Origin of the sequence: Pseudomonas sp. B21-012, assembly GCF_024749305.1 — a bacterium.
Classification (GTDB): Bacteria; Pseudomonadota; Gammaproteobacteria; order Pseudomonadales; family Pseudomonadaceae; genus Aquipseudomonas.
In genome coordinates this window covers 3,440,141-3,552,334 of the sequence record NZ_CP087197.1, presented here as the reverse complement: position 1 = coordinate 3,552,334, position 112,194 = coordinate 3,440,141, and the positions used below count along the sequence as shown (strand labels likewise).

Genomic DNA, 112,194 nt, shown 5'->3' with positions numbered 1-112,194 from the left:
ACGCCAGCCTTACCCGCGGGTATTGCCCAACGCATTGCTGGTGCATGAATCGGTTGATGCACGAATCAAGGCAGGCGGTTATGCGTCGGCAAGCATCGTCAATGGTGTGACGCAAGTGACCTATGTCGCCGATCTGCCTTGAGTGAGTCGGCGGTTCATAGCAGATTACCGGCGTTGCACTCCTGCAGCACCTCCAGCAGCGCCTGCGCCGCTGCCGAAAGCTTGTGGTCGGCCAGCAGGGTCACGCCAATACGCCGTTCTATACTCGGTTCTACCAGCGGCACGCAACGCGCGCCCAGCTCCTGCATCTGGCCGATGCACAGCGCCGGCACGGCACTGACGCCCAGGCCGTTGGCAACCATGCGGCCGATGGTCGACAGCTGATGGCTTTCAAAGGCTACCGCCAGCTTGCCGTGTTCGGCGGCCAGGTGTTGCTCCAGCAGCAGGCGCACCGCCGAAGGGCGTTGCAGGGCAATGAAGTCTTCGCCCAGCAGTTCACGCCAGCTCACCTTTGGCTGTTGCGCCAGCGGCGAGTCGGCCGGCACCACGGCGACGAAGCGGTCCAGGTACAGCGGCGTGAAGCGCAGCGGCTCGCTGGCTTCGGGTTCGAAGCCGATGCCCAGTTCGACGCGGCGGTGGCGCACGAGTTCCAGCACTTGTTCGTTGATGACGTCGTGCACCGTGACGTTGACCCTCGGGTAGCGCTGGCGGAACACCTTCAGCGCCGCCGGCAGCAGGTTGCCGGCAAAGGCCGGCATGGCGGCGATCGACACCCGCCCAAGCTGCAGGGTAAAGCGCTGGCGCAGCAATTCTTCAGTGTTGTCCCAGTCGGCCAGCAGTTGCCGGGCCAGCGGCAGCAGCACTTCGCCCTCCGGCGTCAGGCTGACGCTGCGGGTGGTGCGGCTGAGCAGGGCGCCGCCGAGGTTGTCCTCCAGGGCCTTGATGGTCAGGCTCAGGGCAGGCTGCGACAGGTGCAGGTGTTCGCCAGCCTGGGCAAAGCTCTGGTATTTGGCGACGGTGACGAAGGCGCGCAGCTGTTTGACGTTCATCGGGCTAGGCTATTCTTTTGAAAAGTTAATCAATCGATCATAAAAACAAAATTAACAAATAAGTGCTCAGGGGTGAAGATGGTTCAAACGCTCGCCGACACCCCTGTCGGATCAACAACTACAAAAGGCGGATCAGCATGGCCGGACTGGACAAGCGCGTAGCAACCTATGAACAGGCCCTTGAAGGCCTGACCGACAACATGACGGTACTGGCCGGTGGTTTCGGCCTGTGCGGCATCCCGGAAAACCTCATTGCCGAAATCAAGCGCCGTGGCGTCAAGGGCCTGACCGTGGTTTCCAACAACTGCGGCGTCGACGGCTTTGGCCTGGGCGTGCTGCTTGAAGAGCACCAGATCCGCAAGATGGTTGCCTCCTACGTGGGCGAAAACGCCGAGTTCGAGCGCCAGCTGCTCAGCGGCGAACTTGAAGTGGAACTCACCCCGCAAGGCACCCTGGCCGAGAAGATGCGCGCTGGCGGCGCCGGCATCCCGGCCTTCTTCACCGCCACCGGCTACGGCACCCCGGTCGCCGAAGGCAAAGAGGTGCGCGAATTCAACGGCCGCAAGTACATCCTTGAAGAGTCCATCACCGGCGACTTCGCCATCGTCAAGGGCTGGAAGGCCGACCACTACGGCAACGTTGTGTACCGCAACACCGCGCAGAACTTCAACCCGCTGGCCGCCACCGCCGGCAAGATCACCGTGGTCGAGGTCGAAGAGATCGTCGAGCCGGGCGTGCTGCTGCCGAGCGAAATCCATACCCCGGGCATCTATGTCGACCGGGTCATCGTCGGCACCTTCGAGAAGCGTATCGAAAAACGCACCGTCAAAGCCTGACCCGACCCCAGAACAATAAAGAGATCCTGACCATGGCACTTACCCGCGAACAAATGGCCCAACGTGTAGCCCGTGAACTCAAGGATGGCTACTACGTCAACCTCGGCATTGGCATCCCGACCCTGGTGGCCAACTACGTCCCGGCCGATATGGACGTAATGCTGCAATCGGAAAACGGCCTGCTGGGCATGGGTGAATTCCCCACCGAAGCGCAGCTGGACGCCGACATGATCAACGCCGGCAAGCAGACCGTCACCGCCCGCACCGGCGCCTCGATCTTCAACTCGGCCGAATCCTTCGCCATGATCCGCGGCGGTCACGTCGACCTCACCGTGCTCGGCGCCTTTGAAGTGGACGTGCAAGGCAACATCGCCTCGTGGATGATCCCCGGCAAGCTGGTCAAGGGCATGGGCGGGGCGATGGACCTGGTGGCCGGTGCCGACAACATCATCGTCACCATGACCCACGCCTCGAAGGACGGCGAGTCCAAGCTGCTGCCGCGTTGCAGCCTGCCGCTGACCGGCGCCGGCTGCATCCGCAAGGTGCTCACCGACCTGGCTTACCTTGAGATTGAAAACGGCGCCTTCATCCTGCGCGAGACTGCGCCGGGGGTGACGGTTGAAGAGATCATCGAGAAGACCGCGGGCAAGCTGATCGTGGCGGATGATGTTAAAGAAATGACCTTCTGATCTGAGTTTTTCGTAGTTCTTGCTGGCCTCATCGCTGGTCAAGCCAGCTCCCACAGAGTGGACCTTGTGGGAGCGGGCTTGACCCGCGATGGGGCCTTGTGCCGTTCCAATAAAACCAATAAAAGGAAAATCCCGTGGCCGCTGATATCCAAGACAGCCGCTCCGCCCGTTTTGCCCTGCGTTGCTCGAACTGGGCCGAACGCTGGTTCCCCGACTCCTGGGTGTTCGCCGCCCTGGCCGTGGTGCTGGTGTCGGTCGCTGCCCTCGCCATGGGCGGCAAGCCCACCGATACCGCCAAGGCCTTCGGTGACGGCTTCTGGAGCCTGATCCCGTTCACCATGCAGATGGCTTTCGTGGTCATCGGCGGTTACGTGGTGGCCAGCTCGCCACCTGCGGTCAAGCTGATCGACCGCCTGGCGCGCCTCCCCAACAACGGTCGTTCGGCGGTGTGCTGGGTGGCGTTGATCTCGATGGTCGCCTCGTTGCTCAACTGGGGCCTGTCGCTGGTGTTCGGCGGTTTGCTGGTGCGCGCCCTGGCCCGGCGCAGCGACCTTAAAATGGACTACCGCGCCGCCGGTGCCGCCGCCTACCTGGGCCTGGGTGCGGTGTGGGCCCTGGGCCTGTCGTCTTCGGCCGCGCAACTGCAGGCCAACCCGGCCAGCCTGCCGCCGTCGATCCTGGCGATCACCGGGGTGATCCCGTTCACCGAGACCATCTTCCTCTGGCAGTCGGGGGTGATGCTCGCCGCGCTGGTGGTGGTTTCGCTGGTCGTGGCCTATGCCACTGCGCCGGGCCCCAACAGCGCCCGCAGCGCCGAAGCCTGCGGCGTCGACCCAAGCTTCTCGGCACCGCCAACACCGCAGCGCACCCGCCCGGGCGAGTGGCTGGAGTACAGCCCGATCCTGATCCTGCTGCTGGTGGCGCTGGCCGCTGGCTGGCTGTACAACGAGTTTTCGACCAAGCCTGCGATCACCGCGATTTCCGGGCTGAACACTTACAACCTGCTGTTCATCATGGCCGGTGCCTTGCTGCACTGGCGCCCGCGCAGCTTCCTTGATGCCGTGGCCCGTGCGGTGCCGACCACCACCGGAGTGCTGATCCAGTTCCCGCTGTACGGCTCGATCGCAGCGATTTTGACCCAGGTCCAGGGCGCCGATGCGCAAAGCCTGGCGCACCACATCTCGACCTTCTTCGTACAGATCGCCACCCACGACACCTATGCCTTGCTGATGGGCGTGTACTCGGCGGTGCTGGGCTTCTTCATCCCTTCGGGCGGCGGCAAGTGGATCATCGAAGCGCCGTACGTGATGCTGGTGGCCAACGACCTGCAGTACCACCTGGGCTGGGCGGTGCAGATCTACAACGCCGCCGAGGCGCTGCCGAACCTGATCAACCCGTTCTACATGCTGCCGCTGCTGGGCGTGCTGGGCCTGAAGGCGCGCGACCTGATCGGCTTCTCGTTCGTGCAGTTGCTGGTGCACGTGCCGCTGGTGCTGTTCCTGCTGTGGATCCTCGGCACCACCTTGCAGTACACGCCGCCGGTGATGCCGACCCCGGCGGGTTGATCAGCCAGGAATCATCGCAAAGCCGACGCCGAAGCGGTTCCAGGCGTTGATGGTGGCGATGGCCAGGGTCAGGTTGACCACTTCGGCTTCGCTGAAGTGCTCGAGCAGCGCGCGGTACTGGTGCTCCGGGGCGCGCTGGTCGGGCAGGCGGGTCAGGCTTTCGACCCAGGCCAGCGCCGCCCGCTCGCGCGGGCTGAAGAATTCGGTTTCGTCCCAGACGCTCAGGGTCTGCAGGCGCGCTTCGCTTTCGCCGCTTTTGCGTGCATCGTTGGCGTGCAGGTTGACGCAGTAGGCGCAGCCATTGATTTGCGAAGCACGCAGGCGCACCAGCTCCAGCAGCGAATTCTCAAGCCCCGATTTACCCAGGGCCATTTCCAGGCCGACCATGGCTTTGTAGGCTTCAGGCGAGTGTTTGGCCCATTCGATACGATTGCTCATTGCTGCTCTCCGCTAAGGTCCGCCACAGGCGGCGATGGCGCTACCTTAGCGCCAGGTACGGCGTACTCGAATAGCCAATTTTGCCCTTTGTCAGGAGGCCAATCAGTCAAGGGCCTGGAGCACGTCGCGCAGGCGGTCCAGGGCCGGGTCGATGTCCAGCCGTTCGATGGCGCCAAAGCCCAGCAGCAGGCCCTGGCGCACCGGCACGCGGGCATGGAAGGGCGCCAGTGAATACAGGCCGACCTCGACCTTGCGCGCCATGCTGATCAGAAATTCCACGTCCAGATCGCTCCGGGCCAGGGCGCTCAGGTGATAACCGGCAGTGGCCGGCACCGCTTCGAACCAGGGCGCAAGATCACCCTGCAGGCGGGCCAGGATGCATTCGCGGCGCGCGGCATAGACCTCGTGCACGCGGCGAATGTGTTTTTGCAGCGAGCCTTCGCTGATGAACTGCGCCAGCGCCCACTGGTTGAGGGTCGGGGTGTGCCAGTCGGTCAGTTGCTTGGCGATGCAGATCGCCTCGCGCAGCGCTTCGGGGACGATGCAGTAACCCAGGCGCAGCTCCGGCAACAGTGTTTTGGAGAAGGTCCCGACATAGGCCACCAGGCCGTGGCGGTCGAGGCTTTGCAACGAGTCGGTGGGCCGCCCTTCATAGCGAAACTCGCTGTCGTAGTCGTCCTCGATGATGATCGCGCCCAGCGCTGCGGCGCGTTCGAGCAAGGCCTGGCGGCGCGCCGGGCTCATCGGCATGCCCAGCGGGAACTGGTGCGACGGGGTGACGTAGATCAGCCGTGTACCCTCGGCGATCTGCTCGACGCACATGCCCTCGGCGTCGACCGGCACGCATTGCAGCTCGGCGCCCTGGGCCAGGAACAACTGGCGCGCCGGGGTGTAGCCGGGGTCTTCCATGGCCACCTGGCAACCGGGTTCGACCAGCACCCGGGTGATCAGGTCGAGGGCTTGCTGGGCGCCGTTGCAGACCACCACGTCCTGGCTGCTGCAACGCACGCCGCGGGCGAAGGCGATATGCCGGGCGATCGCCTCGCGCAACTCCGGCAGGCCCTGGTGGGCGCTGTAGCGGGCGCTGCTGTGGCGGATCTGGCGCAGGGCGTATTGGCTGCAGCGGCGCCAGTCATCGAAGGGGAATTGCACCTTGCTCGAGGCGCCGCCGATAAAGTCGTAGCGCAACATCGGCAGTTTGAGGTCAGCCAGCGGGTTGGCCCGGGCCTGCCATTTGGCCAGGGTGGCGGCGCTGGCCAGGGGGATGCTGGTACTGGGTGGTGGGTTGCGGGTGGCGGCAGGGGTGATAAAGCTGCCTTTGCCGACCTGGCCGCTGAGCAGGTTGTCGTAGGTCAGGCGCGAATAGGCTTCGGCCACGGTCTTGCGCGACACCCCCAGTTGCTCGGCCAGCAGGCGGCTGGGGGGCAGTTGCGTGCCGGCCGCCAGGCGGCCGCTGTCAATGCCGTCGCGCAACTGCTGGTAAAGCTGCTCGGCCAGGCCCTTGCGGCCCTGCAGGCTGATGTGGAGTTCCATGGTGAGGGGCGTATCCGCAGGCGTTTGTCTGGCGTTCAGGTTACCTGATTCGCTGCCGTTGATCCCCTGGTGCAACGCCTATGCCCACAGCGCGCCACACTCAACGGGTCGAGGTTCGCCGGCACTGCGGCGAACCGCTTGCGTGCACAGGAGAATCACCATGAGCCTGCGTTATCTGCCGGGTTTGAGCCTGTTGCTGGCGGCGACGGCCCAGGCCGCCACACCGGTGCCGGTCTATCACTATGGCATGCCCGTGGATGTCGCCCGGGTGCTGCAGCTGAGCGAACCGGCCAGCGACACCTGCGAGGTGGTGCTGGCCAGCATGGTCTATGTCGACTCCGCGGGCCGGCAACACAGCCTGCAGTACCTGAAACTGGCCCGGGTCTGCACCGACCGCGGTTAGTCCCAGGCTGGCGCCAGGCTCTCGGGGCTGGTCAGGCGCAGGCCGCTGTCGAGGGCGGCGATCCTGCCCATGTCGTCAGCGCTGAGCTTGAGTTCGCGGGCCTTGAGGTTGCCGGCCAGGTTCTCGCGCCGGGTCGAGGACGGGATCACCGCATAACCCAGCTGCAGGGCCCAGGCCAGGGTCACCTGCGCCGGGGTGGCGCCGTGCTGCGCGGCGATCTGCTCGATCACCGGGTCGTGCAGGACCTTGCCGTAGCCCAGGGTCATGTACGAGGTCACGGCAATCCCCTGGCGGTGCATGAAGTCCACCAGCGTGCGGTTCTGCAGGTACGGGTGCAGCTCGATCTGGTTGGTGGCGATGGCGTCCTTGCCGACCACCTCGATGGCTTGGCGCAGCAGGTCGATGGTGAAGTTGGATACGCCGATCTGGCGGGTCAGGCCCTGCTTTTGCGCTTCGGCCAGGGCGCCCATGAACTCGCTGACCGGCACTGCGCCCTGGGGCGATGGCCAGTGGATCAGGGTCAGGTCGAGGTAGTCGCTGCGCAGCTTGTGCAGGCTGTCCTTGAGGCTGGGGATCAGCTTGTCGGCGGCCAGGTTCTCGGTCCAGATCTTGCTGGTGATGAACAGCTCGTCACGGTCGATGCCGCTGGCGGCCACGGCCTGGCCGACCTCGGCTTCGTTGCCGTAGATCTGCGCGGTGTCGATGGCGCGGTAACCGAGTTCGAGGGCGGTGGCCACCGAATCGATCACTACCTGGTCCTTGAGGCGGAAGGTGCCAAGGCCAAGGGCGGGAATAGTCATGAGCGGGTTCCTCCGGTGCGAGCGTTGATAAACAAGACGTGCAGTATTGCGACTGTGCCCGCGCAGAAAAATGCCCGTTGCCGCACAAGCTTTTTGCTTGCAGCGCACGAATGCTCCGGCAATGGTAGCCTTGCAGGGTCAGTCGCAACGGATTCGGCCATGGCCCAGCACAAGCTCAGCATTCGTCAACGCAACGTTGACAACATCCTTCTGGCAGCGGAAAAGGTCTTTGCCGAAAAAGGCTTCGCCGGCACCGCCATGGCCGACATCGCCGAGGCCGCGCAGCTTCCACGCAGCAACGTGCACTATTACTTCAGCACCAAGGTCGAGCTGTACCAGGCGGTGCTGTTCGGCCTGCTCGATGTGTGGAAGCAGGATGCCCTGTGTTTTGAACTGTATGACGATCCGCGCATCGTGCTGAGCAGCTACATCCGCGCCAAGATGAACCATTCGCGCACCCGGCCCCATGGCTCCAAAGTCTGGGCCAACGAGATCATCCATGGTGCGCCGAACCTCGGCGCGGCGCTGGACGACCCGCTGTACGACTGGGCGAAAATGAAAGAAGCGAAGATCCGCCAGTGGATCGAAGACGGGCGGATCCTGGCGGTGGAGCCCTCGGGCCTGCTGTACATGATCTGGGCCTCGACCCAGCACTACGCCGACTTCAGCCACCAGGTCGGGCTGCTCAACGATCACCAACCGCTGTCGGAGCTGCAGTTCGAACGGGCGGTACAGACGGTGACCAGTGTGATCCTCAGGGGGATCGGGCTTGAGCCCTGATCAAAAGCATCGCTGGCAAGCCAGCGATAGGGCCCTGATCGTCAAAAGCTGAACTCGATCTCCTCGTACAAGCTTCCCGGCTCCAAGCCATCGGTGCTGTGCAACTCGCTCTCCTTGCCCAGCGCCTCCAGCAACGGCCGCCTTGGCACTTCGGTACCGGCCTCGGGGTTGCCGTGCTTGCCGGGCATGGTCGACAGTACGCTGGTCAAGCGTTGTGGCGTGCCGGCCTTGCCGCGCTTGTTGAAGCCGCCCCAGAGGCTTTTTGGCGTGGCATTGAGGCTGCCGTGGTGGCCGACCTTGTACAGGTCGACGTCTGCCAGCAACGCGCGAATGTCCGGCTGGCTCAGTGCGTAACTCCAGTTCTCGATCTGCGCATCGCCCGGGAACAGCAGCTTCTTGCCCGCCACCTCGAACAGCAGGATCAGGCTGGTGTTGTTCATTTGCTTGTCCAGCGCAGTGACGATCTGCAGCAACTGCTCGCCACGGGCTTCGCGCACCCGCCGGGCGATCCAGCGGGTGCTCATCGGCAGCTTGCTGCCACGGGTCGCCGGGTAGTCGGCAAAGGGCCCGGGGTCGTCGTCCGGCGCAGTGACCTGGGCATCGACCAGTTGCCGGTGCAGGTGCCAGAACTCGGCCGGGTCACGGCTGCGCTGCTTGCGGATCGAGGTGCTCTGCTCGACTGTGGGCGGGCCGAGGATATGGGTGCGGACACCGGGCAACAGTTCGGCCAGGGCATCTTCGCTGCCAAAAAAGGCATAGGCGTTGCGCTTGCCCATGCTCGCCAGGTTGTTCACCGCGCTGGCGTTGGAGATGTTGTCTTCGCCGATAAACCCCAGGCGCCTGGCCAGCTCTGCGGACAACCCATGCTTGCCCTGGTCGAGCAGCTTGACCACGGCGCTGGCCAGGGCATTCATGCTCTTGAGGGTTTGGGCCATGCTGCGCGCGCCGCGCAGGCCCGGTTGCTCGGGGGCAATGGCGTCTTCGGCCAGCTCCAGCTGTTCGGTCCAGGGTTGCAGCACCAGCTCCGGCGCCAGGCTGCGAATCACATCGCCACTGGCGGTGCCGGCGCGATTGCTGGCAAAGCCGCTGATATGGTCGGCGTGCCGGTGGGTGGCGACCACCGCATCGAGCTTGCCCGCGCACTTGGCCTTGATGTCTTCGGCGATTGCCAGCAGGCGCTGGCCCTGGGCAACGCCCTTGGGCATGCCCATGGAGCCGAAGTCGATCAGCACATGGCGGCGTACGTCACCGGGGTAGTTGAAACGCAGCAAAAAGCAGTCGCCAAAACCGACCTGGTAGGCATAGAGGGTCAGGCTGGTCGGTTTCATGCTTGCTCCTCGCGCAATGGGCCGACCTGCCAGGCGCGCTGGCGGTGCAGTTGCGCCAACGGGTTGCGCAGGTCCAGCTCGCTGGTATCGAGACCTGCCAGGTAGCTCAAGCGCCGCAATTGCCACTGGCCGTCGTTGAGCGGGCGCTGGACGTGATACTTGATGCGCCCGTACTGGTCGAAAATCAGCGTGCCGGCGCCGTAGACGGTGAGCGCGTCGGTGGTCTTGATCCAGGCCGGGCGCGGGCTGATGTTGCACACGCTCTTGAGCTCGGCGCCAAAGATGTTGGCCTTCATGATGTATTCGCACACGCTCTCGCGCAGCAGCAGGCCGTCGGTGCCCAGGCGGATGCTCGGGCGCACCGACACCACCTCGGTGTAGGCGCGCTCGTCGATGCCCAGCACCGCACGGTTCTCCCAGAGAAAACGGAACACCTCTTCGTCGTCGCGCAGCATCGAGTCGAAGTGGCTGTTGCGGTATTGCACCTGGCCGTTGTCGGCAAAGCCGTGCCAGCAGCCGTCGCTGTCGGTGCGCGCTGGCGGCGGATTGATGCCGAAGGCTTCGAAGGTGGTGCGGATGATCAACCGGTAGTCGTAGCGCGAATCGTCCGGGGTCACCTGGGCATCGACGGTGAGCAGGGCGGCCAGGTAGTCGCCGAACTCCAGGTCCAGCGGCGGGCAGTAGTCCAGGGCGCGGATGGCGATGGTCAGCAACTGGTCGGCGGCCTTGGCGCCTTCTTCAACCACTTCGCGCAGGTTGTACAGGTTGTCGCCAAAATTGCCCAGCTCGCCCAGGCGCGCCACCCACAGCGCGAGCATGCTGCGCAGCATGGCGGCGGCGAAAACTTCGCCACGGTTGTGGGCTTCGGCGAACTGCTCGTCGCTCAGGTAGTCCGCCGACGGCGGCAGCATCACCGAGCGGCGCAGGGCATTGGCGCGCAGGCCTTCGAGTTGCTGGCCGAACTCTTCGCCGATACCGAACAGCAGCGACTCGGCAAGGTTTTGCGGGCTCAGCTGGTCGCCGTTGAGCAGCCGGCGATCGCCCTGTACGGTGAGCTCGATACGCCCGCCATTGGTCAGGGCGTACTCGATGATTTCGCGCAGGGAAAACACCGACAGCAGCGCCACCACGTCGGCAAAGCCTTCGTGGAAGGCTGCCTGATCGGGCCCCGAGGCATTCATGAAGCCGCCGCGCAGGCCGTCGAGAATCGCGTGGGTGGCCTCGTGGGCGACGATGTCGTGAGACAGGCAGGTGAACACGTGCTGGCCGTCGAGGCCCTTGAAATAACCGAACATCAAGGCGCGGTCGGCCCGCGAGTAAAAGGCATTGGCCTCGACGAAAGCATGCGGCACCACATGCAACTGGTGGCCCTCGAAGCCCCAGCCGACCCGGCGCCCCAGGGCCATCTCGAAGCGCGCCAGGGTGCGCATGACCACCGCGTAGACGTGCTGGCAGTGGAACGCCGGATTGCCCAGCAGCGCCTCGCCGGGCTGATCGAAGGGGTCGATCATCGCGCCGCTGGTGGCGTCCTGCTGGTAGGAGTGGGCGTGGTACAGCTGGTTGCGCGAGGCGTCGAAGTCGACCACCTTCAGGCGGTAGCCGGTGGGGCCCAGGCCGAGGGTTTCCAGCGGTACGCTGACCCGGGCGAACAGCAATTGGCCGCGGGCATCACGCACCGCCGGGTCCTGGGCGAGGATGGTGAAGGTCTGGCTATTGGCTTTGACGACCATGGGCAGCACTCCTGTGCACCAGGCTTACATCATTGGAAATACTCTCAGGGTAGCTTCAATGGCTCGTATTCCAAGGGCGTTTCGTTGCCCTTGCGGTCGATCCGGTAGTGCTTGCCGTCGCGTTGTACGATGGCCTGGCCGTCGCGAAAAAAACCGGGTCTGTCATAGATATAGGGCAGGACCACCTTGCCCTTAAGGTCGATAAAGCCCCATTTACCTTCTTTTGCCGCGCTCAGCAGATTGTCGTTGATCAGCCGTCCGCCCCAGGTATTGTAGGCGAAGCCGTCGTATTCGAAAGGCAGCACCACTTTGCCGGATGTGTTCATCAGGCCGCTTTTTTTGCTGGCGCTGTCGTTCAGCAGCACATAGCCCTTCTCGGTAATGGGCCGCGAGCTGAAGCGCAGGGGGATCACCTGCTCGCCCTTGCGGTTGATCATGCCGAACAGGTTGCCTTTGGCGACTACCGCCAGGCCGTCCTTGGCGTCGTCGAAACCCTCTACCCAGTCATACTCGAACGGCACCACGGTGCGGCCCCGGGTATCGATGTAGCCACACTCGGAATACGTCAGGCAGACGCCTGCCAGGCCATCGCTGAACGGCCCGGGGCGCGTGTAGAGGGTCGGGATGAGCAACTGCCCCTTGCGGTCCATGTAGCCCCATTTGTTGTTGATGCGAACGGCTGCCATGCCTTCGTGGTAAACCGGTTGCAGCTCGATGGACGGCGCAACGATGACCTTGCCGCTGGGGTCTTTAAGGCCATACAGGTCATTTTCCTTGAAACTGACCGGGTCGGCGGGGGTGGCGCTGCAGGCCGCCAGGGCAGCGCCCAGGCACAGTAACGGGAGGGAGCGAAAGAGGGCCTTCAATTCAGTGCATTCCTTGGCAAGGCGAGGTAAGGGCAAGGCGCGCACCTTAGCCGATCGCGCCGCACTTGCCCAGCCATTCAACCGCGGGCGAACGCCTCAAGGCCGGCGCCTTCGAGGCGGTAGCGCACCCATTCATCCTGGGGCAGGGCGCCCAGGGATTTATAGAATTGGATGGCCGGCTCGTTCCAGTCGAGCACGCTCCACTCCAGGCGCCCGCAGCCGTTGGCCAGGGCTTCGACGGCGATATGACGCAGCAACTGCTTGCCGGCACCGCCACCGCGTTGCTCGGGGGTGATGTACAGGTCTTCGAGGTAAATGCCGTTGCGCCCCAGCCAGGTCGAGTAGCTGTAGAAGTACACCGCATAGCCAATGGCCTGGCCGTCGCGCTCGCAAATCAGGCTCAGGGCCTTGGCGCCGTCGTCGAACAAAGTGCGTTCGATGTCGGCCCGGGAGGCGATTACTTCGTGGACGGCGCGCTCGTAGTCGGCAAGCTCGGTGATGAAGGCGAGGATCTGGGCGGCGTCTTCGCGCCGCGCGGGGCGGATGGTCAGGCTCATGGCAGGCTTCCGGCGGGTGAGGTAATCGCCCATGTTAGCCGGAACCGGCCTTGAGCGTCATCGCTTCGCTGCGCAGCCATTTGAGCACCAGGGCAAAGGCCAGGCTGGCCAGCGCAGTCATGCCGGCCAGGGGCCCGGCGCTGCCATCGGAGAGCTGGCCGATGACCAGGCTGCAGAGCGCAGTGAAGGCCATCTGGATGAAAAAGAAAAACCCCGAGGCGCTGCCGGCGATGGCCGCATAAGGCTGCAGCACCGCCCACTGGCAGGCCGGAATGGCCAGGCCCACCGAGAGCATGATCAGCAGCATCGGCAGGACGATCGCCAGCAGCGCGTCGGGCCACAGCCGGGTGGCGAGCATCAGCAGCAGCGCGCCAGCCAGGTTGAGCACCAGGGCCTGGCCGAGCAAGGCATCGGCACTGTAGCGGCCACTGCGCCGGCGAAACAGCTGCGAGCCTACCAGGTAGCCGCCGACGGTGACGGCGAACACCGCGGCGTACTGCGCCGAACTCAGGCCCAGGCGACGTTGCAGCAGGGGCGAGGACTCGGCGATGAACGGGAAGTAGGTGCAGTAAACGCAGGCAATCGCCAGTGAATAGCGCATGAAGTAGCCGTCACCGAGCAGGCGCAGGTAGACCTTCAGCACCGGTTGCTGACGCAGCCCGTCCACTTGCGGCGGGCGGGTTTCCGGCAGGCGCAGGGCGATCAGCAGCAGGCTCAGGGCAGCGCTCAAGGTCAGCAGCAGGAAGATCCAGCGCCAGCCCAGGCCGGTTTCGATCAGGCTGCCCAGCACGGGCGCGATCATCGGCGACAGCGCCATGCCCATCGACAGGTAGCCGAGCAACTGGCCCTGTTGCTGGCGGTCGAAGTGATCGCGCACCATCACCCGGCCAATCACCGCCCCGCAGCAACCGCCCAGGGCCTGGAACAGGCGCGCGGCAATCAGCACCTCGACACTGCTGGCCAGGCTGCAGGCCAGGCTTGCCAGCAGGTAAATCGTGCCGCCGAGCAGCAACAGCGGGCGGCGGCCAAAACGGTCGCACAGCGGGCCGCTGATCAGCATGCTCAGGGCGTAGCCGAGCATGTACAGGGTCAGGGTCAGGTGCAACTGAGCGTCGCTGGCGTGCAGGGCGATGGCGATGTCGGGCAGGGCGGGCAGGTAGATGTCCAGGGCCACCCGCGGCAGGCAGACAATCATCAGCAGCAATAGAAGCCAGGTTCGCGGGCCGGGCGAGGAGGGGGTGGGCATTGAACGGTTCCTTGTGATCGATGCGCAGACCTTAGCGGCCAATGTGGTTTAATCGGCAGCGCCATTAAGAACAAACCTGATTGGACCACTATGCGCACAGGCAAAGCCGCCATCGCCCTCGATCTCCCGCTGCCCACGGCATTGGCCCAGGGCAAGCAGCAAGGCGCCTATGCCGCCCTGCGCGATGCGATCCTCGACAAGCGCCTGGCGGCCGGCAGCCGCTTGCCCTCGACGCGCACCCTGGCCGAGCGTTGGCAGCTGTCGCGGGGCACCCTGGAGCTGGTGTTCGAGCGTCTGCGCGATGAGGGCTATGTCAACCGGGTGGCCGGCTCCGGTACCCGGGTGTGTGCAGTGGTGCCTGACGCCTTTATCGCTGCTGGCAGTGAGCCGGCAGCGGCGCCGGCGTGCCAGCCGCTCAGCGCACCGAGCACGGCCAGCGGCACCGGTGTGCAGGTGGGTGTGCCGTTTGTCGCGCGCCTGGCCGACCCGGCGCTGTTCCCGCTCAAGGCCTGGTCCCAGGCGCTGGCCAAGGCCCTGGCGACAGCGCCGGCAGCCTTGCTCAGCTCGCCGGATGCGGCCGGGCTGCCGGCCCTGCGCGAGCAGATCGCCGACTACCTGCGCCGCTATCGCGGCATCCGCTGCACTGCCCAGGACCTGATCGTCACCAGCGGCATCCGCCAGTGCATCGACCTGTTGGCGCGCAGTGTGATCCGCCCGGGCGACAAGGCCTGCGTCGAAGACCCCGGCTACCGCACCGCCAGGTCGCTGTTTGCGCGGGCCGGGGCGCAGGTGGTGGCAGTGCCGGTAACCGCCGAGGGCATCGACGCGCAAGCGCTTGAGCATCACCTGGATGCCCGCCTGGCCTGCGTGACCCCGGCGCACCAGTCGCCGCTGGGCGTGACCCTGTCGGTGTCGCGGCGGCTGATGTTGCTGGACTGGGCCACGCGTGCCGAGGCGTGGATCGTCGAAGACGACTACGACAGCGAATTCAACTACAACAACGCACCGCTGCCGGCGCTCAAGGCGCTGGATCACGGCGACCGGGTGATCTACTGCGGCAGTTTCAACAAGACCCTGTTCGCCGGCCTGCGCGTGGGTTTCATGCTGGTGCCGGCGAGCCTGCGCGCGCCGTTGCTGGCGACCCTGCAGGGCACCGGCGGTGCGGTCGGGGTTACCGAGCAACTGGGCCTGGCCGAGTACCTGGCCAATGGCAGCTTCGTACGCTACCTGAGGCAGGCGCGCCAGGCCTATCAGCAGCGCCGCGACCTGCTGCTCGCCTGCCTGGCCGAGCATGCGCCGGGCTGTTACGAGGTCAGCGGCCAGCAAGCCGGTTTGCACTTTGTCCTGTGGTTGCCGGCAGGGGCGGATGAGCAGGATTTTTGCCAGCGCGCCGCCGACCAGGGCCTGCAACTGCAACCGATCGGCAGCTTCTGCCAGCAGGTGCAACTGCGGCCTGCGGTGATGATCGGCTTCACCGCCCTGAGCGATGCGCAGCTGCGTTTTGCCGGGCGCAAACTGGCGGCATTGCTGTACGAGGTTTCTTAATCGGCGGGTAACCGGCATGCTAGGCTTTGTACGAAAAGTGCCTGCGCGACGATCATGCTGCGTTGAAAACAGGCTCGGAATGCTCATTTACAACTCGTAAACTCCGCTTCCTCGCCTGTTTTCGCCTTGCCTGATCGCCGCTCGGCGACTTTTCGTACAAACCCTAGGGCCACGCTATTCCCAAGGCCACTAAAGGAACCTGCGATGACCTGGTCAGCTGCGCAATACAGCACCTTCGAGAACGAACGCACGCGCCCGGTGCGCGACCTGGTGGCGGCGCTGCCCAACCACACCGTCGCCAGCGCGGTCGACCTTGGCTGCGGCCCGGGCAACTCCACGCAAGTGCTCGCCAGCCGCTATCCCGAGGCGCAGGTGACCGGCCTGGACAGCAGCGAAGACATGATCGCCGCCGCCCGCCAGCGTTTGCCGCAGCTGGCCTTCGAAGTGGCTGATATCGCTAGCTGGAGCGCCGCACAGGGTGTCGATGTGATCCTCGCCAACGCCTCGCTGCAATGGCTGCCCGACCACGCGCTGCTGTACCCGCAGCTGGTACGTCAACTGACGGCCGGTGGTAGCCTGGCGATCCAGACCCCGGACAACCTCGACGAACCGGCCCACCGGCAGCTTCGCGAGATCGCCAAACTGGGTAGCTGGGCCGGCAAGGTCGGTGATCTGCAGTTGCCGCCACGGCACACCGCTGCCTATTACTACGATGTGCTCAGCCCCCATTGCCGGCGCGTGGACGTCTGGCGCACCACTTATTACCACCCGCTGGCAGGCGGCGCGCCGGCGGTAGTGGAGTGGTTCAAGGGCTCGGCATTGCGGCCGTATCTGGCGGCGCTGGATGCCCAGGAGCAGGCAGATTTTCTGCAGTACTACCTGCAGGCGATGGAGCAGGCGTATCCGCCTGCCGCCGATGGCACGGTGCTGTTGCCGTTTCCGCGCCTGTTTATCGTTGCTACACGCTAGGCAATGCGCTGCTGACGCCGCGCCTGCCACTGGCGCATTACGCGCAGGTAGACCAGGCCGTTGACCAGCACCACCACCGAGCCGAGCACCAGCTGGATGCCAGGCGTCAGCCCCGCCGGGTAGATGATCGGCCAAATGTAGTGCTCGATGAAGCCGCCTTCATAACCGGCCAGGCCCGAGGCCTGGCGCAGGCGGTTTTCCCACTCGGTGAGCGGGCAGGTGAGGTGAAAGAACTCCACGGCCATGCCCCAGCTCATCGCCGGCAGATGCCACCACATCGCACCGCGCCATTTGAGCACCAGCAAACCGCCAAACAGCACGAAGACAATGAACAACAAGTGAAACAGCACCAGACCATCGGCGCCCAGGCGGTAAAGCATGACGATTCCTTCCTCGCGGGGATATTCCTGTAACCGTCATGATATAGGCATTCGCGGGATGGCACGATTGCCATGATCAGTCTGGCCGAGGCATGCTTGAGCCTTTCTGCCCGCGGAGCCCGCCATGGAAGCCTCGACCCTGCTGCTCTACGTTATCGCCGCCAGCGCGGTGATGATCACCCCCGGCCCGGCGATGCTCCTGGCCCTGAACAATGGCGCTTCCCACGGCATGCGCGTGGCCGGTTTCGGCATGGCCGGGGCGATGCTCTCCGACCTGGTGTTGATTGCGGCGGTGGGCTGTGGCCTGGGGGCGTTGCTGCAGGCTTCGGAGCAGCTGTTCAGCGTGGTCAAGTGGGTGGGCGCGGTGTACCTGCTGTACCTGGCCTGGGTGCTCTGGCGGGCGCCGAGCGGGGCCTTGCAACGTAGTACGGTGAGCGCTGGCGCCACGGGGCGTTCGGCCTTCTTGCGGGCCTTGTTCGTCGGCTTGTCCAACCCCAAGGGCTTGCTGTTCTTCTCGGCGTTCCTGCCGCAGTTCATTCGCCCCGAGCAACCGGTGGCCGAGCAGTACCTGGTGCTGGCGATCACCAGCGCGGCGATCGACGGGCTGATGATGGCCGTCTACGCCTATGGCGGGCGGCACGCCATGCGGCGCTTTTCGGCGCGCACCATGCAGTGGATCAACCGCAGTTGCGCCGGCATGCTGGCGGCGCTGGCAGTGGGCTTGAGCCTGTACCGGCGCAGTGATCTACGCTGAAACCGCGGTACCCCACTTGAACCGAATCTACAGGAACCACCATGAATGGACTCACGGTAGTGAGCGCTCAGGCGTTGTGGCGCGAGCTGCTCAGTGGCGCAGGTATTGAACTGAAGCTGAAGCGGCGTCCGGGGCGTGATGTACAGTTTGACCATCAGGTACAGCAGGCGCTGCTGGCGTCGGTACCTTCACTGGTTGCTCACCCATCGGTGGAGGCCCTGTTGAAGGCAGATGCGCGCAGTGGTTTGGCTCAGGTCAGCGTCGAGACCTTGCTGGTGGCCGTACTGACCTCCCAGCGCGATTTCGGTGTGATGATGAAGGATATCCTGCAGACCTTGGCCCTGGCTGAGGCGCAGGGGCAGCAGCCGCTGAGCGTGTCTTTTCGCTTCAAGAATGTGAGCAATCCTATCAAGTCGACGCTGGAGGCATTTCGTCAGAGTGTTGAGCGGCTGGAAAGGGTATTGGTTTCGCGGTATGAGTTAGCTTCGGCCGTTCAGCTCTGGGAATTAAGGAATAGCTTGAAATCGTTTGTGCCGGGAGTCGGCAGCACGAAATGCGAGGGGTTTCCCCAGGTGCTGCCTATGCCGGCTACTCAGCATGCCGAATTTGATCATGTAGTGCTGCGTCTTGCGCAATTGCTGAATGATCTTAGAAGCTGGTGTGGGAGCATGGCTTCAAGCAGGGATGGTCTAATGGCCTCTCGGTTGCCCAGCTTGTCAGAAGTGGATCGTGCACGGATCTCGGCAACCCACGATCAGGTAGATGCCGGAATCGAGTTCTACCTCAGGTCGATTGTCGAGGGAGTCCGCCAGGGCAGGCTCGCCCCCCAGGATATTGTGGCGAGCGTCACACCAACACTCGACGCACTGACAACACGCGAGCAATGGGTCGATCGCACCCGCAAGGAGTTGCTTGACCTGCTCAACCTGCCGTTATGGCGCAAGCGCCACGAGCTCTATTCCGTATGGGTTGGCAGCGTTCTGCTGCAAACTGCAGCGCGGCGTACCGAAAGCCTGCAATTCCATCCCGATGCAAATGGGGTCTTGTCTTTCGCGTTTGGGGGTAGCCGGCTGGCGTCTTACCAGTGGCAGGGTGAGCAGTATGATGTCTGGGCAGAGTTGCGCTCCGACCTGGTAGGGACCAGTAAAAAACGCAAAGTCGGTATTCAACCGGACTTTCGCATCCTGCGCGTCGATTCTGCCGGCGACCGTAACAGCAACACCCGTTTTGTCCTTGAGTGCAAACATTACCTGAACGCCAGCCGCGGCAACTTTACCGTTGCCGCCGATGACTATGCGCGCAGTTGTCCGCAGGCGGATGTGTTCGTGGTCAATCACGGTCCGGCAGATCACGCCGCTCTTGTGGCGGCCAATGAAGTCCTGGCAGTCAGCCGCATTCGTTACATCGGCGAAGCGACTGCAGAAATGGAGCGTCTACAGCCGAAGCTGGCCACCCAGATCGAAAACGCACTATTCGTTGAAACGCTTGACGTTGCTGCACCAACACTAACAAAAGACACTGGCCCTGAACTTACAAACGGCCGGGCAGGAAAAGTATGCCTGAGCTGGAGCGCCGCACTCGGAGATCTGGATGTCGCCCTGAACATGCCGCAGGCGTCGCTCAATGAACAGCCAAGCGTGAGTTACGCAAACAGGGGCGATCTGGAAAGGTCGCCTTACGCCCGTCTTGTCCAGGATGTAATGACGGGCCCGGGAATGGAGGTCATCGATATCTCTTTTTGGTACTACAGGCGCTACGATATCGTGGTAACCAACTATTCCAAGGTTGGCGAGCTCACCGCCGAACATGTCTGCTGCACAGTCACACTGGGCACGAATGTACACACGTTTTATCCCAAGCCTGTTCAGCTCGAAGCCAACCGGTGGCAGGTTGGCCGAATTGAGCTGATCAACGGCAAACCTACGCTGTTTGAGTTCGAGCCCGAGTAGCCTTGTGAGCAAGGCGACCTTGGCGCTTTGCAACGCCAAGGTCGTAACCTTATGCCTCAGGACGCTTCGCGATAGGGGTTGCGCGGGTCATGCAGCCAGTCGAGGAACGGCTTGCCAGTGTCCTGCGGGACCATCTCGATGCAGTCCTGCACCGGGCAGGTGATCTGGCACAGGTTGCAGCCCACGCATTCGGCGTCGATCACCTCGTAGCGGTGGCTGCCGTCGGTCTGCTTGAGGTTGGCGATGGCCTGGTGCGAGGTGTCTTCGCAGGCGATGTGGCAGCGCCCGCAACCGATGCACGCCGCCTGGTCGATCCTGGCCACCACCTGGTAGTTGATGTCCAGGTACTTCCAGTCGGTGGTGTGGCCCACGGCGCGGCCCTGGAACTCCTTGAGGCTACGGTAGCCCTGGCTGTCCATCCAGCGCGAGAGGCCGTCCTTCATCTCGTCGACGATGCGAAAGCCATGCAGCATCGCCGCCGTGCACACCTGCACCGCGCCGCAGCCGAGGGCGACGAACTCGGCGGCGTCACGCCAGCTGCCGATGCCGCCAATACCGCAGATCGGCAGGCCGTGGGTGGCCGGGTCGCGGGCGATTTCGGCAACCATGTTCAGGGCGATCGGCTTGACCGCCGAGCCGCAATAGCCGCCATGGGTGCTCATGTCGCCGACAATGGGGTGGGCAACCATGCGTTCGAGGTCGACGCTGGTGATCGAGTTGATGGTGTTGATCAGCGACACCGCGTCGGCGCCACCACGATGGGCGGCGCGGGCCGACTGGCGGATGTCGGTGATGTTCGGTGTCAGCTTGACGATCACCGGCAGCGAGCAGTACGTCTTGCACCAGCGCGTGACCTGTTCGACGTACTCCGGCACCTGGCCGACCGCCGCGCCCATGCCGCGTTCGGGCATGCCGTGGGGGCAGCCGAAGTTGAGCTCGATGCCGTCGGCGCCAGTGGCTTCGACCAGCGGCAAAATGGCTTTCCAGGATTCTTCGACGCAGGGCACCATCAGCGAGACGATCAGTGCGCGGTCTGGCCAGTCCTTTTTCACCTGGGTGATTTCGCGCAGGTTGATTTCCAGCGAACGGTCGGTGATCAGCTCGATGTTGTTGATGCCCATGACCTCGCGGTTGGCCCCGTAATGCGCCGAGTAACGCGACGAGACGTTGACTGCGGCGGGGTCTTCGCCCAGGGTTTTCCAGACCACGCCACCCCAGCCGGCCTGGTAGGCACGGACCACGTTGTAAGCCTTGTCGGTGGGCGGTGCGGAGGCCAGCCAGAACGGGTTGGGCGCCTTGATGCCAGCGAATTCGATCGACAGGTCAGCCATTATGCAGCCTCCACATTGAGCATCAGGTGCGCATGCATGGCCTCGGCGGCCAGCTTGCCGTGCTGCACGGCCTGGACGGTAAGGTCCTGGCCGAGCTGGGTGCAGTCGCCGCCGGCGTATACGCCGGGCAGGCTGGTACGCAGCTGCTCGTCGACGCGAATGCGCTCGCCCTCGCGGGCCAGCTGCTGGCCGCTGCTGTCGCTCAGGGCACCACCATCGAAGGCTTGGCCGATGGCTTTGAAGATCGCGTCGGCAGCCAGTTCGAAGGTCTCGCCGGTTGGCTGCAGGCGGCCATCGCTCAAGTGCGTGCGGGCAAAGCGCATGCCGCGCACCCGGCCCTGATCGTCGAGCAGCACTTGTTCGGGCTGGGCCCAGGTCAGCAGGCGTACCTGGTTGTCCTTGGCGATGTGTTGCTCGTGCGCGGTGGCGCCCATGTCCTCGACGCCACGGCGGTACACCAGGTTGACGTCGCGGGCACCGAGGCGGGCCATTTGCACGGCCATGTCGATGGCGGTATTGCCGGCGCCGAGGACGATGCAACGGTCGGCCACCGGCAAGGCGGTAAGGTCATCGGCCTGGCGCAGTTCGCGGATGAACTCGGTGGCGGCGAGCATGCCCGGCGCTGTCTCGTTGGCCAGGCCTAGCTGGCGCACGGCATTCAGGCCCAGGCCGAGGAACACCGCGTCGAACTGCTGTTGCAGCTCGGCCAGGCTGAGGTTGTCGCCCAGCACCTGGCCGTGACGAATCTCGATGCCGCCGATCTGCAGGACAAAGTCCAGCTCGCGCTGGGCGAAATCGTCGACCAGCTTGTACTTGGCGATCCCGTATTCATTGAGGCCGCCGGCTTTGTCCCGGGCTTCGAAGATCACCACGTCATGGCCGTGCCAGGCCAGGCGGTGGGCGCACGACAGCCCCGCCGGGCCGGCGCCGACCACGGCAATGCGTTTGCCGGTGCTGGCGGCGCGCTGGAACGGGTGTTGGGCAAATTCGGCATGGTCCACGGCATAGCGCTGCAACAGGCCGATCAGCACCGGCGCGCACTCTTGGTGGTTGTTGCGCACGCAGGCCTGCTGGCAGAGGATCTCGGTGGGGCACACCCGCGCGCAACTGCCGCCGAGGATGTTGGCCGAGAGAATCTTCTGCGCCGCGCCCTGGACGTTCTCCTGGTGGATGTTGCGGATGAACGAAGGGATGTCGATCTCGCTGGGGCAGGCGTTGACGCAAGGCGCGTCGTAGCAATACAGGCAGCGTGAGGCTTCCAGCGCGGCCTGGCGGGCGTTCAACGCTGGCGCCAGGTCGCTGAAGTGTTCGGCGAGGGTGGCGTTGCTTTCGGAAGGTCGGGGGAGGTGGTTGAGGGAATCGATCACGGTGGGTTCCTCATTTTTTTATTTTTTTTGGGGAAGGCTTTGCCTTCCATCGCGGGTCAAGTCGAGGCGTCGCACCGCCGCTCCCACATGTGGGAGCGGGCTTGACCCGCGATGCTCTTCAGCGCTTAACGGCGACCGGCCGGGAATGCTCGGCCCGCTTGCTGAGCAGGTCGAACACCGCCGGGTACGCCGGCCGTTCGATGTAGCGCCCGGCGCCGCGCTCGGCGCGCAGGTCGCCGTTGGCCCAGACCAGCTTGCCCTGGCTGAGGGTGTGGCTGGGGATGCCGCGCACGGTCTTGCCTTCGAAGATGTTGAAGTCCACCTGCTGATGGTGCGTGGCCGCCGAGATGGTCCGTGTGCCTTGCGGGTCCCAGAGCACCAGGTCGGCGTCGGCACCGACGCGCAGGGCGCCCTTGCGCGGGAACAGGTTGAAGATCTTCGCGGTGTTGGTCGAAGTCAGGGCGACAAAGTCCTGCATCGACAACTTGCCGCTGTTGACCCCTTCGTCCCACAGCACTGCCATGCGGTCCTCAATGCCGGCAGTACCGTTGGGGATGCGGCTGAAGTCGTCGCGCCCGGCGGCTTTCTGTTCGGCGCAGAAGCAGCAATGGTCGGTGGCGGTGGTGTGCAGGTTGCCCGATTGCAGGCCGTGCCACAGCGCCTCCTGGTGGCCGTCCTGGCGCGGGCGGAACGGCGGGCTCATGACGTAACCGGCGGCGGTTTGCCAGTCGGGGTGGCGGTAGACGCTGTCATCCAGCAGCAGGTGCCCGGCCAGCACTTCGCCGTAGACCTGCAGACCCTTGTTGCGCGCGTAGGTGATTTCATCCAGGGCTTCGCGGGTCGAAACATGCACCAGGTACAGCGGCGTGCCGAGGGTTTCAGCGATGCGAATGGCGCGGCTGGCGGCTTCGCCTTCAACCTGCGAGGGCCTTGATAGCGGGTGCGCTTCCGGCCCGGTAATGCCCTGGGCCATCAGTTTGCGCTGCAGGTGATAGACCAGCTCGCCGTTCTCGGCATGCACGGTCGGCACCGCGCCGAGCTCCAGGCAGCGCTCGAAGCTGGCGACCAGGGTGTCGTCGGCGGCCATGATCGCGTTCTTGTAGGCCATGAAGTGCTTGAAGCTGTTGACCCCGTGCAGGCGCACCAGCTCGCCCATCTCCTCGCGCACCTGCTCGCTCCACCAGGTCACGGCGACGTGAAAGCCGTAGTCGCTGGCCGACTTCTCGGCCCAGCCACGCCACTGGTGGAAGGCTTCGAGCAAGGACTGCTGCGGGTTGGGAATCACGAAGTCGATGATCGAGGTGGTACCGCCGGCCAGGCCCGCGGCAGTGCCGCTGTAGAAGTCTTCGCTGGCCACGGTGCCCATGAAGGGCAGTTGCATGTGGGTGTGCGGGTCGATGCCGCCGGGCATCAGGTACTGGCCGCTGCCGTCGAGCACTTCACAGCCGGCTGGCACCTCAAGGTCAGGGCCGATGGCCTTGATCACGCCGTCGGCACACAAGACATCGGCGCGGTAGCTTTCTTCATGGGTAATCAGGGTGGCGCCACGAATCATAAGCGTCATCAGATGCTCCTCGCAGGCTTGACCGGTTGTTACCGGTTCTAGGTTTTGTACTTTTTTCAGCGTAGGCGAAAACCTGTCATCGCTGTCAGGAAATGAATCTAGTCGGCGATTTCGGATAGGGCAAATATTTATTTTATATGCATATAACAAGGTTAACTTACTGATTTATAAGAGTTATATGATTTGAGTGGTGCTGAGGGAAAACGACCAGTGGTCCTGTCGTTCTTGACAGGTTGTAGAAATGGTCAAGATTTCTCATGGGCAACCGTGATTGCCCACATGCCCGTGCAATGCAACCAACTCCCAAAAACACAACAACAGTGGAGCGGCCATGCAGCAGACCAGATCGCAGGTGAGCGAACGCGACGGCTTGTTCGAACTCGACGCCGGCAGCGACGTCCTCGACAGCCCCAGGTATAACCACGACATCGCCCCGACCAAGGTGCACGAGCGCACCTGGAACAAATGGCACATCACCGCGCTGTGGGTCGGCATGTCGATCTGCGTGCCGACCTATACCCTGGGCGGCGTGCTCACCGCCTATTTTGGCCTGACCGTGGGCGAGGCGCTGCTGGCGATTTTGCTGGCCAACACCGTGGTATTGATCCCGCTGACCTTGAACGCTTTTCCCGGTACCAAGTACGGCATTCCCTTTCCGGTGCTGCTGCGTTCGTCCTTCGGCATCATCGGCTCCAACGTACCGTGCCTGATCCGCGCCCTGGTGGCTTGCGGCTGGTTCGGCATCCAGACGATGTTCGGCGGCCTGGCCATTCACCTGTTTCTCGGCTCGCTGTCGGCGGACTGGAAAGCCCTCGGCGGCACCGGCGAGGTGATCGGCTTCATGCTGTTCTGGTGCCTGAACCTGTGGGTGGTGCTGCGCGGCGCCGAGTCGATCAAATGGCTGGAAACCCTGTCGGCGCCGCTGCTGGTGCTGGTGGGAGCGGGGCTGCTGGTGTGGGCCTTGCCCAACGTCTCGATCAGCGAGTTGATGGCCCAGCCGCCCAAGCGCCCCGAGGGTGTCAGCGTCTATGGCTACTTCTTTGCCGGGCTCACTGCGATGGTCGGTTTCTGGGCCACCCTGTCGCTGAACATCCCCGATTTCAGCCGTTACGCCAAAAGCCAGAAGGACCAGATCCTCGGGCAGATCTTCGGCCTGCCACTGACCATGTTCCTGTTCGCCGCCCTCGGCGTGGTGCTGACCGCAGCCTCTGCCTCGCTGGTGGGCGAAACCGTGTCCGACCCGGTCAGCCTCATTGGCCATATCCAGAGCCCGATGTGGGTGGCGCTGGCCATGGCCCTGATCATCATCGCCACGCTGTCGACCAACACCGCAGCCAATATCGTCTCGCCGACCAATGACTTCCAGAACCTGGCGCCCAAATGGATCGGCCGCACCACGGCGGTGCTGCTCACCGGCCTGGTGGGCTTGCTGCTGATGGGCCATGAGCTGCTGAAAAAGCTCGGCTGGATCGTCAGCGACGTCAGCCTGGAGAGCGTCTATTCCAATTGGCTGCTGGGCTATTCGAGCCTGCTCGGGCCGATAGCCGGGATTATGGTGGTCGACTACTTCATCACCCGCAAACAGACCCTGGACCTCGCCGGCCTGTACCGCGACGACGTCTACCCGGCCTGGAACGCCGCTGGCTTCATTGCCTTCGGCGTGCCGGTGGCGCTGACCCTGCTGTCGCTGCACAGCAGCGCCTTCAGCTGGTTCTACGACTTTGGCTGGTTCACCGGCTCTGCCCTGGGCGGGCTGATCTACTACGCCCTCGGTAGCTTCAGGGCCGCCCGCACGGCCAACCTCAAACCCACCGTGTAAGCCCATGGCCCGCAGAGGCCAGGCACGTGATGCAGGAGACGCACATGCAAACCGCTCAGGATGTTCTGCAATCGACCCAACGGCATATCAACGGCGAACGCCTGTGGCAGTCGCTGATGGAGCTGGCCCGGCTTGGTGCCACGGTCAAGGGTGGCGTTTGCCGGCTGGCTTTGACCGACCTCGATCGCCAGGCCCGCGACCTGTTCGTCAAATGGAGCGAAGAGGCCGGCTGCACCGTCAGCATTGATGGCGTCGGCAACATCTTCGCCCGCCGCCCGGGGCGCAACCCGCAATTGCCGCCGGTGATGACCGGCAGCCATATCGATACCCAGCCCACCGGTGGCAAGTTCGATGGCTGCTTTGGCGTGCTGGCCGGGCTGGAAGTGCTGCGCACCCTCAACGACCTCAAGGTCGAAACCGAAGCGCCGCTGGAAGTGGTGGTGTGGACCAACGAAGAGGGCTCGCGCTTTGCCCCGTGCATGATGGGCTCGGGGGTGTTTGCCGAAAAATTCACCCTGGCCCAGACCCTGGCCAAGACCGACGCCGACGGCATCAGCGTCGGTGAGGCGCTTAACGCCATTGGTTATGCCGGGCCGCGGGCGGTCAGTGGTCATCCGGTGGGCGCCTATTTCGAAGCGCATATCGAGCAGGGGCCGATTCTTGAAGACCAGCACAAGACCATCGGCGTGGTGCTTGGCGCGCTCGGGCAGAAGTGGTTCGACCTGACCCTGCGCGGCGTCGAGGCCCACGCCGGGCCAACGCCGATGCACCTGCGCAAGGACGCCCTGGTCGGCGCCAGCGCGGTGGTGGCGGCGGTCAACCGCGTGGCTCTGGAGCACCAGCCCCATGCCTGCGGCACGGTCGGTTGCCTGCAGGCTTATCCCGGCTCGCGCAACGTCATTCCTGGCGAGGTGCGCATGACCCTGGATTTCCGGCATCTGGAGCCGGCGCGGCTCGACTCGATGATCGCCCAGGTCAAGGATGTGATCAGCAGCACCTGCCAGCAGCATGGGCTGACCTACAGCCTGACGCCGACCGCAGACTTTCCACCGCTGTACTTCGATGAGGGTTGCGTGCAGGCGGTGCGCAGCGCAGCCCAGGGCCTGGGGTTGTCGCACATGGATATCGTCAGTGGCGCCGGGCATGATGCGATCTTCGTCGCCGAACTGGGCCCGGCGGGGATGATCTTCGTCCCCTGCGAGGGCGGCATCAGCCACAACGAAATCGAGAATGCCGCGCCGCAAGACCTGGCCGATGGCTGCGCGGTGCTGTTGCGCTCGATGTTAGCGGCGGCCCAGGCGGTGGCGCAGGGCAGGGAGGCGGCTTAGGCCCTGATCGCGGGGCAAGCCCGCTCCTACTGTAGGAGCGGGCTTGCCCCGCGATGGGACTAAAGGCTGTCCTGTACCATCTGCAAAAACGTCGCCACCAGCCGCCGTGAGCTCTGCTCGCGCAAGCACACCAGGGTCTCGGTCAAACGCCGCTGGCAATCGACAATCGGCAACGCACACACCCGCGCATCGGCGCCGAACTCGGCGGCCGACACCACGCCCACGCCAATCCCCACCACCACCGCCTCGCGCGCAGCTTCGCGGCCTTCGACCTGGATCGCCGCGCGGATGCGCAGGCCGGCGCGGGCCATTTCTTCTTCCAGGGTCTGGCGGGTGACCGAACCCGGCTCGCGCAGCACGATCGGCGTGTCATCGAGGTCGGCCAGGCTGATCGAACCACGGCTGGCCCAGGGGTGGTTGTGCGAGACGAAGGCCACCATCGGGTCGCTGCGCAGCGGCACGCACAGCAGCCGGTCATCATCAACGTCGCGGCCGAGCAGGGCCAGGTCGGCCTGGTAGTTGAACAGCCGCAGCAGCGACTCGTCGGTATTGCCGGTCTCGACCTTGACGCTGATCCCCGGGTACTGCTGGCAGAAGCGCGCAATCTGCGGCAGCACGTGCACCGGCGCATCCACCGCCAGCACCAGGGTGCCGGTCTGCAAGGCGCGCGAGTCTTGCAGCAGCTCATGGGCTTCGGCCTCGCAGACGAACAGGCGCTGGGTGATCGCCAGTAAGCGCTCACCCAGGTCGGTCAGTTGCACCGAACGCTTGTTGCGGTGAAACAGCAAAACCCCGAAGCGTTCTTCGAGTTTACGCACCTGGTCGGAGATCGCCGGCTGGGTCAGGAACAACCGCTCGGCGGCGCGGGTGAAGCTGCCGTGCAGGGCAACTGCGTGAAAAGCCTTCAACTGAGCGTGGGACACCGACATCGCAGCACCTGTTACAAGCTGAGCTTATTTGTGAAATACGATAAATCGATTTTATTTATCAGTCAGTAATTGTTTCTATCTGAGCAGGTGACGGGTTCGACCGGCCGTCACGCAGTGCGCAACACAACAACAAGACAGGCGTTTTTTTCAAATTCTGCCGGCACACTCAGCTCTCGAGGTCAGATCCCACCATGAACAAACACGTTGCAGATATCAAACGTTGGCGCGTGCAGATTTTTGCCATCACCTGGCTGGCCTACGCCGCGTTCTACTTCACCCGCAAAGCCTTTTCGGTGGCCAAGCTCGGCATCGCCGAAGACCCAAGCTTTACCCTCGACAAGATGGCCATGGCCAACCTCGACGCCATCTACCTGACTGCCTACGCATTCGGGCAATTTACCTGGGGCATGCTCGCCGACCGCTTCGGCCCGCGGGTGGTGGTGCTCGGCGGCCTGGTGATTTCTGCCGCCGCTGCCGTGGTGATGGGCAGTTACGCGACCTTCCCGATCTTTGCTACCTGCATGCTGGTCCAGGGCCTGGCGCAATCGACCGGCTGGGCCGGGCTGTGCAAGAACATCGGCAGCTTCTTCCCCTCGTCCCAGCGCGGGCGGGTACTGGGGCTGTGGAGTTCATGCTATGCCTTTGGCGGCCTGGTGGCCTCGCCGTTTGCTGGCTGGTGGGCCTACACGCTGATCGGCAGCTGGCACGCGGCGTTCATCTCCAGCGCGGCGGTGGTGGCAGTGGTGGCGGTGCTGTTCTTCATCTTCCAGCGCAACAAGCCTGAAGACGTCGGTTTGCCGGCGGTGGAGCCCGAGCCTGAAAGCATGCTGCCGGGCTCGACGATCTGCAGCATCTGGGCGCCGTTGCGCGAGATCCTGCGCAACCGCACGGTGCTGACCCTGGGCCTGGCGTACTTTCTGTTAAAACCGGCGCGCTACGCGATTTTGCTCTGGGGGCCGGTGATTGTCTTCGAACAGATGCCCTCGGTGGGCAAGGTTGGCGCGGCGATCATCCCCACTGCCTTCGAGCTGGCCGGCCTGCTCGGCCCGATCATGATCGGCCTGGCTTCGGACAAACTCTTCGGCGCCCGGCGCATGCCGGCCTGCGTGATCAGCCTGGTGGTGCTGACCGTGGTGCTCGGGCTGTTCATGGCCGCCCTGCATACCGGCAGCGTATTGCTGGTGGTGGCCTTGCTGTTTGTCATGGGCCTGACCCTGTACGGGCCAGACTCGATGATCAGCGGCGCCGCGGCCATCGACTTCGGCACCGCCAAGGCCGGCGCCACTGCCGCAGGCTTCGTCAACGGCTGCGGTTCGGTCGGGGCGATTCTCGGCGGCCTGCTGCCGGGCTATTTCGACAGTGTCACGGTGTTCATTGTCTTTGCAGGCTGCGCGCTGTTCTCCGCCCTGGTGCTGCTGCCGCACTGGAACAGCCGCCCGGCCAGCCCCGAACACACCCCGGCCGTTGCCCCCAACACGGCCATGGCAATCAAACCGCTGCGTACTTGAACCCATAAGGAAACCGACATGAGACCGTTCTGGCTGCAACAGGCGCTGGACCAGGAAGTTGCACCCGCGTGCCCGCCGCTGGCGGCTGATACCGACTGCCAGGTGTGCATCGTCGGTGGCGGCTACACCGGCCTGTGGACGGCGCTCATGCTCAAGGAGCACAACCCGGCGCTGGATGTGGTGCTGATCGAGGCCGATATCTGCGGCGCCGGCGCCAGTGGGCGCAACGGCGGCTGTGCGCTGTCGTGGTCGGCCAAGTACTTCACCCTCGAACGGCTGTTCGGGGTGGAGGAGGCGGTACGCCTGGTCAAGGCTTCGGAGCAGAGCATCTACGCCATCGGCGAGTTCTGCCAGGCCCATGGCATCAACGCCGACTACCGCCTGGACGGCACCTTGTACACGGCCACCAATCGCGCCCAGGTCGGCGCCACCGATGGCGTGATTGCAGCGCTTGAGCGCCAGGGCATCAACTCGTTCCGGCGCCTGGCGGTTGCGCAGGTGCAGCGTCTGGCAGGCTCGACCAAGCACCTGGAGGGCTGGTTCTCGCCGGCCGCTGCCACGGTACAGCCGGGCAAGCTGGTGCGCGGGCTGCGCCGGATCGCTTTGCAAAAGGGCGTGCGCATCTATGAAGGCACGGCCATGAGCGGTTTGCAGCAAGGGCCGCAGGCGCTGGTCGAAACCGCCCGTGGCAACATCCGCGCCGGTCGCGTGGTGCTGGCCCTCAACGCCTGGATGGCGCGGGCCTTCCCGCAGTTCGAGCGCAGCGTGGCGATCGTCTCCAGCGACATGATCATCACCGAGCCGCAACCGCAGTTGCTCGAACAGATCGGCCTGACCAGCGGCATCAGCGTGCTCGATTCGCGGATCTTCGTGCATTACTACCACAACACCAGCGATGGCCGGCTGATGCTCGGCAAGGGCGGCAATACCTTCGCCTATGGCGGGCGGATGCTGCCGGTGTTCGACCAGCCTTCGCCCTATGAGCCGTTGCTGCGCCGCAGCCTTGGCGAGTTCTTCCCGGCCCTGGCCCAGGTGCCGGTTGCCGCGACCTGGAACGGGCCGTCGGATCGTTCGGTGACCGGCTTGCCGTTTTTTGGCCGGCTCAATGGCCAGGGCAATGTGTTTTACGGCTTTGGCTACTCGGGCAGCGGCGTCGGCCCCTGCCACATGGGCGGGCAGATCCTTTCGTCGCTGGCCCTGGGCCTGGACAACCCATGGACCCGCTCGCCGCTGGTCAACGGCCCGCTGGGCTACTTCCCGCCGGAGCCGATCCGCTACCTGGGCTCGCTGATGGTGCGCAATGCCATCCGTCGCAAGGAGCAGGCCGAAGACAACGGCCGCCGCCCGCGCCACCTTGACGTGCGCCTGGCGCGTTTTGCCGCTGCTGCGGGCAAGGCCGACAAGGGCTGAAGGGTTTTTTTGTCGATGGCCTGCGGAGCGTATAAACTGCTTGCCACTTTGGCCGGTCGCTACCTGAACCGGCACCTGAAACAAGAGAGTCGAGATGGGCGCACAGTGGAAAGCCAAGCATAGAGAAGTCGCAGCCAACGCCAAAGGCAAGATCATGGGCAAGCTGTCCAAAGAGATCCAGATCGCTGCCAAGTCCGGCGCCGACCCGGACATGAACCCGCGCCTGCGCCTGGCCATCGAGCAAGCCAAAAAGGCATCGATGACCCGCGAGACCCTTGAGCGTGCCATCCGCAAGGGTGCCGGCCTGGACGGCGATGCGGTGCAGTACACCGCCGTCACCTACGAAGGCTTTGCCCCGCACCAGGTGCCGCTGATCGTCGAGTGCCTGACCGACAACGTCAACCGCACCGTGGCGCAAATCCGCGTACTGTTCCGCAAGGGCCAGCTGGGCGCTTCCGGTTCGGTGGCCTGGGACTTCAACCACGTCGGCCTGATCGAAGCCACGCCGGCCAGCCCTGACGCTGACCCGGAAATGGCCGCCATCGAAGCCGGCGCCCAGGATTTTGCCGAAGGCGAAGAAGAGGGCGCGACCCTGTTCATCACCGACACCACCGACCTCGACGCCGTGCAGAAAGCCCTGCCGGGTCAAGGCTTCACCGTGGTCTCGGCAAAAATCGGCTACACCCCGAAAAACCCGGTCAGCACCCTGAGCGATGAGCAGATGGCAGAGGTTGAAGCCTTCCTGGAAGCCATCGACGATAACGATGACGTGCAGAACGTCTATGTAGGTCTGGCGGGTTGATGTAAACCTTCCGCTCCCACAGGTACATTGTGGGAGCGGCGGTGCGACGCCTCGACTTGACCCGCGATTCAGACACCGCGAAGCCGCTGACAAACCTCGGCAAACCCCGGACGCAGCATCACCTCATCCCGTACACACTCGCGCTGCACCCCCCGCAACACCTCGCAATCGCCCTCGCAACACGCCAGCAACTCCCCCAGCAACACCCCGAACGCCAGCACCTCGATCCGCTGTAGCGCTTCAGTCGCCACGCTGCCATCCAGCGGATGGAACGACGCCGCGCCAAAATCCCCCAGCAAGCAGTCGCCATGCTCGCCACACAGCACGTTGTGCGCATACAGGTCGCCATGGGTGATGCCGTGCCCGTGCAAATGCGCGCCTACCGCTGCAATGGCAGCGGCCAGGCGCCGCACGCTGGCAAGGCGCAAACGCCGCTCGGGCGGATAGCAGTCGCGGGTGCATGAATCCAGGCTCGGCGGCCCGGCGAGGTTGAACCAGCTCGGCTCGATCAACTGCATCACCAGCGCCGGCAGTTGCTGCGGGTGGTTGTCGATGCGCCCGGCCAGGCGCACCAGTTGCGGGTGATCGCCGGCGGCAATGCAGGCACTCATTTCGTTGAGCGGCAAGCCGTCGCTGGTGATCTCGCCCTTGTACAGCTTGACCGCCACCGGTGCGCTCTGCTGCTGCCAGCGGGCCTGGTGAATGACCCCGGACGCGCCCTGGCCCAATACCTGTTCAAGGTCGATCTGCTGCCAGTCAATCACCTGGCAATGGCCAGGATCTTGCGGTGTGCAGTAGCCCGCCGTCATGGGGTTACCGGCGTAGGCCAGCCAGGCCAGGCGCGGCATCTGCAGCAACCAGTCGGGCAGGGCCGGCAGCCGGTTGGCCGACAGGCGCAGCAGTTCAAGCCTGGTGCAGCGCGCAAGGCTTGCCGGCAGTTCGCGCAGGCGGTTGCCGGCAAGCATCAGCTTTTGCAGGTGCGGGCAATCGCCCAGGGCTTCGGGCAGGGTTTCGATGCAGTTGTCGGTCAGCACCAGGGCCCGCAGCCGTGGTGGCAGCGCCGCGCCGCTGACCTGCTCGATCTGGTTGCTCTTGAAACCGACCATTTCCAGCATCGGGCACTGGCCGATGCCTTCGGGCAGGTGGCGAAAGCGGTTTTGCGAGCAGAACAGCACCTTGAGCTGGTGCAGCCGGCCCAGGTCCTCGGGCAGGTCGCTTAGGTTGTTACCGGTCAGGTTGAGTACCTGCAGGCTGTCGGCCAGGTCGAAAATTTCCCGGGGGAAGTGCTCCAGCCCGCAGGCCAGGTCGAGGCGGGTAATGCCCGCCAGACGGCCGGCTTTGAGGTCTTCAAGGGTATGCATGGGGTTGGCGGCAGGCTCGTAAATAAACGCCGGTCATCATACCGGCAAGATGCGACTTAAGTCCCATGGCAGACTGGCAACTGCGGTCCATACTCGAAGCTCGCCCTTTATTAATAACAACAAGTTCAGGGTTCTACATTCGATGACATACCAGCACAGCTACGCCCGCTCCATCGCCGATCCTGCCGAATTCTGGGCCGAACAGGCCGACCACCTGGCCTGGTACCGCAAGCCCCTGCAAACCCTTGTTGAAAATGCCGATGGCAGCCACCAGTGGTTCGCCGACGGCCGTCTCAACAGCTGTTACCTGGCCCTCGACCATCAGATCGAACAGGGCCGTGGCGAGCAGATCGCACTGATTTACGACTCGCCGGTAACCGGCAGCCAGCAGCAGTTCAGCTACAACCAGCTGCGCGATGAAGTGGCGCGCCTGGCCGGCTTGCTGCGCGAACTTGGGGTCAAGAAGGGCGACGGGGTGATCATCTACATGCCCATGGTGCCCCAAGCGGCCATGGCCATGCTCGCCTGTGCGCGCATCGGTGCGGTGCATTCGGTGGTGTTTGGTGGTTTTGCCGCCAACGAGCTGGCGCTGCGCATCGACGATGCCCGGCCCACCCTGCTGCTGACTGCTTCGTGCGGGCTGGAATTCGACCGGGTCATCGACTACAAGCCGCTGGTGGATCGCGCCTTGCAGATGGCCAAACACCAGCCGCGCCAGGTGCTGGTGCTGCAACGTCCGCAAGCCAGCGCAACCCTGGTCGAGGGCCGCGACCTCGACTGGCTCGAAGCGGTGGCCACGGCCAGAGCAGTGGCGCCGGTGGAACTGGCCGCCGCTGACCCGCTGTACATCATGTATACCTCGGGCACAACCGGCAAACCCAAGGGGATCGTGCGCGAAAACGGCGGCAACGCCGTGGCCCTGAGTTTTGCCATGCGCCACATCTATGGCATGCAGGCGGGCGACGTGTGGTGGGGGATTTCCGACGTTGGCTGGGTGGTTGGCCATTCGCTGATCGTCTACGGGCCGCTGATGAATGGCTGCACCACGGTGTTCTACGAAGGCAAGCCGATCCGCACCCCGGATGCCGGCGCCTACTGGCGGGTGGTCGAGCAGTACCGGGTCAACGGCCTGTTCTGCGCGCCCACCGCCATGCGCGCGATCCGCAAGGAAGACCCCGACGGCGAATTGCTGCGCCGCTATGACCTGAGCTCCCTGCGCCAGCTGTTTCTGGCCGGCGAGAAGCTTGATTCCAGCACCCATCAATGGCTGGAGGCGACCAGCGGCAAGACCGTCCACGACCACTGGTGGCAGACCGAAACCGGCTGGCCGGTGACCGCACCGTGCGTGGGTATGGAGGGCAGTGCAGCGCGGCCGGGCTCGAGCAACCGGGCGGTGCCGGGCTACAACGTACAGGTGCTGGATGATGACGGGCATCTGCTCGGCGCCAACCAGCAAGGCTCGATCGTCATTGCCTTGCCGCTGCCGCCTGGCTGCAGCCAGACCTTGTGGGGCGACCACCAGCGCTACCTGGATGCCTACCTGAAGACCTACCCCGGCTATTACCACACCGGCGACGGCGGCTATCTGGATGAAGACGGTTTCGTCTACATCATGGGCCGCACCGACGACGTCATCAACGTCTCCGGCCATCGCCTGTCTACCGGCGAGATGGAAGACCTGGTGGCCCGCCATCCGGCGGTGGCCGAATGCGCGGTGATCGGCGTGCACGACGAGATCAAGGGCCAGGTGCCGCTGGCGCTGGTGGTGCTCAAGGACGGCCAGGACATTGCCCAGGCGCAGTTGCAGAGCGAGCTGGTGGCCAGCGTGCGCGAGCAGATTGGTGCGCTGGCCTGTTTCAACCAGGTGCGGGTGGTCAAGCGCCTGCCCAAGACCCGCTCGGGCAAGATCCTGCGCGCAGTGCTGCGCAAGATTGCCGACCAGCAGCCGTATACACCGCCTTCGACCCTGGATGATCCGGCGGTGTTGGTGGAGATTGAAGCGGTGTTGGCGAGCCTGGCGCGGGTTGGGTAAGGCTTTCATCGCGGGTCAAGCCCGCTCCCACAGATCTCAGACGCCAGCCTGGCGCAACTGCCCCAACCGGCTACGGGTGCGGGCCAGGTCGCTGGCGCTGCCGCCCAGGCTTGCGGCCAGCGGCAGGCTGCCGATCAGCACCAGGTGCTTGTCCTGGTCGTAGAGCACGTCCACCAGGTTGACGAAGCGCTGCTGGGCGGCAATCGAGCAGTCTTCAAGGTTCGGCAGGCAGTCGATGATCCAGTGGTCAAAACGCCGCGCCAGCTCCAGGTAGTCGATCACCGCGGTGGGTTGCTCGCACAGCTCGACAAAATCAAACCCCACGGTGCGCTGCTCGCTCAGGCGGGCGCGCAGGGTGCGCTTGCCTACCTCCAGTAAAACCGGCGCGTCACCCGGCTCGGGCAACTGCAGGGCCTGGCGCTGTTCGCGGCTGCCCGGCCACAGGTAATGGCCCTGGGTAAAGCGCTGCTGGCCAGCCGCGCCGGGCAGGCTGCGAAAGTCTTGCTCGCCGCCGACTTCCAGCACTTGCATGCGGCTGTTGATCAGGCGGATCACCGGCTCGAAACGCTGGTGATACAGCGGGTTGGGCAGCAAGCCTTGCGGCGCGTAGTTGGAGGTTACCAGGAGAAAAATCCGCCGCTCGAACAAGGCCTGAAATAACCGGGTGATGAGCATGGCATCGCCGATGTCATGCACGTGGAACTCGTCGAAACACAGCACCTGGCAGTCGTCGAGCAACTCATCCAGGGTGCAGGCCAGGGCGTCGTCCTGCTGGCGATGATCAAACATGCCCTGGTGCAGGCGGGCGAAAAAGTCATGAAAGTGCAGGCGGCGCTTGCGCGCCTGGGGCAGGGCCTGGAAGAAACCGTCGAGCAGCCAGCTTTTGCCGCGCCCGACCGCGCCGTACAGGTACAGGCTGCGCGCCTGGCCGCTCTCAATTTGCGCTGCCTGGGCCGCCATATGTTCGATGACCCGCAGCTGGCCGGCGCTCAGGGTGTAGCCGCGGGCTTGGGCCTTGGCGGCAAAATGCTGACGAACGGTCGCCGCCACGCTGTTGTCTTCGGCCACCGGCGTGCGTAAGCGACGCCAGGCGCGCAACGGCGAACGTATCCAGGAAGGGGGCAGGGCAGGCAAACCGGGCTCCTCGGGGCAACGGCACTCAAGGGCCAGCTTGAGCGAGGGCGGCTAATTTAACCAATATGAATAAGGCCGGCCAGCGATCTCTGAACGGGATAAGTGATGGCTTCTATCGCGGGGCAAGCCCGATCCTACAGATAGATCTTGTACGGGGCTTATACATTTCCCTGCAAACTGGCAGGTTTTTCCTTCACTGCTACCCTCAAGGTCAGATCACTCCTGCGTTGAAGGATGACAAGGTGAAGGGACGCTCTTTGGCGACGCTGCTCGGGCTGAGCATGGCCAGCACGGCAGGCGCCGCCGATTTCATGGTTGAAGTCAAAGTGCAAGTGGAGCGCGGCTGCCTGCTCATCCACCAGCCCCGCGATGCCGGCGCCCAGGCCCTGGGCGTGCTTGACTTCGGCAGTACGGCGCGGCTGGACGACCCGGCCGGCCCGCTCAGCAGCCAGTTGCTCGCGCTACGCCCGCCACGCCTGGAATGCAACCCCGACACCGCTTACCAGGTGCAGGTCGATGGTGGCCAGCACGGCGGCATCGGCGAGGTGCGTTACCTGGCCAGCAACCAGCCTGCGGCGAAACCCATACCCTACCGATTGTACCAGGACCCGGCCTGGCGCCTGCCGCTGCCGGTCAATGTTGCCCAGCATGCGCGGGTGCCCGATTCGGGCTCGGTGGCGCTGCCGTTGTATGCGCGTATCGAGCGCCTGGCCGAAGTGCCGGCGGTGGGGCGTTATTCGGACCTGCTCAAAGTCACCGTCACCTGGTAACCGGGGCGGCGCCTGCTAAAGGAACTGGCAGTATGAAAGGGATAATGCTGTTGACGCTTGGCCCGCTGCTGTTGCTCAGCCCCGATGCTTTCGCGGCCATGAGCGGGCATATCCAGGCGCGCCTGGTGATCAGCAGCGCCTGCCAGATTAGCGGCGGGCCGGGCACCCTGGAAACCCCCGGCGGCGGTGTACTGGATTTTGGCAGCCAGGGCCCGAGCTGGACCAACCCGCTGCGTTCCGGCATCGAAGAGGCCACCGGTGACGGCAGCCTGCAGGTGCGCTGCAACCCGGCGGTGCGCGCCTTTACCGTGAGCATCAACGGCGGTGCCAACGGTGATGGCGCCACCCGGCGCCTAAGCAATGGCCGCGAGCTGATCCCCTATGAGCTGTCTGCCGACCCGTCGGGCCGGGCCCGTTACAACATCGGCCAGACCCGCAACTTTTCGGTCAGCAGCGCCGCGCAGATTCCGATTCCAATCTACGGTGCAGTAGTCGCCCATCCCAAGGCGCTACCGGCCGGCATTTACCGCGACACCCTGATGGTGACCCTGGACTGGTAATACGCAAGGAGTGACTCATGCACCCGAACCTCTCACGCTTGATTTTCGCAGGCCTAGGCCTGGCGCTCGCCACCCAGGCCCAGGCGGCCACGGTAACCGGCAACATCACCGCCACCCTGACGCTGATCGCCAGTTGCCAGGTCAACGGGGGCGGCGGTGCCAGCGGCCTGAACTTCGGTACGCTGAACTTCGGTACCCAGGAAGCGCTGTTCACCACTGCCGGCGGGCAGGTGCTGGGCGGCGGCGGTGGCGCCATGAGCATCCTCTGCTCGAGCGGCACGGTGCCGGTGATCAAGGTGCGTGCCGGCGCCCACGACAGCCAGTCGCCCGGCGGCAGCCGCGCGCTCTACGACGGCGTGGCCAACTACGTGCCGTATGACTTCTACACCGATTCAGGGCATACCCAACTGCTGGTCATCGACGGCACCATCACCTTGCCGACCAGTACCGGCGTGGCCCAGACGGTCAACCTGTATGGCCAGGCCAAGGGCAAGGCGGGCCTGCCAGCCGGGGTGTACACCGACACGGTGGCGGTCGAGCTGAGCTTCTGAACCGTGCCCCGCACCTGGTCCGGGCTGCTGGCCATGGTTGCCTGCTGCCTGCCGCTGCCGTTGGCGGCGGTCACCACCAGCACTTTCCAGGTCAGCGCCACGGTGGCGGCCGGCTGCCTGGTGGTGGGCGGCGTGAGCAACTACGGCAACCTCAATTTCGGCAGCTATTCGGCGCTGTCGACCAGCAGCGTCACCACCGCCCTGGGCGGCACCACGGTGACCCTGCAATGCACGCCGGGAGTGAGCTTGAGCATGAGCGTCGATGCCGGGCTGAACAGCGCCAGCGGCACGCGCAACCTCAAGCGCAGCAGCGGCACCTCGCTGGTGGCCTACCAATTGTTTCGCGACGCCGGCTTCAGCCAGAGCCTGGGCATCAACCAGAGCGTGGCGGTGAGCTACAGCGATCCGAGCACGATCAAGTTGCCGGTTTACGCCCGGGCTCAGTTGACCGGCAACCTGCCGGCCGGCAGTTACACCGATGTGGTGCAGGTGGTGCTGACCTTTTGAACGGCGCCGCCGGATGAATATGACAATAAGGAGAGTGTGCATGGAAGTAGGCGCCGGCAGTTCGCGCTTGAGCTACACCCTGTTGAGCTGTGCCCTGGCGCTGTTGTGCAGTGCGCCGTTGCAGGCCGCCACCTCGGTACTGATCTGGCCGATCGATCCGGTGCTGGAGGCCAATCAGAAAGCCGGCGCGCTGTGGCTGGAGAACCGTGGCGATGCGCCGGCCAACCTGCAGGTGCGGGTGTTCGCCTGGCGCCAGGGCGAGTTCGACGACCAGTACCAGGCCCAGCGCGAGATTATCGGCAGCCCGCCAGTGGCCAATATCGCCCCGGGGCAAAAGCAGCTGATTCGCCTGACCCGCACCGGCAGCTCGCCGGTGGGCCAGGAGCAGGCCTACCGGATCATCATCGATGAAATTCCCCCGGCCTTGCCGGCCGCGGCCAGCGCCGACAAGGCCCAGGCGGCGATCCGTTTCCAGATGCGTTATTCGGTGCCGCTGTTCGTCTATGGCGAAGGCTTGTGGGGCAAGCCTGACCCCAGTGGCCAGCGCGGTGACAGTGCGGTGGGCAAGCCGTTGCTGAGCTGGCGTCAGGTCTCTGTACAAGGCAAGCCCTATGTGGAAATCCGCAACAGCGGCCCGGTGCACGCGCGCCTGACTGACGTGGTGCTGCAGCAGGGCAGCCAGAGCCGGCCGCTGGTGGAGGGTTTGCTCGGCTATGTGCTGCCCGGCGCCAGCATGCGCTGGCCGGCGCCGCAGCCGCTGGGCGCCGCTTCAGTGCTCAAGGGCCGGGTCAATGGCCAGGAGCCTGCGCAAACCCTGAGCCAGGGGCAATGAACGACAGCTAGCAGCACTACAGGGGCCAGGGAGGACCCGGTAATGGTCGGATACTGTGTGTGAGCATCTCTTCGGCGCTGCGGGCCTGTGGCCTGACCGTGCTGGGCTGTGGATCGCTGCTGGCTGGCGAACTGCCGCCGCCCCCGGCCAGCCTCGAGGCGGTCGCCGATGCGCCGTTGTTCCTGGAACTGCTGGTCAACCAGATGAGCAGCCCTGAACTGGTGGCGGTGCAGCAGCGCGCCGGGCGCCTGTACATGGCCACCGCCGACCTGCAGGCGGCTGGCATCGAGCTGCCTGGCGAGTACGGCGACGAAGTGGCGCTGGACAGCATCCCCGGCCTGCACACCGACTACGACAGCCAGGGCCAGCGCCTGGTGCTGCAGGTGCCACCGGCCTGGTTGCCGACCCAGCGCATCGGCAGCCGCCAGTTGTACCCGGCCAGCGAAGCGCGCAGCAGCTTCGGCGCCTTGCTCAACTATGACCTGTATTTCAACGATACCGACGACGGTGGCCGCTACCTGGCGGCCTGGAACGAGCTGCGCCTGTTCGACAGCTGGGGCACGCTGTCGACCACCGGCCAGTGGCGTCAGTCCCTGGGCGGCAACGACTACGCCGACAGCCAGGAAGGCTTTCGCCGCTACGACACCACCTGGCGCTACACCGACGAAGCGCGCCTGCTGACCCTGGAAGTCGGCGACGTGCTCAGCGGCGCCTTGCCCTGGACCAGTTCGGTGCGCCTGGGCGGCCTGCAACTGTCGCGCGACTTTGCCGTGCGCCCGGACCTGGTCACCTACCCATTGCCGGCCTTCGCCGGGGAAGCGGCGGTGCCGTCCTCGGTGGATCTGTTCATCAACGGCTACAAAAGCTCCAGCGCCGATTTGCAGCCAGGCCCCTACACCCTGACCAACGTGCCGTTCATCAACGGCGCCGGCGAGGCGGTGGTGGTGACCACCGATGCCCTCGGCCGGCAGGTGTCGACCACCTTGCCGTTCTATGTCACCAGCAGCTTGTTGCAAAAAGGCCTGGCGGATTTCTCGCTGGCCGCCGGCAGCCTGCGCCGGGACTACGCGCTTCGCGACTTTGCCTATGGCCCGGGGGTGGCCGCCGCCAGTTTGCGCTACGGCCTGAGCGACAGCTTCACCCTCGAAAGCCACGCCGAGGCGGCCGAGTCCCTGGCCCTTGGCGGGCTGGGCGGCAACTGGCAGGTGGGCAACTGGGGCGTGGTCAATGCGGCGCTGAGCCAGAGCAGCTTCGACAGCCGCAGCGGCCAGCAACTGAGCGTCGGCTACCAGTACAACAGCCAGCGCCTGGGCTTCAATTACCAGCGCCTGCAACGGCGCGGCGACTATGCCGACCTGTCGCTGGTCGACAGCCCCTACACGCGCCTGAGCCAGCGCAGCGAACAGGTGACCATGAGCGTCAACCTCGAACGCTACGGCAGCCTCGGCGCTGGTTACTTCGATGTGCGCGCCGGTGACAACTCGCGCACCCGTTTGCTCAACCTCAGCTGGAGCAAGCCGTTGTGGCGCAACAGCAGCCTGTACCTGTCGGCCAACCGCGAAATCGGCGACAGCCAGTGGGCAGTGCAGGCGCAACTGGTGATTCCGTTCGACCTGCGCGGCACCCTGAGCTTTAGCGTTGAGCGCAACAAGGAGGGCCAGAACCAGCAACGGGTCAACTACAGCCGCGCGGTGCCCAGCGAAGGAGGCTTGGGCTTCAACCTCGGCTACGCCGATGGCGACCGTGAGGCTTACCGTCAGGCCGACGTCACCTGGCGCCTGCAGTCGGTGCAACTGCAGGCCGGTGCCTATGGCAGCAGCGACAGCATGACCCGCTGGGCCGATGCCAGCGGGTCGCTGGTGTGGATGGACGCCGGGCTGTTCGCCGCCAACCGCATCGACGATGCCTTCGTGGTGGTCAGCACCGAGGGTTTTGCCCAAGTGCCGGTACGCTACGAAAACCAGCTGGTCGGGCGCACCGACAAGAACGGCCACCTGCTGGTGCCCTGGAGTAGCGCCTACTACCGCGCCAAGTACGAGATCGACCCCATGGAACTGCCGGCCAACGTCCAGAGCCCGCAGGTCGAGCAGCGGGTGGCGGTGCGCCGGGGCAGCGGCTACCTGCTGGAATTCCCGCTGCAACGGGTGGTGGCAGCGAGTATCGTTCTGGTCGATGGCAACCATAAGGAACTGCCCCTGGGCAGCCAGGTGCGCCATGAGCAGAGCGGGGCGCTGGCGGTGGTCGGCTGGGACGGGCTGGTGTACCTGGAAGGGCTGGCTGCGGACAACAGCCTGCAGGTGCAGATCGCCAACGGCGGCAGTTGCCGGGTGCAGTTCAAGCTGGCGCCCGAGCAGGACCAGGTGCCGCTGATCGGCCCGCTGGTGTGCCAATGAAGCGCCTGCTGATGCTCCTGGCCGTGCTCGCCAGCCCCCAGGTGCACGCGTTGTGCTCGGTGATCGATACCGCGCCGGCAAGCTTTGGCAGTGTCAGCTCGACCCTGGTGCGCACCACCGTGCAGTCGGCCTCGACCCTCAATGGCGGGCTGCAATGCACCGGCTCGCTGGTCAGCCTGCTGGCCAGCGACGATCACTTCTACGCCACTTTCACCCCACCGGCCGGCAGTACCGGCCTGCTCGGCCCCACGGGCGATGTGATCGGCTACACCCTGTACGCCAACAACACCACCAACTACCCGATTGCCCGCAGCCTGCCTTACGACTTCGCCCGCAACGGCATCCTCGATGCCTTGGGCCTGCTCAACGGCACCACGCCCAAGTCGGTGCCGCTCTACCTCAAGAGCCTGAGCGGCAGCAACGTCGCCGCCGGCCTTTATCAGGAAGTCCTGACGGTGTACTGGAACATCAGCTACTGCTGGGGCATCGGCATCGGCAGCATCTGCCTGGGCCGGCAGAACCTCACCGGCACCACCAGCCTGACCGTGAGCCTGACAGTCACCAATGACTGCCAGATCACCAGCCCCAACATCAGCTTCGGTAGCGCGCCGGTGGTCGGCGGCTTCAGCACGGTCAACAGCAACGTCAATGTCTCCTGCACCAAGGGCAGTAACTACACCGTGGGCCTGGACGATGGCCAGAATGTCTCCGCCGGGCGCCGGCGGATGAAGTCGGCGGCCAACAACTATATGGCCTATGACATCTTCAAGAGCGCTGGCAGCGTGCGTTGGGGCAGCGTCACCACGGCCCGGCGGGCCAGCAGCGACGCCGATATCAACCCCGGTGTGGGCACCGGCACCGGCAGCCAGATCTTCAACTACAACGCCAAGGTCTACACCGACCAGGCCACACCGCCCGCCGGCACTTACCTGGACAACGTAATACTCGACGTGCAGTTCTGAGCCCGTGCGCCTTCGCTCAGCCACCAGTAACCCAGGGCCACGGCATTGAGCAGCGCGCCATAGGCACACACCAGCAGCCAGCCGCCCCAGGCATAGGCCAGGGTCGAGGTCAGCGCGCCGAAGGCACTGCCCACCGAGTAGAACAGCATGTAGGCGGCGGTGAGCCGGCTGTGGGTGGCTTCAGGCAGGCGGTAGATCAGGCTCTGGCTGGCGACGTGCACGGCCTGCAGGCCCAGGTCGAAGACCACCACGCCGAGCAGCAGCGCCCACAGCGAATATTCAGTCAGGGCGATGGCCGCCCAGGACGCCAGCATCAATAACAGCGAGCCGCCGCTGACCCACTGGCCCAGGCCGCGATCCACCAGCGCCCCGGCCCGCGCCGCCGCCAGTGCGCCCGCCGCGCCCGCCAGGCCGAACAGGCCCACTTCGCTGGTCGACAACGACAGCGGCGGGGCGCTCAGGGGCAACACCAGCGGCGTCCACAGCACCATCGCCGAGGCGAAGCTGAGCAGGGCCAGCACTGAGCGCCGGCGCAGCAGCGGTTCATCGCGCAGCAGCAACGCCAGTGAATGCAGCAGCTCGCGGTAACTGCCCGCCGCCTGCACCGGTTGTTGCCGAGGCAGCACGCGCCAGAGCAGAGCGGCAATCACCAGGGTCAAGGCCGCCGACAGCCAGTAGATCGAGCGCCAGCCGGCGAGGTCAGCCATGGCCCCGGACAAGGTACGCGCCAGCAAAATGCCGATGACGATGCCGCTGGTGATCACCCCCACGACATGACCGCGCTCGCTGGCCGCCGACAGCGTCGCGGCGTAGGCCACCAGCACCTGGGTGACTACCGCCAGCAAGCCGGTCAGGCCCATGCCCAGCAGCAGCCAGGGCGTGCTCGGCGCCCAGGCAATCAGCACCAGGGCCAGGGCCGAGAGCAGCGACTGGCAGACGATCAGCCGCCGGCGGTTGAGGCGATCGCCCAGCGGCACCAGCAACAACAGGCCCAGGCCATAGCCGACCTGGGTCAGGGTCACCACCAGGCCGACCAGGCCGGGGTCGATGGCAAATTCCCGGGCCATGGCTTCGAGCAAGGGTTGCGCGTAGTAGACATTGCCAACCGCCAGGGCGCAGGCCACGGAGAACAGCAAGATGACGGCGGATGACATTCGGTGTTGGGGCTGCATGGGGTCGATCCTTCTGGTTGCATAATGAAACCAGTTGTACGCTAGAGAAACTGGTTTTATATTGCAACCACTTTCACTGGCGAGATTTCCCATGGTCCAACGTACCCGCCTGCAAGACGCCGAATGCCCGGTGGCGCGTTCCCTCGATGCCATTGGTGACTGGTGGTCGCTGCTGATCGTGCGTGATGCCTTCGATGGCCTGAAGCGCTTCAGTGAGTTCCAGCGCAACCTGGGCATGGCCAAGAACATCCTCAGCACCCGCCTGCGGCAACTGGTCGAGCACCAGATCTTCGAGCTGGTGCCGGTGTCCGAGGGCAGCGCCTACCAGGAATACGTGCTCACCGAGAAAGGCCTGGGCCTGTTCCCGTTGATCGTCGGCTTGCGCCAATGGGGCGAGGCGTTCTACTTCGCCGAGGGCGAGGCCCATTCGCAACTGGTCGACCGCGAACACGGCAAACCGGTCAAGGCCCTGCAGCTGCGCGCCGCCGACGGCCGCCTGCTCGGCCCGCACGACTGCGTGCGCCTGCCGGCCCGGGGCTGAGCCTGGCAGCCAGCTACAACCTTCACGGCAGCCACGGGCAAGACGGCCATTGCCAGCGCGCGCAGAGTAGGACCACTGTCATCCTTCTGCTCGAGGTCTTTTGCCATGTCGCTCAACGACACGCTCAGTGCGCACCTGAATCGCGGCACGGTCGGCTTTCCCACCGCCCTTGCCAGTACCATCGGCCTGATCATGGCAAGCCCGGTGATCCTCACCGCGACCATGGGCTTCGGTATCGGCGGCAGTGCCTTCGCCGTGGCCATGCTGATCGCTGTGGTGATGATGCTGGCGCAGGCGACCACCTTTGCCGAGGCGGCGTCGATCCTGCCGACCACCGGCGCGGTGTACGACTACATCAACTGCGGCATGGGGCGCTTTTTCGCCATCACCGGCACGCTGTCGGCCTACCTGATCGTCCACGTCTTTGCCGGCACCGCCGAGACCATGCTGGCCGGGGTCATGGCTCTGGTGAACTTCGAGCACCTCAACACCCTGGCCGAATCGGCCGGTGGTTCGTGGCTGCTGGGTGTCGGCTTCGTGATCATCTTCGCCATCCTCAATGCCTTTGGCGTCAGCGCCTTCGGCAAGGCCGAGATCATCCTCACCTTCGGCATGTGGACGACGCTGATGGTCTTCGGCGTGCTCGGCCTGATGGCCGCACCGGCGGTGGAGCTGGAGGGCTGGTTCGGCGTGTCGCTGGTCGGCACGGACCTGGTGACCATCCTCTCGCTGGTGGGCATGGCCATGTTCATGTTCGTCGGCTGCGAGTTCGTTACGCCGCTGGCGCCGGATTTGCGCCAGTCGGCGAAAAGCATGCCGCGGGCCATGGCCCTGGGTCTGCTGGGGGTGGCGACGTGCATGTTCATCTATGGCGCGGCGATGAAGCGCCAGGTCGACAACGTGCTGCTCGATGCCGCCAGCGGCGTGCACTTGCTCGACACGCCCATGGCCATCCCGCGCTTTGCCGAACAGGTGATGGGCGATATCGGCCCGCTGTGGCTGGGCATCGGCTTTCTGTTCGCCGGTGCGGCGACCATCAACACGCTGATGGCCGGGGTGCCGCGAATCCTCTACGGCATGGCCGTGGACGGCGCCTTGCCCAAGGTCTTCACCTACCTGCACCCGCGCTTTAAAACGCCGCTGCTGTGCATCCTCGTTGCCGCCCTGATTCCGTGCCTGCATGCCCTGTGGCTGGGCGGCAACACCGACCGCATCATGCACCTGGTGCTGGCGGCGGTGTGCGCCTGGAGCACCGCGTACCTGCTGGTAACGCTGTCGGTGGTGATCCTGCGCATCCGTCGCCCGGACCTGCCACGGGCCTATCGCTCGCCGTGGTTCCCGCTGCCGCAAATCCTCTCGAGCGTCGGTATTGTCCTGGGCATGTGGTTCATCACCCCGCCGGGCATGGACCCGGCCGACATCTACGTGCCCTTTGGCCTGATGCTGGCCGGCACCGCGGTGTATGCGCTGTTCTGGACGCTACTGGTGCAGAAGGTCAACCCGTTCAAGCCGGCTTCGGTGGAAGAGGTGCTGGCGCGCGAATTCGCTCATCAACCGGGGACTGCACATGGCTATTGCCCTGCGCCAACTGTGGCAAAGGCTGTCTGATCGGGCGCCGGCCGGCTATCGGCCGGGGCTGACCCTTGAAAAGCTGCAACGCAACCTCGGTCTGGACAGCTTCGAGGTGCTCGGCCCGGGCTTTGGTCGCTTCAACTGGGCCGGGCAGGCGGTGCAGGTGCGCGAGCGCTGCGAAGCGCAGTTGCTCATGCACCTGGTGCTGAGCGAATTCAGCCTGAGCCTGCCTGCCACAGGGCAGGGCAGCGCCCACCTTGAACTGCACCACAGCGGGTCATTGCGCCGCAGCGGCCTGCGGGTTCAGCTGCGTCAGGGCGAGCCGGCGTTGCAGGCCGAACTGCAACGGCGCCTGCTGGCCGATAGCGCGTTGCTGCAGGCGCTGATGCCGCTGGACTTCAAGCGCCTGCGCCTGCACAGAAGCGACGGCCAATGGACCCTGACCCTCGAACACATCGGCGCCAGCGAGGTGGTCAACCGCCTGCCGGCCTTTCGTCGCTACATTCGCCTGAGCCCCGAACAACGCCAGCACCTGCTGGCCGCGCTGCAAGGCGTGCCGGGGCTGTTGGCCGGGCTCTGAGCCGGCCATCTGGCATCAAACCTGCTTCCACTCTGGCTGCTTCACGCAAGTTGCGCGCACATAGATAACATGTTAACTATTGCCCAACAAAAACAAGATGCCATTGTGGAGGTACCCATGAGTATCCATCACGCCAGCAGCCCTGCGCTGGAACGCTGGAACGCAACGATGCAGAACATCTGCGGGGTGTACGAGACGGAACTGGCGTTCAACCCCTCGCTGTTCATCGGCGAGATTTCCACCTGGTCGCGCGGCGGCCTGGCCCTGGCCAACCTGCGTACCAACGCCGGGCTGATCCGCCGCAAGGGCCTGAACAGCGACCGCGACAACGACCAGCATTGCTTTCTGGTCAGCCAGCGCACCGGCTTCTCGCAGATCACCCAGAACGGCGTCAGCATCCAGCTGGCGCCCGGCGAAATGCTCCTGATGGACGCCGCCGGTGCCTGCGAAATCATGCCCTTCGGCCTGATCGAGCACGCTTCGCTGTCGTTGTCGCGGGCCGAGGTGTGCAAGCAACTGGGCAGCGACAGCCGCACCTTCGGCAAGATCTCCCAGACCCGCGCCTGCGGGCGCATGCTGCACCTGCTGATGGACCAGCTGTGCAAAGAGCAAAGCGCCGGCGAAGACGAGCAGGGCGAAGGTCAGGCGCTGCACAGCGCCTTCCTGTCGCTGCTCGGTTCGGCCCTTGAAGGCAGCGACGACCTCTGCGCGTTGCCGGCCTCAATACAGGGCGCCAACCTGCGCAGTTATGTGCAAAAAGTCATCGATGACTCCCTCGGCCAGGCCAACCTGACCCCGGTCAACCTCGCCAACCGCCTGAACATTTCCGTGCGCCACCTCTACCGCCTGTTCGAAGAGCAGGGCGACAGCGTCTGCCGCTACATCCAGCGCGCGCGCCTCAAACGCAGCGCCGCCGACCTCGCCAACCCGGTGCTCAAGCGCGAGTCGATCACCACCATTGCCTACAAATGGGGCTTCACCGACTCGGCGCACTTCAGCCGCTCGTTCAAGAAGCAGTTCGAGCAGTCGCCCAAGGACTACCGCGCCAGCAGCCTGGCCTGATCAGCGTTTGATCGTTGCTGGCTTGACCGCAGGATGCGGTCTGTATAGGCTCGTCCGACCTGGCTACCTACCGATAGGTAGGTAGAGCGCCAAGCGCCAGCCAGGTCCCGTTTTTATCTGGAATCAAGCCTATGCACAGTGCAGCCTCCACGCCGACCGCCCGGGTCGGCTTCGCCATTTCCCTGGCCCTGATCGGCGCCCTCGGGCCCTCGGCGGTCGACATGTACCTGGCCAGCATGCCAAGCATCGCCAGCGAGTTCGCCACCTCTTATGCCGGGGTGCAACTGACCCTGACCGTGTTCCTCCTGGCCATGGGCGCCGGGCAGTTGTTGTTCGGACCGTTGGTCGACACCCTCGGTCGGCGCCGGCCGTTGCTTGCCGGTTTGCTGGTATTCGTCTTGAGCTCGCTGGCCGCCGCTGCCGCGCCCGACCTCAACAGCCTGCTGCTGGCGCGTTTCATCCAGGGCCTGGGTAGCGCCCTGACCCTGGTGGTGATCATGAGCATGGTCCGTGACGTTGCCGAAGGCGCGCGGGCGGCGCAGATCTTCGCCTTGCTGATGACCATCGAAGGCCTGGCGCCAGTGATTGCCCCGGCATTGGGCGGCTTTGTCGGTGCGCACTTTGGCTGGCGGGCGATCATGCTGGTGCTGGCGGCATTGGGCGTGCTGGTGCTGATCAACTCGGCGCTGATGCTCAAGGAAACCTTGCCCGAGGACAAGCGCATGGCCTGGCAGCCTCGGGAGTTCTTGCGCACCTACGTACGGATCGCCCGCGACCGCCAGTTCCTGCGCCCGGCCCTGGCCTTGTCGGCGGTGTTCTTCTTTCTGTTTGCCTACATCGGCGGGGCCGCTTTCGTTTACCAGCATCACTTCGGGCTGTCGGTCGAGGCGTTCGGCACCCTGTTCGGCGCCACCGGCGTGGCCATTCTGCTCGGCGCCATCACCGCGGGCCGCCTGGTGGCGCGCAAGGGCCTGGTGCGCCTGGCCCGCTGGGGCGCGGCGTGCATGCTGGTCGGCGCCGTGCTGGTGCTGGTCGGGGCGCTGAGTGCGGCGGGGCTGGTGGGTATCGTTGCCGGCATGGCGGTTGCCATGTTCGGCCTGGGCATTGCCGAGGCCACGCTGATGTCGCTGGTGATGTCTTCGCAGAGCACCGCGCTGGGCTCGACTGCTGCGTTGCTCGGTGCCTTCCAGTTGATCATTTCGTCGTTCGCCACGCCATTGTCGGGCATCATGGCGCCTTTGGGCGCGGCGCACTGGGCGTTGTTGCTCGGCCTTTCGGCGCTGTGCGTGGCGCTGCTGGTGCACATCAGCACCCGCCATGCCGAGCCGCAGGTGCACAGCCTGGCTGGGCATTGATCCGTATTTGTTGGGGGAGACACCGCTATGAGAAGCCTGACGCCGTCGGCGGAAAAGATCTGCGCGATTGCCGTCGAGCAGTTTGCCGAACTGGGTTATGACGCCTCGTCGCTCAACGATATCGCCGCCGCGGCGGGCATGCGCAAGCCGTCGTTGTATGCGCATTTTGCCGGCAAGGACGACCTGTTCCAGGTGGTCTATGCCCGGGCCCTGCACGCCGAGCACGAGTACCTGGAGGCGTGCTTTGCCGAGCAGGTGCCGACCGGCGAGCTGCCGGGGCAACGTTTTGCCGAGCGCTTGAACGCGCGCTACCAGGCCTCGGCGCATTTGCGCTTCATGCTGCGCACGGCGTTCTTCCCGCCCAGTGAACTGCGGCCGGTGATCTGTGCCGGCTTCGAGGCCTACCTGGCGAGGCTGGGCGAGTTGTTTGCCCAGGCGTTGCGCACGTTCGCGCCGGGGCTGGAGGAGGGGCAGCAGCGCTTGTATGGCGATGCCTACCTGGGGATCGTCGACAGTTTGAATGTCGAGTTGATCTATGCGGGGGCGGAGGCGTTTGAGCGGCGGTTGGCGGCGCTTTGGTGGATGTTCGGGATGTCGTTGGCAAAGCTTTAGGGCCTCATCGCGGGTCAAGTCGGGTCGCCGCACCGCCGCTCCTACAGAGTGGCTCTGTGGGAGCGGCGGTGCGGCGACCCGACTTGACCCGCGATGCTTTCAGTCAGACCACCGCAAAATAATGCTTCACAAAGCTCTCGCTGAGAATCTCCCAGAGCACCGGCGTGCCCTTGGTCACGAACCAGCTGTCACCCACGTTGTAGGTGCGGCTCACACCCGTGGCTTCGTCGGTCAAGCGCACCTGACCGGTGACTACCACGGCCTGTTCGTTGAACGGGTAGACCATGCGGAACTTGCCGGTGGTGGTGCCAAAGTAGGCGCTGCTGACCGGGTCGGTCGGTGCGCCGAAGGTCATTTTGCCGAAGGCGCGTACTTCGCCTTCGAGTATCTGCGAGCCCAGGTCGGCAACGGTGCCCCAGGCGTCGAGTTGGCTGAGCTGGAGGTTCGGGGTGACGGCAGTCAGGGTCATGTCAGTGTTCCTTGAGGGTTGAAAGAGTTGGGGCTTAGCGCCGGCCATTCCAGTAGCCGGACAGCTGGTGCCAGGATTTGCCGGCGGTCAGCAGCACCGAGCGCAGTTGATCCTTGGCCGGGATGGTCGGGCGTGGCACCGAGCTGATCAGGTCATAGCGCGCCGAGCCTTCGCTCATGCCTTCGGCCAGGACCTTGCAGATGATGTGGCTGGGGGTGACGCCAAAACCGGAATAACCTTGCACGTAGAAAGCGTTGCGCCGACCGGGCAGGGTGCCGATCTGCGGGAACAGGTTGGGGCTGCAGGCCATCGGCCCGCCCCAGGCCAGGTCGATTTTCACGTCCTTGAGGTAGGGGAAAATCTTCAGCATCAGGTTACGGTTCCAGGCCTTGAGATCGCCCGGGATGTGTTCGACCAGCGGCGTGGCGGCACCAAACAGCAGGCGGTTCTCGTTGGTCACCCGGTAGTAGTCGATGACCGGGCGGATGTCACTGTAGGCCCCGCGAATCGGGCTGATGCGCTGGATCAGTTCGTCCGGCAATGGCTCGGTCATCATCTGGAAGGCGTAGGTGTTGATGGTCGAGCGGTGCAGCTCCGGCTCCAGCTTGTTGAGGAAACTGTCGCAAGCCCACAGCAGCTTGCTGGCGGTCACCGAACCGCGCCCGGTGCGCACGCGGATGCGCTCGCCGTACTGCACCTGCAGCGCCGGGCTGTTCTCGAAGATGCGCACGCCGTGTTCGCTGAGCGCCTTGGCTTCACCGAGCAACAGGTTCAGCGAGTGCACATGGCCACCGCCCATGTGCAGCAAGGCGCTGCTGTAGGCGTCGGAGCCGATGATCTGCTTGACCTCGCTGCCACCGAGAAATCGGATCTCATGCTGGGTGTTGACCGACTTGAAGTCCTTTTCCCAGGCGCGCAGGGTTTTTTCCTGGCGGGCGTTGAAGCCCATGTAGCCATAGCCGTGGCAGAAGTCGGCGTCGATGGCGTACTTGGCGATGCGGTTCTTGATGATGTCGGCGCCCAGGTCGCTGATCTCGAAGATCTGCCGCAGGCCATCGTCGCCGACGTGCTGCTTGATCTTCTCCAGATCATGGCCGATGCCGGCCATGATCTGCCCGCCATTGCGCCCGGTGCCGCCAAAGCCCAGGTAGCGAGCTTCGAGCACGACGATGTTGGTGATGCCTTTTTCCGCCAGCTCCAGGGCCGTGTTGATCCCGGAAAAGCCGCCGCCGATGATGACCACGTCGGCGTCCACGTCCTGTTCCAGGGTCGGGAAGCTCAGGTTGTATTTTTTGGTGGCGGTGTAGTAGGTCGGCGTTTCGATGTTGATCATGGCGCAGCCTGAAAAGTGAAGTACTGATGGGCTCTATTAAGGCCTTGCCCGGCGCCTGCGTCTTGACCCTGCGTGCCGCCGGCCTTGACTGCCGGTGCCAGGGCTGTGGCAAGGCGTTGATTTTGTTAAAGTGTTAACAAAGTAGCCTGATGATTAGCCTTCCCATGCCCCAGCCGCGCCCGTCGTTGACCCTGACCTTGTTGCAAGCCCGCGAAGCGGCCATGCGTTTTTTCCGCCCCTCGCTCAACCAGCACGGGCTCACCGAGCAGCAGTGGCGGGTGATCCGTATCCTGCGCCAACAGGGCGAAATGGAGATCTACCGCCTGGCGGAACTGGCCTGCATCCTCAAGCCGAGCATGACCGGCGTGCTGGTGCGCATGGAGGCGGCCGGCCTGGTCAGCCGGCGCAAGGCCGAACAGGACCAGCGCCGGGTGCTGGTCAACCTGGCGCAAAAGGGCGAGGAGATTTTTGCCTCGATGAGCCAGTGCATGGAGAGCAATTACCGGCGCATTCAGGAGCAGTTCGGCGAGCAGAAGCTGCAGGCGTTGCTGGGCTTGCTGGAGGAGTTGAAGCAGGTGGGGCGGTGACCGCATCGCGGGTCAAGCCCGCTCCTACGGGATGTGTAGGAGCGGGCTTGACCCGCGATGAGGCCAGTACAGTCAATACACAGAAGGCCCAGACGAGCCCACTACCACATCCCCCTTGAACTTACCCGCCAACCCCTGCAAGCCCTTCATCAACACCGTGGTATCGACCCCCACCGCGACGAAGCCTGCGCCCAGCTCCAGGTAGCGCCGTGCCAAGGCTTCATCGGCACTGAGAATCCCCGCCGCCTTGCCGGCCTTCTGAATCTGCACGATCGCCTGTTCAATCGCCGCTTGCACCTCGGGGTGCCCGGGGTTGCCGCGATAGCCCATGGAGGCACTCAAATCCGCCGGGCCGATGAACACCCCGTCAACGCCCTCGATCGCTGCAATCGCCTCAAGGTTGCGCAGCCCTTCAAGGCTTTCGATCTGCACCAGCAGGCACATCTGCTCATCGGCCTGGTCGAGGTAGCCGGGGATGCTGTTCCAGCGCGAGGCCCGCGCCAGGGCGCTGCCGACACCGCGCATGCCCTTGGGCGGGTAGTGCATGGCGCGCACCAGTTCGCGGGCCTGCCCGGCGCTTTCGACCATCGGCACCAGCAGGGTTTGTGCGCCGATATCCAGCACCTGCTTGATCAGCGCGGTGTCGCCGATCACCGGGCGGATGATCGCCTGGGCCGGGTAGGGGGCGATGGCCTGCAACTGGCCGAGCATGCCGCGCAGGTCGTTGGGCGCGTGTTCGCCGTCGATCAGCAGCCAGTCGAAACCGGCGTTGGCGGCAAGCTCGGCACAGTACGGCTCGGCCAGGCCAAGCCACAGGCCGATTTGCGCCTCGCCGCGTTGCAGGCGTTGTTTGAAGCGGTTGACGGGCATGTCCATGGGCAATTCCTCAAACGAAACGGCAGGCAATCGAACCGAGCATGTCGTAGTCGACATGGAAGGTATCGCCGGGGTTGGCCGCCACCGGGCGGGTGAAGGAGCCGCCGAGAATGATTTGCCCGGCTTCAAGGGTGACGTCGTACGGTGCCAGCTTGTTGGCCAGCCAGGCGACGCCCTTGGCCGGGTGGTTGAGCACCGCCGCCGAAACCCCGGACTCTTCGATCACGCCGTTGCGGTAGAGCACCGCCGGCACCTTGCGCAGGTCGATATCGCCCGGACGCACCGCGCGCCCGCCCATGACCACGCCGGCGTTGGCGGCGTTGTCGGAGATGGTGTCGAAGACCTTGCGGGTGGCCTGGGTCTGCGGGTCGATCTGCTGGATGCGCGCATCGATGATCTCCAGCGCCGGGATTACCCACTCGGTGGCGTCGAGTACGTCGAACAGGGTCACGTTCGGGCCCTTGAGCGGCTTGCCGAGGACGAACGCCAGCTCCACCTCGACCCGCGGCACGATAAAGCGCTCGAAGGGGATGTCGCTGCCTTCGTCGAAGAACATGTCATCGAGCAGCGCACCGTAGTCCGGTTCGGTGATGTTCGACGACACCTGCATGGCCCGCGAGGTCAGGCCGATCTTGTGGCCGACCAGCTTGCGCCCGCCCTCGATTTTTTGTGCGACCCAGGCGCGCTGGATGGCGTAGGCGTCCTCGATGCTGATGCCCGGGTGCTCCAGGGAGAACTGCCGCACCTGTTCGCGGCTGCGTTCGGCGCGCTCGAGCTGGGCGGCGGCTTGCAGGATCTGGCTGTGGTCAAGCATGGCGAAATCTCTTACTGAGGGTTGACGATGGCAGCCTTGGTGCGCAGCACCAGCAAGCCGCCGAGGGTGATGAACAGCGCCAGTACGTACAGGGCCAGGCTGGCGCTCTGGGTGGTGTCGCGCATCCAGCCGATCAGGTACGGGGCGAGGAACGAGGCGATGCTGCCGAACGAGCTGATCAGGGCGATACCGGCGGCCTGGGTGGTGTTCGAGAGGAATGCCGGCGGCAGTTGCCAGAACATCGGCAAGGCAGCGCTGGCGCCCATGCCGGCGATGATCAGGCCGCCCAGCACCATCACCGGGTTGCCGGGTGCCAGGCCGGCCACGGCGATACCGGTGGCCGACATCAGCAGCGGCACGCACAGGTGCCAGCGGCGTTCACGCTGACGGTCGGAGGAACGGCCACAGGCGATCATGAAGAAGCACCCGGCCAGGTACGGCACGGCGCTCAACAGCCCGACGCGGCCATCGCTGCCGATGCCGGCGCCGTGGATCAGGGTCGGCATCCAGAATGCCAGGGTGTTGACCGCCAACATCACCGCAAAGTACACCGCCACCAGCAGCCAGACCTGGCTGTCACGCAGGATGCCGGCAAACGAGGTGATGGATTTGCGCTGCTCTTCCTGGTTCAGTTGCTCGCGCAGTTGCTGCTTTTCAGTGCCGTTCAGCCAGCTGACACTCTCGAAGCTGTCGGGCAGGCACTTGAGCACTACCAGGCCGAGCAACACCACCGGCGCGCCTTCGATCAGGAACATCCACTGCCAGCCACGCAGGCCGGCGGCGTCGTGGAACAGCTCGAGGATGCCGCCCGACAGCGGCCCGCCGACCACCCCGGCCATGGGCACGGCGATGGCGAACAGCGCGGTGATCTGCCCACGACGGCGGGCCGGGTACCAGCGGTTGAGGTAAACCAGGATGCCGGGGAAGAAGCCGGCTTCAGCGACGCCGAGCAAAAAGCGCAGGACATAGAAGCCCGAGGCCGATTCGACCCAGAGCATGCTGGTCGACAGCGTACCCCAGACCACCATCAGGGTGGCGATCCAGCGCCGTGGGCCGACGCGGTCCAGGGCCATGTTGCTGGGTACGCCGAACAGCGCGTAGGCAATGAAGAACAGCCCGGCACCAAAGCCGTAGACCGTGTCGCTGAAGTGCAGGTCGCTGCTCATCTGCATCTTGGCAAAACCAATGTTGATGCGGTCCAGGTGAGCGAACAGGTAGCAAATCAGCAGCAGCGGCATCAGCCGCCAGGTGATCTTGCTGTGGGTCGAGTCATGTTGGGCAAGGGCAGCGTGTTGGGCAGTATTGGCTGTGCTCATGATCTTGTACTTTTTGTCAGAGGGCCGTTGGGGAGGGCGGGTGGCTGTGGTTCAGCCCGCCTGGTTTTGCAAAAAGGCGTGAACGTTGTTCTGTTTGAAATTCAGCTGCGGGTGCAGCTCGATCATCTCGAACGACAGCGCCAGCAGGCGTTGGCTTTGCAGCTCGGCAAAGTGCGCGGTGATCACCGCGAACAGCGCCTCGGCGACCTCGGTGCGGGTTTGCAGGTCGCGGCCGTGGCCGACCTTGAGGGTCATGTGGACGAAGGCGTAGTCGTGCTTGCCATCGGCCATGCGCCAGCTGTCCAGGCGCACGCCACGGCTGCGGATGCCGCCCAGGGGGAACACGCCGCTGGCGCCCAGGCTGGCGTGGACCTTGGCGAACAGGCCGGGCAGGTCGGCCTGTTGCTCGATGTTGTCGGTGTACTCGGCGATGAAGTGCGGCATGAAGATCTCCGTTTGAACGGCGGCAAGCGGCAAGCTACAAGCGGCAAGAGCGCGTGCTCTTCGCTTGCAGCTTGTGGCTTGAAGCTTGTGGCTGCTGCCTTCGCGCTACAGCGGGAAGATGGCGTTGATTTGCCCGGTGCCGGAGCTGCCGAACGGCTCGGTCAGGACCTCGACCGGCTTGTTGTAGTCGGCACCGCCAAGCAGGCCCAGGAGCATCGCCGTGTCGTGCATGCCGCCTTCGCCGTAGCAGTGGTTGGCGTAGTCCGGGAGCATCGCGCAGAACTCCTTGAAGCGGCCCTGCTTCCACAGCTCGACCACGCGCAGGTCCATCTGCTTGTCGAATTCGCGGGTCCAGTTGTGGATGTTGGCTTCGGCGTTGCGGTCATCGGAAAAACGGTGCGACAGCGAACCGGAGGCCAGCACCAGCACTTTGCGGTCGCTCTTTTCGATGGCCCGGCGCACCGCGGCGCCGAAGGCGAAGCTGTCTTCCAGGCGGTGCCAGGCGCACCAGGCGGCAATCGACACGACCTTGAGCTTGTGCTCGTCGGGCACGTCCATGTGCATGTAGCGCATCGGCACCAGGGTGCCGTATTCAAGCTCAAGGCTTGGGATGTTGTGGGCCAGGGTGCGCACGTCGGCGGCGTTGGCTTCAAGGCCGATCAGCTCGCCCAGTTGCGGGCAGCCGGGGTACTCGAAGTCCATGTTCTTGATGAAGTGCGGCAGCTCGTTGCTGGTGTAGGTGCCCTTGAAGTGTTCGCCACAGTTGATGTGGTAGCCGCTGTTGACCAGCCAGTGGACGTCGAACACCACGGCGGTGTCGGCGCCCAGTTCGCGGGCGCGGCGGCCGATTTCCTTGTGCCCGGCAATCGCCGCCTCGCGGCAGCCATGATGTTTGCCGGGCAGTTCGGACAGGTACATCGAGGGTACGTGGCAGACTTTGGCTGCCAGGACGACTTCGCCCATGATGGAACTCCTGGAAATTGTTGTTCTTGTGTGCGATCGGTTGCGCCTTCATCGCGGGTCAAGCCCGCTCCCACAAGGCAGCCTCAAAACCTGTGAGAGCGGGCTTGCCCCGCGATGCTGTCAGACGCCCCAGCGCGGAATATGGTGACTGCCCATCGAGATACACACGTTCTTGATCTCGGCAAACACCTCGAAGCTGTACTGCCCGCCCTCACGGCCGGTGCCTGAACCCTTGACCCCGCCGAACGGCTGGCGCAGGTCGCGCACGTTCTGGCTGTTGATGAACACCATGCCGGCCTCGATGCCGCGGGCCAGACGATGCGCCTTGCCGATGTCCTGCGTCCAGATGTACGAGGCCAGGCCATACTCGGTGTCGTTGGCCAGTCGCAGCGCCTCGGCTTCGTCCTTGAAGGGGATCAAACACACCACCGGGCCGAAGATTTCTTCCTGGGCGATGCGCATGTTGTTGTTCACGTCGGCAAACACCGTGGGCTGAATGAACTGCCCGCGGGCCAGGTGCGCCGGCAGGTTGGCCGGGCGCTCAAGGCCGCCAGCGAGCAGGGTCGCGCCTTCTTCGATGCCGATCTTGATGTAACCGGTGACTTTGTCATAGTGGGCCTGAGTGATCATCGAGCCTACCTGGGTTTGCGGGTCTTGCGGGTCGCCGACGATCAGGCGCTTGGCCCGCGCGGCAAACTCGGCGACGAACTGCGGGTAGACGCTCTGCTGGATGAAGATACGGCTGCCGGCGGTGCAGCGCTCGCCATTGAGCGAGAAGATGGTGAACAGCGCCGCATCCAGGGCGCGCTCAAGGTCGGCGTCTTCAAAAATCAGCACCGGCGACTTGCCGCCCAGCTCCATGGAGTACTTTTTCAGGCCCGCCGTCTGCATGATCTTCTTGCCGGTGGCGGTGCCGCCGGTGAAGGAAATGGCACGCACATCGGGGTGGCGCACCAGGGCGTCGCCAGCGGTGGCGCCGTAGCCCTGGATGACGTTGAGCACGCCGTTGGGGATGCCGGCTTCCACCGCCAGGCGCCCCAGTTCGTTGGCGGTCAGCGGCGACAGTTCGCTCATCTTCAGCACTGCGGTGTTGCCCAGGGCCAGGCACGGCGCGGTCTTCCAGGTGGCGGTCATGAATGGCACGTTCCACGGCGACACCAGCCCGCACACGCCCACCGGTTGGTACAGGGTGTAGTTGAGCATCTGGTCGTCGACCGGGTAGGTATGGCCGTCCATGCGTGTGCAGACTTCGGCGAAAAAGTCGAAGTTATGCGAGGCCCGCGGGATCAGCACGTTCTTGGTCTGGTGGATCGGCAAACCGGTGTCGAGGGTTTCAAGCTCAGCCAGGTGCGGCACGTTCTGCTCGATAAGCTCGCCGAGCTTGCGCATCAGCCGCGCGCGCTCCTTGGCCGGGGTGTTGGCCCATTTCGGGAACGCCTCTTTCGCTGCCGCTACCGCCTGGGCCACTTCTTCGGCACCGCCGCTGGCGACTTCGCCAATGGCCTCGCCGGTGGCCGGGTTGTAGTTGACGAACACGTCTTTGCTTTCGACCTCACGGCCGTTGATCCAGTGTTTGATCATGCTGCTCATGCCTCTTGGCGGTTGAGGGCGAAGAACTCGGCTTCGCTGACAATACGGTTGACCAGGCGCCCGACGCCTTCGACTTCGACCACCACTTCATCGCCCGGCACCACGTCGGCCAGGCCTTCGGGGGTGCCGGTGGCGATCATGTCGCCCGGCTGCAGGGTCATGAAGCTGGACAGGTATTCGATCAGGTAGGGGATGTCGAAAATCATGTCCTTGGTGCTGCCTTGCTGCTTGAGCTCACCGTTGATCCAGGTGCGCAAGGTCAGGTTGGAGGCATCCGGCACATCGGCGACATCGACGATCCACGGCCCGACCGGGGTGGTGGCGTCGCGGTTTTTCACCCGCAGGTTGGGCCGGTAGTAGTTCTCCAGGTAATCGCGAATCGCGTAGTCGTTGCACACCGTGTAGCCGGCCAGGTACTCCAGCGCATCCTCGCGCTTGACGTTGCGCGCAGGCTTGCCGATCACTGCCACCAGTTCGCACTCATAGTGCATGTAGGCGACGTTGTCCGGGCGCCAGCTGACCTGGTTGTGGCCGGTGTAGGTGCCCACCGACTTGACGAACGCCAGCGGTTCGGTGGGCGGTGTGAAGGCAAGCTCGGCGGCGTGGTCGGCGTAGTTCAGGCCCAGGGCGAACATATTGCCGGTGGCCGGTGGCAGCCACTCGACCTGCTGCTCGGCGAGCAAGCGGCCATCGGCCAGGCGCACGGCGTTGTCGGCCTCGACGGTGACGGCGTGGACTTCGCCCTGGTAACGGATACGTGCGTGTTTCATCAGCGCTTCTCCTGCGCGGCAACGATGCTGTTGGTCAGGCGTCCGAGGCCGCTGATCTCGACTTCAACCTGGTCCCCGGGCAGCACATCGACGCGGCCTTCGGAGGTGCCGGTAATCAGCACATCGCCTTCGTGCAGGGTCATGAATTCGCTGATCTCGGCGATCAGCTGGGCGACGCTGCGAACCATGTTGGCGGTGCTGTTGTGCTGGCGCAGGGCGCCGTTGACGAACAGCTTGATGCTCAGTTGCTGCGGGTCGGCGACCTGCGCGGCCGGCACCAGTTCAGGGCCCAGGGCGCAGAAACCGTCGCGGCACTTGGCCTTGACCGCCGGGCGGTAGTAGCTGTCTTCGGGCAGGCTGAATTCGTTGACGATGGTGTAGCCGGCGACATGGCTGAGGGCCTCGTCGACGCTGACCCGGGTGGCACGCTTGCCGATCACCACGCCCAGGGCCGGGCCCGGTTGCAGGTGCTCGATGCCTTGCGGGTAGACCACCGGCTGGCCATGGCCATTGCGGGTGTTGGGGGTCTTGATGAACAGCACCGGCTTGACCGGTGGCTTTTGATAGGGCGGCTGTTCGAATTCGGCGAGACGCTGGTCAAGCAGGCCCTGGTAGTTCAGCGCAACGCCGAACAAGGTACCGCTGGCAGCATCGTGCAAGGCACGGCTCATGGGGTTCTCCTGGCTGGGGCAGGGGCAGGGTCCCTGCTCGAATAATTGTTAATGTGTTAACGTTATAATTAAGATGTTAACGAAATGCAAGCGGCTTGCAGCAGGAGTAAGCTGGCCGCATAACAACAAGCGTGAGCAGGGCCATGCGCGAGCAACAACCAATCCCCAACATCAACATCGGCCAGGTCTACGATCAGCGCTACAGCGATGCCGAGGTGCATTACGACAAGCTCGGCAACCTCGCCGGGTTTTTCGGCCGCAATATGCCGGTGCACCGCCATGACCGGTTTTTCCAGGTGCATTACGTCAAAAGCGGCACGGTGCGGGTGTACCTGGACGATCAGCAGTACGTCGAATCGGGGCCGATGTTTTTCCTTACGCCACCGACCATCCCGCATTCCTTCGTAACCGAACCCGACGCCGACGGCCATGTGCTGACCGTGCGCCAGCAACTGGTCTGGCAGCTACTTGAAGCCGATCCCGGGTTGGCGCCGGGGCCGCAGGTGGCGCCGGCCTGTGTGGCCTTGAGCGGCCTGGAACCAAGCTACGCCGCCGAGGCGCGGCGCCTGGCGCTGCTGTTCGATGAGCTGCACAGTGAAATCAACGCCAGCGCCGCCGGGCGCGGGGCGGCGCTGGAAAGCCTGACGCGGCTGATCATGACCAGCCTGCTGCGCCTGTGCGCGCGCTCGCTGCCGGCGCGGCAAACCCGTCATGAAGACTTGCAGGTGTTTCATCGTTTCAATGAACTGATCGAGGCCCACTACCTTGAGCACTGGCCGCTGGCGCGCTATGCCCAGGGCATCGGCGTCACCGAAGCGCGGCTCAACGAAGTGTGCCGGCGCATCGCCGACCTGCCGTCCAAGCGCCTGATTCTCGAACGCCTGATGCAGGAAGCACGGCGTCTGCTGCTGTACACCGGCAGCTCGGCCAACGAGATCTGCTACCGCCTGGGCTTCAAGGACCCGGCGTACTTCAGCCGGTTCTTTTTGCGCTATGCGCAGCTGACGCCGGGGGAGTACCGTCAGCGTCAGGCTGGATTGCGCTAGGCCTGGCCGCGCAGCCAGAGGTTGTCGAAACGCCAGGTGCTGAACAGTGTCTGCTCGGCTGCGGCGCCGCCGACCTGGCGCGAAAACGCATCGAGCAGATTCACATAGCCCCAGATCAGCAAGCCGCCGCGCTCATACTGGATCTGCTGGGCCTGGTGCACCAGCGCGCTGCGCTTGGCCAGGTCCGGCTGGGCCATGGCCTGGAGGAACAGTTCGCTGAACTGCGGGTCGTTGAAGTGGGTCTTGTTGGCCACGGCGAAGGGCGCGTCGATGTGCATGGCGCTGGCCAGAAACGGTGCGCCGATGGTGCCGCCAGTGCTCAGTTGCCACTGGTCGTGCTGCGGGCCGTCGAAGGTGGCCTGGTCGACCTGGCGCACCTTGAGGTTCACACCGATGGCCTTGACCTGTTCGGCGAACACCAGCGCCGAGGCCAGGGCCGGGCCGCTGGTGGTCACCAGCTCGACTTGCAACTGCTCGTAGCCGGCTTCGCGCAGCAATTGCGCCGCCCGTTGCGGGTCATGGGGGCGCGGGCCGAGGCTGTGGTTGAAGGTCGGGTCATCAGGTGCGTACAGGTCGTTGGCCACCCGGCCCTGGCCGTTCAAGGCACGGCGCACCAGCTCCGGGCGGTCGGCGAGCAGGCGAAAGGCTTCGCGCACCTTGGGGTTGTCGAACGGCGGTTTGCTGGTGTTCATTTCGAACGAAAGCCAGTTGCCGCTGACCGAAGTCACCAGTTGCAGGCGCGGGTCGCGTTCGATGATCTGCAGCTGCTCGCTGGGCAGGCCGTTGGCCATGTCGATCTGCCCGGCGCGCAAGGCCGCCAGGCGCGAGACCTGGTCTTTGAAGTCGATGATCTCCAGTTCATCGGCGTAGGGTTTACCGTCCTTGTAGTAGTTCTCGAAGCGGCTGAACACCGAGCGCTGGCCGGGGCTGAAGCTTTTCAGCTTGTACGGCCCGGCACCCACCGGGTTGGTCACCGGGTGGTAATCGACCGGGACGATGCCGCCGAAGTTGACCCAGGTTTCGGCCAGCGGCAGGTAGCTGCGCCCGTCCTTGAAGCGGATGCGCACGGTGCGTGCGTCGAGTTTCTCCAGGTTGTCGCGATCGACCCAGTGCAGCAGCGCGGCGTAAGGCGACGCCAGTTGCGGGTCGGTCAGGCGGCGAATGGAAAAGATCAGGTCGTCGGCATCGATGCTCTTGCCGTTGTGAAACTCAAGGCCCTGGCGCAGGCGCACGGTCCAGCTGCTGGCGTCGGCGCTGGCTTCGGCTTCTTCAGCCAGGGCCAGGCGCGGCTGCATCTGCTCGTCCCATTCCCACAGCTTGCTGTACAGGGCAAAGCCGCGGACGATGCCGCTGCCGATCGGCTTGTGGGCATCGAGGTTGCCGACCTGGCCGCCGGCCAGCACGCCCAGGCGCAGGCGCCCGCCATGGCGCGGCGGGTCGCTGGCCGGGCTGCTGGCGGCCGGTGCGTCAGGGCCGCAGCCGCTGAGCAGCAGGCCGCTGCCCAGCGCCAGGCTATAGCCGAGAAAGCGTCGGCGCTGCTGATCGAAAAGGTCCATGGCCTCAGGCTCCTGCTGCACGCAGGGCGGGTGCCTGGGTGTCGATGCGCTTGAGCGGCGCCCGTTCGCCGCGAAAGTGCGGGAGGATGTGCTCGCCCAGGCGGTAGGCCTCTTCCAGGTGCGGGTAGCCGGCGAGGAAGAACAGGTCGATGCCCAGCGCGTTGTACTCGCGAATCCGCGCCACCACGTTGGCGTAGCTGCCGACCAGCGCCAGGCCCGGCGGAATGCCGATATAGCCGAAGCCGGCCCAGACGTTGGGGTAGATGAAAAAGTCGTCGAACGGCCGGGTTTCGTCCTTGGCCGCGTACTCGTTTTCGTAGCTGAGCTTGCGCGCGGTGCGCAGCCCGGCATGGGCGGCCACAGCCTTGACCGCACCTTTGGCCACGCCTTCGTCGAAGAAGCGCCTGGCCTCGGCCAGTGCCTGGGCTTCGGTCTCGCGGGTAATCACATCGATCGACAGGCCGAAGCGGATATTGCTGCGGCCATGCTTGAGCGCGCGCTCGCGAATGTCGGCTATCAGCGTGCGGATCTCGTCCGGGTGCTCGGCGCGCATCAGGTAGAAGTCGGCGTGGCGGGCGGCGAATTCCCGTGCTGCGATCGACGAGCCGGCGGTGCAGATCAGCGGCAACTCGGCCTTTTTCTGCGGGCCGCGCAGGCCGCCGCCTTCGGCCTTGTAGAAGCGCCCCTGGTAGTGGAAGTTCTCCGAGTGCCAGTAGCCCTTGACCACGTCCATGAACTCGGTGGCGCGCTCGTAACGTTCATCGTGGTCGCTGAAGTCGCCAACCTGGCGCTGCACGCTATCCGAGCCGCCATTGATGATGTTCCACACCAGGCGGTTGCCGCTGGCGCGCTGGTAGGTCGCCGCTTGCTGCACCGCGATCCAGGGCGTGTAGTGGTAGGGCTGGAAGGCGGTGACGTAGCTCAACGTGCGGGTTTCGCGGGCCAGCAGCGAGCACACCGTCCAGGGCTCTTCGCCGGACGGCGCGTTGACCATCAGCGCGCCACCGAAGCCGTTGATTTCGGCGGCGCGGGCGATCTGCCCGAGGTAGTCGATGTAGGTGAAGTGATCACCCACGGCAAAGTTCGATACGGCGCCGGTGCTGTCGCCGCCGGCATGCCAGTCGCCGCGGTTGCGCGGATCGCCAGGGAGGAACTGGGTTTCGCCGTGCAAGGGCAGGCGGGTGAAGAATTCAATGCTCACGGTCAGCGTCCTTATTGCACGGTGGGGTTGCAGAGGGGGGCGATGGGCTGGTCGTTGAACACCTTGCGGGCAAACGGCAGCGAGTCCTTGAGCGAGGCGTTGACCGTCTCGCTGTGGCCCAGACCCTTGTACAGGTGGCCTTCGACGATCGAGCCGGTCTTGCAGGCGTCCTGCATCAGCGCCACCTGGGTAGCGGCGGCCGGGGTCTTGTCTTCGGCGCCGGTGCCGATGAAGATCGGCTGGGCGAGTTTCAGGGTCGGGTAGGAGACCTGCGCCAGCCACGGCTTGAGCTGCTCGCCGTTGTTGGCCTTGCGGGTGTTGGCCGGGGTCAGGCCGGTGCCGAGCACATCGGCCACCAGCGACGACAGGCAAGTGCTGCGCGCTTGTTCGAACAGCGGCAGGGCCTTGTCGGTGTAGAAATCGCGTGGGTCGATGCTCGGGTCGTACTGCTGCGCCGCCAGCAGGGTGTAGAAACCGTAGGCCAGCGAGGCGTCGACCTTGTCCTGGTCCTGTTCGCCGACGTTCTTCGCGCCGACGGTGTAGATCACCCCGGTGCCGACGCTGCCCTTCAGGCCCAGGTCCGGGGCATAGGTGGGCGCATAGGCGGCCGAGGCGAAGGCGCCGGCGCCGCCCTGTGACTGGCCGACCACCAGCACCTTGTTGGCCAGCCCCGGCACCCCGGCGATCACCGCGCGGGCGGCATCGAGGATGCCGTAGGCGGCCATGCGGTTGTTCAGCAGCGGATGGCCGCCGGGCACGCCCAGGCCCTGGTAGTCGGTGGCGACGATGGCGTAGCCCTCGTTGAGCCAGCGCGCCAGGTACTGCACGTCGCGGTAAGAGCGCCCGGCCCAGGACGGCGCGCAGACATCCGCCACGCCCACCGTGCCATGGCCCCAGGTCACTACTGGCCAGCCGCCTGCCGGCGCCTGGCCTTTGGGGATGAACAGCGCGCCGGAGACCGCCACCGGGGTCTTGCCGTCGATGCCGTCGGTAGAGCTGTAGAGAATGCGCAGTTGCGAGGCGGCGCCGGGCAGGCTCAGGGTTTTTTCCAGCGGTTCGCTGCGCAGCAGTTTGCCCGGTTTGCCAGGGATCGCCTGGCTCCAGCTGTAGAACGCCGAGACCCGGCCGTCACCTTGCAGCGGGTCGGGCTTTGGCGCGAAGGTTTCTGCGGCCACGGCGCTGAGCGACAGGGCCAAAAGGCTCAGGCCAAAGGCGAAGGTTTTTTCCAGTTTCATCGAGAGGTCCTTGCACGGTGCGTTTGCCAGGCCTGAGCGAAATGCGTGCCAGGGCGCTGCAGGGCCCGGTTTTGCAGGGCCGAAATGCCTTCAAGGGCAATCCTGGCGGCGCGTCGATGCTGGCTGGCAGCCACGGATTGCTGGGCGACTGCTGCTGTGGCAGCAGCCTCAAGTGCATATCTCTAATTGGAATATATAAATGCTAATTAATAATTATTTGTTCTAATTTGTTTCGGGCACTATGGCCCTGCGCTTTCACTGCCAGGAATGCACCATGTCGCTGATAACCCATCCCCACGCCCGGGAACTGACCAAATCCGTACGCGCCACCGTTCTGGTGTTCAAGGACCCGCGCTCCCAGGAACTGCTCAGCCGCATCGAACGCCTGGCGCCGAGTGAAGCCAACACCCTGATCATCGGTGAGACCGGCACCGGCAAGGAGCTGGTCGCCCGCCATATCCATCAACTCAGCCGCCGCGGGCGCGAGCCGTTCGTGGCGGTCAACTGCGGCGCCTTCGCCGAAACCCTGGTCGAGAGCGAACTGTTCGGCCACGAGAAGGGCGCCTTTACCGGTGCCACCAACAGCAAGGCCGGTTGGTTCGAAGCGGCCAATGGCGGCACGCTGTTCCTCGATGAAATCGGCGACCTGCCGTTGAACATGCAGGTGAAATTACTGCGCGTGCTGCAGGAGCGCGAAGTGGTGCGCCTCGGTTCGCGCACACCGATCCCGATCAACGTGCGCCTGGTGGCGGCGACCAACGTCAACCTCGCCGATGCGGTGGTGGCCGGGCATTTCCGTGAAGACCTGTTCTACCGCCTGCACGTGGCAACCATCCGCCTGCCGCCGCTGCGCGAACGGCCTGGGGATATCCTGCCGCTGGCCGAGTTTTTCCTTGAAGAGCACTGCCAGCGCCTGGGTTACAGCCGCGCCAGCCTGAGCCTGGAAAGCGAACGCAAGCTGCTCTCGCACAGCTGGCCGGGCAATATCCGCGAGCTGGAAAACGCCATTCACCATGCGCTGCTGGTGTGCCGGCAACAAGTGGTGCAGCCGGCCGACCTGCACCTGGTGGACATGCGCTCGGTGGGCATCCGCCAGGAAGAACACAGCCAGCCGCTGCGCATCGCCAGCGAGCCGCCAAGCCTTGAAGCGGCGCTGACGGCGCTGTTCGAGCAGAACATCCCGGACTTGTACGAGCATATCGAGCAGACGGTGTTTCGCAGCGCGTACCGCTTCTGCCATGGCAACCAGTTGCAGACCGGGCGCTTGCTGAATATCAGCCGCAACATCGTGCGGGCGCGGCTGGAGAAAATTGGTGAGTTGAAGCGCACGGACGGTGTCGCCCTTTAGGGCCTCATCGCGGGGCAAGTCGGGTCGCCGCGATGCTTAAAGTCCATCTGATCCGTATAATTACCGCCAACCTGAATCTGTAACTCAGTACACCCAAAAGCCATAGTAACGGCCTCCCTGATGAGGTCCGAACCATGTATCAGTATGACGAGTATGACCGTGCGCTGGTGTTCGAGCGCGTGGCGCAATTTCGCGATCAGGTGCGCCGGTTCATCGCTGGCGAACTGAGTGAAGAAGAGTTCCTGCCCCTGCGCCTGCAAAACGGCCTGTACCTGCAAAAGCATGCCTACATGCTGCGCGTGGCCATTCCCTACGGCACCTTGGGTGCCCGGCAGTTGCGCACCCTGGCGCAGATCGCGCGCGAGTACGACCGTGGCTACGGCCACTTCACCACGCGCCAGAACATCCAGTTCAACTGGATCGAACTGGCCCAGGTGCCGGACATCCTCCAGCGCCTGGCCGAAGTCGAGATGCATGCGATCCAGACCTCCGGCAACTGCGTGCGCAACATCACCACCGAGGCCTTCGCCGGAGTGGCCGCCGACGAGTTGCTCGACCCGCGGCCGCTGGCCGAGATCCTGCGTCAGTGGTCGACCATCAACCCGGAATTCCTGTTCTTGCCGCGCAAGTTCAAGATCGCCATCTGCTCGGCCATCGAAGACCGCGCAGCGATCATGATGCATGACATCGGCCTTTATCTTTACCGCGACGGCCGCGGCCAGATGTGCCTGCGGGTGATGGTCGGCGGCGGCCTGGGGCGCACGCCGATCCTCGGTTTGCAGATTCGCGAAGGGCTGGCGTGGCAGCACCTGTTGTCCTACGTCGAAGCCATCTTGCGCGTGTACAACCGCCATGGCCGGCGCGACAACAAGTACAAGGCGCGGATCAAGATCCTGGTCAAGGCGCTGGGCATCGAGGCGTTCTCCCGCGAGGTGGAGGAGGAGTGGCAACACATCAAGGACGGTCCGGCGCAACTGACCGAGGACGAATTCCAGCGTGTCGCCGCCGCCTTCGAACCACCGGCCTACGACAGCGTCATCGATGATGAGCTGGCCTACGACACCCACCTGGCCCAGGATCACGCCTTCGCCCGCTGGGTGGCCTGCTGCGTCAAGGCGCACAAGGTCCCGGGTTATGCCAGCGTGGTGCTCTCGACCAAACCGGGCGATGCCTCGCCACCGGGCGACCTGACCGATGCGCAGATGGACGCGGTGGCCGACTGGTCGGAGCAGTTCGGTTTCGGCGAGATCCGTATTGCCCACGAGCAGAACCTGATCCTTCCCGACGTGCGCAAGCGCGACCTGCACGCGCTGTGGCGCCTGGCCTGCGAGCGCGGCCTGGGCACCGCCAACATTGGCCTGCTGACCGACATCATCGCCTGCCCGGGCGGCGACTTCTGCGCCCTGGCCAACGCCACCTCGATCCCGATTGCGCAGTCGATCCAGCGCCGCTTCGATGATCTTGACTACCTGCACGACCTGGGTGAGCTGAGCCTGAATATCTCCGGCTGCATCAACGCCTGCGGCCACCACCACATCGGTAACATCGGCATCCTCGGCGTCGATAAAAACGGCAGCGAGTGGTACCAGGTGACCCTCGGTGGCGCCCAGGGCAAGCACAGCACCCTGGGCAAGGTCATCGGCCCGTCGTTCAGTGCCGCCGAGATCCCCCAGGTGATCGAGCAGATCATCGCCACCTACTGCGCTTATCGCGAACTGGACGAACCCTTTGTCGACACCGTGCGCCGGGTCGGCCTGGAGCCTTTCAAGGAACGTGTCTATGCCAAGCGCCCGGAGGAGCTGATATGCGTAATGTGATTGGCCTGCGCAACGGTGAAGCGCAGTTGATCGAGGACGATCCCTGGCAGCTGTTGCGCGAACCCGGCGAGCTGCTGCCTGACGGCCTGGTGATCTTGCCCCTGGCCAGCTGGATTGCCCGCCGTACCCAGCGGCCCTTCGGCCGTGATGGCGTGTTGCTGGGCCCGGATGACGAGCTTGAGCCGCTGCGCCCGTGGCTGCCCCAGGTGCCACTGATTGCCGTGGATTTCCCGAGCTTTCGCGACGGTCGTGGCTACAGCCAGGCCTACCTGCTGCGCAGCCGCCTGGGCTGGCATGGCGAGCTGCGCGCGGTGGGCGACGTGCTGCGTGACCAGCTCAGCCATATGCGCCAGTGCGGTTTTGACAGCTATGCCGTGCGCCAAGACAAGTGTGCCGAGGATGCCCTCAAGGGCCTGGCCGGCATGAGCGTGCTGTACGGGCGTTCGGTGATCGAACCACGGCCGCTGTTTCGTCGACGCTGACGCCGTCGCCGGGTTCGGGCTACCATGCCGGATCGCCCGTTCGACAGGATGTTGCTGCATGCCATTCACTACCCGCGTTGCCCGGCCCAGTGATGCCGAGGCGCTGAGCATCATCGCTGGCCAGACCTTTGCCCTGGCCAGCCCGCCAGACGCTGCCGCCCCGGCATTGCAGGCGTACATCGACACGCAGTTGCAGCCCGAGCACTTTGTCTTGCACCTGCTCAATCGGCGCAAGCGCCTGCGCGTGCTCGAGCACCTGGGCACGGTGGTGGGCTACAGCCTGGTCGACAGCACACCCGAGGTATTGGGAATTGCTGAAGCGGACGGCTTGCCGGAACTCAGCCGCTGCTACGTGCTACCCGAGCACCACGGCCACGGCGGCGCCCAGCGGCTGCTCGACGACACCCTGGCGCAGGTGAGCGGCGCCATTCGCTTGACCGTCAACGAACAAAACGCCCGGGCGATCCGCTTCTACCAGCGCAATGGCTTTAACAAGGTCGGCGAGGCCGTGTTCGAATGCGGCCCGGAGCGCCATCGCGACTGGGTGATGGTCGCGCGGCGTTGATAAAACTGGTTAAAGTGTCGTTCACCTCTTATTGCTCAAGGTTGTGTTCATGACTGATCTCAGCGCATTCCCGATCACCCGCAAATGGCCGGCCAAACAGCCCGAGCTGCTGCAGCTGTATTCGCTGCCCACGCCCAACGGCGTCAAGGTGTCGATCATGCTCGAGGAGATCGGCCTGGCCTACGAGGTGCACAAGGTCAGCTTCGAGAGCAATGACCAGCTCACCCCCGAATTCATCTCCCTGAGCGCCAACAACAAGATCCCGGCGATCCTCGACCCCAACGGCCCTGGCGGCCAGCCGCTTGCGCTGTTCGAGTCCGGGGCGATCCTCATCTACCTGGCGGAAAAAACCGGCAAGCTGCTGCCGGCCGACCCGGCCAAGCGCTACCAGACCCTGCAGTGGCTGATGTTCCAGATGGGCGGCATCGGGCCGATGTTCGGCCAGCTAGGGTTCTTCAACAAGTTCGCCGGCAAGGACTATGAAGACAAGCGCCCGCGTGACCGCTACGTGGCCGAGTCGCGGCGTTTGCTCGGGGTGCTCGACAAGCGTCTTGAAGGGCGCGACTGGGTGATGGACGAGTACAGCATTGCCGACATCGCCATTGTGCCCTGGGTGCGCAACCTGATCGGATTTTATGAGGCGGGCGAGCTGGTCGGCTTTGACGACTTTGCCAACGTCAAGCGCGTGCTCGCGGCGTTTGTCGCGCGGCCGGCGGTGGAGCGGGGGCTGAAGATCCCTGCTTAGCGCCCAATCGCGGGGCAAGCCCGCTCGCACATACCTGTGGGAGCGAGCTTGCCCCACGATGACTAAAACACCTGCCGAAACACCCAGTACAACCCCCCGGCCAGCACAATCGCCGCCGGCAAGGTCAGCACCCAGGCCATCAGCAGGTTGAACAGGGTGCGCATCTGCAAGCCCGAGCCATTGGCAACCATGCTCCCGGCCACCCCGGACGACAGCACGTGGGTGGTCGACACCGGTAGCCCGTACATGTCCGCCGCGCCAATGGTGCACATCGCCACCAGCTCCGCCGAGGCGCCCTGGGCGTAGGTCAGGTGGGTCTTGCCGATCTTCTCGCCGACGGTCACCACGATGCGCCGCCAGCCAACCATGGTGCCCAGCCCCAGGGCGATGGCCACGGCGATCTTCACCCACAACGGAATGTAGCGGGTGGCGCTGTCGATCTGTTGCTTGAACAGCTGCACCTTGGCCCGGGTATCGGCATCGAACTGCGCCAGCTGGTGCTTGTCGATCAGGCGGATGGCCTCGGAGGTCAGGTACATGTCGTTGCGCACGTTGGCCATGGCCTCAGCGGGCACCCGGTTGAGCGAACCGTAGCCTTTGACTTCGCTGCCGATCATCCCGGCCAGCGCCGCCAGGGCCGGCAGCAGTTCGTCGCTGGCCTGTGGCTGGCGGATGAAGGCGCTGAGGGTCTGCCGTGGGTCCGCCGGCGCTGCTTGCGGGGCGCTGCGCTGCAAAGCCTGCTGGGTGACCTCGGCGACGGCGGCGAACTGCAGCGACTGGTCGGCCGGCATGGTCCGGTTCAGGGCGTAGGCCATGGGCAGGGTGCCGACCAGGATCAGCATGATCAGGCCCATGCCTTTTTGCCCGTCGTTGGAGCCATGGGCGAACGACACCCCGGTGCAGGTGAGGATCAACAGCCCGCGAATCCACCAGGGCGGCGGTGTGTTGCCGACCGGCGCCTGGTACAGCTCGCGGCGCTTGACCAGCATGCGCAGGGCCAGCAGCAATAGCGCCGCGCAGGTAAAGCCCACCAGCGGCGAGAGCAGCAGCGAATAGCCGACCTTGCTGGCCTGGGCCCAGTCCACGCCGCTGGTGCCGTCGCGCCCGTGCATCAGTGCGTTGGCGATACCGACGCCGATGATCGAGCCGATCAAGGTATGCGAGGACGAAGCCGGCAGGCCCAGCCACCAGGTGCCCAGGTTCCAGATGATCGCCGACAGCAGCAGGGCGAACACCATCGAGAAACCGGCCGAAGAGCCGACCTGCAGAATAAGCTCCACCGGCAGCAAGGCGATGATGCCGAAGGCCACCGCGCCGCTGGACAGCAGCACGCCAAGAAAGTTGAAACAGCCGGACCACACCACGGCCACCGACGGCGGCAACGAATGGGTGTAGATCACCGTGGCGACGGCGTTGGCGGTGTCGTGAAAACCGTTGACGAACTCGAAGCCCAGGGCAATCAGCAACGCCAGGCCGAGCAGCAGGAAGGGGGTCCAGGTGGTGACGACGGTGCCGGTGGCGTCGATGTCGCGCAACACGCTCCAGGCGGTATATACAAGGCCGGCCACCAGCAGGCCGAAGAACAGGGTCAGGGTGGTACGGCCGGGTTTGTGATCCAGACGTGGGCGTGGATCGTGGTTGGCCAGCGATGGGCTGCCAGCCAGGGTCGGGGTGGTCATGATGACGGGTCCGGGTTACCAGAAAGGGTCTAGCCTTGCCCGGCCATGATAAAAACAATCGGTGACAGCACCGTGACCTCGGTCAAGGAAAGTCCTAGGATTAAGGGACCTGCCGATGGAGGGTAACGATGATCCGCTGCAAACGCGTTTATGACCCGCAGGACGCTGCCGATGGCCAGCGGGTGCTGGTCGACCGCCTGTGGCCGCGCAACACGCGCAAGGACCAGCTGCAGGCCCTGTGGCTGCCGCAGGTGGCGCCGTCAACGGCGTTGCGCCAGGCGTTTCATCAGGGTGAAGTGGACTTTGCCGGCTTTGCCCAGCGTTATCGCCAGGAACTGGCGGCGCAGCCGGCGCACTGGTGGAAGCTGCTGGGCATGGCCGGGCAGGGCGACCTGACCTTGCTGTATGCCGGCAAGGACACCGGGCACAACAATGCCACGGTGCTGGCGCAATGGCTTGAGGATGAGCTGGAGCGCCAGGGGCCGGGAAGTTCGCCGGTGTGTTATGCCGATGAGTTCAAACCTTGAAAAGCATCGCGGGTCAAGTCGAGTCATCGCACCGCCGCTCCCACAGTGGCCAGGATCAATGCAATCCCTGTGGGAGCGGGCTTGACCCGCGAAGAGAACCACTATGACCTTGCAACTGACCCCCGCCACCGACCAGCACCGCTCCTTCGCCCGCGACCTCACCCGGCGGGCCATGCTGCCCTATTACCGCGAGTTCGACCTGCTCTGGCAGGAAGAAGCCTTCGACCAGGCCTGGGGGTGGCGCGAGCAATGGCTGATCAGCGACGCCGAACAGCCGCTGGGTTACTTCAGCCTCAGCCAGGACCGCCAGGCCCTGTTCATCCGTGAACTGCACCTGCTCGAAGGTTTTCGCGGCCGCGGCATCGGCAGTTGGGTATTAACGCAACTGGCCGACTGGACCGGCCAACGGCACTTGCCGCTGCTGCGCCTGATGGTGTTCAGGAGCAACCCGGCACGCTTGCTGTACCTGCGCGAGGGCTTTGTCTGCGTCGGCGAAGACGAGTGCTTTTTGCGCATGCAGCGGGCGATCACTTAGCTCGACCCGTACTACGCAGCCCTGGCGTTGGGTCGCCTCAAGCAGCAGGCTCTGCACCGGCAACAGGTCGCCAATCAGCAGGTTCTGCAAAATCGGCTTGCCCTCGAAGGTGTTCGGCCCCAGCACCACCTGCTGCACACCCTCGACCCGCACCACCGCCTTGCCGACCTTGCCCAGGGTGTTGCCGCTCAAGGTCAGGGGGCCGGCCAGCGGCGTGGCATTGCGCAGGCTGACGGCGTATTCCGGGCTGTTGCCGATGCGGTTGCCGATCAGGCTGACGGCACCGACCTCGCTGGCATCCACGGCGCTGCCCTGGCTGTTGCCGATCAGGTTGTCGCTGATCAGCAACGGTGCGGCTGCGCTCGGCGCCAGGTTGCGCAGCTGGATGCCGTTGCCCCGGCTATCGCCAATCAAGTTGCCGCTCAGCAGCACTGCACCTTGCTGCTCGCTGATCTCGATGGCTGCCTTGTGCGCGCCAAGGATCAGGTTGTGCTCGATACGTGCGCGGGTCTGGCCACGCAGGCGGATGCCGCTGTTGTTGTCGATGCCGCGTAGCTGGTTATTGCGGACCACGACCTGGCTGTCGCGCACGTCGATGGCGTACTGCTGGGACTGGCCGAACTGGCTGTTGTCGATCTGCGCCTGGCTGTGTTGCAGCTCTACGGCGCTTGACAGTTCATTGAACTGGCTGTCGCGGATGATCAGCGTGGCCGGGCGGGTAGAGGCTGCCTGCTGGCTGCTCAGGGCGGTGCTCAGGCCGCGCGAGAGGTTGGCGTTGTAGCCCAGGCGGTTGAGGGTCGAGCCGATCACCTGGGTGTGGCTACCGGCCCAGGCCACCACGAACGGCCGCCAGGCGCGCTCGGTGCTGCCGGGCTTGTCGCCGGCGACGCTCTCCAGGCGCGATTGGTTCAGGCCCAGCCAGCCCTGGTTGATCAGCGCCGTGCCGGAGTAGCTGTACAGGTACAGGCTGGTGCCTTCGAGCAACAGGCCGCCGTCGCTGGCGATCACCAGCGGGTAGCTGAGCAGGTAGCCGTCCTTGTAGCGTTTGATGATCTTCGGGTCGTTGAGGGCATCGTGCAGTTGCGCCAGGCTGATGCTGCCGCCGCGCACCATTACCGCTTGCGGGTGATGCGCCTGGTAGCCGGCGATGGCGCGGAACAGGCCGTTGTTGACGAACGGCTCGAACGGCCAGCTGCCGGCCTGGGAGGAGAACATCGGTTGCAGGCTGACACTGGCGCGGCCGGCCGGGCGCGGGCGTTCGCTGACCTGCAGTTGCACGGCCTGGCTGACCTGTTGCTGCAACTGCTGCAGGTCGCGCTGGTGTTCGGCGCTGTCTACCGCGCTCAGTGTTTGCTGCAGCGGCAAGCTCTGGCTGGCAGCCTGGGCCACGGCGCTGAACAGCAGCGCCAGGCAGGAAAGGGTAAGCGGGCGGGCAAGCATGGCCATGACGGTTCGTCCTTGGGTTACGGCAGTGTGGGATAGAACGGCTTGAGCGGGCCGCCGATCTGGCTGTAGTTGTCGACCTCGCCATCCTCGCTGTCATACAGCTGGCGGGCCAGGCGGTTACCCGGGGCGCGCTGCAGGAAGGGGATCAGCCAGGCCAGTTTGTACGGGGCGACGTCGCTCTGCGATTTGCCCTTGAGCTCGGGCAGGCCGTCGGGGTCGAGGATGCTGCGGGCGGCGAAGTTGGCCAGCAGCTCCAGGGTCTGCTGATCGTCGCTGCTCCACGGCAGGTCGTTGGCCCGCGCCGACTCGGCCAGCAACACCAGCGGCACCAGGGCGTACTGGCTGTAGGTGGCGGCCAGTTTGCTGCGCGCCACTTCCAGCGGCAGGTAGGCGTAGCTGCCGTCAGCGGACTTCACCGCCTGCTGCAGGCCGCGGCGCAGGTTGCCGTCGGCCCACTGGATGAAGTCGTCGCGCTGCACCAGCATGCCGGTCGCCGCCACCGCCCAGGCCGCCCAGTAGTCGTGGTTGTTGAACCAGGTAAAGCCCGGGGTACGGCGCGGCTGGTACTCGGCGATGATGCGCTCGCCCAACTGGTTGAACCAGGCTTTCTGCGCCGGCGACAGTTGCAGCTTGGCGTCGCTGGCGGCCTGGGTCATCAGCAGGGTCGAGGCCATGGCCGCCACCGCCCATTTGCGCGCTGCCATGCCGGTGCTGCTGGCGTCGGGGTTGAGCAGCGCACCGGCCTCGGCCCAGCGCTCCAGCCACTGGTCCTGGCAAGCCAGGGCCATGTTCGCCTCCTGCGGATTCTTCGCCCGCTGGAAGCGCTTGCTGGCGTAGATCAGGCCGCCGATGAACTGTTTGACCTGCTTGCCGATCTGTTCGCTGTTGGCGTCCGGGCTGCTGCGCAGGGTCGACTTGCTGGCGTCGCGCTGGTCGTACTTGCTTTGTAGCTGCAGGCTGCCGGTGTAGGGCGGCGGTGCTTGTTTGCTGCAGCTCAAGGTGCGGTAGTCGGCGATCATCGCCGACTGCGTGGTGGCCCGCGGCGGCCAGATCGAGCTGGCCGCCAGGCTGTCGGCCAACTGCAGGCTGGCGCACAGGCCCAGGCCCAGCGCGGTCCAGGTCTTTACAGGCATACGCGGGTTTCCACTTGGGTGGCGGCGGTGCCGGGCTTGGTCGGCTCCATGAACACCGACAGCAGGTTGGCCCCGGCAAATTCCTTGGCCCGGCTCAATTCAAGGTAGTACTGGCCGCCGCTAACCACCGCCTCGCGGCGAAACCAGACCTTGTCGCGGGCGCCGTTGTCGTAATAGACGATCACGTAGAAATCCTTGACGTTCTTGTCGCTGATGCGGATATCGAGAAAGCCCTGGCCGTTGCCGAGGTGCTTGCGGTTTTCGCCTGCGTTGCTGAGCAGTTCGATGCGCTCGTTGACCCGCAGCGGCGGGCGCTCTACCCGGTTGGCCAGGACTTCGGTCGACACCGGGCAACCGCCTTTGATCGCCGGGATCAGCTGGCGGTACATCTGCTCGGATTCCAGCTGGTAGTTGGCCGGCAGTTCCCAGATGATCAGCTTCGGCGGTGCCTTGGGCTTGTAGTTCTCTGACAGCAGGTATTCGAGCAGCGAGCCGTCCTGGCCGACGCCGGGCAGGGCGTAGTTGAGGATGTCGACCTCAAGGTACTGCTTGAGGTAGCCGTCGAAGTTGAACTGCTTGCTCTCGTCTTCACGGGCGGCGGCGTTACTGTCGCCAACCAGGATCACCTCTGGGTCCGGCGCGTCGTCGAACAGCGCATCGGCACCAGCGGCCTCGGGGATGGTCTGGTAGCCGCGCACGTACTGGAAACCATAGTTGTTGCCGCAGATATAGCTCAGCGCCAGGTTCAGGGTGCCGTCCTTGGGCACCATGACCCCGGGTTCGGTGCGGTAGCTTTTTTTGCTCAGGTCGGCGTAGAACGGCTGGCGACGGATTTCTTCGGCAACCAGCCGCGCCGTAGCTTGGGCACCGGCCGGGGTCCAGTGGTGGTCACGGCGAAAGAAGAACTCGCCCTTGGGCGGGGTGTGCACCAGTTGCATCAACGGCGGCACCACCGCGCCACCGGCGCGCAATTGCTGCAGGTAATTTTCCAGGTTGCCGCTGGCGCGGGCAAAGTCGAAGCCATGCAGCTTGTCGGCGTAAAGCTTGTCGCGGTGCATCAGGCCACGGGTCGGTTGAACCGCCATGGCCACATGGATGCCCTGTTGGCGAAAGGCGGCCATCAAGCGCGCAAACTCCGGGCGCATGGGCGCCGGGATGCCGAAGTCGTTGGTCAGGTCGACCGCCGAGCGGAACAGCCAGCGGTCCTTGGCCGGGACGATCTCGCGCATCAGCTTCATGCGCCCTTCGGCGTAATTCTGCGGGTTGCTCAGGCCCGGGCAGACCATGCACTCAAGGCTCGTGCAACTGGCCTTGGCGGGCTCTGCGGCCACGCTCGGCGCGCTCAGCAGAGGGCCCAGCAGCGCCGCCAGGCCAAGGGGAAGAATGCGCTTCATGATCACTCGCTCGGGTCGATGCTGTTGGCCAGGCTCATGCTCTGGTAGCCGGCGCCCTTGGGCAGCAGCACATAGCTGTAGGAGCGGCCCTTTTTCAGGAACAGTTCGTCGAACCGGGCAACGTTCTGCTCATCGACGTAGGCGGCAAAGCCGATCTTGATCTCGTTGACCATGCGGCTGCCGGTCTGGTCCTTGCCCAGCGGGTCGACGATCACGTGCTTGCCATCGACAGTTTTCAGCGCTGCCTGGGCCGGGGTCAGGTTGTAGAAGGCGACCTGGGCCTTCTTCGGCTCGTTGACGTACTTGTCGGCGATCAGGGTCAGCTTGCTGCCATCAAAGACTACAGTGCTGGCGGCGTTAGCCTTGAGCTGTGGCTCGATGGCGGTGCCGCCGACGGCGATCTTGTGCGCGCCGGCCGGGGTGAAGCGGTAGCCGCTGAGCTGCCCGGCGGCGACCCGTTGCGCGGTGATCTTGCCGCTCAGGGTCACATCGATGTTGCTGCCGGACAGGTTGAGCACGCGCACGAAGGCCGAGTCGGCCGGGGCTACGGCGTCATAGAGGTCGGCGTTGCCTTCGGCGGCATGAACGGCGGCGCTGCCCAGCAGCAGGGCGGAAGTGGCGAGCAGGCGTTGCAGTGCAGTGTTCATCAGTCTCTCCTTAGAAATGTTGGGTCTGGCCGGGGCGGCTCAGCGAGCCGAGGCGGTGGGCGAGCAGGGTGCGCAGGGGGAATTCCCAGACCACGGTGTCGATCTCGGGGTTGCTCAGCTGGTCGCTGGCAAGGAACTGGCTCATGGCCTCGAACGGCCCGCGGGCTTCCACCGACACGCTCAGCAGGTCGCGGTTGAGTGCCTCCTTGAGAAAGCCGACGAAGTTCCAGTCATCGATCTTGCTGTAGCTGGTACCCACCAGCATCAGGCTCTGGGTTTCACTGGCGAACAGGTCGCTGGCGCTTTGCTCGGCCTTGAGGGTTTCGTACAGGGCGATCTGGTTGGGGCCGAACTGCGGCGCCAGTTGCGCGTGGTTGAACTGGATGTAGTTCATCAGGTCGCCCTTGACCGTCTTGTCGGCGACTTTGTGCGACAGGTAACGCTGGTCACCGAGCAGTTCCGGGTGCTGGCGGGCCAGCTCGTAGGCACTCAGGCGCGCGCCTTGCGGGCTCCAGTGGGTGTCGGACTTGAGGAACAGCTCGGGGCCGGCAAGGTTGGCCAGAAATGCCGAGCGCAACGGCGTGACGGCAATCTCCTGCGCCTGCAGGCGCTCGACGAAACGGTCGTAGAGGCTGATCGCACGTGGGTCGACGGCGCGCTCGGTGTGCGCGGCATACACGTCGACTTTCATCGGCAGCGGCAGCACGATCAGGCGCTTGTTGTGGGCCTTGAGGCGTTGCTCGATCTCGGCGATCTGCCTGAGCTGGCCGTCGAGGTTGGCCTCAAGGTTGTTCGGCACGCGGTATTCCTGGTTGGTGTAGAGCCAGCCGTCCTTGCCCAGCACCACGCCCTTGGTGCCTTCGTCGAACAGCCGGTACTGGGCGTTGGCCCACAGCTCGACCGACGGCTCCCGCAGGAAGAAGCGCTTGTCGTAGACCTGCTCGAATTTGCGCAGCAGCTTGCCGTCGACGAACAGGTTCCAGGCGTCGGTCTGGTTGCGGGCAAAGCTCAACACCGGTGGCAGCGAGTAGACGAACATGCCCGCCAGCAGGACGCCGAAGGCAATGCCGTTGACCTTGCTGGCCGAATTCATGACCGGGTACATGGCGGTCTCCTAGAACTGAAAGTACAAAAAGGGCGAGAACGAATGCGCCGCCAGGCTGCTCAGCGCCAGGGCAAAGCCGGCCCACAGCAGCAGGGCCTTGAGGCCGCCGACATGGCGCATGAAGTACTGCTCCTTGTTGCCGGCGTAGAAGCGCACGTTGTTGCTGCCGGCCAGCACCAGCCAGCACAGGGCAATGGCGGCGAACGACATGGCCATCTTCGAGGCGCCAAGCACGTACAGGTCCAGCGAACCGAGGCCGTTGAGGCCGAACAGCGCCTGGTAGATGTCGATGCTGTGGCGCAGGTCGTTGGTGAAGAACAGCGGCATGCTCAGGATGATCAGCACGAAGGTGCGCAGGTTGCGGCCCAGGTGGTAGGGCGTGGTGATCTTGGTCGCCAGGTTGAATTTGCGCTCGATGACCATGCCGAAACCGAAGAACAGCCCCCAGCAGATAAAGGCGAAGCTGGCGCCGTGCCACAGCCCTGACAGCAGCATGGTGTAGACCAGCGCCGGCAGCGCCCCGGCGATGCGCTTGCGCACCAGCGGCATGTACACGTAGTCGCGCAGAAAGTGCGCCAGGGTCATGTGCCAGCGCGCCCAGAACTCGGTGATGCTCTGCGACACATACGGCTGGTTGAAGTTTTCCGGAAAACGGAAACCCATCATCAAGGCCAGGCCCAGGGCCATGTGGCTGTAGCCGGCGAAGTCGAAGTACAGCTGCAGGGTCGAGACCACCAGGCCGAACCAGGCATCGCTCAATTGCAGGGTGCCTTCGCTGATGAACAGCACGTTGATCGGCGCCAGCTGGTCGGCGATCAGCACCTTCATGATGAAGCCGAGCATGAACCGGCACACGCCCAGCGAGAACAGCTCCAGCGAATGGGTGCGCTGGCGCAGCTGCGGTGCCAGCTGGCTATAGCGCAGGATCGGGCCGGCCACCAGGTGCGGGAACAGCGCGACGAAGGCGGCGAAGTCGATGAAGTTGTTGGTCGGCGTGGCGTCCTTGCGGTAGATGTCGACGATGTAGCTCAGGGCATGGAACACATAGAAGGAGATACCCAGCGGCAGGAAGATCGTCTCCAGGGTGAAGGTGTTGATGCCCAGCGGCGCGAGCAGGGCGGCCAGCACCTCGGCGCCGAAGTTGGCGTACTTGAAGTAGCCCAGGGTCGACAGGTTGCCGATGATGCCGATCCATAGCAGGCGGAACGCCCAGCGCTTGTCGCCGGCATCCAGGCGCGCCTTGATGCGCAGGCCGAACCAGTAGTTCCAGTAGGTGATGGCGACGAACAGCAGCAAAAAGTCCGGCCGCCACCAGGCATAGAAGATGTAGCTGGCGGCGACGATCACCGTCGAGCGCCACGGCGCCCGGGCGAGGAAGTACACGGCCAGGAACAACGGCAGGTAGAGGAACAGGAAGACGTTGGAGGCGAAGATCATCTCGGGTTCCGTCCTTAGTAGCTGACCACGACGCCGAAGGTCAGCTGGTAGTCATCACCACTGTCCAGGGCGTTGCCGGCGTTGAGGTAGCTGGCGCTGACCAGGGCGTTGACGTCCAGGTGCTTGCCGTCGATGGCCACTGGAAACATCTTCCAGTAGTAGTTGAGGTCGAGCATCTGCCCGACGTCCTTGCCGCCGCCGTGGTTGCCCTGGGCAATGGCGCGGTTGCGCTCGCTGCGCTGGTCGCCTTCAAGGCGAATCGGCAGGGTGCCGTTGGCATCGCGCAGCTTCAGTTCGGTGAGGCGAAAATCCAGGGCGCTGCGCGGTGTCGGGTTGGTTTCCAGGGCGATGCCGTAGTAGCTCAGATTGCGCAGGTCGAGGCTGACGAAAGAGCTGGCCAGGCGCGTGCTGTAGCTGCCCTGGCGGGTGATGCGGTCGGACTGGATGGCATTCAGGCGAAAGCCGTCGTTGTCGTTGCTCGGTTTGTCGGTCAGGCCGCCGCGCAGGGCCACCCGTGGTGTCCACGGCAGGTCGTGAAAGCGCTTGCCGATTTCGCCCAGGGCCGCCCAGCCGCTGGCGTTGTGGCCGCTGCTGGTGAGGCCGTTGACATCGGTGTTGTCGACCTTGCCGTCCAGGCCCGCGAGTTCCAGGTGGTAGTCGCTGAACAGCGGCGTCAGGTCAAGATCGTCAGCCTTGAAGAACAGCCCGTAGCGCATGCCCTTGAAGTCGTAGCGGTCTTCGGCGTCGTGGCCGCTGTGGTCATTCTCGTGCATCAGGCGCACGCCGGCCCAGTTGTGCTCGCTCCAGCGGTAGGCGTACTCGCCCATCAGGTAGGTGGTGCGCTCCTCGCTGTCGGCCAGGCGATTGACGTCGCTGTTGTAGTTGTAGAACTTCTGCGCCACGGCGACAAAGCCACGGGAGAAGGTGTCGTTGTAGTTGAAACGCAGCGACTCGATGCTGTCGTCCCACCAGATGCCGTAATCGTCGAAATAGCGCTGGCGCCCGGCCGACAGCGAAAAACGCGGGTCGTCGCCGAGCAGGTTGCGTTTCACATACAGCTCGCGCAGTTCGGCGTACCAGCCTTCGGGCTGTTCGCGGTCGAGGTTGTTGGCGTTTTCGTTCTGCACGCTGGCCGACTCGCTGGAGTCGTAGTTAAGCCACAGGCGGCCGTAGACCATCCACTTGGCCCAGCGTTTTTCCGGCGAGTACCAGGCGAACGACGGCTCGTAGCGCAAGCTGTAGAACATCTCGCGGCTGCGGCCGACTTCGGAGTTTTCCGGGCCGTAGCCGGTTTGCACGGTGAGCTTGTTGAAAAACTCCGAGGTGATCACCGGCTCGCTGCCATCGGCGACCCGCACCGGCTCGCTGCTGTCGGCCTCGGGGCCGGTGACTTCTTCCAGGGCGTGCGCCGGGTACAGCGGTGCCAGGGCCAGCAGGGCGCCGAACAGGGTGTGGTGGGCTTTCACAGGGTTGCCTCCTTCAACAGATCGTTGCGTGCCGCCAGGGCGCGCGCGATGTCATCCTTTTTCAGGGTCTTTTCCAGGCGCGTGACCAGGCTGCGGGCACCGTTCTCGCCCAGCGCCACGGCCACCTGGGCATAGGTGTAGGCCTTGACCGGGTCATGGCAGATGGCACGGCCGTAAGCGTGCAGGGTGGCCATGCGGTACCAGGCGGCGGTGGAGCCGGCCCGGGCCTGGGCCTGGAAGATCTGCAGGGCCTTGTCCTGGTCGGGCTGGTCGGCCACGCCCTTGCTGTAGTACTCGGCCAGCAGCAGCTCGGCGTCGGGGTAGCGGCTGGCAACCAGCTCGTCGATCAGCGCGCGGGCCTTGTCCGGGTCCAGGGTCAGCCAGTTGTTGACCATGTAGAACGAGGCCTGCAGCGCCTTGGCCCGGGTCGCTTCGCGGGCCCGCACCTGGTCGATCAGCGCCTGGGTCTCTTCAGCGTTGTGCTCGGTGGGGTTGGAAATCATAAAGTTGGCCTTGGACACCATCGCCGGCACGAAGCCGCGCTCGACGGCGTTGTCACGCCAGCGATGGGCTTCGCCGCGGGCGAGGTCCAGGGCATCGCTGCGCTGTTTCTCCAGGGCCAGTTGCGCGGCGTCCGGCTGCACCCGCGCCGGGCCCATGGCACTGGCCTGGCGCTGGTAGCGGTCGGCTTCCTGCTCGGCGCGCTGCACGCTGTTGATGCTGTCGAGCAGCGAGCCGATGCGGTGTACGATTTCAACCGCCAGGGTCGGGCGCAGCGCTTCGAGGCTGCGGGCAAAGGCCGGGAAGGTGCGGTCCTGGTCGTCGCCGAGAAAACGGTAGTAGCGGTCGATCGCCCGCACATCGACGCGCACTGCCTGCTGGTACCAGCGCTCGGCGCCGGCGCGATCACCCAGGCGCTCGGCCAGCACCGCCTGGTACAGCTCGGGACGGCAGTTGAGCAGGCACGACTGTTGGTACAGCGCCAGCAACTGCGCCGCCTGTTCGCTGGAGACCAGCTGCGGGTACACCAGGAACACCTCCAGGGTGGTACTGGCATTGCGCGGGTCGAGGGTCGCCGGGTAACGCGTCAGGGCCTGGGCCATCCACTGCTGTTGGCCCTTTTGCAGGCTCGGGGTGCGATCCAGCAGGCGCGCCAGCGAGGCCAGCGCCGGCACCTGGCCGCGGCCGTCGGCAAACGCCTCCTGGTACAGGGCGATGACGTCTGCGCGGCTGGCGCCATCGCTGTTGGCCAGCACATCACCGAGCAACAGCTTGGACGCCAGGTCACCGCGCTCGGCCAGGATGCGCAGGTCGGCACTGACATTGGCGCTCGGGTCCTTGTACAGCGCGTAGCGGATCTGCTCCAGGCTTTGCCCGGCCAGGGCATTGCCGGCACAGGCCAGGCCAAAGCCTGCCAGCAGCAGGCGGGAGGGCGTCTTCGCATTCATTGCCTATTCCTTCCTTGGGGGTGCTTAGCGCGACGCCGTGAACGGCAGGCCCAGGTACAGGTCCACCGCCACCGGCTTCTGGTACGCGGCGCGCGGCAGCGGGCTGTCGGGGGCGATGGTCAGGGCCAGGTTCTTGTTGGCTTCGTCGACGCGAGAGTCGATGACCTTGCCGCTGAAGGTCTCATCCAGGCCGAACACCTTGAGGTCCACCGAGGTCACCCGGCCGATGTCGGCGAGCTTGTCGAACGGCACGTTGGCGGTGACGAACAGGCCTTCATCCCTGGGCAGCAGATGCACCAGTGGCGCCTGCTTGTAGCCAAAGCCGTCGAGGGGCTTGCTCGGGAAGTACAGCTCGCAGTCGCACGGGCTGTTGATCACGGTTTCGATGGTGGCGCGCCCGAGCAAGGTCTGCAGGTCGCCGGGCGAGAGGTCGGCTACCGCCTTCATGTCGGCCGGGCTGGTGAAGCTGGTGGCCAGCTGGGTGGAAATGCTCGCCACCGGCGCGCCGGCCTTGACCTCGGTCTGCCCCGGCGCCAGGAGGAACTTCACATAGCCGTTGTCGGGCATGCTGATGACCTGGGCATTGGCCGAGACCTGGGCCTGTACTGCCGGGATACGGAAGAACAGCAGGTAGCACTTGTAGGCGACAAAGCCCAGCGCGGCGAGGCCGGCGGCGGCATACAGCAGGGTGCCGAGGGTGGCCTTGAGGCGCTCGCTGGAGCTGCGCGCACTGGCGTACTTGTGCTTGCGTTCCTTGATGTAGTTTTCCCGCTGCATCACGTTGAACAGGCCATTGATGTCGGCGATTTCGCCCGACAGGTAGGCGCTGATGATGTAGCGCAGAATGTCGCGCTTTTGCGAATCGAGCTCGACGAACTGGGCGCCGACTTCCTGGCCGCGCTGGGAGACGATCTTGATCTGGCTGTCGATGTTCAGGTCGACCTGGTTCAGGCGCAGCTGGATCGAGGCGTGGTACAGGCTGCCGATCTTCAGCGGCTCGGGGTGGACCAGGCCGATGCCGCCCAGGGAGATGTCCTGCAGGGTGCTGTCGAACGGTGGCTGGCCGGCCGCGCTGAGCTTGACCCGGGCATTGAGTTTGGTGCGCACGTACTGGCGTTCGTCGATGGCTTCGTGGACTACGTTGGCCGGTACTGCGGGTGTGCTTGAGCTACTCATGGCAGGCGCCTTTCCTTAACGTTGCGTGAGTTCGAGAAGAACCGAGATGACCCCGAAGAAAATCGCGATGGATGAAAACAGCATCGCCTTCGAGGACCAGCGGTTCAGGGCGGCGTCGAAGTTGACGGCGCCGTTGCTTAATGTGGTTTTTTGCCGGGTCCAGCTCTGCTGGTCCATGTGGAACAGGGCGTAGACTTTCATCAGCGAGCCGATGATCTGGTTGTAATAAAGAACGAACGGGTACACCGGGCTGACCGGGTGGCCGGCGAACAGAAACAGCACGGTGACGATGCTGCGCGACAGCAGCACCCAGAACAGGTACACCAGCAGGTACTGGATGCCGAAGACGATGCCGGCGACCACCGAGGCGGTCAGGCCCATCAGGCAGGTCCACATCGACACCCGCTGATCGAGCAGCACATACAGGGTGAACAGGCCCAGGCGGGCGCGGCCGAGCAGGGCGGTGGCACGGAAGTTCTGGCGCAGCGAATTGCCGTACCAGCGGAACATCAACTGGCGGGTGGCGCGCCAGAAGCTGTTGTCTGGTGGATGCTCGACGGTCAGGGTGTTGCTGTCGGGCACGTAGAAAGTGTCCCAGCCGGCGCGCATCAGGCTCAGCCACGACGACTTGTCGTCCCCGGTCAAAAACTGAAAGCGCCCCAGGCGCCAGTGCTGGAGAAAATCCGCCTCGACGTCGCGGATGAAGTCCGGGTCGGTCATGACGCTGGCGCGAAAGAACGACAGCCGTCCGGTCAGGGTCAGCACCCGGTGCGACAAGGCCATCGAGCACATGTTGATGTGCCGCTGGACGAAGCGCATCGAGTGCCACTGGCGCATCAGGCTGCTGCCTTCGACTTCGCAGAACTCGTTGGTGGTCAGGCCGCCGACGTTGGGCAGGTAGGCAAACAGCTTGACTGCACGCTCGACGCAGCCGGGCAGCATCATGGTGTCGCCATCGACCACGCCGACCACCGAATCCTCCAGCGGCATCTGCCGTGACAGGGCGCGAAAGGCATGGGCCAGGCCGTCACGCTTGCCGGTGCCACGGGCGCGGACGATGACCAGCTTGATGTCATCGCGGTCCTTGACCTCGTTGCGCATGATCTCTTTGATGAACTGCTCGTCGCCCTTTTCGACGATCGAGGCAATCACCGTGCACGGTACCTTCAGCCGCTGCACCTCCTGGAACACCGACTGGTAAACCTTGAAGGTGGTGTGGGTGGGGATGCGAAAACTGGTCACTACCATGAACATGTGCGCCGGCAGCGCCGCATCGCCCATGCGTTCGACCGCCTTGCGCATGCGCGGGAACTTCCAGTGCAGAAAGTACATGCCGCGCAGGTAATGGACGATGGCGTTGCCATAGCGCCACATGCCCAGTGCACCGATGATGAAGATGAACTTATGGTGCGCAGGGTCGAGATACTGCGGCGCGACCATCTCCGACGCCAGCGCAATCAGGCCGAACAGGCAGGCCCAGGCGCAAAACCGCGCGCCTGCCTGCAGGTAGTCCGGCCGGCCCGAGGGCGGCTGTTGCTGTCGTTCCATGTAGTCGTTGCTCCTGTGTTCGGGCCGCACCCGGCTGAATGACATGCGCACTGTTCGCGCCTGGCCAGGACAAGGCCGGCCGGGCAGGAGGCAGGTGGGCAGTCAGTCAGGCGGGGCGCCTGGGTCAATCGCCGGGTACTCTCTGGATGGAGTACTTTCTGGCTGGAGTGCTCTCTGCTGGAGTACGGGCCTTACCAGCAGATACCTTCACGCCGGGCATCGCTGCCGTGGGCCATGAAGCCGACCAGGTCGATGATCTGCTTGCCGTCGCTGGCATCCAGGGCTTGCGCAAAACGGTCATCGTTGTTGCCCAGCACCACCACCTCGGCGTCGCGGATCACCTGCTGCAGGTCGTTGCACAGCAGCGACGAAACGTGGGGGATCTTCGACTCGATGTACTCGCGGTTGGCACCGAACACCCGCGCGTACTCGACGTTGGCGTCGTAGATGGTGAGCTCGTAGCCTTTACCGATGAGCATTTCCGCCAGCTCCACCAGCGGGCTTTCGCGCAGGTCGTCGCTGCCGGCCTTGAAACTCAGGCCCAGCAGGCCGATGCGGCGCTTGTCCTGGCGAGTGATCAGCTCGAAGGCGTTCTTCACCTGGTTGCGGTTGCTGGCCATGATCGAGGCCAGCAGCGGGTGCTCGACGTCCAGCTGGCCGGCGCGGTAGGTGAGGGCGCGCACGTCCTTGGGCAGGCACGAGCCACCGAAGGCGAAGCCGGGGCGCAGGTAGTAGCGCGACAGGTTGAGCTTGTAGTCCTGGCAGACCACATCCATCACCTCGCGGCCATCGACGCCGGAGGCCTTGGCGATGTTGCCAATCTCGTTGGCAAAACTGACCTTGGTCGCGTGCCAGACGTTGCAGGTGTACTTGATCATCTCGGCGACTTCGATCGACTTGCGGATCACCGGGGCGTCCAGGCCCTGGTACAGCGACTGCAGCAGGTCGCCCGATTGCGCGTCCAGTTCGCCGATCACAGTCATGGCCGGAAAATCGTAGTCCTGGATCGCGGTGCTTTCGCGCAGGAACTCGGGGTTGACCGCCACGCCGAAGTCGATGCCGGCGCGCTTGCCGGAGTACTTCTCGAGGATCGGAATCACCACGTTCTTGGCCGTGCCGGGCAGCACGGTGCTGCGCACCACGACGGTATGACGGCTGGCCTTGTCGCGCATGGCGGTGCCGATTTCGCGGCACACCGCTTCCATGTAGACCAGGTCCAGGTCGCCGTTTTTCTTGCTTGGGGTACCCACGCACAGCAGCGACATCTCTGTAGCCAGTACCGCAGCCTGGACATCCGTGGTACCGCGCAGGCGGCCATGGCGCACGCCATCGAGCAGCAGTTGCTCAAGGCCCGGCTCGACAATGGGCGACTTGCCCTGGTTGATCATGTCGATCTTGGCCGGCGAGATATCCACGCCCAGCACCTGATGGCCCCGTGCAGACAAACAACCGGCACAGACAGCGCCTACATAACCCAATCCAAAAATACTGATATTCATAGTTCCCTCTCCCAAGGTGCAGCGAAAGCTGACCGAGATACTCAGTTAAACGGCATGGTCGACGCGGCAGACGCGCAAGAAAAAGCAGCGCGCTAAAAGGAGGCGATGCAAGCGTTTTTTCGTTGTCTTATTACATCCTAAGGGAGTTTTTTTAACTTCGGCAAGCAGTCTCTAACTCTTGCTTGGATAAAGTTTAAAACTGCTCTGTTAAAGTTTAAAAACCTTTAAAAATCAATAAGTTAAAGTTTGTGGTTAGTTCGACGTCAAAAATCCGATATCGGCATTTTGCCGAGAAAATGGCGCCAGAAAGCCGTTGCATCTGTGGCTTTTGACGATTTTCACGGTTTTTTTGACGGGGCTTTTGCATGCGCTATGGAACTTCTTTATTCTCCCCGCGCTGTTGTATTAGTGGCTGTTGATTTCGTCGGTGATGGCACTTTAGCTATTAAGCAAAGTTGTTGGCTTATTAGCGCCTTGAGTAACAAGTGTGGGGCACAGTTGCAGGTTGTCCAGACAACCCCGGACAGGTAGGGCGGGCTTTGACTTGTGCCGCGCGGCTGATCGCGGCATAGTTCGGGCTTCGTTCGAGGCACGCCATTGACGGCTGTGTGCTCATCCATCCGGATGCTGGATAAAGGACGCCAAGCAAATGAACGGAATCGGTTCGCGTATCAGGGAAGAAAGAGAACGGCTGGGCCTGACCCAGCGCGCCTTTGGCGACATTGGCGGGGTAGAGCCCAACGCCCAGGGCAAGTATGAAAGCGGCGAGCGCACGCCCAAGGCCGACTACCTGGCGGCAGTGGCGGCGCGCGGGGTCGACGCGTTGTATGTGTTGAGCGGGGTGCACACGCCGGTCGAACACAGCAGCCTGAACACCCAGGAAGAACAGTTGCTCAGCAGTTTTCGCCTGCTGCAAGAGGCCGACCAGGCTGCCGTCCGGCAGTTGCTCGGCAGCCTGGCCGAGCGTGCCCAGATGCCGCCGGCGAGAGCGGGCGGCTATGAGCGCGGGATGTACGGGCGACTGTCGGGCAAATGAAAAAATGACGTCAGGTAAATGACGTCTTCCGTTAGGTCTACGGCTGTATTTTTTGCTAAGGTGGCGGGATCCAATTACCGCCGCAGTGCGAGGTGTCTGCTTGATTAGGGTGCTGGTGGTCGATGACCACGATCTGGTGCGTACGGGCATCACGCGCATGCTGGCCGATATCGATGGCTTGCAGGTGGTGGGCGAGGCCGACTCTGGCGAGGCATCGCTGAAGGTTGCGCGCGAGCTCAAGCCCGACGTGGTCCTGATGGATGTGAAAATGCCCGGTATCGGCGGCCTGGAGGCAACGCGCAAACTGCTGCGCAGCCACCCGGACGTGAAAGTGGTGGCGGTGACCGTCTGCGAAGAAGACCCGTTCCCCACCCGCCTGTTGCAGGCTGGCGCCGCCGGCTATCTGACCAAGGGCGCCGGACTGGACGAAATGGTCCAGGCCATTCGCCTGGTGTTTGCCGGCCAGCGCTACATCAGCCCGCAGATTGCCCAGCAACTGGCGCTCAAGTCGTTCCAGCCGCAAGGTTCGCCGTTCGATGCGTTGTCGGAGCGGGAAATCCAGATCGCACTGATGATCGTCGGTTGCCAGAAGGTGCAGATCATCTCCGACAAGCTGTGCCTGTCACCGAAAACGGTCAATACTTACCGTTACCGGATCTTCGAAAAACTCTCGGTCACCAGCGACGTCGAGCTGACGCTGCTGGCGGTCCGCCACGGCATGGTTGACGCCAGTCTCTGAGCGCATTCATGACACCTGTGTTCGATTCAAGCGCATTCCTGGCGACCTGTAGCGGTCGCCCGGGCGTCTACCGGATGTTCGACGCTGAGGCCCGGCTGCTGTATGTGGGCAAGGCCAAGAACCTCAAGAAGCGCCTCGCCAGTTACTTTCGCAAAGCTGGCCTGGCGCCGAAGACGGCTGCCCTGGTGGCGCGCATCGCCCAGGTCGAAACCACCATCACCGCCAACGAGACCGAGGCGCTGCTGCTCGAGCAGACCCTGATCAAGGAATGGCGGCCGCCGTACAACATCCTGCTGCGCGACGACAAATCCTATCCTTATGTGTTTCTTTCCGACGGCGACTACCCGCGCCTGGGCATCCACCGTGGGGCGAAGAAGCAAAAGGGCAAATACTTCGGCCCGTACCCCAGCGCTGGCGCCATCCGCGAAAGCCTGAGCCTGCTGCAAAAGACCTTTTTCGTCCGCCAGTGTGAAGACAGCTACTACAGCAACCGCACCCGGCCGTGCCTGCAGTACCAGATCAAGCGCTGCAAGGCGCCTTGTGTCGGCCTGGTCGAACCCGAAGAATACGCGGTGGATGTGCGCCACTCGGTGATGTTCCTTGAAGGCCGTAGCCACCAGCTGACCAACGAGCTGAACGCCGAGATGGAACAGGCGGCCATGGCTCTGGAATTCGAGAGGGCCGCCGAGCTGCGCGACCAGATTGCCTTGCTGCGCCGCGTGCAGGACCAGCAGAGCATGGAAGGCGGCAGCGGCGACGTCGATGTGGTCGCCGCCTTCGTCAACCCCGGCGGTGCTTGCGTGCACCTGATCAGCGTGCGCGGCGGGCGGGTGCTGGGCAGCAAGAACTTCTTCCCGCAAGTGGGCATCGAGGAGGAGGTGGCCGAGGTCATGGCCGCATTCCTCTCGCAGTATTACGTGGGCAACGCCGAGCGCGAACTGCCGGGCGAGCTGATCGTCAACGTCGTCCACGAGGATTTTGCCGCCATCACCGCCGCGATCGAAACCCTGCGCGGCCGCGAGCTGACTATCAGCCACCGGGTGCGCGGCACCCGTGCGCGCTGGCAGCAACTGGCGGTGACCAATGCCGAGCAGGCACTGGGCGCGCGCCTGGCTAACCGTCAGCACATGGCCTCGCGCTTCGAGGCCCTGGCCCAGGTGCTGGCCCTGGACGAAACCCCGCAGCGCCTGGAGTGCTACGACATCAGCCATTCCAGCGGCGAAGCCACCGTCGCCTCGTGCGTGGTGTTTGGCCCGGAAGGGCCGCTCAAGTCCGATTACCGCCGCTACAACATCGAAGGCGTAACCCCGGGCGATGACTATGCGGCCATGCACCAGGCCCTGACCCGGCGCTTTGGCCGGCTCAAGGACGGTGAGGGCAAGCTGCCCGACGTGCTGCTGGTGGACGGCGGCAAGGGCCAGCTGAACATGGCCCGTGAAGTGCTGCAGGAACTGGCGGTGCCCGACCTGATTTTGCTCGGGGTGGCCAAGGGCACCACGCGCAAGGCCGGTTTCGAAACCCTGTACCTGAACGACGTGGCCCACGAGTTCACCCTCAAGGGCGACTCGCCAGCGCTGCACCTGATCCAGCAGATTCGCGACGAAGCCCACCGCTTCGCCATCACCGGCCACCGCGCCCGCCGCGGCAAGACCCGCCGCACCTCGACCCTTGAAGGCGTCGCCGGGGTCGGCCCGAAACGCCGCCGCGACCTGCTCAAACATTTTGGTGGCCTGCAGGAACTGACCCGCGCCAGCGTCGAAGAAATCGCCAAAGCACCGGGAATCAGTAAAAAGCTTGCCGAGTCGATTTATGCCAACCTGCATAGCGAGTAGAATGCCCGCTCACTTTGCAGCCAGTTGTGCCGATGAATATTCCAAATCTGCTTACCGTTCTTCGCGTCCTGCTCATTCCGATCTTCATTTTGCTGTTCTATGTTCCGTATCACTGGAGCTATATCGCAGCGAGCAGTGTCTTCGCCATCGCCGCGGCCACTGACTGGCTGGACGGCTACCTGGCCCGTCGCCTGCAGCAGAGCACGCCGTTCGGTGCCTTCCTGGACCCGGTGGCCGACAAGCTGATGGTGGCGGTGGCCCTGGTATTGCTGGTGCAAGTGCACGCCAACTTCTGGCTGACCCTGCCGGCGGCGGTGATCATCGGCCGCGAGATCGTGGTCTCGGCGCTGCGCGAGTGGATGGCCGAGCTTGGGGCGAGGGCGCACGTGGCGGTGTCGAACCTGGGCAAGTGGAAGACTGCAGCGCAAATGCTCGCCCTGGTGATCCTGCTGGCCAACCCACCGGTGCTGAACTTCTGGGTGATTCTTGGCTACTCCTTGCTGATGATTTCTGCCGGCCTGACCCTGTGGTCGATGGTGCACTACCTGCGCGCCGCCTGGCCGCACCTGCGCGAAGGCTCGGAGCAGAAATAAAGCTTTTTTGAATCAAGGGCTTGACGAGATTTATTGAATCGTTACAATAGCCCCCATCACGACGCGGGAATAGCTCAGTTGGTAGAGCACGACCTTGCCAAGGTCGGGGTCGCGAGTTCGAGTCTCGTTTCCCGCTCCAAATATGGCGCTACAGCATTCAGCAGAGTGCTGTGGTGATAGAAAAAAGGCCCTTCGGGGCCTTTTTTCGTTTCTGCTGTTCGGTGCTGGGCAGGTGTCTGGTCCAGGGCACTGACGCATCGTTGAACCATCAGTGCCTTGAGATGAATTCACCATCCGTGTCTACGGCAATGCGGTCCATCGTCTTCTGCGTGTCTTTGACGATTTCGCCAATTCGGTGCGCTTCCTTGGCAAAGCCTTTGGCTGCCAAAAGTGGCAGGCTTTCTTGCAGGGCCTTCAGGGTTTGGCGGATATCGGCAGCGGCCTTGAGGTTTCGGTGCGGGTTGTCCATTGGCTCTCCATTGACGGTCTGTGAAGTGGCAGTGGGGCAGCCGCTTCAGGGTTTGCGCGAAGTAACCGCCGTCAGCGACAGCGTCACGGGACCGGTCGGTACGGCAGAGGCTACGGGGGCTGTCAGTTGCATCCCCATCGCACCTTCCTCGCGGGTCTGCATGTAGGGCGTGTGCTCCAGCTTCTCGACCTGCAATGAGGTGACACTGGCCTGATCACGGTGACCGCCAAGGACGGCGTGCTTGAGAACGTCCGTGTCGGGTGTTTGCCCACGGTCGATCACGCTCAACAATCCGCCGGGACGCAGCACTTCATCGGCCAGTTCATAGACGCTGTTCTGCACGAAAATTCGGTGCTCGAAGGCGCTTGGCATCAGGCGAGTGTCCACCGCGACGTTGTGGCCTCGGGCGTTGTGGGTGCCGAGCAGCCAGCAGGCCACTGCGTCGAATCGAGGTTGGGCCTTGAGCCACTGCTCAAGCTGCGGGTCACCCAGGGCATCGCCTTCGATCAGCAGGCAGTCGGCCTTGGGCGCATCACCCGGCGCGCAGTAGTCGAGTCGGTAGGCGTTGTCGTCCAGGCTTTGGGCAGATTCGCGTGCAATGACCGCGACCGAGTAGCCGTGTTCTGAGAGCAGGGCCTGAGTGGCTGCTATGCAGTGGGGGTTCTCTTCCACGCAGACCACGCTGTGACCATTCTTCAGCAGCGCCAGGGTGGAATGGCCGACGCCGCAACCAATCTCCAGGATTCGCAGGTAGCCCTCAACCTGAGCGGTCATCCAGGCATAGTGTCCCTGGTTGCGGTGGCTGTTGGCATTGATCCGCCAGTTGCGGGTGTACTCGCGGCGAAACTGCTCCAGCTGGTGCAGTGCGCGCGGCATATGGGTGGTCCAGGGCGGTGAGAGGCTGTCGCCTGAGTTTGGCGATTTCTTGTTGTTCACGGTAAGTCCTTTGCCTGAGTTGTTTCGACGATCTGCTATCGCCAGGCTGGATCTTCGGGCAAGGAGCGTGCACAGGGCAAGCGGCGGGATGGGGAGAAATCGCAAGGGGTCAGGGCGCGAAGCCTGCCGGTTTTGCTAAATGCTTTCAGCCAAGGCTCTGGTACGCGCCTCAACGACATTTCATACACTCGACTGACCGGTCGCCTGGACACATTGTCTTGCAAATTGGTTGAGTGGTCACCCGAGGTTGCCGCGTTCGTCGTAGACGTAGTGCTTGGCGCAATAGTCGCGCAAAAGGTTGTCGAGGATGTTCGAAGAACAGCTCGCTGGCGAGGATTTCAACCTGCTCGACCAATGTACAGGTACGTTCGTCAGTGGCGCAGAAGAACAGCACGCCGCTCCAGTGGTCATCGTCGTCCGGGTTGTGGACGTTGTGCTCGACAAGCTGTTGCAGGGCTTGCTTCAGCTCGGCAATTCGGGTTTTCAGTTGGCCCATGGCCTCATCCTCCGTTGACGCTGAGGTGTGGTCGCAATCCGTGCGAACAAAGTGCTCGTTGGCTTTGGGTTATCGATGCACGCTGCCGTGAGAGGCGCTGGCAATCAGGCTGGCGCCACAGGCGGTTTTCATGCCGTCGAGCGCGACCGGGATACCGTTGATGCTGTAGGTGCTGCTGCCTTCGATGATGGGGAAGATGCCTTTGCAGAGTGGGCAGGAAACTAGGTTGCCTTTGCCGGCTATTGGTTTGCCGTTGAGGTCCGTACGAGGGATGGAATTACTCACAGTACCGCCGTGGTCTGTCGAGTCGTTGAGGCGAACAATTGCTCTCATGTTGTCTCCAGCATCGCGTGTAACTATGTCGCTATTTTTCGGACGCCCTCTGTTGGGGGCATGAATACTATAGGATGTGAATGTTTTCAATTTGTATTTGTATGCCATCCCCATTGCTTAATGTAACGGTGACCTCTAACGTGAGATCTGATTCTCCTTCTTCCTCAGTCCAGAGTGGTAGTTGAATTGACCAGGCTTCTTTGTTGCTGCAGTTAATTTTTATGGCGTCAATACTTGAGTTGAGCTCTTCGGATGTTGGTGTGGTTAATTTTTGTCCATAATCATCTATCGCTCTGCACATTTCGTCGGCAGTCAATCCGCCTTTTGATGTAAGACTCTCAATTTTCTGATACTGGCCGTTTGTGAGCAAGGTAATGATGCTAAGCAATTCTTTGGACGCTTCGTGTGGGAGAACTCTCATCGTTGTGATCCTCGTCTGTTTTTTACTGTGCGTGTTGGAGTTGATTTGTTAACTCCAATAGACTCGAAGTATTAATAAGCTCTGTGAATGTTGGATCTAGCATTATCTTGCGATACTCTTGCTTGTCCACTCAACCGGATTCGGCGCATAGGCATAAACATTCAACTCACCCGCAAACCCGATCGGGTCCTTGCCAACAACCGCCCAACCCCTGGATCATAGTATCGGTTCCGGTTGTAATGCAGGCCGGTCTCGATATTTTTGTTCTGTTGTGTTCGTCGCTTATGCCGGCATTATGTTTTGTGGGGACGCCTGGGGACGGCAAATATCCTTACAATTTCTTCATCGCAAGCGGGGTCAAAAAATCTGCTCTCGTAAAATATAAAGCTATTTTCCAAGTTGCATTTTGAGAAGTGCTTTTGGATTGTTGTTAGCTCAATGGATTTTTTGTTGGGGGTGTTGTTTTTTAGACTTTGATGGAAGTCGTTTTCTTTGTTTTGATTGGGGTAGATAAAGATATTTGGGATTATGGGTTCGCTTCCGTAAGGATTGTCAAAATCTGTAAATGATATTGCTATGAAAAGTTCGTCCTCATTTAGTTTTTTTACCCTTGTCAGGGTGGCGATTGAGTTAAGTAGAAACGCTGAAAGGCCAATCAAAAAGTCTAGAGTGTTGCTTTTCCCTAATATGTCGGCAAGCTGGTCAAGTCTGTTGTATCTTGAAATAAGTGGGATTTCCTCAAAGCTTTCGTAGCTCAAGAAAAATACGTCCATATCATCATATGATTCCTTGCTTATTATCGAAATGTACAAATCTGTTAATTTCATTTTAATGGTATGCTCCAGCCATGCTCGTTAAGCCATTCGATTGTTTTTCTAGAAAATGTTACATCGCCTCTGCCCTTGTCGTGGATTGATCTGTCAAGGTTGTAACCTGAGCCGCATGGGCAGCGTGCATGCCATTGGCTGTGAGGAACATTCTGCTGGGGGGCGTCAATACGATCAATTTCAGACTTTGCTTGCTCCCTTTTAACTTTGGTTTGCGCTTGTTTGGGTGTTCCGCTTGCCTTGATCTTCTTTTTTGCAAGACCCAGCGGATCGACCCACTCAAGCGGATTCGGCGCATAGGCATAAACACTCAACCCATCCGCAAACCCAACCGGATCCTCTCCAACAAAGCTCTTTATCTAAGAGGAATTGGAAGTCTGCGAGTCAAAGGCCTAAGTTGCGCACGGTCTGCCCATAGTGTTGGAAAAATTTCATATTTCAGATCGTCTCTGTTAATTCCGGTACGAAAAAATCGTACTAATCGATCTTCTAGGTCTTGGTCGCCCCACATGTTAGTGAGTTCATATCGTTCGATTTTTTCTCGGTCTTCAGGTAGTGTTAAGTCATGCTTTAATACTGGCGCTGTTGTTGTTTCTCTGTCGTTGTTTGGTCCTAGATCTATGAGTTGTCCGCCCAAAAAGGGGAAGTCAGATGGCTTGCCTTTGTAGTGCTGTACATCCATGGAGGTATAAGGTTTTATCCAAAATGGATCTAGGTTGGAAGAGGGCGGTAAGTCAATCTTTATTTTTCGAATGCCCAGCTCTTTCAGGACGGTGTTTGCAACAAAAATTTGAAATGTCGGTTTTACGTTGCGCCACTCTACAGTCGCCCAGTCGTCCTCTTGGGAGACTATGTCAAAGAAGCGCAGCACTGGACTTGTAAGCATTTGTGCAATTGTATAATCCCCATTTTTTAGCCCGATGACAATAAAGTCTCCTTGTTTCCAAAGGATTCGCTTTGACATTTTTACCCACTCCTTCTTTTGTAGGGTGCGATGCAGCATGTTAAGGTGAGTGTGCTGTTTTGCTCCCTTGGATGCTGGTCCGCTGCGTCAAGATAGGTGTTCCTTCTTTCATTTTAGGTGGGGTAAGGTCGTCCAGGTGCTGAGGGTGCGTTATATTATAGTTCTATTATTTTTCGTGCTTTTATACTGCTGGCTATGATGTAGCACTCTCCATATTGCTGAATTTCTTTTAGTGATGCTGGGTCTTTGTCGAAATTGTAATTTCCGTCTATATCCAGGCACCAAAGATTGTTGAATTTCAATAGTCTTATTCCAGTGGTTATTGAGTTGAATTGATTTCCTTTTATTTTGATTTTTATTTCTTCTATGTCAGTTGCCAAGAACTCTACTTTTTCCCAGTGTTGGTTTTCTGTGCTGTGGTTTTTTCCATAAGCTACTATTCGTGCTGTTAATGGTTGGTTGGTTGGGTAAGAATACTCAAAGGTTAGTAATAGTCCGTCATCAAAGTTGTGAAATTCATTGAGAATTTTCTCTGCGTTTTCTGTCATGATCATTTTCCTATAGGTATGGCTGGAAGCATTCCGTTTGGTATTTTATTCCATCCTTTCGGCACTTTATTTGGCTCGATATGCACGGCTCCAGGGCCATGGCCTGCGGATAGATTTCCTGGGGGTGATATTATGTGTCCATGCCCTGAAGTAGCTTTGCCTCCATGATTTTTAAAGTCAATCTGGCCAATGGCGGAGCCTTTTTCATCATATACTGTATTTTGGACAGCAACGGAGCCAGTACGGTCGGTCTTAGTATAAATAGAGTTCGGAGCTGCATTGTGAGCTCTTGGCTTTTCGGGGCCCCAGTAGTGATTATCTTCTTCGCATCTGCAGTTTTTCTTCGCCAACCCCAGCGGATCAACCCACTCAACCGGATTCGGCGCATAAGCAAATACATTCAACCCACCCGCAAACCCGATCGGATCCTTGCCAACAAACCGCCCAACCCCCGGATCATAGTACCGATACCGGTTGTAATGCAGCCCTGTCTCGACATCGAAGTACTGCCCCTGAAAGCGCAACGGATTGTGGATGCCCGCGCGCTTGGCGGTGTCGCTGCGTTTCTCCTGTGCCGCGCCCCAGGCCTTGTAGGTGCCGCTCCAGGCCACTTCGCCCTGTTCGTCGGTAAGCTCCATGGGCGTGCCCAAGTGGTCGCACTGGTACCAGGCAAACGCATCGAAGGGCGCTGGCGCGGGCTTGTGCTGCCAGACGGGATCACGCTCGATGTCGTAGGGGAAGTCGTAGACGGGCTCGAGCAGCAACTTGATGGAGCGGTGCTCCAGCGCTTGAGCAACGGGCACGAAGGTGCCGGGCTCGTACACGTAGTGGGTCAGGCGGGCGCCAAGGTCATGGGTGCGGTTTTCGAAGGCCAGGGTGTCGCCATCCCAGCCGTAGAGGGTATTGCCGCAGCCGTACTGCTGATCGAGCTTGCGCTGTTCGTTCTGGTTCCATGCGGGACCGGCCTCGCGGCGGTTCTGGTACTTGGCGCGGGAGCGCTTGCACAGGCGCCGGCCGAGGGCGTCATAGGCATAGTAGACAGTCAGCCGATCATCCTCGTAGTGAGTCAAGCGGTCGTAGAGGTCCCAGCTGAAGGTGGCTTTCTTGCCGTTCTCGATGCGCTCCTTGAGGTTGCCGCGTTCGTCGTAGAGGTAGTGCTTGCCACAGTAGTCGCGCAGCAGGTTGTCGAGCAGTTTGCTGCGCGGGTAGCCGTTGCGCTCCTGGGGTGCCTGCGGGTCGAGGAGGTTGCTGGCCGGGTCGAAGGCGAAATGTTCGCTATTTGCCAAACTGCCTGCTTCGAGCAGGCGGCCAACAGGATCGTAGCGGTAGTTGATGGCGCCACGGCGCAGGTCCTGGATGTTGGTGAGCTGACCGGCAACGTCGTAACGGTAGTTGCGCACTGACAAGCGGCTTGACTCACCGCGTCGAGCGACGGTCTGTTCCTGCAAGTGACCGTTCGGTGTCCAGCTCTGGCGTTGTTGCAGGCCGTTGCCTTGCTCGCGGCCAATCTCTCGGTGCAGGTCGTCACGCTGATAATTCAGCAGTTCCCGATCGTCCAGCTTCAGCGCCAGCAGGTGGCCGCTGCCATAGGTCAACCAACTGACCCGATGGCCATCGGGACGGACCGTGGCAACCCGCTGGTTCAGCGCGTCATACTCGTGCCGCCAGATGCCAACATGGGGCTTTTTCAGGTAACGCAGGTACTGGTGTTCGCGCGTGTTGTTGCCGGCGGCATCGTAGAACCATTGCAGCTTGCAGGCGTCGTTCTCGGCGAGCAGCAGATTGCCGTTACCGTCGTAGGCGAACGTTTCGGTTTGCCATTGCTGCGCCGTCCTCTGGCCTGCCTGGCGCATTAGCAGTCGGCCCAGGGGGTCGTATTCGAAACAGGTGACGCGATCGCCATCAAGGCGGCGGGTAGGTTGGTTGCTGCCGTTGTCGTAGAGGTAGTGGGTGGTTTGCTGGTCGAAACCGGTTTCTTTCAGCAGGCGGCCAACCGGGTCGTACTTGAAGGTAGCCGTGCTGTTGTTCTCGTTGCGCAGCTCGACAAGCTGGCCAAGCCGGTCCCAGCGGTAGTTGAGGATGCTGCCATCGGCGTTCTGGCGTTGCTGGATCAGCCCCGCTTCGTTGTATTGCCAGACGGTGCGGCGCTGCAGGGCGTCGATGTGGTCGAGAAGACGCCCTTCGGCATCGCGCTCGAAACGCTCCTCGGTCTTGTCCGGGTGAACAATACGGCTGAGCTGACCTGCCTGGTAATGGTAGCTGGTGACCATGCCCGCGGCGTCGGTGACTTGGGACAGTTGCCTCAGCGCGTTGTATCGCCATTGGCTGGCTTTGCCGGAACAGTCGGTGTAGCGAATCAGTTGGCCGTCGGCGTTGTAGGCGAGTTTTTTCTCTGCGCCGTTGGCGTCGATGATGGCAACGGGCAGGTTGTCGCTGTTGTACCTGTACTGGGTCTTGTGCTCCAGCGGATCGAGGGTTTCGATGATGTTGCCGCGCGGGTCGTAGTCGTACTTCCACAGCCCGCCCTCGGCATCGCGGGTCTTGAAGCGCAGGTCCTGGTCGTCGTAGGCATGGTGGACGCTGGTGCCGTCGGGGCGGGTGTGCTGAACCAGGTTGCCGCGCTCATCGTAGGCGTAGCTGTCGACACTGCCGTCGGTGTGGATATGCTGGGTGACGTTCTTGGCGTCGTCGCGATAGAACCACTCCTCGTTGCTATCGGGATGGATGATGCGGTAGGTGTAGCCGAGGACATCGTAGTAATACAGCGTCTCTTGACCGTTGGCGTCGAGCAGGCGTGTCAGGCGGATGTTCGGGTCCCAGCTCAGGCGGGTGTCCTGGCTGCCATCGTCGGCCCATTCTCGAACCGCTTTGGCATCCGGCCCGTTGCCTTGCCATTGCAGGTTCATGCCGCGACCGGTGCGGTCGGTGTAGCGGGTTAGCAGATGGTGCTGATAGTCATAGTTCCATTGAGCATCGTGCTCGTCGCGGGCGGCGCGCAGGTCACCCTGGTGGTCGAACTCATAACGTGCCAACTGTCGAAGCGCTTGGCCGTCATGCATGAGCCAAAGTGCCTTGATTCGGCCCTGGTCGTCGATCTGGGTATGGATGTGCTGGTGCGGGGTGTCGTTCTGGTAGGTGAGCAAATCCGAGAGCACGCTGTGTTCAGCGTGTTGGTGCTCGTAGTGCAAGGCAATGCGGGCACCGCCGCGCAGGCTGATGGCTGTCAGGCGGAACTGATTGCTTACCCGTTCGTAGTGCTCCTGGCTGTCATGCCCCCGCAGCAATACCAATTTGTTTTTGCTGGTGCGCGCAATGACCAGGTTTTCAATCGGGTCGAGATGGTGATGGTGAACGTCGGGAAGCGGGTAGTGGTGGCTACGCCCATCGGTCGCATGGTAGGTGAGTTGATCTTCGTTCAGATCCAAGCGGCTGGAGAACGGCGTGATCCAGCGGGCACCGAACGGGTTGTTGTCGAAGGCTGAGAGTGAGGAGCGGTAGGTCCTGTTCCACACCAGGGGGAAGGTGCCGGGAAGCTCGAAGTCGGTATGGACAATTGTTTCGCTGCCCATGGCGAAGCTGATGCTGCACTGGGTGCCAGCTTTGCTTCCCTGCTTTTGGCAGTTACCGTCAGCACGGGCAGAGCGCTGGGCCGGACTGGCTTGAGTGCCATTTTGCGGCTGTGGCCTCCTGGCTTCGTTGGTTCTGCCAGGCGCCATGTTGGCCTGGCGTGGGGCATTCTTGCGTCGCTGCAAGGCACTGGAAAGCGCCCTGATAATGCTAAGAAGGCTGTCCGGATTGGTTTCACTGCCTGTCTGGATGATCTTGTCGCTGGCGATATTGCCAATCTGCTCGATGCTGGCCGCAACGGGCTCAAGGGTTTTCTGCAACTGTTGCTTTTGTCTGTCGCCCAAGCCGATATCGTCTTTTCCAAAGCCGAATCCGGTGCGTCTCTTGAAGGCATCAGCCGCTTCAACTACCAGGCTGATTCCGGGAAAGAGCACGGTCAGTGCCACGTCCTGTACAGCGCCGCTTGCCACCGAGCGGATGAGGTCAGCAAGGAATTTACAAACCTCGATGACCTTTTGTGCAAAGGCCTTGAGGATGCTGTGCAGGGTGGCTTCAACCTCCTTGATGAATGCCTCGAGATCGCCGGGGCAGACATCGGCCAGCGCGCTTTCTATGGTAGTCAGCAGCGCCTGGCTGATGTCGCCTTTGGTGGTTCTGAGGGTCTTCAGTGAAGGGCGCATGACCGCTCGGGCTGCTCCGACTCCAGGAAGCGGAACCAGGCCGAACAGGTTGATCCCCAGGCCGACCCAATTGTAGAGATCGGCCCTGTAGGTGGCGTCGCCCTGGGCCAGCTCAATGATGTCGCCGATCGCATCGGCCGCAGCGAAGATCGAGCCCGCGACGGGTAGCAGTTCACCGACAGTAATAACAGTGCGCCAGTTGACGGCATCACCGGTGAGCCCGGTCAGCCACTGCGCCAGTTTGTCGGTGCCAGCCCTAACATCCTCTTCGGTAAAAGTATTCTTGGGCGCGACCGCACCTTCACATCGAGCCATTCGGGCCGCCTCCGTTACTGGTTCGATTTGCGGGAATAGCGGGAAGGGAGAGGGGCAGTCCTTTATCAGCGGACTCCATTGCGAAGAGGCGGTCCAGCGTCTGCTGGATGACCTGCGACGGTCGCAAGGTAGTCATGGCGCCGGGTGTCGCTGCTGATCGTGCTGCTTGCTCTGCAAATGGCGCTGCCGAGGCGGCGCGAGTCTTGTCTGTGCCGAACAGCACCTTGACCGGTCCTGGCGCCAGGCCTGCCACCGCCGCAAACCCGTTGTCATCCAGCGTGCCCTTGAAAACCTGCCCGAGTGCATCCTCGACCTGATACTCCGAGCCCTTGAACGCAAAACCATTGGCGTAGTGCTGGAACAGCTCAAGATTGCCTTTGCCGGCTTTTGGCCCTTCAGGAAAGGCCGCCGCCTGGCTCTTTGCGCCTTTGTAGACAAAGTCTGTGGCGTGGGTTGTGTACACGCCGCTGGTGGCGTGGCTGATGCCGCCGGCGTTGTAGGTGGTGCTGCTGCCCGCCGCCTGGATCACCAGTTCCTCCTTGGCGCTGAGGATGATGCGTTCGGCGCTGACGGTGACCTTGAGCTTGGCCAGCAGGTTGATGCTGTCTTTCAAGGCGCGGATGTCGATATCGCCGGAGGCTGCGACCAGGCGCCAGCCGAGGCTTTGCACGAAGGTGCGCAGGCCTCGGCTGACACTGATCAGCAGGCGCTTGCCGACGGCCAGGCTGGTGTGCCCGCCACTGCTCAGGCCCAGGTGTTCGCCGCTGGCCAGGTGGGTGGATTGCGGCGTGCTGCTGGCGATCCCGGCCGGGCTGTCGAGGACCAGGAAGGGTTCACTGAACTCGGGGTATTGATTGGCATTCGGGTTGCCGGTACCGCGGCCGCGTATGCCGTCGTGCTGGGCCTGCAGCGCATCGGCGACTTCGTCCTGGTCGCCGCTTTCCTGGGCCAGGTGGTCGCGGGCTTCGCTGGCGAAAGTGGCGTGGTATTGCTGGGCGGTCTTCAGGCGTTCGGCGGTTTGCGGCAGGTCGGTGTGGTGGGAGGCGGCGCGGGCGCGCAGTTCGCTGGTCAGCAGCAGGCCGCCGCCGGCACGCACCACGCCGTGGGCGTCGGTGCGCAGTTCGAAGCCTTCACCCCGGGGCTGCCCGCCACCGGGCCGGGGGTGGGTCAGGTAGCCCAGGTTCAAGGCACTGGCGGCGTGATCGCTCATCAAGGCGGCGCTGATCTGCCCGCTGGTGTCGTCCAGGCGCAGTTCGTTGTGGCGCTGGCCGTGGTGCTCTTTGCTGCGCAGCGGGCTCAGTGCCTTGAACTCGGGCAAGCGGTACGGTGGGCGGTTGATCGCGTGATAGCTGCGGCCCATGATCATTGGCTGGTCCGGATCGCCGTGGAGAAAGCCCACCAGCACTTCCTGGCCGATCCGCGGCAGGGCCACATGCCCCCAGCCCGCCCCGGCCCAGGTCTGGGCGACGCGCACCCAGCACGAGCTGCGATCGTCTTCGCAGCCTTCGCGGTCCCAGGGAAACTGCACGCGCACGCGGCCATGCTCGTCGCAGTAGATTTCCTCTTTGGCCGGGCCGACCACCATGGCGATCTGCGGCCCTTCGATGCATGGCTTGGGGCGCGCCGGGGCATGCCATTCAACGGTATCGGGGATCAAGGTGGCGGTCAGGCTGTACCAGGTGCCGTGTTCGCTTTCGGCAGACTCTTCTTCCAGGGCGGTGTGCTGGCGGCCTTGGTGCTTGATCTGGATTGGTCGCCAGCCGCTGTTGAGGTCTTCGCGCGGATGGCCACTGAGAGTGAAGGCCTTGCCCGGCAGCAGACGCGCATCGTCGCCTTCGACCTCGGCGGTGCGCGCATCACCGCGCAGGGCCTTGAGGCGGGTCTGGGTGAAGGGTTTGCCGGCGTCGTCGTGCTTGTAGCGACCGGGGTAGTCGTAGCGCTCGTAGTCGACGGTCTGGCTGCCCATCTCGGCGGCCAGCACGTTTTGCTCCAGGTTGTAGCGCGGATGGCTGAAGGTGTAGTCACGCTGGGTCTGGCAGCTGGTCCGTACCTGTTCGCGGTAGGTGAACTGGCGCAGGGACGGTTGCCAGGCTTCGCCCCCCGGATTGGCCTCATACAGCACCGGCCCGCCCTCGATGGCGCCGAAGGTCGCGATATGGTCGGCCTGGATCAGCCGATGGCCGGCTTCGCTGTGCTCGAAGCTCGACAGCAAGCCTTCCTCGGCCGCCAGGCGCAGGTAGAAGTCCAGGTCCAGTTCGCCCGCCTGCACGCAGTACTCGCGGGGCAGGTGGGTTTCGCTCAGGTGCTGGCGGGCCTGGCCCCATTGACGCTCCTTGCACAGTTGCTCAAGGATCTGCGGCACGCTGCGTTTCTGGAAGATGCGCCAGTCGGAGCGCAGTTGCGCGCGCGCCAGCTGCGGTTCGATCTCGGCGCGGTAGCGGGTGCGGCGAAAGCCGGTCTGGCCCTGTTCGAAACGACTGATCAGGCCATGCACATGGCGAACGGCCTGGTTGCCCTGCCAGAGGGTCAGAGCCGCAGGCTGGTCGAGCAGGGTGGCAAAGTCGGCGTCGGCGGTTGCACTGACCAGCTCGATGGTCAAACGATAGAGTTGGGAAATACCCTCGTTCAGTTCAAAAGACACCACATCAAAGTCAATGTCAGCCGTCGAGCTGAAGGTAAAACGCACATCGCGCTGGCCGGGCATGGCAACTCCTGCTGTTCATTGCGTCGGGCAGGTCGAATGGACGTGGATGGAACGTCCAACAAGATTTGTTCTTACAGAGGGGAGAGACAGTAAGAGGTAACTTACTGCCTTGTCTTTGTTGGGCTTCCTAAATGCTTGTGGGAAAAGTCACTTGTTGTTTTTGGGGTGTTTTTTGCAGGCGTAGAAGTTTGCTCTGCTGATTACAGAGCGGTTTAAGTGCACGTTATTGAACGCAACTCAGCGCATCGCACGCGTAGTTTTTTCCGGCTCATACTCAGGTAGTGGCGGCCTGCCGGGTTCACATCACCGGCTGCTGGCCGGTGCGTGCGGGCCAGACGAAGCTGGTGTTACGCACGCTGTTGATGATTTCCAGCTGGTGAAAGGAGTTGCTGCTGGCATACAGCGCCATGAAGTGCGAGAGCACGCTGCCAAACAGCTGCAGGTCGCCCTCATTGTCGAAGGCGTTGGGGTTGACCCTGAGCGTGGTGAGCATGCCGCGCACGGGCAGGCCCTTGATCAACCAGTCAGTCGGCGCCGTGCTGGCGTGTTCGATAGCGTTCAGGCGGCGCTGGGTGGCGCGCTTGTGCTGCAGGTCATAGGGCGCCACGAAGTCATAGACTTGCAGCACCGCCTTGAGCGCGTCGGCGCAGGACAGCGACAGGTCATTCAGGGCCAGGTTGGAAAGCAGTACCCACTGCACATCCCCGTGCAGGTCGTCATCCAGCGCCGGTGGGTAACAGCGGGTCGGGCGGGTCAGGTTGCGGTAGGTGGCAAACGAGGGCGTGGCCTGGGTGGTGAGGTTGATATCGCCGATGTCCAGTTGCAGGGGCAGGTTGCCATTGCAGCAGGTGAGGTCGATGTTCAGGGTCTGCTGCTGGCCCCGGTAAGGGCGTTGATCACCGTGCAGCAGGCGGATGACATGGCGCGCCCGCTCTTTGATCAGGTCTTGTTCGAGCGTCACGCTGTAATAGTGTGCGCTACGCTCTTCGGCGCGTTCGACACGCCGGGGCAGTGCTTCGTAGGGCGCGAACTCCAGGCTTTGTTGATCCTGCGAGGTCTGCGTGTCCCGGCGTCGGGTAGCGACCTTGTCAACGCTGAAAATCTCATAGGCCTGCGCTTGCCGCCCGCTGGGTTGCACGGCTTCGCAGACGGCCTGCCCGTCAAGCGGGATGGGCCTGGCCGGGTGGTCGAAGAGGTTGATGGCCGGTGTGCAGTACAGTGAAAGGCTGTCGCGGTCGAGCTGGAAACCGTTGGGGAAGGGCGCGTCAAAACGCAGTTCCAGGCGGATATGCTCGGCTGCGGCGTCCGGCCAGTAGCGGCGCAGTTCGGTCAGGTTGAAGCCGTGAAAGCGCTGCGGGAAGTAAAAGTACTCCTGTATCAGGCGGTAGCCATCCAGGTGCTCGCCCGGGCTTGGCAGGAGTGCCTCGCCGGGTTCGAAACCGGCAAAGGTCAAGGTCGCGGGCGGGAGGGAATAGCGATGGTCGTTGATGTGCAAAACCACCTTGTGCAGGTGCTGTGACAGCCATTGGTAGAGCGTCAGGGCGTTGCTTGCAGCGCCTCCCAGATGAAAGCTCAACCGGTCGCAGTCGAGCTGGCGCAGCGGTTGCTCGGTCAGCGCGCCAAGGTCGATGTGGACGATGGATTTGTCGGCACTGTCGATGTGGCAGATCTCATCGATGACCAAGGGGTAGAGGGTCACGTCGGTACAGGTGCGAAAGGTACAGTTCACGCCGTCGACCGGCCTGGAGAACAGCGCGGTACCCTTGGGGATCAGCTGGCTTTCGCTCAGCGCATGATCGATCGGGTCGAAGCGCACCAGGGTGACGCTGGGCAAGGGCCGAAGGAAATTGGGGTAGACCAGTTGCAGCAGCGGCTGGGTGATTTCCGGCAGGTGGTCGTCGATCTTCATCGCAAGCTTTGCAGTCAGGAATGCAAAGCCTTCCATCAATCGCTCGACGTCGGGGTCAGAGGCTTCGCTGCCGAGAAAGTGCGCCAGGCGCGGATCGTCTTCGGCAAATTCGTCGGCCAGTTCGCGCAGGCGCCGGCGTTCTTCCATATAGCGACTTTTTAATGACATGTGCGGCCCTGCGTGAATGTTTGCTTTCAACGTATTGGGGGAAGTTGTTTAATGTTTTTTATTGTTTGTAGGAAGCATCTTTAATGTTTGCTTTTCAAACTTCTGTGTATCGCTCGGTCTGGGTTTATTGTTTTCGCCAGAGGGGCTGAAGCGTCAATGCAAATGTTTTGACAAGATGTAAGTTCGTATTTTATGGAGTCTGTATTCAGACGTGTTTGAGCGTGCTGCTGGTAGAGAACCGTGCGCAAAATCAGCATCGTTCTCATCGCTGACGAAGGCCAGCTCGCCGGGCCAAAAAAATATAGTGTTTACCCCCTCGCACCCGCTACCGCGCCTCGAAAAACACTGATAGCATCCTGCCACTTACCTTGATTGCAGTTCGCGCATTTCATCGCGCATGTTCCTCGCTACTACACTTGCCATGCCACCTGTGCCTGGCACGTAGGGCGGTGCCTGGGTTGCCAGCCATCGGCTGCTGACCAACGGTAATCAGGTTCGCGCCGCTGCAACCGATACACAACGCATACAACCAATAATGAAAGGATGCAGCGAGATGAAGCACGGAGCCTGGTGCCTGGCGTTGATGATGGTCGCAAGCCTGGCGCAGGCAGCTGCCGACAGCGATCCGCTGCTCGAGGGCGCGACCTCGAGCGTCAGCGAAGTGCGCGGCGTGCTGCGCGCGCGCTCGCAGGCGGTGCTGGCCAGCGAGCTGGCCGGGCGGGTGGTGGACATGCCGTTCGCCGAAGGCCAGTCGTTCAGCAAGGGCGATGTGCTGGTGCGTTTTGATTGCAGCGCTTACCAGGCCCAGCAGAATGCCGCCGGCGCTGCCGTGCGTGCGGCCCGTGAAGAGCTGCGCAACAAGCAGCAACTGGCGGCGCTCAATTCGGTCGGGCGCTTCGAAGTGACCCTGGCCGAAGCGCGCCAGGCGCAGGCCCAGGCCGAGGCGCAGGTTTATCAGGTGCAGGTGCAGCGCTGCCAGGTCAAGGCCCCGTTCGACGGCCAGGTGGTTGCCCGTAAGGTCCAGGCCCACGAAAGCGTGGCCAGCGGCGCGCCGTTGCTGGAAATCGTCGACAACCGTTCGCTGGAGGTGCACCTGCTGGTGCCTTCGCGCTGGCTGGGCAAGCTCAAGCCGGAACAGACCTTCAGCTTCGTCCCCGATGAAACCGGCGCGCCGCTGCAGGCGGTGGTCAAGCGCCTGGGCGCGCGCATCGATGAAGGCAGCCAGACCCTGCTGCTGATCGGCACGCTGCCGGCCGACAGCCGCGGCCTGCTGGCCGGCATGAGCGGCACCGCGCACTTCGCCGGCCAGCCATGAACGCGCCAGTAGCCAATGGCATGGAGCAGTTGCTGGCGCATTATCTGCGCCTGGAGCATCAGGCCCGGGCCGCGACCACGGTCGAGGCGCTGGCCTTCAGCATGGTCAACGATCCCCAGCCGCTGTTCGCCTTTCGCCACGCGGCATTGCTGATTGCCGGCAAGGTGCGGGCGTTGACCGCGATCAGCGTGGTCGAGGCGAACGCGCCGTTCGTGGCCTTCATCGAACATGCCGCCGCGCAACTGGGCAACAGTGCCCGCCTGGACACCAGCGGGCCGCTGAACCCGGACAGTTTCGATCAGGCCAGCCGCGATGACTGGCAGTCGTTGTCAGCTGCCCACGCATTCTGGCTGCCGCTCAAGGACCGCCAGGGTGTGGTTTTTGGCGGTTTGTGGCTGGCCCGCGACAACCCTTGGGTCGAGGCCGAGCACAGCTTGCTCAAGCACCTGGGCGAGTGTTACAGCCATGCCTGGCTGGCCTTGCAGCCGGGCAAACCATGGCGCCTGCGCTGGCCGGCACGCAGCCGCTGGGCGATCGGCGCCGCAGCCCTGCTGGTGCTGCTGGTGCCGGTGCGCCAGTCGGTGTTGGCGCCGGCCGAAGTAGTGCCACGCAACGGCCAGGTGGTGGCCGCACCGCTGGATGGGGTGATCGCCGAGTTCCTGATCAAGCCCAACCAGGCGGTGCAGGCCGGGCAGGTGCTGGTGCGCTTCGACGCCACCAGCCTCAAGGCCCAGGCCGATGTTGCCGAGCGCACCCTCGGGGTCGCCGAGGCCGAGCTCAAGGCCAACACCCAGCGAGCCTTTTCCGATGCTGAATCCAGCGCCCGGCTTGACCTGCTGGCCGCCCGTGTCGAGCAAAAGCGCGCCGAGCGCGATTATGCCCGCGAGCTGCTGGCGCGCGCCGATGTGCGTGCCGAGCGTGCCGGTATTGCCGTGTTCGCCGACGCCCAGCGCCTGACCGGCAAGCCACTGCAGACCGGCGAGCGTCTGCTGGAAATCGCCGACCCGGCCCAGGCCGAGCTGCGCATCGAGCTGCCGGTGGCCGATGCCTTGAACCTTGAGCCTGGCGCCGAAGTGGCGCTGTTTCTTGACAGCGACCCGTTGCACCGCCATGGCGCCGAGCTCGAACGCGCCGCCTACGAAGCGCAGAACACTCCGGCCGGGCAACTGGCTTATCGCCTGGACGCACGCTTTACCGACGCGCCGCCGCGCATCGGCCTGCGTGGCACCGCCAAGCTGTTTGGCCAGCGTGCACCGCTGGCGCTGTACCTGCTGCGCCGGCCGTTGGCGGCCCTGCGCCAGACGGTGGGCCTTTGATGCTGCCGGCACTGCGCCCGGACCTGCAACTGTCGCCCGCCGCGCCAGGGCTGGACGGCGCTGCGCAATGGACCCTGGCCGACCCGCTGCGCGGGCGCTATTTCAAACTCGGCGCGCCCGCCATGCGCCTGTTGCGGCACTGGGCGCTGGGCGATCCGGCGCGGGTGCTGGCCGCAGCCAATCGCGAACCGGGCATGCCGCTGCCGGGCACGGCCATTGAGGAGCTGTTGCGCTTTTTGCGTGGCCATGACCTGGTCACCGCCAGTGATGACGAGCAACGGGCCAGCTACGCCGACAAGGCCGCCCGCCAGCGACAGGGGCTGTGGACCCAGTTGCTGCACAAGTACCTGTTCTTTCGTATCCCGTTGTGGCGCCCGGATGCCTTTCTCAACCGTACCTGGCCGTGGCTGGCGCGGTTCGGCCCGAACCTGCTGCGCTACGGCCTGCCCACGGTACTGTGCCTGGGGCTGTTTCTGGTCATGCGCGACTGGCAGCGTTTTCTCGCAACCTTTCCCCACCTGTTGAGCCTCGGCGGTGCTGCAGCCTTTGCCATCGCCCTGGGCTTTGCCAAGTTGTGCCACGAATTCGGCCACGCCTACATGGCCAAACGCGCCGGCTGCCGGGTGCCGAGCATGGGCCTGGCGTTCATGGTGCTGTTGCCGATGCTCTACACCGATGTCAGCGATGCCTGGCGCGTGCAGGACCGCCGCACCCGCCTGTTGATCGGCGCCGGCGGGGTGCTCGCCGAGTTGCTGCTGGCCTGCCTGGCCCTGCTGGCCTGGTCGCTGTTGCCGGACGGGGCAGGGCGCACGGCGGCGTTCATGCTGGCCAGCGCCACCTGGATCACCACCCTGGCGATCAACCTCAACCCGTTGATGCGCTTTGACGGCTACTTTCTGCTCAGCGATCTGTGGGCGGTCGACAACCTCCAGGGCCGGGCCTTCGCCCTGTGCCGCTGGCGCTTGCGCGAGGCGCTGTTCGGTTATGGCGAGGCGGCGCCCGAGCCGTGGTCGGCGGCCATGCGCCGGCGCTTGTTGAGCTGGGGTTACGCCGCCTGGCTGTGGCGCGCAGTGCTGTTTTTCGGCATCGCCCTGGCGGTGTATCACTTGTTTTTCAAGGCGCTGGGCATCTTTTTGATGCTGGTCGAGCTGACCTGGTTCATCGCCTTGCCGGTCTATAAGGAGGGCCAGCACTGGTGGCAGCAACGCCAGCGAGCGCAACCGCGCAAGGTGCTGGGCCTGGGCCTCGGCCTGCTGGCGGTGCTGCTGGTGCTGGTGTTGCCGTGGCGCAGCGATGTCGAGGTGCCGGCGCTGCTCGAAGCGTCGCGGGTCAGTGCCCTGCATGCACCGACCGCAGCGCGTATCCGCGAGGTGCATGTGCAGGACGGCCAGCGCGTGGCCCGCGATCAGTTGCTGGTGGTGCTGGAGTCACCGGACCTGGAATCGCGCCTGCAGATCGTACGGCGCGAAATCCAGATCCTGCAGCTGCAATTGCGTCGCCAGGCCGGGCGCAGTGAAACCGCCGCCGACAGCGGCATCCTTGAGCAGCGCCTGGCCGAGGCGGTGGCCGAATACCGTGGCCTGGCCGCCCAGCGCGAGCGCCTGAACCTGCGCGCGCCGCACGCCGGGGTGATACGCGACCTGGCCGTGGGCCTGGCACCGGGCCGCTGGATTGCCGCGCAGTTGCCGCTGGCTGCAGTGGTCGAGGAGGGCCTGCGCCTGCGTGGTTACCTGGCCGAAGCGGACTTGTGGCGGGTCGAGGCTGGCGCGCCCGGGCATTTTGTTGCCGATGATCCGCTGCGCGATTCGCTGCGGGTCAGCCTCAGCGATATCGACACCACCGGGGTCAGCGCCATCGATCAGGAGGCGCTGGTTTCCGAGCACCAGGGCCCCATCGCCATCCGCCGCGACGAGAACCGCCGGGCGCAGCCGCTGCAGGGGCAATACGGCGTACGCTTTGCCCTCGAAAACAGCCCGCCTGGGGGCCTGCAACGCCCGGTTCGCGGGCTGGTGGTGCTCGAAGGCAAGGGTCAATCGTTGCTGGCATCGGCATGGCGACGAATGGCTGCGCTGGGGGTAAGAGAAAGCGGATTTTGATAGTGCGATTGTCAGACAATTAGAATAAAATGCCATCACAATGATCTCACGCCAGGCGTGGGGCATTGGGGCGGACGGATCAATGCTCAGCATCTCGCAGGGACGCTACACACGATGAACCCACTCGGTTTGAGTTTCCGCCCCATCGGCCAAGGCGACCTGCCTTTCCTTGAGCATTTGTACGCCACCACCCGCGCCGGCGAAATGCGCCACAGCGGCTGGTCGGCCGAGCAGATTGCGCAGTTTCTGCGCCAGCAATTCAATGCCCAGCACCAGTATTACCAGGCCCATTACCCGGACGGTGAGTTCCTCCTGGTCGAACGCCAGGGCCAGGCCATCGGCCGCCTGTACCTGTTCTGGGGGCAGACTGCACTCAACCTCATCGATATCGCCTTGTTGCCCGCCTGCATTGGCCACGGCACTGGCAGCGCCATTCTCGACGACGTGCTGCGCCGCGCCGACCAGCGCGGGCTGGCCTGCGAGCTGTGTGTCGAGCACTACAATCCGGCGCAACGGCTGTATGCAAGGCTTGGTTTTATCCCGGTCGGCGAGTCGGGGGTCTACCGCCGCCTGCGGCGTGAGCCGGTGCCTGGCTGCCTGATGGCGCAGGCCTCATGAGCGCCGCCGGCCAGTTCCCCATGCCCACCTTCGCCGAGCTGCAAGCGGCCGACCGCCATGCCTTTGCGCTCTGGCTGGGGCCGCAGCAGCGCGTAGCCGTCGAACGCGTGCAACTGAGTGAGGGCGTGGCCATGAGCGCCCGCCACGAATGCTTCCTGGTGTTTTTCGCCTTGCCCGCCGGCCTGCTGCCGCAGCAGGGCGTGTACCGCGTTATCGGTCCGCAGCAGCAGGAATGGTTGCTGCTGATGACCCCGGTGCAGCCCGAGCCCGATGGCCGCCATGTGCTGCAGGCGGTGCTGCACCGTGAGCGGGAGCCGCAGGCCTGAGCGCCCTGAACTGATCTGTTCACACCCACAACCCAAAAACAGGTAATGCCAGATGAGTGATCCCTTCCTCGGTGAGATCAAGATGTTCGGTGGCAACTTTGCGCCCCGTGGTTATGCAATGTGCAGTGGGCAATTGATGGCGATATCGCAAAACGCCGCGCTGTTTTCGATCCTCGGCACGATCTATGGCGGCGACGGCCGGGTCACCTTCGGCTTGCCCGACCTGCGCGGCCGCTCGCCCGTCGGTTGGGGGCAGGGCCCGGGCCTGGGTGAAGTCGATCTCGGTGAAACGGGAGGTAGCCAGAACACCACGCTGACCGTGCAGCAAATGCCGATGCACAGCCATCCGCTAATGGTCTCGACGGAAGCTGCCGGCGCCGACAAAGGCACGGCAAGCCTGGTTCTGGCGCAGAGCGGCGATGCCAACCTGGGCACGGTCAACATCTATGGCAACCCCACGGCGCTGACCAACCTGGCAGCGCAAAGCTGTGGCGTTGCCGGTGGCAATCAGCCCTTCAACAACCTCAGCCCGTACCTGGGCCTGAGCATGATCATCGCCACCGAAGGCATTTTCCCTTCGCGCGGTTGATGAACCGGCGCGGTGGCGCGTGATGCGCGCCACCGATGCCATAGCCGTTCCATAGCAGTTTTAGGGCAACAACCCGTACAGCCTGAGGTGCAACATGAAGTTCATCGACCGATTCAAACGCCAGGGCCGGCCAGTGCCCACCCCTGCCGTTCAGGCACCGCTGTTGTTTGCCCTGGAACCGCGGATCATGTTCGACGCCTCGGTTGCGGTGGTTGCCCAGGAGGCAACTGCCGAGGCCGCCAAGGACACCGGCAAAGACAGCGCAAGCGATACCGCGCAGGCCGACAAGGCCGCGCTGGCCACGGCCGATACGCGTGGCGCCAGTGCCAGCGAACGCCATGAAGTGGTGTTTGTCGATGGCCAGATCAGCAACCCGCAGGAAGCCCTCAAGGGCCTGCCGGCGGGCAGTGAAGTGGTGGTGCTCGACCCGGGCAAGGACGGCCTGCAGCAAATGGCCGACTACCTCAAGGGCCGCAGCGACCTGGATGCCATCCATGTATTTTCCCACGGTGCTTCGGGTACCGTGCAATTGGGCAATGTCTGGCTGAGCAGCAGCAACCTTGCCGATCACGGCGAGGCGCTGCAGTCCATCGGCCAGTCGCTCAAGGCCGACGGCGACTTGATGCTGTATGGCTGCCAGGTCGGCAAGGACGATGCTGGCCAGGCCTTTGTCAGCCAGCTGGCAAGCCTGACCGGTGCCGACATCGGCGCCTCCAGCGACGACACCGGTAGCGGTGCGCTGGGCGGCAACTGGACCCTGGAGCGCAGCAGCGGCCCGCTGGCAACCACGGCCCTGGCGCTCAACGATTACCAGGGGCTGCTGGCCACCTCCTGGAGTACCGGCAGCGCGCCGCTGAGCGGCACCACCATCGCCGCCGGCAGCCGAGTGGTGGTGGGCGATTTCGACAACGACGGCGACGCCGACATCCTCTACCAGACCGGGGGCAATGGTACGCTCTGGGCATTCGCGCGCAGCAACGGCAACGGCAGCTTCACCCTGCAAAGCCTGGCGCAGTCGCCCTTTGCCGGGTTGTCGCTGCCGGACCACACCGGCTCCA

102 protein-coding genes, 1 tRNA gene and 2 pseudogenes (2 of these 105 only partly in view) are annotated in these 112,194 nt (G+C 63.6%); 51 read left to right on the top strand and 54 right to left on the bottom strand.

The features are described 5' to 3' along the window. On the top strand, positions 1 to 142 hold the final stretch of the coding sequence (locus LOY37_RS16060; RefSeq protein ID WP_093381578.1) for a DUF2235 domain-containing protein. 962 nt of this gene lie to the left of the window's left edge; only the last 142 of its 1,104 coding nucleotides appear in the window; its start codon lies off the left edge, out of view; the stop codon is at positions 140 to 142. A gap of 13 nt (positions 143 to 155) precedes the next feature. Here LOY37_RS16060 and LOY37_RS16055 read toward each other — a convergent pair whose 3' ends face one another. Continuing rightward, on the bottom strand, positions 156 to 1,049 hold the full coding sequence (locus LOY37_RS16055; RefSeq protein ID WP_258593872.1) for a LysR family transcriptional regulator: 894 nt from the start codon (positions 1,047 to 1,049) through the stop codon (positions 156 to 158). 137 nt (positions 1,050 to 1,186) lie between these two features. Between LOY37_RS16055 and LOY37_RS16050 the strand changes: the two genes are divergently transcribed. The 3 genes from LOY37_RS16050 (at position 1,187) to LOY37_RS16040 (ending at position 4,139) form a co-directional block, all read left to right on the top strand. After that, positions 1,187 to 1,885, top strand: a complete 699-nt coding sequence (locus tag LOY37_RS16050; protein ID WP_045194087.1) for a CoA transferase subunit A — start codon at positions 1,187 to 1,189, stop codon at positions 1,883 to 1,885. 32 nt (positions 1,886 to 1,917) lie between these two features. Further along, positions 1,918 to 2,574 carry a CoA transferase subunit B gene (locus LOY37_RS16045; protein WP_045194086.1) on the top strand — a complete coding sequence of 219 codons (657 nt, stop codon included), beginning with the start codon at positions 1,918 to 1,920 and terminating at the stop codon, positions 2,572 to 2,574. A 134-nt stretch (positions 2,575 to 2,708) separates the two neighbouring features. Further along, positions 2,709 to 4,139: a short-chain fatty acid transporter gene (locus LOY37_RS16040; protein ID WP_045194085.1), complete on the top strand. Its 1,431-nt coding sequence runs from the start codon at positions 2,709 to 2,711 to the stop codon at positions 4,137 to 4,139. On the opposite strand, the gene LOY37_RS16035 is transcribed toward LOY37_RS16040, so the two are convergent. Both LOY37_RS16035 and LOY37_RS16030 read right to left on the bottom strand, forming a co-directional pair. Beyond that, complete coding sequence (locus LOY37_RS16035) at positions 4,140 to 4,577, bottom strand: carboxymuconolactone decarboxylase family protein (protein WP_045194084.1); 438 nt, start codon at positions 4,575 to 4,577, stop codon at positions 4,140 to 4,142. 102 nt (positions 4,578 to 4,679) lie between these two features. After that, positions 4,680 to 6,110 (bottom strand): PLP-dependent aminotransferase family protein, encoded by a 1,431-nt coding sequence (locus LOY37_RS16030; protein WP_258715237.1) that lies wholly within the window; start codon positions 6,108 to 6,110, stop codon positions 4,680 to 4,682. 160 nt (positions 6,111 to 6,270) lie between these two features. On the opposite strand from LOY37_RS16030, the gene LOY37_RS16025 reads away from it, so the two are divergent. After that, positions 6,271 to 6,513 (top strand): DUF2790 domain-containing protein, encoded by a 243-nt coding sequence (locus tag LOY37_RS16025; RefSeq protein WP_045194082.1) that lies wholly within the window; start codon positions 6,271 to 6,273, stop codon positions 6,511 to 6,513. Here the strand turns inward: LOY37_RS16025 and dkgB are convergent. After that, positions 6,510 to 7,313, bottom strand: a complete 804-nt coding sequence (dkgB, locus tag LOY37_RS16020; RefSeq protein WP_195884435.1) for a 2,5-didehydrogluconate reductase DkgB — start codon at positions 7,311 to 7,313, stop codon at positions 6,510 to 6,512. The two genes, LOY37_RS16025 and dkgB, sit on opposite strands and share 4 nt — an antisense overlap. Positions 7,314 to 7,472: 159 nt before the next feature. Between dkgB and LOY37_RS16015 the strand changes: the two genes are divergently transcribed. Further along, positions 7,473 to 8,093 (top strand): TetR/AcrR family transcriptional regulator, encoded by a 621-nt coding sequence (locus LOY37_RS16015; RefSeq protein ID WP_258715236.1) that lies wholly within the window; start codon positions 7,473 to 7,475, stop codon positions 8,091 to 8,093. 41 nt (positions 8,094 to 8,134) lie between these two features. Here the strand turns inward: LOY37_RS16015 and LOY37_RS16010 are convergent, their stop codons facing one another. From LOY37_RS16010 to LOY37_RS15990, 5 genes are all read right to left on the bottom strand, one after another. Further along, entirely contained in the window at positions 8,135 to 9,421 is a 1,287-nt protein-coding gene (locus LOY37_RS16010) for a hypothetical protein (RefSeq protein WP_258715235.1), read from the bottom strand. Further along, positions 9,418 to 11,151 (bottom strand): hypothetical protein, encoded by a 1,734-nt coding sequence (locus tag LOY37_RS16005; RefSeq protein ID WP_258715234.1) that lies wholly within the window; start codon positions 11,149 to 11,151, stop codon positions 9,418 to 9,420. The genes LOY37_RS16010 and LOY37_RS16005 overlap by 4 nt, the downstream gene beginning before the upstream one ends. 44 nt (positions 11,152 to 11,195) lie before the next feature. Continuing rightward, entirely contained in the window at positions 11,196 to 12,017 is an 822-nt protein-coding gene (locus LOY37_RS16000) for a WG repeat-containing protein (protein WP_258715233.1), read from the bottom strand. A gap of 77 nt (positions 12,018 to 12,094) precedes the next feature. Continuing rightward, positions 12,095 to 12,574 carry a GNAT family N-acetyltransferase gene (locus LOY37_RS15995; protein ID WP_045195638.1) on the bottom strand — a complete coding sequence of 160 codons (480 nt, stop codon included), beginning with the start codon at positions 12,572 to 12,574 and terminating at the stop codon, positions 12,095 to 12,097. 34 nt (positions 12,575 to 12,608) lie between these two features. Continuing rightward, a complete protein-coding gene (locus LOY37_RS15990) occupies positions 12,609 to 13,820 on the bottom strand; it encodes a multidrug effflux MFS transporter (protein ID WP_258715232.1) in 1,212 nt (403 codons plus the stop codon). A gap of 90 nt (positions 13,821 to 13,910) precedes the next feature. Here LOY37_RS15990 and LOY37_RS15985 point away from each other — a divergent pair, with 90 nt between their 5' ends. Further along, positions 13,911 to 15,365, top strand: coding sequence for a PLP-dependent aminotransferase family protein (locus LOY37_RS15985; protein ID WP_258715231.1), 1,455 nt, complete (start codon positions 13,911 to 13,913; stop codon positions 15,363 to 15,365). A gap of 204 nt (positions 15,366 to 15,569) precedes the next feature. Then, on the top strand, positions 15,570 to 16,334 hold the full coding sequence (gene tam, locus LOY37_RS15980; protein ID WP_258715230.1) for a trans-aconitate 2-methyltransferase: 765 nt from the start codon (positions 15,570 to 15,572) through the stop codon (positions 16,332 to 16,334). Here the strand turns inward: tam and LOY37_RS15975 are convergent. After that, positions 16,331 to 16,714 carry a DUF2784 domain-containing protein gene (locus LOY37_RS15975; RefSeq protein ID WP_258715229.1) on the bottom strand — a complete coding sequence of 128 codons (384 nt, stop codon included), beginning with the start codon at positions 16,712 to 16,714 and terminating at the stop codon, positions 16,331 to 16,333. The genes tam and LOY37_RS15975 overlap by 4 nt on opposite strands. 124 nt (positions 16,715 to 16,838) lie before the next feature. Here LOY37_RS15975 and LOY37_RS15970 point away from each other — a divergent pair, with 124 nt between their 5' ends. Together LOY37_RS15970 and LOY37_RS15965 are read left to right on the top strand one after the other, a co-directional pair. Beyond that, positions 16,839 to 17,468, top strand: coding sequence for a LysE family translocator (locus tag LOY37_RS15970; RefSeq protein WP_093381613.1), 630 nt, complete (start codon positions 16,839 to 16,841; stop codon positions 17,466 to 17,468). Between the two features lie 41 nt (positions 17,469 to 17,509). After that, entirely contained in the window at positions 17,510 to 19,417 is a 1,908-nt protein-coding gene (locus LOY37_RS15965; RefSeq protein ID WP_258715228.1) for a hypothetical protein, read from the top strand. 56 nt (positions 19,418 to 19,473) lie between these two features. Here LOY37_RS15965 and preA read toward each other — a convergent pair whose 3' ends face one another. From preA to hydA, 3 genes are all read right to left on the bottom strand, one after another. Then, entirely contained in the window at positions 19,474 to 20,751 is a 1,278-nt protein-coding gene (gene preA / locus LOY37_RS15960; RefSeq protein WP_093387493.1) for an NAD-dependent dihydropyrimidine dehydrogenase subunit PreA, read from the bottom strand. Beyond that, positions 20,748 to 22,115 (bottom strand): NAD(P)-dependent oxidoreductase, encoded by a 1,368-nt coding sequence (locus LOY37_RS15955; protein WP_258715227.1) that lies wholly within the window; start codon positions 22,113 to 22,115, stop codon positions 20,748 to 20,750. Before LOY37_RS15955 ends, preA begins: the two co-directional genes overlap by 4 nt. 118 nt (positions 22,116 to 22,233) lie before the next feature. Beyond that, positions 22,234 to 23,679 carry a dihydropyrimidinase gene (hydA, locus tag LOY37_RS15950; RefSeq protein ID WP_258607176.1) on the bottom strand — a complete coding sequence of 482 codons (1,446 nt, stop codon included), beginning with the start codon at positions 23,677 to 23,679 and terminating at the stop codon, positions 22,234 to 22,236. Positions 23,680 to 24,010: 331 nt separating this feature from the next. Here hydA and LOY37_RS15945 point away from each other — a divergent pair, with 331 nt between their 5' ends. Continuing rightward, complete coding sequence (locus tag LOY37_RS15945) at positions 24,011 to 25,498, top strand: NCS1 family nucleobase:cation symporter-1 (RefSeq protein ID WP_258715226.1); 1,488 nt, start codon at positions 24,011 to 24,013, stop codon at positions 25,496 to 25,498. A 44-nt stretch (positions 25,499 to 25,542) separates the two neighbouring features. Then, positions 25,543 to 26,826: a Zn-dependent hydrolase gene (locus LOY37_RS15940; protein WP_258715225.1), complete on the top strand. Its 1,284-nt coding sequence runs from the start codon at positions 25,543 to 25,545 to the stop codon at positions 26,824 to 26,826. Positions 26,827 to 26,885: 59 nt separating this feature from the next. Here the strand turns inward: LOY37_RS15940 and LOY37_RS15935 are convergent, their stop codons facing one another. Continuing rightward, positions 26,886 to 27,755, bottom strand: a complete 870-nt coding sequence (locus LOY37_RS15935; protein ID WP_045194066.1) for a LysR family transcriptional regulator — start codon at positions 27,753 to 27,755, stop codon at positions 26,886 to 26,888. 191 nt (positions 27,756 to 27,946) lie between these two features. Here LOY37_RS15935 and LOY37_RS15930 point away from each other — a divergent pair, with 191 nt between their 5' ends. From LOY37_RS15930 to LOY37_RS15920, 3 genes are all read left to right on the top strand, one after another. Beyond that, entirely contained in the window at positions 27,947 to 29,263 is a 1,317-nt protein-coding gene (locus tag LOY37_RS15930) for an MFS transporter (protein WP_258715224.1), read from the top strand. 18 nt (positions 29,264 to 29,281) lie between these two features. Continuing rightward, a complete protein-coding gene (locus tag LOY37_RS15925) occupies positions 29,282 to 30,673 on the top strand; it encodes an FAD-dependent oxidoreductase (RefSeq protein ID WP_258715223.1) in 1,392 nt (463 codons plus the stop codon). Between the two features lie 94 nt (positions 30,674 to 30,767). Further along, positions 30,768 to 31,475: a YebC/PmpR family DNA-binding transcriptional regulator gene (locus LOY37_RS15920; protein WP_045194063.1), complete on the top strand. Its 708-nt coding sequence runs from the start codon at positions 30,768 to 30,770 to the stop codon at positions 31,473 to 31,475. Positions 31,476 to 31,543: 68 nt separating this feature from the next. Here LOY37_RS15920 and LOY37_RS15915 read toward each other — a convergent pair whose 3' ends face one another. Further along, a complete protein-coding gene (locus LOY37_RS15915) occupies positions 31,544 to 32,836 on the bottom strand; it encodes a leucine-rich repeat-containing protein kinase family protein (RefSeq protein ID WP_258715222.1) in 1,293 nt (430 codons plus the stop codon). Between the two features lie 142 nt (positions 32,837 to 32,978). On the opposite strand from LOY37_RS15915, the gene LOY37_RS15910 reads away from it, so the two are divergent. Continuing rightward, positions 32,979 to 34,868, top strand: a complete 1,890-nt coding sequence (locus LOY37_RS15910) for a propionyl-CoA synthetase (RefSeq protein WP_258715221.1) — start codon at positions 32,979 to 32,981, stop codon at positions 34,866 to 34,868. Between the two features lie 36 nt (positions 34,869 to 34,904). Here the strand turns inward: LOY37_RS15910 and zapE are convergent, their stop codons facing one another. Beyond that, positions 34,905 to 36,002, bottom strand: coding sequence for a cell division protein ZapE (gene zapE, locus LOY37_RS15905; RefSeq protein WP_408980661.1), 1,098 nt, complete (start codon positions 36,000 to 36,002; stop codon positions 34,905 to 34,907). A gap of 242 nt (positions 36,003 to 36,244) precedes the next feature. Here zapE and LOY37_RS15900 point away from each other — a divergent pair, with 242 nt between their 5' ends. From LOY37_RS15900 to LOY37_RS15870, 7 genes are all read left to right on the top strand, one after another. Further along, on the top strand, positions 36,245 to 36,772 hold the full coding sequence (locus LOY37_RS15900) for a spore coat U domain-containing protein (RefSeq protein WP_258715220.1): 528 nt from the start codon (positions 36,245 to 36,247) through the stop codon (positions 36,770 to 36,772). A 32-nt stretch (positions 36,773 to 36,804) separates the two neighbouring features. Next, entirely contained in the window at positions 36,805 to 37,332 is a 528-nt protein-coding gene (locus LOY37_RS15895) for a spore coat U domain-containing protein (RefSeq protein ID WP_195884420.1), read from the top strand. 17 nt (positions 37,333 to 37,349) lie between these two features. Continuing rightward, positions 37,350 to 37,883: a spore coat U domain-containing protein gene (locus tag LOY37_RS15890; RefSeq protein ID WP_045194058.1), complete on the top strand. Its 534-nt coding sequence runs from the start codon at positions 37,350 to 37,352 to the stop codon at positions 37,881 to 37,883. A 33-nt stretch (positions 37,884 to 37,916) separates the two neighbouring features. Beyond that, the gene (locus tag LOY37_RS15885; RefSeq protein ID WP_258717200.1) at positions 37,917 to 38,390 is read left to right on the top strand and encodes a spore coat U domain-containing protein; all 474 of its coding nucleotides are present in this window, start codon (positions 37,917 to 37,919) and stop codon (positions 38,388 to 38,390) included. 40 nt (positions 38,391 to 38,430) lie between these two features. Further along, positions 38,431 to 39,222: a molecular chaperone gene (locus LOY37_RS15880; protein ID WP_093381660.1), complete on the top strand. Its 792-nt coding sequence runs from the start codon at positions 38,431 to 38,433 to the stop codon at positions 39,220 to 39,222. Between the two features lie 65 nt (positions 39,223 to 39,287). After that, the gene (locus LOY37_RS15875; RefSeq protein ID WP_249744440.1) at positions 39,288 to 41,615 is read left to right on the top strand and encodes a fimbria/pilus outer membrane usher protein; all 2,328 of its coding nucleotides are present in this window, start codon (positions 39,288 to 39,290) and stop codon (positions 41,613 to 41,615) included. Then, on the top strand, positions 41,612 to 42,577 hold the full coding sequence (locus tag LOY37_RS15870; protein ID WP_258607164.1) for a spore coat U domain-containing protein: 966 nt from the start codon (positions 41,612 to 41,614) through the stop codon (positions 42,575 to 42,577). Before LOY37_RS15875 ends, LOY37_RS15870 begins: the two co-directional genes overlap by 4 nt. Here LOY37_RS15870 and LOY37_RS15865 read toward each other — a convergent pair. Next, positions 42,541 to 43,749, bottom strand: coding sequence for an MFS transporter (locus tag LOY37_RS15865; RefSeq protein WP_258715219.1), 1,209 nt, complete (start codon positions 43,747 to 43,749; stop codon positions 42,541 to 42,543). The two genes, LOY37_RS15870 and LOY37_RS15865, sit on opposite strands and share 37 nt — an antisense overlap. A 91-nt stretch (positions 43,750 to 43,840) precedes the next feature. Between LOY37_RS15865 and LOY37_RS15860 the strand changes: the two genes are divergently transcribed. The 6 genes from LOY37_RS15860 (at position 43,841) to LOY37_RS15835 (ending at position 49,471) form a co-directional block, all read left to right on the top strand. After that, the gene (locus LOY37_RS15860; protein WP_213604068.1) at positions 43,841 to 44,290 is read left to right on the top strand and encodes a helix-turn-helix domain-containing protein; all 450 of its coding nucleotides are present in this window, start codon (positions 43,841 to 43,843) and stop codon (positions 44,288 to 44,290) included. Positions 44,291 to 44,395: 105 nt separating this feature from the next. Continuing rightward, positions 44,396 to 45,898 carry an APC family permease gene (locus tag LOY37_RS15855; RefSeq protein WP_045194052.1) on the top strand — a complete coding sequence of 501 codons (1,503 nt, stop codon included), beginning with the start codon at positions 44,396 to 44,398 and terminating at the stop codon, positions 45,896 to 45,898. Further along, positions 45,858 to 46,442 (top strand): DUF3156 family protein, encoded by a 585-nt coding sequence (locus tag LOY37_RS15850; RefSeq protein ID WP_258607162.1) that lies wholly within the window; start codon positions 45,858 to 45,860, stop codon positions 46,440 to 46,442. Before LOY37_RS15855 ends, LOY37_RS15850 begins: the two co-directional genes overlap by 41 nt. A gap of 117 nt (positions 46,443 to 46,559) precedes the next feature. Further along, complete coding sequence (gene feaR, locus LOY37_RS15845; protein ID WP_195884416.1) at positions 46,560 to 47,504, top strand: transcriptional regulator FeaR; 945 nt, start codon at positions 46,560 to 46,562, stop codon at positions 47,502 to 47,504. Positions 47,505 to 47,635: 131 nt separating this feature from the next. Then, a complete protein-coding gene (locus tag LOY37_RS15840; RefSeq protein WP_258715218.1) occupies positions 47,636 to 48,859 on the top strand; it encodes a multidrug effflux MFS transporter in 1,224 nt (407 codons plus the stop codon). A gap of 27 nt (positions 48,860 to 48,886) precedes the next feature. After that, a complete protein-coding gene (locus LOY37_RS15835; protein WP_093381681.1) occupies positions 48,887 to 49,471 on the top strand; it encodes a TetR/AcrR family transcriptional regulator in 585 nt (194 codons plus the stop codon). A gap of 103 nt (positions 49,472 to 49,574) precedes the next feature. On the opposite strand, the gene LOY37_RS15830 is transcribed toward LOY37_RS15835, so the two are convergent. Together LOY37_RS15830 and LOY37_RS15825 are read right to left on the bottom strand one after the other, a co-directional pair. Then, positions 49,575 to 49,940 carry a cupin domain-containing protein gene (locus LOY37_RS15830; protein WP_093381683.1) on the bottom strand — a complete coding sequence of 122 codons (366 nt, stop codon included), beginning with the start codon at positions 49,938 to 49,940 and terminating at the stop codon, positions 49,575 to 49,577. A gap of 34 nt (positions 49,941 to 49,974) precedes the next feature. Next, entirely contained in the window at positions 49,975 to 51,273 is a 1,299-nt protein-coding gene (locus LOY37_RS15825) for an FAD-binding oxidoreductase (protein WP_258715217.1), read from the bottom strand. 164 nt (positions 51,274 to 51,437) lie between these two features. On the opposite strand from LOY37_RS15825, the gene hpaR reads away from it, so the two are divergent. After that, complete coding sequence (hpaR, locus tag LOY37_RS15820; protein ID WP_093381688.1) at positions 51,438 to 51,860, top strand: homoprotocatechuate degradation operon regulator HpaR; 423 nt, start codon at positions 51,438 to 51,440, stop codon at positions 51,858 to 51,860. A gap of 72 nt (positions 51,861 to 51,932) precedes the next feature. On the opposite strand, the gene hpaI is transcribed toward hpaR, so the two are convergent. The 8 genes from hpaI to LOY37_RS15780 form a co-directional block, all read right to left on the bottom strand. Beyond that, entirely contained in the window at positions 51,933 to 52,736 is an 804-nt protein-coding gene (gene hpaI / locus LOY37_RS15815; RefSeq protein ID WP_258715216.1) for a 4-hydroxy-2-oxoheptanedioate aldolase, read from the bottom strand. A 10-nt stretch (positions 52,737 to 52,746) separates the two neighbouring features. After that, positions 52,747 to 53,550, bottom strand: a complete 804-nt coding sequence (hpaH, locus tag LOY37_RS15810; protein WP_045194043.1) for a 2-oxo-hept-4-ene-1,7-dioate hydratase — start codon at positions 53,548 to 53,550, stop codon at positions 52,747 to 52,749. An 11-nt stretch (positions 53,551 to 53,561) separates the two neighbouring features. After that, positions 53,562 to 54,866: an MFS transporter gene (locus LOY37_RS15805; protein ID WP_093381700.1), complete on the bottom strand. Its 1,305-nt coding sequence runs from the start codon at positions 54,864 to 54,866 to the stop codon at positions 53,562 to 53,564. A gap of 51 nt (positions 54,867 to 54,917) precedes the next feature. After that, positions 54,918 to 55,310 (bottom strand): 5-carboxymethyl-2-hydroxymuconate Delta-isomerase, encoded by a 393-nt coding sequence (locus tag LOY37_RS15800; RefSeq protein ID WP_123566361.1) that lies wholly within the window; start codon positions 55,308 to 55,310, stop codon positions 54,918 to 54,920. Between the two features lie 105 nt (positions 55,311 to 55,415). After that, positions 55,416 to 56,273 (bottom strand): 3,4-dihydroxyphenylacetate 2,3-dioxygenase, encoded by an 858-nt coding sequence (gene hpaD, locus LOY37_RS15795; protein WP_123566362.1) that lies wholly within the window; start codon positions 56,271 to 56,273, stop codon positions 55,416 to 55,418. A 120-nt stretch (positions 56,274 to 56,393) separates the two neighbouring features. Further along, the gene (gene hpaE / locus LOY37_RS15790) at positions 56,394 to 57,854 is read right to left on the bottom strand and encodes a 5-carboxymethyl-2-hydroxymuconate semialdehyde dehydrogenase (protein WP_045195632.1); all 1,461 of its coding nucleotides are present in this window, start codon (positions 57,852 to 57,854) and stop codon (positions 56,394 to 56,396) included. Between the two features lie 5 nt (positions 57,855 to 57,859). After that, positions 57,860 to 58,633: a fumarylacetoacetate hydrolase family protein gene (locus LOY37_RS15785; protein ID WP_045194039.1), complete on the bottom strand. Its 774-nt coding sequence runs from the start codon at positions 58,631 to 58,633 to the stop codon at positions 57,860 to 57,862. Next, entirely contained in the window at positions 58,633 to 59,304 is a 672-nt protein-coding gene (locus LOY37_RS15780) for a fumarylacetoacetate hydrolase family protein (RefSeq protein WP_258715215.1), read from the bottom strand. Before LOY37_RS15780 ends, LOY37_RS15785 begins: the two co-directional genes overlap by 1 nt. Before the next feature lie 143 nt (positions 59,305 to 59,447). Between LOY37_RS15780 and hpaA the strand changes: the two genes are divergently transcribed. After that, positions 59,448 to 60,350 (top strand): 4-hydroxyphenylacetate catabolism regulatory protein HpaA, encoded by a 903-nt coding sequence (hpaA, locus tag LOY37_RS15775; RefSeq protein ID WP_045194037.1) that lies wholly within the window; start codon positions 59,448 to 59,450, stop codon positions 60,348 to 60,350. Here the strand turns inward: hpaA and LOY37_RS15770 are convergent. The 3 genes from LOY37_RS15770 to LOY37_RS15760 are packed head-to-tail and all read right to left on the bottom strand — an operon-like array spanning position 60,347 to position 64,342. Further along, the gene (locus LOY37_RS15770; RefSeq protein WP_258715214.1) at positions 60,347 to 61,906 is read right to left on the bottom strand and encodes an ABC transporter substrate-binding protein; all 1,560 of its coding nucleotides are present in this window, start codon (positions 61,904 to 61,906) and stop codon (positions 60,347 to 60,349) included. The genes hpaA and LOY37_RS15770 overlap by 4 nt on opposite strands. 4 nt (positions 61,907 to 61,910) lie before the next feature. Then, complete coding sequence (locus LOY37_RS15765) at positions 61,911 to 63,107, bottom strand: LLM class flavin-dependent oxidoreductase (RefSeq protein ID WP_213604086.1); 1,197 nt, start codon at positions 63,105 to 63,107, stop codon at positions 61,911 to 61,913. A gap of 11 nt (positions 63,108 to 63,118) precedes the next feature. Beyond that, a complete protein-coding gene (locus LOY37_RS15760) occupies positions 63,119 to 64,342 on the bottom strand; it encodes a lipase family protein (protein ID WP_195884407.1) in 1,224 nt (407 codons plus the stop codon). A 274-nt stretch (positions 64,343 to 64,616) separates the two neighbouring features. Between LOY37_RS15760 and LOY37_RS15755 the strand changes: the two genes are divergently transcribed. The 5 genes from LOY37_RS15755 (at position 64,617) to LOY37_RS15735 (ending at position 69,299) form a co-directional block, all read left to right on the top strand. Then, positions 64,617 to 65,690 carry a sigma-54-dependent Fis family transcriptional regulator gene (locus tag LOY37_RS15755; RefSeq protein ID WP_093381715.1) on the top strand — a complete coding sequence of 358 codons (1,074 nt, stop codon included), beginning with the start codon at positions 64,617 to 64,619 and terminating at the stop codon, positions 65,688 to 65,690. A 134-nt stretch (positions 65,691 to 65,824) separates the two neighbouring features. Continuing rightward, positions 65,825 to 67,507 carry a nitrite/sulfite reductase gene (locus tag LOY37_RS15750; protein WP_093381718.1) on the top strand — a complete coding sequence of 561 codons (1,683 nt, stop codon included), beginning with the start codon at positions 65,825 to 65,827 and terminating at the stop codon, positions 67,505 to 67,507. After that, the gene (locus LOY37_RS15745; protein WP_093381720.1) at positions 67,495 to 67,989 is read left to right on the top strand and encodes a DUF934 domain-containing protein; all 495 of its coding nucleotides are present in this window, start codon (positions 67,495 to 67,497) and stop codon (positions 67,987 to 67,989) included. Before LOY37_RS15750 ends, LOY37_RS15745 begins: the two co-directional genes overlap by 13 nt. A gap of 58 nt (positions 67,990 to 68,047) precedes the next feature. Further along, complete coding sequence (locus LOY37_RS15740; RefSeq protein ID WP_258715213.1) at positions 68,048 to 68,554, top strand: N-acetyltransferase; 507 nt, start codon at positions 68,048 to 68,050, stop codon at positions 68,552 to 68,554. A 49-nt stretch (positions 68,555 to 68,603) separates the two neighbouring features. After that, positions 68,604 to 69,299, top strand: a complete 696-nt coding sequence (locus LOY37_RS15735) for a glutathione S-transferase N-terminal domain-containing protein (RefSeq protein ID WP_213604100.1) — start codon at positions 68,604 to 68,606, stop codon at positions 69,297 to 69,299. Between the two features lie 62 nt (positions 69,300 to 69,361). Here LOY37_RS15735 and LOY37_RS15730 read toward each other — a convergent pair whose 3' ends face one another. Continuing rightward, the gene (locus tag LOY37_RS15730; RefSeq protein ID WP_045194028.1) at positions 69,362 to 70,978 is read right to left on the bottom strand and encodes an inorganic phosphate transporter; all 1,617 of its coding nucleotides are present in this window, start codon (positions 70,976 to 70,978) and stop codon (positions 69,362 to 69,364) included. A 128-nt stretch (positions 70,979 to 71,106) separates the two neighbouring features. On the opposite strand from LOY37_RS15730, the gene LOY37_RS15725 reads away from it, so the two are divergent. Both LOY37_RS15725 and LOY37_RS15720 read left to right on the top strand, forming a co-directional pair. Beyond that, positions 71,107 to 71,505, top strand: a complete 399-nt coding sequence (locus LOY37_RS15725; RefSeq protein ID WP_093381728.1) for a DUF488 domain-containing protein — start codon at positions 71,107 to 71,109, stop codon at positions 71,503 to 71,505. 103 nt (positions 71,506 to 71,608) lie between these two features. Then, a complete protein-coding gene (locus LOY37_RS15720) occupies positions 71,609 to 72,040 on the top strand; it encodes a GNAT family N-acetyltransferase (protein ID WP_258715212.1) in 432 nt (143 codons plus the stop codon). 237 nt (positions 72,041 to 72,277) lie between these two features. Here the strand turns inward: LOY37_RS15720 and LOY37_RS15715 are convergent. The 11 genes and pseudogenes from LOY37_RS15715 to LOY37_RS15665 form a co-directional block, all read right to left on the bottom strand. Further along, positions 72,278 to 73,153: pseudogene (locus tag LOY37_RS15715) on the bottom strand (right-handed parallel beta-helix repeat-containing protein); the annotation flags it as partial. 350 nt (positions 73,154 to 73,503) lie between these two features. Next, entirely contained in the window at positions 73,504 to 74,619 is a 1,116-nt protein-coding gene (locus LOY37_RS15710) for a polysaccharide lyase (RefSeq protein ID WP_258715211.1), read from the bottom strand. Then, positions 74,610 to 76,013, bottom strand: a complete 1,404-nt coding sequence (locus tag LOY37_RS15705) for an alginate O-acetyltransferase AlgX-related protein (RefSeq protein WP_045194022.1) — start codon at positions 76,011 to 76,013, stop codon at positions 74,610 to 74,612. Before LOY37_RS15705 ends, LOY37_RS15710 begins: the two co-directional genes overlap by 10 nt. 2 nt (positions 76,014 to 76,015) lie before the next feature. After that, positions 76,016 to 76,660 (bottom strand): alginate O-acetyltransferase AlgF, encoded by a 645-nt coding sequence (locus tag LOY37_RS15700; RefSeq protein ID WP_258715210.1) that lies wholly within the window; start codon positions 76,658 to 76,660, stop codon positions 76,016 to 76,018. Positions 76,661 to 76,670: 10 nt separating this feature from the next. After that, positions 76,671 to 77,765: an alginate O-acetyltransferase gene (locus LOY37_RS15695; RefSeq protein WP_258715209.1), complete on the bottom strand. Its 1,095-nt coding sequence runs from the start codon at positions 77,763 to 77,765 to the stop codon at positions 76,671 to 76,673. A 9-nt stretch (positions 77,766 to 77,774) separates the two neighbouring features. After that, positions 77,775 to 79,202: an MBOAT family protein gene (locus LOY37_RS15690; protein WP_258715208.1), complete on the bottom strand. Its 1,428-nt coding sequence runs from the start codon at positions 79,200 to 79,202 to the stop codon at positions 77,775 to 77,777. A 14-nt stretch (positions 79,203 to 79,216) separates the two neighbouring features. Continuing rightward, positions 79,217 to 80,668, bottom strand: coding sequence for an alginate export family protein (locus tag LOY37_RS15685; RefSeq protein ID WP_045194018.1), 1,452 nt, complete (start codon positions 80,666 to 80,668; stop codon positions 79,217 to 79,219). After that, a complete protein-coding gene (locus LOY37_RS15680) occupies positions 80,665 to 82,116 on the bottom strand; it encodes a sel1 repeat family protein (protein ID WP_258715207.1) in 1,452 nt (483 codons plus the stop codon). The genes LOY37_RS15685 and LOY37_RS15680 overlap by 4 nt, the downstream gene beginning before the upstream one ends. Before the next feature lie 24 nt (positions 82,117 to 82,140). Further along, positions 82,141 to 83,292, bottom strand: a complete 1,152-nt coding sequence (locus LOY37_RS15675) for a PilZ domain-containing protein (protein ID WP_213604111.1) — start codon at positions 83,290 to 83,292, stop codon at positions 82,141 to 82,143. Between the two features lie 15 nt (positions 83,293 to 83,307). Continuing rightward, a complete protein-coding gene (locus tag LOY37_RS15670; RefSeq protein ID WP_082075380.1) occupies positions 83,308 to 84,840 on the bottom strand; it encodes a glycosyltransferase in 1,533 nt (510 codons plus the stop codon). A gap of 191 nt (positions 84,841 to 85,031) precedes the next feature. Then, complete coding sequence (locus tag LOY37_RS15665) at positions 85,032 to 86,339, bottom strand: nucleotide sugar dehydrogenase (protein ID WP_045194015.1); 1,308 nt, start codon at positions 86,337 to 86,339, stop codon at positions 85,032 to 85,034. A gap of 649 nt (positions 86,340 to 86,988) precedes the next feature. On the opposite strand from LOY37_RS15665, the gene LOY37_RS15660 reads away from it, so the two are divergent. From LOY37_RS15660 to LOY37_RS15640, 5 genes are all read left to right on the top strand, one after another. Further along, positions 86,989 to 87,375: a helix-turn-helix domain-containing protein gene (locus tag LOY37_RS15660; protein ID WP_045194014.1), complete on the top strand. Its 387-nt coding sequence runs from the start codon at positions 86,989 to 86,991 to the stop codon at positions 87,373 to 87,375. A gap of 100 nt (positions 87,376 to 87,475) precedes the next feature. Next, entirely contained in the window at positions 87,476 to 88,114 is a 639-nt protein-coding gene (gene uvrY / locus LOY37_RS15655; protein WP_010221877.1) for a UvrY/SirA/GacA family response regulator transcription factor, read from the top strand. An 8-nt stretch (positions 88,115 to 88,122) separates the two neighbouring features. Beyond that, positions 88,123 to 89,946, top strand: a complete 1,824-nt coding sequence (gene uvrC / locus LOY37_RS15650; RefSeq protein WP_045194013.1) for an excinuclease ABC subunit UvrC — start codon at positions 88,123 to 88,125, stop codon at positions 89,944 to 89,946. A 32-nt stretch (positions 89,947 to 89,978) separates the two neighbouring features. After that, entirely contained in the window at positions 89,979 to 90,539 is a 561-nt protein-coding gene (pgsA, locus tag LOY37_RS15645) for a CDP-diacylglycerol--glycerol-3-phosphate 3-phosphatidyltransferase (protein WP_258715206.1), read from the top strand. Between the two features lie 63 nt (positions 90,540 to 90,602). Next, a tRNA-Gly gene (locus tag LOY37_RS15640) sits at positions 90,603 to 90,678 on the top strand. Between the two features lie 129 nt (positions 90,679 to 90,807). On the opposite strand, the gene LOY37_RS15635 is transcribed toward LOY37_RS15640, so the two are convergent. Together LOY37_RS15635 and LOY37_RS15630 are read right to left on the bottom strand one after the other, a co-directional pair. Beyond that, a complete protein-coding gene (locus tag LOY37_RS15635) occupies positions 90,808 to 91,008 on the bottom strand; it encodes a hypothetical protein (RefSeq protein ID WP_213604116.1) in 201 nt (66 codons plus the stop codon). Positions 91,009 to 91,053: 45 nt separating this feature from the next. Beyond that, entirely contained in the window at positions 91,054 to 91,884 is an 831-nt protein-coding gene (locus LOY37_RS15630; RefSeq protein ID WP_258715205.1) for a methyltransferase domain-containing protein, read from the bottom strand. Positions 91,885 to 92,251: 367 nt separating this feature from the next. On the opposite strand from LOY37_RS15630, the gene LOY37_RS15625 reads away from it, so the two are divergent. Beyond that, on the top strand, positions 92,252 to 92,458 hold the full coding sequence (locus LOY37_RS15625) for a hypothetical protein (RefSeq protein WP_258715204.1): 207 nt from the start codon (positions 92,252 to 92,254) through the stop codon (positions 92,456 to 92,458). Positions 92,459 to 92,509: 51 nt separating this feature from the next. Here LOY37_RS15625 and LOY37_RS15620 read toward each other — a convergent pair whose 3' ends face one another. The 10 genes and pseudogenes from LOY37_RS15620 to tssF all read right to left on the bottom strand — a co-directional run bounded on the left by LOY37_RS15620 (position 92,510) and on the right by tssF (position 104,876). Next, on the bottom strand, positions 92,510 to 92,773 hold the full coding sequence (locus LOY37_RS15620) for a PAAR domain-containing protein (RefSeq protein ID WP_258715203.1): 264 nt from the start codon (positions 92,771 to 92,773) through the stop codon (positions 92,510 to 92,512). A gap of 67 nt (positions 92,774 to 92,840) precedes the next feature. Continuing rightward, positions 92,841 to 93,194, bottom strand: coding sequence for a hypothetical protein (locus LOY37_RS15615; protein WP_258715202.1), 354 nt, complete (start codon positions 93,192 to 93,194; stop codon positions 92,841 to 92,843). 126 nt (positions 93,195 to 93,320) lie between these two features. Next, positions 93,321 to 93,448: pseudogene (locus LOY37_RS27595) on the bottom strand (RHS repeat-associated core domain-containing protein); the annotation flags it as partial. A gap of 39 nt (positions 93,449 to 93,487) precedes the next feature. Beyond that, entirely contained in the window at positions 93,488 to 94,021 is a 534-nt protein-coding gene (locus LOY37_RS15610) for an Imm15 family immunity protein (protein ID WP_258715201.1), read from the bottom strand. Continuing rightward, positions 94,018 to 94,335 (bottom strand): hypothetical protein, encoded by a 318-nt coding sequence (locus LOY37_RS15605; RefSeq protein ID WP_258715200.1) that lies wholly within the window; start codon positions 94,333 to 94,335, stop codon positions 94,018 to 94,020. Before LOY37_RS15605 ends, LOY37_RS15610 begins: the two co-directional genes overlap by 4 nt. A gap of 41 nt (positions 94,336 to 94,376) precedes the next feature. After that, positions 94,377 to 94,985: a hypothetical protein gene (locus tag LOY37_RS15600; RefSeq protein WP_258715199.1), complete on the bottom strand. Its 609-nt coding sequence runs from the start codon at positions 94,983 to 94,985 to the stop codon at positions 94,377 to 94,379. 155 nt (positions 94,986 to 95,140) lie between these two features. Next, positions 95,141 to 95,533 carry a hypothetical protein gene (locus LOY37_RS15595; protein WP_258715198.1) on the bottom strand — a complete coding sequence of 131 codons (393 nt, stop codon included), beginning with the start codon at positions 95,531 to 95,533 and terminating at the stop codon, positions 95,141 to 95,143. Positions 95,534 to 95,535: 2 nt separating this feature from the next. Then, on the bottom strand, positions 95,536 to 100,095 hold the full coding sequence (locus LOY37_RS15590; protein ID WP_258715197.1) for an RHS repeat-associated core domain-containing protein: 4,560 nt from the start codon (positions 100,093 to 100,095) through the stop codon (positions 95,536 to 95,538). Continuing rightward, positions 100,082 to 102,799 carry a type VI secretion system Vgr family protein gene (locus LOY37_RS15585; RefSeq protein ID WP_258715196.1) on the bottom strand — a complete coding sequence of 906 codons (2,718 nt, stop codon included), beginning with the start codon at positions 102,797 to 102,799 and terminating at the stop codon, positions 100,082 to 100,084. The genes LOY37_RS15590 and LOY37_RS15585 overlap by 14 nt, the downstream gene beginning before the upstream one ends. Before the next feature lie 298 nt (positions 102,800 to 103,097). Then, positions 103,098 to 104,876, bottom strand: coding sequence for a type VI secretion system baseplate subunit TssF (gene tssF, locus LOY37_RS15580; RefSeq protein ID WP_258715195.1), 1,779 nt, complete (start codon positions 104,874 to 104,876; stop codon positions 103,098 to 103,100). A 553-nt stretch (positions 104,877 to 105,429) separates the two neighbouring features. On the opposite strand from tssF, the gene LOY37_RS15575 reads away from it, so the two are divergent. The 7 genes from LOY37_RS15575 to LOY37_RS15545 all read left to right on the top strand — a co-directional run. After that, complete coding sequence (locus LOY37_RS15575) at positions 105,430 to 106,191, top strand: efflux RND transporter periplasmic adaptor subunit (RefSeq protein WP_401286804.1); 762 nt, start codon at positions 105,430 to 105,432, stop codon at positions 106,189 to 106,191. Further along, a complete protein-coding gene (locus LOY37_RS15570; protein WP_258715194.1) occupies positions 106,188 to 107,507 on the top strand; it encodes an efflux RND transporter periplasmic adaptor subunit in 1,320 nt (439 codons plus the stop codon). The genes LOY37_RS15575 and LOY37_RS15570 overlap by 4 nt, the downstream gene beginning before the upstream one ends. Next, complete coding sequence (locus LOY37_RS15565) at positions 107,504 to 109,603, top strand: HlyD family efflux transporter periplasmic adaptor subunit (protein ID WP_177329136.1); 2,100 nt, start codon at positions 107,504 to 107,506, stop codon at positions 109,601 to 109,603. Before LOY37_RS15570 ends, LOY37_RS15565 begins: the two co-directional genes overlap by 4 nt. Positions 109,604 to 109,717: 114 nt before the next feature. Then, positions 109,718 to 110,221: a GNAT family N-acetyltransferase gene (locus LOY37_RS15560; RefSeq protein WP_258715193.1), complete on the top strand. Its 504-nt coding sequence runs from the start codon at positions 109,718 to 109,720 to the stop codon at positions 110,219 to 110,221. Further along, the gene (locus tag LOY37_RS15555; protein WP_258715192.1) at positions 110,218 to 110,547 is read left to right on the top strand and encodes a DUF6916 family protein; all 330 of its coding nucleotides are present in this window, start codon (positions 110,218 to 110,220) and stop codon (positions 110,545 to 110,547) included. The genes LOY37_RS15560 and LOY37_RS15555 overlap by 4 nt, the downstream gene beginning before the upstream one ends. A gap of 52 nt (positions 110,548 to 110,599) precedes the next feature. Further along, positions 110,600 to 111,136, top strand: a complete 537-nt coding sequence (locus LOY37_RS15550) for a phage tail protein (RefSeq protein WP_045194004.1) — start codon at positions 110,600 to 110,602, stop codon at positions 111,134 to 111,136. A gap of 94 nt (positions 111,137 to 111,230) precedes the next feature. Then, positions 111,231 to 112,194 carry the start of a DUF4347 domain-containing protein gene (locus tag LOY37_RS15545; RefSeq protein ID WP_258715191.1) on the top strand. 8,195 nt of this gene lie beyond the right edge of the window, so 964 of the gene's 9,159 nt are visible here — the first part of the coding sequence; it begins with the start codon at positions 111,231 to 111,233; its stop codon lies beyond the right edge, outside the window.

What these genes read in the sequence shown, in the direction of transcription:
- LOY37_RS16055 (WP_258593872.1), bottom strand. Translation starts at nt 1,049, where the DNA reads ATGAACGTCAAACAGCTGCGCGCCTTCGTCACCGTCGCCAAATACCAG.
- LOY37_RS16050 (WP_045194087.1), top strand. Translation starts at nt 1,187, where the DNA reads ATGGCCGGACTGGACAAGCGCGTAGCAACCTATGAACAGGCCCTTGAA.
- LOY37_RS16045 (WP_045194086.1), top strand. Translation starts at nt 1,918, where the DNA reads ATGGCACTTACCCGCGAACAAATGGCCCAACGTGTAGCCCGTGAACTC.
- LOY37_RS16035 (WP_045194084.1), bottom strand. Translation starts at nt 4,577, where the DNA reads ATGAGCAATCGTATCGAATGGGCCAAACACTCGCCTGAAGCCTACAAA.
- LOY37_RS16030 (WP_258715237.1), bottom strand. Translation starts at nt 6,110, where the DNA reads ATGGAACTCCACATCAGCCTGCAGGGCCGCAAGGGCCTGGCCGAGCAG.
- LOY37_RS16025 (WP_045194082.1), top strand. Translation starts at nt 6,271, where the DNA reads ATGAGCCTGCGTTATCTGCCGGGTTTGAGCCTGTTGCTGGCGGCGACG.
- dkgB (WP_195884435.1), bottom strand. Translation starts at nt 7,313, where the DNA reads ATGACTATTCCCGCCCTTGGCCTTGGCACCTTCCGCCTCAAGGACCAG.
- LOY37_RS16015 (WP_258715236.1), top strand. Translation starts at nt 7,473, where the DNA reads ATGGCCCAGCACAAGCTCAGCATTCGTCAACGCAACGTTGACAACATC.
- LOY37_RS16010 (WP_258715235.1), bottom strand. Translation starts at nt 9,421, where the DNA reads ATGAAACCGACCAGCCTGACCCTCTATGCCTACCAGGTCGGTTTTGGC.
- LOY37_RS16005 (WP_258715234.1), bottom strand. Translation starts at nt 11,151, where the DNA reads ATGGTCGTCAAAGCCAATAGCCAGACCTTCACCATCCTCGCCCAGGAC.
- LOY37_RS15995 (WP_045195638.1), bottom strand. Translation starts at nt 12,574, where the DNA reads ATGAGCCTGACCATCCGCCCCGCGCGGCGCGAAGACGCCGCCCAGATC.
- LOY37_RS15990 (WP_258715232.1), bottom strand. Translation starts at nt 13,820, where the DNA reads ATGCCCACCCCCTCCTCGCCCGGCCCGCGAACCTGGCTTCTATTGCTG.
- LOY37_RS15985 (WP_258715231.1), top strand. Translation starts at nt 13,911, where the DNA reads ATGCGCACAGGCAAAGCCGCCATCGCCCTCGATCTCCCGCTGCCCACG.
- tam (WP_258715230.1), top strand. Translation starts at nt 15,570, where the DNA reads ATGACCTGGTCAGCTGCGCAATACAGCACCTTCGAGAACGAACGCACG.
- LOY37_RS15975 (WP_258715229.1), bottom strand. Translation starts at nt 16,714, where the DNA reads ATGCTTTACCGCCTGGGCGCCGATGGTCTGGTGCTGTTTCACTTGTTG.
- LOY37_RS15970 (WP_093381613.1), top strand. Translation starts at nt 16,839, where the DNA reads ATGGAAGCCTCGACCCTGCTGCTCTACGTTATCGCCGCCAGCGCGGTG.
- LOY37_RS15965 (WP_258715228.1), top strand. Translation starts at nt 17,510, where the DNA reads ATGAATGGACTCACGGTAGTGAGCGCTCAGGCGTTGTGGCGCGAGCTG.
- hydA (WP_258607176.1), bottom strand. Translation starts at nt 23,679, where the DNA reads ATGACGCTTATGATTCGTGGCGCCACCCTGATTACCCATGAAGAAAGC.
- LOY37_RS15945 (WP_258715226.1), top strand. Translation starts at nt 24,011, where the DNA reads ATGCAGCAGACCAGATCGCAGGTGAGCGAACGCGACGGCTTGTTCGAA.
- LOY37_RS15940 (WP_258715225.1), top strand. Translation starts at nt 25,543, where the DNA reads ATGCAAACCGCTCAGGATGTTCTGCAATCGACCCAACGGCATATCAAC.
- LOY37_RS15935 (WP_045194066.1), bottom strand. Translation starts at nt 27,755, where the DNA reads ATGTCGGTGTCCCACGCTCAGTTGAAGGCTTTTCACGCAGTTGCCCTG.
- LOY37_RS15930 (WP_258715224.1), top strand. Translation starts at nt 27,947, where the DNA reads ATGAACAAACACGTTGCAGATATCAAACGTTGGCGCGTGCAGATTTTT.
- LOY37_RS15925 (WP_258715223.1), top strand. Translation starts at nt 29,282, where the DNA reads ATGAGACCGTTCTGGCTGCAACAGGCGCTGGACCAGGAAGTTGCACCC.
- LOY37_RS15920 (WP_045194063.1), top strand. Translation starts at nt 30,768, where the DNA reads ATGGGCGCACAGTGGAAAGCCAAGCATAGAGAAGTCGCAGCCAACGCC.
- LOY37_RS15915 (WP_258715222.1), bottom strand. Translation starts at nt 32,836, where the DNA reads ATGCATACCCTTGAAGACCTCAAAGCCGGCCGTCTGGCGGGCATTACC.
- LOY37_RS15910 (WP_258715221.1), top strand. Translation starts at nt 32,979, where the DNA reads ATGACATACCAGCACAGCTACGCCCGCTCCATCGCCGATCCTGCCGAA.
- LOY37_RS15895 (WP_195884420.1), top strand. Translation starts at nt 36,805, where the DNA reads ATGAAAGGGATAATGCTGTTGACGCTTGGCCCGCTGCTGTTGCTCAGC.
- LOY37_RS15890 (WP_045194058.1), top strand. Translation starts at nt 37,350, where the DNA reads ATGCACCCGAACCTCTCACGCTTGATTTTCGCAGGCCTAGGCCTGGCG.
- LOY37_RS15885 (WP_258717200.1), top strand. Translation starts at nt 37,917, where the DNA reads ATGGTTGCCTGCTGCCTGCCGCTGCCGTTGGCGGCGGTCACCACCAGC.
- LOY37_RS15880 (WP_093381660.1), top strand. Translation starts at nt 38,431, where the DNA reads ATGGAAGTAGGCGCCGGCAGTTCGCGCTTGAGCTACACCCTGTTGAGC.
- LOY37_RS15870 (WP_258607164.1), top strand. Translation starts at nt 41,612, where the DNA reads ATGAAGCGCCTGCTGATGCTCCTGGCCGTGCTCGCCAGCCCCCAGGTG.
- LOY37_RS15865 (WP_258715219.1), bottom strand. Translation starts at nt 43,749, where the DNA reads ATGCAGCCCCAACACCGAATGTCATCCGCCGTCATCTTGCTGTTCTCC.
- LOY37_RS15860 (WP_213604068.1), top strand. Translation starts at nt 43,841, where the DNA reads ATGGTCCAACGTACCCGCCTGCAAGACGCCGAATGCCCGGTGGCGCGT.
- LOY37_RS15855 (WP_045194052.1), top strand. Translation starts at nt 44,396, where the DNA reads ATGTCGCTCAACGACACGCTCAGTGCGCACCTGAATCGCGGCACGGTC.
- LOY37_RS15850 (WP_258607162.1), top strand. Translation starts at nt 45,858, where the DNA reads ATGGCTATTGCCCTGCGCCAACTGTGGCAAAGGCTGTCTGATCGGGCG.
- feaR (WP_195884416.1), top strand. Translation starts at nt 46,560, where the DNA reads ATGAGTATCCATCACGCCAGCAGCCCTGCGCTGGAACGCTGGAACGCA.
- LOY37_RS15840 (WP_258715218.1), top strand. Translation starts at nt 47,636, where the DNA reads ATGCACAGTGCAGCCTCCACGCCGACCGCCCGGGTCGGCTTCGCCATT.
- LOY37_RS15835 (WP_093381681.1), top strand. Translation starts at nt 48,887, where the DNA reads ATGAGAAGCCTGACGCCGTCGGCGGAAAAGATCTGCGCGATTGCCGTC.
- LOY37_RS15830 (WP_093381683.1), bottom strand. Translation starts at nt 49,940, where the DNA reads ATGACCCTGACTGCCGTCACCCCGAACCTCCAGCTCAGCCAACTCGAC.
- LOY37_RS15825 (WP_258715217.1), bottom strand. Translation starts at nt 51,273, where the DNA reads ATGATCAACATCGAAACGCCGACCTACTACACCGCCACCAAAAAATAC.
- hpaR (WP_093381688.1), top strand. Translation starts at nt 51,438, where the DNA reads ATGCCCCAGCCGCGCCCGTCGTTGACCCTGACCTTGTTGCAAGCCCGC.
- hpaI (WP_258715216.1), bottom strand. Translation starts at nt 52,736, where the DNA reads ATGGACATGCCCGTCAACCGCTTCAAACAACGCCTGCAACGCGGCGAG.
- hpaH (WP_045194043.1), bottom strand. Translation starts at nt 53,550, where the DNA reads ATGCTTGACCACAGCCAGATCCTGCAAGCCGCCGCCCAGCTCGAGCGC.
- LOY37_RS15805 (WP_093381700.1), bottom strand. Translation starts at nt 54,866, where the DNA reads ATGAGCACAGCCAATACTGCCCAACACGCTGCCCTTGCCCAACATGAC.
- LOY37_RS15800 (WP_123566361.1), bottom strand. Translation starts at nt 55,310, where the DNA reads ATGCCGCACTTCATCGCCGAGTACACCGACAACATCGAGCAACAGGCC.
- hpaD (WP_123566362.1), bottom strand. Translation starts at nt 56,273, where the DNA reads ATGGGCGAAGTCGTCCTGGCAGCCAAAGTCTGCCACGTACCCTCGATG.
- hpaE (WP_045195632.1), bottom strand. Translation starts at nt 57,854, where the DNA reads ATGATCAAACACTGGATCAACGGCCGTGAGGTCGAAAGCAAAGACGTG.
- LOY37_RS15785 (WP_045194039.1), bottom strand. Translation starts at nt 58,633, where the DNA reads ATGAAACACGCACGTATCCGTTACCAGGGCGAAGTCCACGCCGTCACC.
- LOY37_RS15780 (WP_258715215.1), bottom strand. Translation starts at nt 59,304, where the DNA reads ATGAGCCGTGCCTTGCACGATGCTGCCAGCGGTACCTTGTTCGGCGTT.
- hpaA (WP_045194037.1), top strand. Translation starts at nt 59,448, where the DNA reads ATGCGCGAGCAACAACCAATCCCCAACATCAACATCGGCCAGGTCTAC.
- LOY37_RS15770 (WP_258715214.1), bottom strand. Translation starts at nt 61,906, where the DNA reads ATGGACCTTTTCGATCAGCAGCGCCGACGCTTTCTCGGCTATAGCCTG.
- LOY37_RS15760 (WP_195884407.1), bottom strand. Translation starts at nt 64,342, where the DNA reads ATGAAACTGGAAAAAACCTTCGCCTTTGGCCTGAGCCTTTTGGCCCTG.
- LOY37_RS15755 (WP_093381715.1), top strand. Translation starts at nt 64,617, where the DNA reads ATGTCGCTGATAACCCATCCCCACGCCCGGGAACTGACCAAATCCGTA.
- LOY37_RS15750 (WP_093381718.1), top strand. Translation starts at nt 65,825, where the DNA reads ATGTATCAGTATGACGAGTATGACCGTGCGCTGGTGTTCGAGCGCGTG.
- LOY37_RS15745 (WP_093381720.1), top strand. Translation starts at nt 67,495, where the DNA reads ATGCGTAATGTGATTGGCCTGCGCAACGGTGAAGCGCAGTTGATCGAG.
- LOY37_RS15740 (WP_258715213.1), top strand. Translation starts at nt 68,048, where the DNA reads ATGCCATTCACTACCCGCGTTGCCCGGCCCAGTGATGCCGAGGCGCTG.
- LOY37_RS15735 (WP_213604100.1), top strand. Translation starts at nt 68,604, where the DNA reads ATGACTGATCTCAGCGCATTCCCGATCACCCGCAAATGGCCGGCCAAA.
- LOY37_RS15730 (WP_045194028.1), bottom strand. Translation starts at nt 70,978, where the DNA reads ATGACCACCCCGACCCTGGCTGGCAGCCCATCGCTGGCCAACCACGAT.
- LOY37_RS15725 (WP_093381728.1), top strand. Translation starts at nt 71,107, where the DNA reads ATGATCCGCTGCAAACGCGTTTATGACCCGCAGGACGCTGCCGATGGC.
- LOY37_RS15720 (WP_258715212.1), top strand. Translation starts at nt 71,609, where the DNA reads ATGACCTTGCAACTGACCCCCGCCACCGACCAGCACCGCTCCTTCGCC.
- LOY37_RS15710 (WP_258715211.1), bottom strand. Translation starts at nt 74,619, where the DNA reads ATGCCTGTAAAGACCTGGACCGCGCTGGGCCTGGGCCTGTGCGCCAGC.
- LOY37_RS15705 (WP_045194022.1), bottom strand. Translation starts at nt 76,013, where the DNA reads ATGAAGCGCATTCTTCCCCTTGGCCTGGCGGCGCTGCTGGGCCCTCTG.
- LOY37_RS15700 (WP_258715210.1), bottom strand. Translation starts at nt 76,660, where the DNA reads ATGAACACTGCACTGCAACGCCTGCTCGCCACTTCCGCCCTGCTGCTG.
- LOY37_RS15695 (WP_258715209.1), bottom strand. Translation starts at nt 77,765, where the DNA reads ATGTACCCGGTCATGAATTCGGCCAGCAAGGTCAACGGCATTGCCTTC.
- LOY37_RS15690 (WP_258715208.1), bottom strand. Translation starts at nt 79,202, where the DNA reads ATGATCTTCGCCTCCAACGTCTTCCTGTTCCTCTACCTGCCGTTGTTC.
- LOY37_RS15680 (WP_258715207.1), bottom strand. Translation starts at nt 82,116, where the DNA reads ATGAATGCGAAGACGCCCTCCCGCCTGCTGCTGGCAGGCTTTGGCCTG.
- LOY37_RS15675 (WP_213604111.1), bottom strand. Translation starts at nt 83,292, where the DNA reads ATGAGTAGCTCAAGCACACCCGCAGTACCGGCCAACGTAGTCCACGAA.
- LOY37_RS15670 (WP_082075380.1), bottom strand. Translation starts at nt 84,840, where the DNA reads ATGGAACGACAGCAACAGCCGCCCTCGGGCCGGCCGGACTACCTGCAG.
- LOY37_RS15665 (WP_045194015.1), bottom strand. Translation starts at nt 86,339, where the DNA reads ATGAATATCAGTATTTTTGGATTGGGTTATGTAGGCGCTGTCTGTGCC.
- LOY37_RS15660 (WP_045194014.1), top strand. Translation starts at nt 86,989, where the DNA reads ATGAACGGAATCGGTTCGCGTATCAGGGAAGAAAGAGAACGGCTGGGC.
- uvrC (WP_045194013.1), top strand. Translation starts at nt 88,123, where the DNA reads ATGACACCTGTGTTCGATTCAAGCGCATTCCTGGCGACCTGTAGCGGT.
- pgsA (WP_258715206.1), top strand. Translation starts at nt 89,979, where the DNA reads ATGAATATTCCAAATCTGCTTACCGTTCTTCGCGTCCTGCTCATTCCG.
- LOY37_RS15635 (WP_213604116.1), bottom strand. Translation starts at nt 91,008, where the DNA reads ATGGACAACCCGCACCGAAACCTCAAGGCCGCTGCCGATATCCGCCAA.
- LOY37_RS15630 (WP_258715205.1), bottom strand. Translation starts at nt 91,884, where the DNA reads ATGCCGCGCGCACTGCACCAGCTGGAGCAGTTTCGCCGCGAGTACACC.
- LOY37_RS15625 (WP_258715204.1), top strand. Translation starts at nt 92,252, where the DNA reads ATGTTCGAAGAACAGCTCGCTGGCGAGGATTTCAACCTGCTCGACCAA.
- LOY37_RS15620 (WP_258715203.1), bottom strand. Translation starts at nt 92,773, where the DNA reads ATGAGAGCAATTGTTCGCCTCAACGACTCGACAGACCACGGCGGTACT.
- LOY37_RS15615 (WP_258715202.1), bottom strand. Translation starts at nt 93,194, where the DNA reads ATGAGAGTTCTCCCACACGAAGCGTCCAAAGAATTGCTTAGCATCATT.
- LOY37_RS15610 (WP_258715201.1), bottom strand. Translation starts at nt 94,021, where the DNA reads ATGAAATTAACAGATTTGTACATTTCGATAATAAGCAAGGAATCATAT.
- LOY37_RS15600 (WP_258715199.1), bottom strand. Translation starts at nt 94,985, where the DNA reads ATGTCAAAGCGAATCCTTTGGAAACAAGGAGACTTTATTGTCATCGGG.
- LOY37_RS15595 (WP_258715198.1), bottom strand. Translation starts at nt 95,533, where the DNA reads ATGACAGAAAACGCAGAGAAAATTCTCAATGAATTTCACAACTTTGAT.
- LOY37_RS15590 (WP_258715197.1), bottom strand. Translation starts at nt 100,095, where the DNA reads ATGGCTCGATGTGAAGGTGCGGTCGCGCCCAAGAATACTTTTACCGAA.
- LOY37_RS15585 (WP_258715196.1), bottom strand. Translation starts at nt 102,799, where the DNA reads ATGCCCGGCCAGCGCGATGTGCGTTTTACCTTCAGCTCGACGGCTGAC.
- tssF (WP_258715195.1), bottom strand. Translation starts at nt 104,876, where the DNA reads ATGTCATTAAAAAGTCGCTATATGGAAGAACGCCGGCGCCTGCGCGAA.
- LOY37_RS15575 (WP_401286804.1), top strand. Translation starts at nt 105,430, where the DNA reads ATGAAGCACGGAGCCTGGTGCCTGGCGTTGATGATGGTCGCAAGCCTG.
- LOY37_RS15570 (WP_258715194.1), top strand. Translation starts at nt 106,188, where the DNA reads ATGAACGCGCCAGTAGCCAATGGCATGGAGCAGTTGCTGGCGCATTAT.
- LOY37_RS15560 (WP_258715193.1), top strand. Translation starts at nt 109,718, where the DNA reads ATGAACCCACTCGGTTTGAGTTTCCGCCCCATCGGCCAAGGCGACCTG.
- LOY37_RS15555 (WP_258715192.1), top strand. Translation starts at nt 110,218, where the DNA reads ATGAGCGCCGCCGGCCAGTTCCCCATGCCCACCTTCGCCGAGCTGCAA.
- LOY37_RS15550 (WP_045194004.1), top strand. Translation starts at nt 110,600, where the DNA reads ATGAGTGATCCCTTCCTCGGTGAGATCAAGATGTTCGGTGGCAACTTT.